Source organism: Micromonospora sp. NPDC049060 (assembly GCF_040649055.1).
Classification (GTDB): Bacteria; Actinomycetota; Actinomycetes; order Mycobacteriales; family Micromonosporaceae; genus Micromonospora; species Micromonospora reichwaldensis.
On sequence record NZ_JBEZEV010000007.1, the window covers coordinates 1 to 115343 of the forward strand.

Genomic DNA, 115343 nt, shown 5'->3' on the forward strand with positions numbered 1-115343 from the left:
CGAAGCAGCCAGCAACACCCAATGGCGCAACCTCCGCGTCCCCAACCTCACCCACGTCAACACCATCACCGCCATCAACACCAACACCAACACCATCCTCTACACCCACTGAGCCTTTCCGGGTAAGGCTCTGATTACCGGATGCGACGTCCGGGATGCCCGAGGTGTACGGGAATCGCCCATGGGTGAGCCGACGGGCGGTGGCTTCACGCGGTCCGGGGATTCGGGCGGACCGCTGACGCAGGGCGGCTACACCTGGGGCATCCTTTCGGGCACCGTGGAGGGTCAGCCGAATCGGTCCGTCTGGGTCTCCCTGACCGACGCGGTGACCCGGATGTGGATCCTCCTGGAGATGGCCCAGCCCTGATCCTGGTCAGGGGAGAGAGCGCCCGCGCCTGCTTCCGGTACGTAGCGGACGCTGACGCAATCGGTGCGAGCGCCCTCACCCCAGGGGCCGTCATGTCGGGTCGCCAGGGCGCAGAGGTGGCGCGGCTACCGTGGAGCCGTCGGCGTAGGTCAGGTGCGTCACCCGCGCCGACGGCTCCAAACGGACCTGCTCCAGCGCGACCTGGAGGCGTCCACGCCGTCGAACAGGCGGGTGCCGGCGCCGAGGAGTACGGGCGACAGCCCGATCGAGAACTCGTGGACCAAGCCGGCGTTCACGTGCACCGGGGTTAACATCGTGCCATAAGTGCATGTTTTGTGTCTTCTGCCTTCAAGGGGCGATATGCGAGCGATCGTCAAGGGGTTCGTCGCGATGATGACGACCCTGGCCGGGCTGGCCGCGTGCGGTCAGGGCGTGCCCACGGTGGTCGGTGCTTCGACCGACGGGCGGCAGGCGCAGCCATCCGCAGCGGCCTCCGGCACGTCAACCGTCCGGTCGGGGTGGACCTCCTGCGCGGTCGACGCACCGGTCGGAGAGAACGGGCGCCCGCCCAGTGCCCACACCCTGCCGCACCTGAACCCCACCTTCGCGGTCGCGTCCGCAGTCCACTGCCAGCTCGAACCGAAGCGACGCGCTGACGGCGGTGAGGACCTCGTCCTGACCGAGGGCCGCGCCATCGATGTGACAGCGCTTCTCGCCGCGCTGCACCTGCCCGACGACAGAACCAACGTCGAGGCCTGCACCCTGGAGATGCCCTGGGAACCAAACCTGCTGATGTTCGACGCGCAGGGCCGATGGATCCGGCCGCGACTGCCGATGGACACCTGCGGCAAGCCACGCCCCGAGGTGCCGGAGGCGGTGCGAGGTCTGCGGCCGACCACGGTGTCGGAGACGGTCGTACGGGAAGTCTTGTCAGCCGGGGCGGCGGCCTCCGGGTGCACCCAGACGTCGTCGAACGTGGTGGCCGCCGGGACCGGGGATCCGTCCCCCCTCCCCCGACCAGGCCGGGTATCGATCCCGTCCACCGCGCCGCTGCGGCTGTGCGTGTTCCGGGTGCCAGCGCAACAGCAGGACGCAGGGACGTTCGAGTACGGGATGCTTCTGCCCGAGCAGCGCCACGCGGCCATCCAACGCAGGTTGGGGGCGCTGCGCCCGGCCGCAAAGTGCTCGGGCGCCACGGACCGGTTCGCAGTGCTGCAGAACGCCACCAGCACGGGCGACGTGATCTACGTCGAACTCGACCACTGCCGGCGGGCACTGGTCACGCCGCTGCACGGCCCGTCGATCCTGGCCCAGGCCGACGACACGCTCATCGAACTGCTCAAGCGGTAGCCGGCGGCGCGTGGATGCCGTAGACGGCCACCGTGGGCCCGACACTCGCAGACGACTGGCAGCTCGCCCTGACGCTGGAGCATCTCGCGGCGGCGCTGGTCGACGCCGGGCGCCCCGAGGAGGCGCGCCGGTGGGGGCGTGAAGCGGTCGCGCTGCTGGCCAGGCTCCCCGACGCCCGTGCCGCGAGCCTGCGCACGCGCATCGCGCAGTCTCTCCGGACGGAGTTCCGTTGACGACGCGTGGTGTCGCATGAACGTCAACCAGCCACAGAATATTGACACTCTGAGATTTCTCGATGACCCTGTGTGTTCGAGCCGTACGGGTGATCGCCATCGGGGGTGGCCGGGTGAAGATCGACTCGCTCGTACGGTCGCTCGGGCGCGAGTCGACGCTCACGGTCCGGTCCTCGGACGACCTCGTCGCGGAGGTACGCCGGCAGGCCGAGAAGGCCGAGGACCGCGAGGCGTACCGGTATGCCAAGGCGCTGTCGCCGGTGCCGATCGGCCCGGGGGTGCGTACCAGCCCGGCGCAGGTGCTGCACGAGCTGGGCGTGGCCACGACGTTCCTGACCGCCTCACCCCTGGCGCAGGTGGCCCGGCACTGGGCGCACGTGCGCTACTGCGCGACGCTGACCGCACGCAACGGCTGCCTCGCCCTGTCCCCGCACGCGGGCAACGTGGTCTACCACCACAAGGTGGCGCAGTCCGAGCAGTTGGGCATCGGGCTGGCGCTGGTGGTCGCGAAGACGGTGCTGCGGCGGCAGCACCCGCACTGGGACTTCCACGCCGTCGACGCGGAGGTGGCGTTGAAGGCCGGCTTCCTCGACGGCGTCGGCGAGGTCGACACCGCGTCGAAGACCAAGAAGCGACCGGACTACATCCTGCTCGGGCACCACAGCTCAGGGCGGCGCAGCGGCGTGAAGATCGTGATCCTGGAGTGCAAGGGCACCCACAAGTCGCCGACCTTCGCGTACGAGCAGTTGGCGCGGGCCGCCATTCAGGTCGACGCACTGCGGGTGGCCGGGCGCCGCCAGCCGTCGCTGATGGTGGCGTCCTACCTGAGCGAGGGCCGGATCACGTCGTACGCCCTCGATCCGCCGGGTGACGGCGAGCTGTGGTCGGGTGCGGACGACGACCTGGACGAACTGCTGCGCGCGGCCCCCGACGACCAGGACTGGCGGCCCCGGCCCGCGGTTCCCGACGACGCCCCCGCCGGGGAGGTTTCCCCCGACGGCGCTCCCCCGCCGGCCGGCACGCAGCTGCCGGTCGCCGCGGAGCCACCGCCCGGAGCGCCCGACGTGTTCGACATCCCCGCCGAGCAGCGCGGCTGGTTCACCCAGATCCTGACCCGGGCGGTGGCGGCGACCACGCTGCTCTTCGCGGGCGACAACGCGACGGCCAGCGGGTATGCCACGCCCCGGCAGCGCGGGGAGCCGGCGGCACCGGCGCAGGATGCCCTGTTCGAGCCGGAGCTGCCGTGGACGTCGAGCACCGCCCAGACGCTGCCGCTGCGCGCCGGCCTGCGTGCCGAGGGCACCCGCTACCTCGCTCCGCTGCCCGGCGGCCGGACGCTGGAGGTGTTCCGGGGCGTGGAGAGCGGGCTGTACCGGCATCTCGCGGAGGGGCGGATCGGTGCGTACCTGCGGGCGGCACCGCGCGTCTTCGGCAGGTGGTCGGGGTCGCGCCGGTCGGGCGAGGTCTTCTCGCTGGGCCGGGATGGCACCGTCCTCGTCGTCCGCGCCGCCGACGACCAGCGCTGACACCTGCACCACGCTGTCCGGCATGGTCGACCGTTCGTTTCCCGGGTGCGACGAATGACCCTGTCGGAACGAGTCGGCTGGCGCCTAACATCGAGTTTCCTGCATGCCTCGGGGTGCCTGTTCGACGACGAAACGACACACGCCGACGACCACGACGTCAACGGCCGACAGGAGGGACGGCAATGGACGTTGGGCTTCGGTGGAAGCTCGCCACGCCGCTGATCGGGCTGAGCCTGCTCATGGTCGTTCCGGCGGTGTTCGGCACCGTCGCCTGGTGGTCGATGGAGGGAACCGGCTACCGGGTGCTGAGCGTCGTCATCTGCCTCGTGCTCGCCGCGCAACTGGTCCTGGCGGTCTCCATCGGCGTCCGGCCGAGCAGGGACGTGCCCTGGAGCAGGGTCGGGCTGATCATCCTCGGCATGCTGCTCGCCTGCGGACTGGCCCTGCTCCGCCGCGAAATGTGACCCACCCGGACAGCGCAAGCCTCAGCCGTACGCAGCACGAGGGCGGCGGCGTCCCGCCGGGCTGTCATGGGAGCGGGCGGAACACGCCGCTTCGTAGACCGCGTGGTAATTGAGCGGGAAGCCCGGGACTTTCGCGGGCTGGCGCACAGCCCCGGGCATTTCCCAGACCGTCAACTGCCGCGAACGGGAATTGCGCGGTGATAGCTGCTGTCGGGGGTGTCTTGTATGGTCAGACGCGTAATCGATTTGTGCGAACGGGGCGCGAGACAACCAATTTTTCCGGGCAACCGTTCCACGTTTCACCGATGGCGTCCGGATGTAACAAAACGCAACATGGAGAGGGCGGGAGCGGATGGCCGACGACATGGGATCGACAGTCCCGAGGCGGCAGCTCGGGCGGGCACTGCGCGAGCTGCGCACCGAGGCGCGTATGACGCTCGACGGCGCGGCCGAGGCGATGCACTGTAGCCGGCAGAAGATGTGGCGCATCGAGACCGGCCTCGGCCCGGTCCGCGCCCTCGACGTCAAGGCCATGTGCGAGTTGTACGGCGCGACGCCCGAGCTGACCGGCGCGCTCACCGCGCTGGCGGCCGAGACCAAGGCCAAGGGCTGGTGGCACTCGTACGGCGACGCCATACCCGACTGGTTCGAACTCTACGTCGGCCTGGAATCCGCCGCGTCCTTCATCCGTCGCTTCGACGAGGCACTGATACCCGGAATACTCCAATCGCGCGCCTACGCCTTGGCCGTCTACCAGCACCGGCACGAAGTGACTGATGAGGAGCGCGAGCGGCTGGTCGAAGTACGGCTGCAACGGCAGGCACTCCTTCACCGGAGGCTGCCTCGGGCACCCAAGCTCGAAGTGATCCTGGCCGAGGCAGCGCTGCTCCGCGCTGTCGGCGACGCAACCACCATGGTTGACCAACTCCGTCACCTGCTGGAGGTCGGAGAGCTATCCAACGTCTCGGTCCGGGTGCTACCGCTGACCGCTGGGATCCATCGAGGCGCGGAGGCGGGCACCTTCGTGATCCTCGACTTCTCACCCGGTAAGCGGACGATCCCCGAGCCATCGGTGGTCTACTGCGAGTCGTGGACCGGGGCCCTCTACCTGGATCGACCGGAGGAATATGCCGCCTACGAGCAGGTGTGGGCAAGCCTCGATGACCTGACGCTCGATGAGGCACAATCAAGTCAGCTCATCAACAAGATCATTGGGGAGGTCCACCGTGGATAATTTGACTGGCGCGCAGTGGCGCAAGAGTACCCACAGCGGCAGCAACGGCGGTGACTGCGTCGAGGTTGCCGACAACCTGCCCGGCCTCGTCGCCGTACGCGACAGCAAGGATCCAGCCGGGTCCGCCCTCACCTTCTCCCCCACCGCCTGGACCAGATTCGTCCAGTCAACCAAAGCCGCGCATTGATGACGCACCCACAGGCGAAGCCCACTCGTTCCCTCATGTCAAGGAAAGAGAGCATCCGGGCGGGCTATGACGACTGCCAGCCTTTGTCAACCGCGTCTTGGAGTCGCGCACTGAAGACGGCGTGCGCCTGCCGATATTCGTTCTCTCGATCCGCCCTGTAGAACGGCGCCGTGTAACCTTCCGGCATCGGATTCCGCACGGGATCGTCGACGTACGCCATCAACTGCCCATAGTGTTCCTTGGCCTGCCTGAAACCGAAGGCGTACGGGTCGGCTGCAACCTTTTGCCCTTCTGCATCAAACCACATCTGCTCCTCTCTTCCGGTGAGGATCGGATACCGAGAACGCAGGATCGCGATTAGCTCATCGACATCCAGCCCGAGCCACACTGACACCAGAGCGTCGATTTCCACCAGTGCCGCTCGGCGTTCGCGCTCGGATCGCAACGGAGTTACCCATTCCCATGTCGAACGTACCGAACCAAGCGCTGGCATGTTGGCCCAGTCTACCGCCCAACTCTCCCGCTCCCAGCAAGAATCGTACAACTGGCTCCACAAGGCCGCATATTCCGAGGTTAGACAGTTCAAGCGCAGGGCTCGCAACAGGAGCCCGGGTGCCAAGGGGTGGGAGACCGTTCCTGCCGGCATACTTTTGGCTTCAGTAGCGCCATGATTGGTTCGGCCAGAAATTCGTAGCATGTAGTCGAGCGGAAGTGCAGCCCAAAAACCGGCAATTAGAGCGGTTTCAGAGTTCGATCTGAGTGCCATGCTGTGCACCGCATGGACATGAGCTGGACCGGGAGGGAGAAGCGCAGCGAACAGCGATCGTTCAGAGCTCTTAGGATTAATCATCGCCCGCCAGACAAGGCGATAGAAATCGGTGCAGCTCGCCTCACCCCACCTGTCCTCAGCATCAAGAGCGGCCACGCCCGCGCCACGAACATAGTTGGTACGCGGCACGAACGCTTCCTTTATCGAAGAGACGTCTACGAAGTCCCAATCTCCTTGACTTCGACATGGGACCCTTGGCTGCTTGTTCAGTGGATTAGCTATTCCGATGTGAGGGCCTTGGATAATCACGTCGCGGTACGAGGTTGGGATGACCTGATCCCAAACGAGTATGCCCTGCTTCTTCGACTTCGCCTCGTCATGACCAAAGCTGATTCGGGGCTGAAAACTCGAAAGCCGCTGACCGTAGGAAGCTAGCGCCGCGATTGCTCGCTCCTCATCGATGGAGATGGGTTGCAACAAAGGCGTCCGGCCTACCACACCATCAGCCTCGCCTCGAAGGTTGCGCCAAATTTCCAAAGTCCGTCCATCTACGCGCACAACTCTCGCACGATGCGGCCTCCGATCCCACGATCCCTGGAATTTTTGACCAGGAGTGGAGCCGGTTCCGTCATGCACCAAAGATTCGCTCAGCGCATGTGCGGCATACAACTGACTTAGATGCAAGAAGTTGATCTCTGCTTTAGCGCCATAGATATGAACCCCGAACTCAAGGTCGCGGCTAGCATCCGCGAAGGCCCAATTTGCGCCATTAATAAATCCACCATGAATCCGCAAATGCTTGTATGCAGACGCCCGCAACAAGCCGTCCTTGGTCCCACCGAAATGGGTATCGGGATGCACTAATCCGCCGCAGCCGCTGATACCGAGCTGACTCCACACCCTACACATGAACGCTCGGTAAAGGTCAGGGCGCGTGCCAACAAGCAATGGAAACGTGGTTGCACCTCCCAAGAACTCGACCTGGGCGACATTTCCTGCCATCTCCGAAACGAAGGCTTGCTGGGTGGATGCCTTCGACAGCAAAGCAGATTTACGAGCTTGCCACACTTCAACGGAAGGCTTATCGGCAAGCCGAAACCAAGGTTCACTTTCGGCTAGAATGACGTCTTCTTTCCAATCAAGGCGCACCCATGGAGGGTTGCCGACCTGGAGGTCGAACCCACCCATGACGAACGCTTGGGCGAAAGTGAGTTCCCAGTGGAAGAAGCCCTGCTCCCCCGCAATCTGGTCAGCGGCGAGGAGCCATGGGAAGCGGTCCGAGAGCGTCCACGGTGAGTCGACGCCGATCACCCCGTCGAGCTTCTGCTCGAAGTCGCTCATCGCGTCCAGGCTCGTCAGCTCGCGGCCGTAGAACCGCGCGGCGTTCTCGTCCGCGTCGGTGCGGCCGATGAGCGCCTCGGCGAAGGTCAGCCAGTCGTCCAGGTTGGTCAGGGGCACCTGCTGGCGGAGTTGTTCCGCCACCGTCATCCGGCGTGTGCCGCCGGTCGCCTTCGTCGGGAGCTTCATCTGCTGCGCCTGCACGTTGCCGAAGATGTCCCGCGTCTCGTAGACGGGCTCCTCGTGCGCCGGCACCTCGCTGACGTGCGATACCTGGACGGGCGCGGCCGGGTACGCCGGATCCGAGCCGTCGAGCAGGCCGACCTTGTCGAGCGGCCAGAACCACAACGCGCACCACACGTCCATCAGCGTCTTGAGCCGCCAGTAGGGCGTGCCGGGCGCGGTCAGGTCATCGAGGATCTTCTCCCGGGCCACCGCGCCGGTCACCGGCGGCAGGTCCTGCGCGCCCCAGACCCTGATGTCGCGGCGGATCTCCCGCTCGGAGATGGCGAGGCGCTGCTGCACCAGCCCCCACAGGAACTCGACCCGTCGGGCGAGCGCCTGCAACCGCTTGACCTGCGAGTTCTTTCCCTTGGGCGACGGCACGCGCTTCATCGCCGTACGCCAGGATTTCAATCGCGCGGTCTCGGCCGGCGCCAGCTCGCGGGCCTCCTTCTCCCCCGCGACCGCGCCCCAGCCGTCGGCGGGGAGCAGGAAGTGGTGGATGGTGCCCTCGTCGATCGGCCCGTCCCGGAACGGCTTCTCGGCCGGGGCGGTGGTCAGCCACGACTTGTCGGCGAGCTGCTTCGGGTCGTAGGTCTTGCGCCCGCAGCCGATGAGGGAGTTGCCGCGTTGCAGGTGCAGGCCGAACCAGGGGGCCTGGAGGCCGGTGTGCATGACGTTGAGCCAGAGCGAGACCTCGGCCAGCTCGACGGCCGTGCGGTTGAGGTCGACGCCATAGCAGTTGTGCAGCGCGATGTACGCCTTCACCCGCTGGAGTTCGAGGTGGTATGCCTCCGGGTCGAGGGTTTCGTCGAGTTCGGTCTGCCGGCGGCGCAGGTATTCGGCGGCGACCTGGTTGATGGCCTCGTTGAGGAACGCGCCGGAGCCGAGCGCCGGCTCGCAGATCGTCCAGTCCAGCAGCTCACGGGCCGGTGTGGTGGTGCCGTCCTGGTCGAGGCGGTACTTCAGGGCGAGCTGGACGGTCACCTCTGTCAGCGACTGCGGGGTGTAGTAGGAGGCGCTGGTCTGCCGGTCGCGGCCGGCGAGCCGGTAGACGAACTCGCCGGGCTGGTGACAGACCCGGCTACGCACGCCCGTGTACGGGTCCTCCTTGTAGACGAAGACGTTGTCGTCGTAGTCGTCGGTCTTCGACGCGGGGATCATCCACGAGCCGTCCTTCGGGTCGCCGTTCTTGGCGACCTCGTAGAGCTGCTCGGTGGCGACGAAACCGGTGTACGACATCAGGCCCTCGTAGACCGCGCCGAGCTGGTTGATGCCGAGCTGCGCGTACGAGATGAAGCCGCCGCGGCGTCTCCTGCCGCCCTTGGTGAGCATGAGGCGGCGTAGCACCTCGTAGAGCACCTTGTTGCGCAGCCGGGTGTCGATCTTCGGGCCGTCCGGGTCGTCGGGGTCGCTGCCGGGCTCGGCGATGAGCCGGCCGATGAGCTTCGTCTTCTCCGGCAGGAACAGATCCGAGCGCATCGGCTCGAAGCGCAGGCCCTCGCCCTCGCTGGCCTGCCGCTCGACCTCCACGCCGCCGCGCGGCCGGTGACCCTCGTTGACCATGCGGAACAGCAGGTCCAGCGACTCGTAGAGGTGGGTACCGTCCTCGGCGGACGGCGGCAGGCGACGGGAGACCAGGTCGCCGACGCGGGCGAGGCTGTAGCCCTCGACGTACTGGGGGTCGTTGACCGGCAGCACGCCCAGCTCGGGGCGGGCCTCGGCATAGAGCAGGAACAGGATCCGGTAGAGGTAGCGCAGCGCCTCGCGGCCGAGTTCCTTGGCCAGCTCGTCGAGGTCCATGACGTGCTGCGGCTGGTGGCCGGCCTGGCGGATGCGGTCGAGGACCTCGTTGGCGATCAGCTCCACGCTGTCCTTCAGGCCGCCGCGGAGTTCGCTGGAGACGCCGACGGCGTGCTGGCGGGAGCCGGCGACCAGGTCGGCGAGGGGTTCCGTGCCGCCCTCGGCGGGCGGGCGCAGCGAGTCGGCGCCGAAGAGGGCGGCGACAACGTCGTACTCCCTGTCGTCGTTGCGGGCGTAGAGGGTGTCGAGGCTGACGGCCAGGTAGCGGCCCTCGCCCCAGGCGGCCCGGTCGGCGAGGGTGAGCACGCCGCCGCTGAGGATCAGCACGTAGCGGGGCTTCGGGTTGTCGGCGGCCAGCAGGTGGGAGGCGAGCTTCGCGCCGGTGGCGATGCTCTCGTTGCCGGGCAGCGCGACCGATTCGAGCAGGCGGCCGGCGCCATCCGGGTCCTGGGCGGCCTCCGTGTCGACGGCCCAGCCGCAGTCGAGGGCGACGATGCCGTGGGCGGTGCCCAACTCGGCGTGGGCGACGTGGATCTCGTGCTCGTGGCCGTTGCGCTCGACGGTGACGGCCCGCGGCTGCGGCTCGAAGCCGAGCGCCCGCAGCACGTCCTGGTGCAGCTTGCGCAGCCGCTCCGGGTCGAAGAACTCCTCGTCGGCCAGCTCGGTCTTGGCGTCGAAATAGGAACGGCGCATCCCGCGCAGGCCGGTGCGTGGCGTCTGCTGGCCGCACTTCTCCCGCTCGGCCCACTGCTTGACCAGGCCGCCCCTGAGCGTGGTGGGCAGGATCTCGGCCAGGTAGTGCGCGGAGAGGTACTCACCACGGTTCGTCAGCGACTCGAAGGTCATGCGGCACGCTCCGGGGACGGGACGAGGACGCCGAGGACGCGCAGCAGCGGCTCGCCGTCGGTTTCCAGGCGGTCGAGCAGGTCGTGCTGCTCGGAGACGGTGGTGTGCACCCGCTGGCGGCGCTTCTCGCGCTGCGGGCCGGGCAGCTCATCGAGGAGGCTGGCCTGCTGGAACGTCGCCAGTCGGTCGCGGTGGCGGCGCAGCGGCTCGGCGTTGGCGGCGTCGAACTCGGCGCGCTTGACCTTCAGGTGCTCGCGGGCGGCGGCGACAGCCTGCGGCAGCAGCCGGGTCAGCGGCCCGGTGTCGACGGTCTCCGCACGGTTGACCATGTCGGGGCCGACGTTCGCGGCGCGCAGCGCCTCGTCCATCGATCGGATGCTCGGCTGATCGGGCAGTCCGGAGACGGCCATCCACTGCACGACCGTGGGCTGGCCGAGGCGGTTGGCGTAGACACCCTGGACGAGGAATACGGGCCCGGCCACGTCGGCGGTGAGCACCGGCGCCTGCTGGCGGCCCAGCCGGATCAGCACCTTGTCGACCAGCCAGTCGACCATCGGATGCACGTCGCTGAGAAACGCGATCTCCGGCCACGTCGGCGTACGGCTCTGCCGGGCCTGGTCGAGCTTGCGCTGCGCCAGGGCCCGGTCGAAGGTGACCTTCAGCCGCAGCGCCTCGCCCTCGCGGTGGGCGCGCAGGTAGGAGCGGGGCAGGTCGGTGAGCCGGTGCACCAGATCCCCGGGGGCCAGGAACGTCAGCAGCTCCTCCTCGCGGTGCAGGTCGAGGTGGTCCTCGGGCCGGTCGTCGTAGACCTCGTGCAGGGCGGCGTCGACGAAGTCCCGGGTCGAGTCGAACAGCTTCGGCACCCGGGCGCGCGGCACCTCCGCCGCGACGGGGGCGGTGCCGACCTCGCCGAACAGGTCGGCCATCACGTCGATCTCGGCGTGCGCGGCCTCGTAGGACTCCTCGACGGTGCGGCCGGCGAGCAGGTCGCGCACCAGCCGGTCCTCCTCGGCCTTCGCGTCGAACTGGCCGGTGGCGGCCTCGACGCTGCCGAGGCTGCGGTGGGCGTTCTCCTCCCGGCCGAGCAGCTTCTCGGCGACCGTGCGGTCGTCCTTGGCGTCCTCCCGCACGGAGGTCAGCACGAGGGCGCGGAACTGCGGGCGGTGGCGCTGCCCGTAGCGGTCGATGCGGCCGTTGCGCTGCTCGATGCGGATCAGGCTCCACGGGATGTCGTAGTGGATCAGGTGGTGGCACTGCTGGTGCAGGTTGACGCCCTCCGAGGCGACGTCGCCGGTGAACAGCAGCCGCACGTCGCTGCCGGCCAGCTCGAACTCCTGGAGGATGCGCTGCTCGTCGGTGTCGGCGACGCCGCCGTGCAGCACCCGCACGGCCGCCGGCTTCAGGCCGAGCAGGCCCGGCACCACCTCGGCGAGCCACTTGATGGTGGGCACCCGCTCGGAGAAGACCACGGCGCGGGTGTCGCTGCCCCGACCGACGCCGATCTTCCTCAGCTCCGCCACCAGGTGCGTCAGCTTGCTGGAGTCGGCCTCGGTCATCGCCGAGGTCAGCTCCGCGAGCCGGTCCAGCGCCGCCCGTTCGGCGCCGGTGGCCTTCCTGCGCCGGTTGGTCACCGTCTCGTGCAGGGCGCGGTGCGACGACAGGAAAGACTTCAACAGGGTGTACGGGAAGAGCCGGTGCTGCCCCGTGATCGCCTCGTCGCTCCACTTGCCGGCCAGCCACACGTCGGTCAGCTCGTCGAAGACCTGCTCCTCGATCGGCGTCGCCGGGCAGTACGCGGCCTCGGAAGGGCCACGGTCGGCCCAACGGTCGCCCATCTGGTCGCGTACCTCCGGGCTGATCTTCGTGCGGCGCAGGTAGAGGTGGGCGATGTCGTCGGCCCGGTAGTCCTTCGGGTTGGCGATCGCGGCCGGGTCGAGCAGCGAGATCAACTGGGCGAAGGACTCCTTGTCGCCGTTGTGCGGGGTGGCGCTGGCCAGCAGCAGCGCGTCGGTCTTCGCGGCGAGGCGGCGGGCCAGTTCGTTGCGCTGGGTCCCCTTGTTGATGAGGTTGTGCGACTCGTCGATGACGACGGCGTCCCAGACGGTGGCGTCGAGGTGGTGGCCGAACTGGCCGGCGTCCTTGAGCGTGTCGACGGAGATGATGGCCCGCTTGAAGTACGTGAACGGGTTGCGCCCGGCGGGGATCTCCTGCTGGATGCGCTGGATGCCGACCGAATCGAGGCGCACCAGGGGGATCGCGAAACGGGTCCACAGCTCCCGCTGGAACTGCTCCAGCACCTGCTGCGGGGAGACCACCAGGATGCGGTCGCCCCGGCCCCGGCGGATCAGCTCGGCGAGGATCAGCCCGATCTCCAGGGTCTTGCCCAGGCCCACCACGTCGGCCAGCAGCACGCGCGGGCGCAGCCCGGACAGGGCCAGCTCCACCGGGCGCTGCTGGTAGGTCAGCGGGTCGAGCAGGAAGCGGTCGGCCAGTGCCAGACCCCGCTCGGTGCGCGGCAGCGGCGTACGCCGGAAGACGGCCTCCAGGAAGAGCCGGCTCTGCCGGAATCTCGACGACGTATCGCGGACGAGGACGGTCTCCTCCGGGCGCATCGCCTGGATGGTGTCCAGTCCGGTGAAGAAGGTCGCCTCGACGTCCTGCACGAACTCGGAGACCCCGACCGCCTTGATCATGGTGCCGTCGGCGGTGCCGGTCCTGACGCCGCGTACCAGCCACTCCTCGTCGCGGACCACGATGCGGGAGCCCGGGGCGAACGTCGCCTCCTGGGTGGGTGTCATGAGGAGCCTTCCTACAGGGTCGAGCGGCGGGCGTACTGGCGGCGCAGCTTGTCGACCAGCCAGTTCACGTCGGGGTGTGGGTTCGCTGGCCGGTCGGGGTCGACCTTCGTCGGCGTCGTCCCGGGCACCTCGGCGGTGCTCTCCTCCCCGCCATCGGGCGGGTCCTCCGGATCCTGTTCCGGATCCTGGAGATCCGGCGGGACCAGCAGCTCCGTGTTGTCGTCGTAGGTGAGGGCGCAGACCTCCCGACGCAGGTCGAGCACGCTCTTGCCGGCGCTTGCGGAGGCGACCGCCAGCAACCGCGTACGGACGGCGTCCAACCCTGGCCGGGCGGTCGGATCGTGGGCCAACATGGCGCCGATCAACGGCACCAGCTCGTTCGGCACACCGGAGAGGTCCGGCAGGTCGCCCGGCTCCGTGATGCGCAGCAGCAGGTTCCAGGAGTTCGTCGGCGGATAGAGGCCGTGCCCGGTGAGCGCGAAGACCAGCAGCGCGCCCAGGCCGTAGATGTCGACGGCGGCGGTCAGCTCCCGCTCCCCCCGGACCTGCTCCGGCGACATGTAGGCGGGCGTGCCCACCAGGGCGCCCGCCTCGGTCACGTACTTCTCGCGGTCGATCAGCACCGCCAGCCCGAAGTCGATGAGCTTCGGGCCGTCCGGGCCGAGGATGATGTTCTGTGGCTTGAGGTCCCGGTGCAGCAACCCGACCTGGTGCACCTTGGTCAGGCCGTCGGCGAGCATGGCACCGACCATCGCGGCCATCGGCAGCGCGAGCGCGCCCCTGGCGTCGACGTGCTGGCGCAGCGTGGCTCCCGGCACGTACTCGACGGCCAGCCAGGCCGGGTCACCCGTGGTGTCCGCGTCCTCCAGGCGCGCCACCCGCGACCCGAAGACCAGCTTGAGGCTCTCCACCTCGGCGGCGAAGCGCTCCCGCATCGTCGGTGTCTCGAGCAGCTCCTGCCTGATCACCTTCAGCGCGACCCGTTCGGCCGTGGGCGAGACCGCGAAGTACACGACTCCCATGCCGCCCGAGCCCAGCGGCCGGAGCACCTGGTATCCACCGACCTTGTCCAGCGCCACCAGACCCCCCACGCGATGACACCCACCCCGCACACCCCGCACCGGCCCCACGCCCGGCGGACGCATGACCGTACAACGTGGACGATTGTGGTGTCAGCAGCCGGATGGTGCTTCCCGGGCGCCGCGCCGGTCTACCGGCCGCCGCTGTCCGGGTGCAGGTTGCCCTGGGCCAGGCCATCCGCGGTGAGCCGCACCAGTTCCGCCCCCAGTTCCGCGGCCTGTCTGATTGCCGACTCGAATTGTGTGAGGCGCTGGAACGCCTCCCCGTGCACCCGTTGCTCGTCCAGCGGCAACCGGCGCACCTGCGCCCGGCGGATGTCGAAGCGCAGGGTCCCGGACAGGCTGGACGCCTGCTTCTCGTTGGCGGTGGTGCGCAGTTGCCCGGCGAGGAACCACGGGTCGAGCGCCGCCGGGTTGGGGCGCAGCAGGTAGAGGTTGCGGCCGAGCAGCGCCCCCTCGGCGGTGACCACCCGGGCGGTGAGCGTACTGGCGACCATGGGCACCACCACGTCGCCGACCGCCAGCGGGATCTCCTGGCCGAGCCGCTCGTCGACCTGGCCGGAGGCGTCGACGCCGGCCAGCACGTCGGGCACGGTCAGCACGGGTGAGCCGCTTCCCGCCGCGGGCGGCACGTCGACGTGCGGCTGGCCGGCTGCGGAGATGCGTGCCGGCCCGAACAGTTGGAGCGCGCCGCCGCGGATCAGGTCCGCGACCGAGGTGGTCGGGGGCGCGACCCCCTCGGTCGGGTGACTCATCCGGGGCATCAGCGCGGGCAGGTCGCCGAGGATCGCGGCCAGTCGCTCCCTGGTGCTTACCAATTGCTCACCGGTCTGCTCGACCCCGGCGGCAGGTTGGCGGCGCGCGGGGGTGAGGTCGACCTCCTCGTCGAGCAGTTCGATGACGGGCACGGCGCGGGCGAAGCCGGCCTGCTCGACCTCGGCGTCGGGTGCGGCGGTGAAGGCCCGCCAGGCGGCGAGGATCCGGGCGGACAGCTCGGCGACGTCGCCCTCGGCCGCGTCGACGAGCAGCGCCCGCGCCGGGGCGGGCACGTCGGGCGCGGGACGCCGCAGCACCCACAGGTGCAGCGGTACGCCGTGCGGCGCGGCCACCCCGCTGGGCAGCGCGACGACGGCACGCAGCGCGCCGCGCCGCAGCAGTTCGGCACGAATGCGCCGGCCGGCCCGGCGACCGGCTGCCGCCGGCGGCATGAGCAGTACGGCATGCCCGCCGGGGCGCAGGTGGGCCAGCGCGTGCTGCACCCAGGCCAGCTCCGGTTCGGTGCGGGGCGGGACGCCGTACTCCCAGCGCGGGTCGTAGCCGAGTTCCTCGTTGCCCCAGTTGGTGACGCCGAACGGCGGGTGGCAGACCACCGCGTCGACGGTGCGGCCCCCGAAGGCGTCGGCGCGCAACGAGTCGCCGGCCCGGACCTCCCCCGGCACGTCACGCAGGGCGAGCCAGAGCCGGGCAAGCGTGGCGAGGTCGGGGTCGAGTTCCTGCCCGTACGCCGTGGTGCAGCCGGCGCGGGCGGCGGCGCGCAGGGTGGCGCCGGAACCGACGGCGGGGTCCAGGACGGAGCCCTCGCCGACGTCGGCGAGGGCGACCATCAGGTCGGCCAGCTCGTCGGGGGTGGCGAAGAGGCGGCCCGGGCCGGGGGCGGAGAAGCGCTGCCACAACTCGTCGAAGGCCGCCTGCGGGCCGAGTTCGTCGGCGAGGGCGTCGACGTCGGGCAACAGGGCCGCCAGGTCAGTGTCGGTACTGCCGGGGATGGGGCGTTCGCCGCGGTGGCGGGCCAGCAGCAGGGCGCCGACGCTCGCGAGGGCGGATGCCGGCGTCTGCGTCGGCGCGGCCAGGTGCCGCCATAGCCGGTCGGCGCGGGACAGCTCGGGAAGCTTGCCCTGACCGCGCAACCACTGCTCGACCTGGGTGAGGTCGAACTCGGGACTGGCGGTGGTGCCGCCCACCGGGGCTGGGAAGTCGGGGTGCCGCTTGCGCCAGTTGCTGACGGCGGCGCGACCGACCCCGGCGAGCCGGGCGATCTCCGCTGCGGTGACCGTCGGTGTCTTCACGCCTGAAGTCTCGCACGTCCGTCAAGGTTCACAATGACCGTTGACACAGTTGTCAGACGATGCTTCTATTGACCCCGACACAACAACCATCGGAGGAAAACGATGCGCAAGACCACGACGCTCGCCCTCATCGCCGCCGCCTTGATCGCGCTCGGCTCCATCTCCGGCGCCAGCTCCATCTCCTCGATCTCCGCCGCCCCGAACACCGCCGTCCAGTTCTGGGTCGGCCCCGGCTGATCCATCCGCGCACCGGCACGCCGGTGACCCCGGGACCTCCGGAATCACCTTCCCCGCTCTCCCCCTGCGGGCCGGCACCTCCGCCGGCCCGCAGGGGCACGCCTGGAGACGACCATGCCCATCCCCCGCCAGCCCTCCCCCACGGCGCCGGCCCTTCCCGCCCGCCGTACCGAACCGCTGGTCGAGCTGATCTTCGAGCGGCTCGCCGCCGACGACATGCCCGATGACACCGCCGAGTTGGTGCTCGCCGCGCTGGGCGGCCAGGACGACCTGACCGCCGCGCTCGACGGCGGGACGACCAGCCTGGACCTGGCCGTCCCGACCGACGAGGCGCCGACGGGACGGATCTGGCTCTCCTCGGTCACCGTCGCCGGGTTCCGCGGCGTCGGCCCGGAACGCACCCTCCAGATCGACCCCGGGCCGGGCCTCACCCTGGTGGTCGGGCGCAACGGCTCCGGCAAGTCGAGCTTCGCCGAGGCCGTCGAGCTGGCGCTCACCGGCGACAGCGCCCGGTGGGCGGAGCGCAACAGCGTCTGGCGTACGGGCTGGCGCAACCTGCACTCCCCCGACCCGTGCTGGATCGTGGCGCAGCTGCACGTCGACGGGGAGGCGAAGCCGGTCACGGTGACCCGGTCGTGGCCGCTCGGCGCGGCGCTCGCCGACGCGGAGGTCACCGTCACCAGCGCGCAGGGGCGGCACGTGGACCTGGCGGAGCTGGGGTTGGCCCGCCCGCTGGAGCGGTACCGGCCGTTCCTCACCGCCGCCGAGCTGAGTCGGCTCACCGACGCCAGCCAGCGGGTCCTGCCGCGCGGGTGCGCGCCGGAGAGCCCGTTCCGTTTCGTCGTCACCGACGAACCGGTGCGGAGCATGGACTCAGCCATGGTGGATGGCCTCGCCCGGGTGCTCGCCGCGTTGGCCGTGCGGCGGCAGGTAGTGGTCTTCACCCACGACGTCCGCCTGCCGGAGGCGTTCCACCGGCTCGGTCGAGGCCGGGTCCGGATCGTGGAGGTGACCCGTGCGCAGCGGTCGGTGGTGACGCTGCGGCCCACCGGCAACCTGTGACGCGCTGCTGGCGGGGAACACCTCGTTGTCGACCTCGAGCGGCACTCGACGGTTCGGCCAACGACCGGCGGGACGGTCGGAGATCGATGGCACTCTTTACGCGCGTGAAATCGACTGTTACCTTTTCGTAAATCTTGCAGAAACTTGCAAGCACCCCGGTTTCGCGCCCCTTCCGGAGATGACCATGCCCGTACCGCTAGCCTCGCGTGCCCGAGCCACCCTCGCCGCCCTGCTCTGCGCCGCGCTGGCCAGCGTCGCCGCGCCCCTGGTCACCGGGCCCGCACCGGCCGTCGCCGGGATCGACTCCCGCACCCTCGGCGCCCGCTACGACAGTGCCAACTCGCGGATCACGTTCCGGGTCCACTCGTCCGCGGCCACCCGGATGACGGTCAACCTCTACGCCACGCCCACCGGCACCCAGGAGAACGCCAGCTATCTGCTCACCAGGGACGCCGCCGGCACGTTCAGCGTCACCGTCGACGTCGCCGCCCTGCGCACCGCGGGCATCACCAGCACCGTCTACTACGGCTACCGGGCCTGGGGGCCGAACTGGCCGTACCGCACCGGCTGGACGAAGGGTTCCTCGGTCGGGTTCGTCGCCGACGTGGACGCCACCGGGAACCGGTTCAACCCCAACAAGCTCCTGCTCGACCCGTACGCCCGAGAGATCAGCCACGACCCGCTGCGGCCCGGCATGACCTCCTCGACGGTGTACGCCTCCGGCCCGACGCACCGAAACGTCGACAGCGGCCCGCACGCGGCGAAGGGGGTCGTCCTGCCCACGGTCACGCCCGCCTTCGGCACCAAGCCCGGCCGGGCCCTGAAGGACGACCTCGTCTACGAGGTGCACCTGCGCGGGTTGACCCGCAACGACCCGTCGGTGCCGGCCGCCTACCGGGGCACCTACCGGGGCGCGGGGATGAAGGCCGCGTACCTGGCCTCGCTCGGGGTGACCGCGGTGGAGTTCCTGCCGTTGCAGGAGACCCAGAACGACACCAACGACGTCGATCCGACCGGCACCGCGGGCGACAACTACTGGGGCTACATGACCCTGAACTACTTCGCCCCGGACCGCCGGTACGCCTACGACCGCTCGCCGGGCGGGCCGACCCGGGAGTTCCAGCAGATGGTGAAGGCGTTCCACGACGCCGGGATCAAGGTGCTCGTCGACGTGGTCTACAACCACACCGGCGAGGGCGGCGTCTACAGCTCCGGCGGGTCGAACGTCTACGACATCGTCTCCTGGCGTGGGCTGGACAACCCCACCTACTACTCGCTCACCGCCGACCGGCAGTCCTCCTGGGACAACACCGGCGTCGGCGGCAACTACAACACCTACAATCCGGTCGCCCAGGATCTAATCGTCGACTCGCTGGCGTACTGGAAGAACACGCTCGGGGTCGACGGCTTCCGGCACGACCTCGCCTCGGTGCTCGGCAACACCTGCCAGCACGGCTGCTTCTCCTACAGCCGTACCGACCCGAATACCGCACTCAACCGGATCACCCGGGAGATGCCGCCCCGACCGGCCGGCGGAGGCACCGGCGTCGACTGGATCGCCGAGCCGTGGGCGATCGGCGACGGAACCTACCAGGTGGGTAACTTCCCGACCGGGTGGGCGGAGTGGAACGGGCAGTACCGGGACACGCTACGCCGCGACCAGAACAAGCTCGGCGTCAGCCCGGTCACCCCGGGTCAACTCGCCGACCGGTTCGCCGGCTCCTTCGACCTCTACGGCGACGACGGGCGACGGCCGTGGCACTCGGTGAACTTCATGGTCGCCCACGACGGGTTCACCCTGGCCGACCTGTACGCCTGCAACGGCAAGAACAACAACCAGGCGTGGCCGTACGGGCCGTCGGACGGCGGCAGCGACGACAACATCTCCTGGGACCACGGCGGGATCGCCGCCGATCAGCGCCGGGCCGCCCGCAACGGGCACGCGTTCCTGATGCTGTCGGCCGGCACCCCGATGATCACCGGCGGCGACGAATCCCTGCGCGGGCTGCGCTGCAACAACAACCCCTACAACCTGGACTCGTCGGCGAACTGGCTGGGCTGGAGTCCGACCACCGACCAGACCACCTTCCGCACCTTCGCCTCCCGGCTGGCCGCCTTCCGCCACGCGCACCCCGCGCTACGGCCGGCCACCTTCTACTCCGCCGCCGACACCAACGGCAACGGGCTTGCCCAGCTGGCCTGGTTCACCCCGGCCGGCACCAGCCCGGACGGCGCGTACTGGGGCAACGCCAACAACCACGCGCTGGGCTGGCGGATCGACGGCACCGAGTTCGGCGACCCGGCCCCGGCGATCTACGTCGGCTACAACGGCTGGTCCGGGGACGTGAACTTCACTCTGCCGTCCCCGGGAGCCGGAAAGAACTGGTACCGGGTCACCGACACCGCCACCTGGGCGGAGGGCGCCAACCAGGTCGCCGTACCGGGTTCGGAGACGCTGCTCGGCGGTCAGGGTACCAACTACCTGCTGCGCGGTCACAGCCTGCTGCTGCTCATCGCCCGCTGACCCAAAAGGCGGTGCGCCGCCGTCGAACTGGGTCCGACGGGCGCGCCTACGCGTCAACCCTCGAAACTCACGCCGAACGGCGTCAGGTCAGGGGGAGTGCGGCCACAGCTTGGATTTCGATGAGCAGGTGCGGGTGGGGTAGTTGGTGCACGGCGACGGTGGTGCGGGTGGGGCCGGTGGCGTCGAAGTACTCGGCCCAGACCTGGTTGTAGCCGCCGAAGTCGTTCATGTTGACGAGGTAGGTGGTGACCTGCACGAGGTCGCTCAGGTCGGCGCCGACTGTCTTCAGCAGGTCGGCGATGTTGTCGATGACGGCCCTGGTCTGCGCGCGGATGTCGAGGTTGGTGGTGCCCAGCTCGTCGACGTCGACGCCGGCGAAGGTGTTGTCGGGGCGGCGGCTGGAGGTGCCGGAGACGAACACGAAGCCACCGGCGACCTTGACGTGCGGGAACGCGCCGCGGGGCACGGCCTTGCCGGCGACGACGTGCGCCTGTGCGCTCCTGCCGTGGCCTGCGGGCGTGTCCTGGTTCGTGGTCGTGTCCTGGCTCGCGGGCGTGTCCTGGTTCGTGGTCATGCGGTGGCTCGTAGGGAGGTGGTGCCGAGGTGTTCGACGACGGCGCGGACGTGGGCGCCGGGCTTCAGGGGCACGGCGGCGGTGGCGGCGCCGGCGAGGAACACCCAGCCCTCGCGTAGGCGTACGCCGTGGCGCCCGGCCAGGCGGATGCCCTCATCCAGTGCGCGGCGGGGGTCGCCGAGGATCGCGGCGGTGGAGCCGACCTGCGCGACGCGTCCGTCGATCTCCAGCAGCACCCCCAGGTTGTCGAGGCCGTCCGGGACGGGGGACCAGGGGCCGATGGTGAAGGCGGCGGCGGAGGTGTTGTCGGCGATCACGTCCGGCAGGGAGAACGTGAAGTTCGCGTACCGCGAGTCGATGACCTCGATCGCGGGGGCGACCGCACGTACGGCGTCGGTGAAGTCCCCGACCGGCTCGCCGGGTTCGGGCAGGCGGTCGAGCAGGAACGCCACCTCCGGCTCGACGCGCGGGTGGATGAACCTGGTGGGGTCGAGGGTGCCGCCGTCGGGGATGCGCATGGTGTCGGTGAGGTGGCCCCAGATGACCTCGTCCACGCCGACCTGCGCCATCTTCGCCTTGCTGGTCAGGCCCATCTTCAACCCGACCGGCCGCTCGCCCCGGTCGAGGCGACGCTGGATCAACGCCGTCTGCACCGCGTACGCGGCATCCACGTCCAGGCCGGTCTCCGCGGCCAGTTGCGGGATGGCGGTGGCGGTGGCGGCCGCCACGCCGAGACGCTCGGCGATACCGGCGGTGTCCGGCCCGATCATGGCGTCTCCCTCGTTCGCGACTGCGCGGCTCGCCCGCCCGGCTCGATCCTCACGCTCACTGTGCCGCACCCGTCTGCGCGCGCCCGTCGGCGAGGTCCAGTGCCACGTCCACGATCATGTCTTCCTGCCCGCCGACCATGCGGCGGCGGCCCAACTCGACCAGGATCGAGCGCACGTCCACCCCGTACTTGTCCGAGGCCCGCTCCGCATGCCGCAGGAAACTCGAATACACCCCCGCATACCCCAGCGACAGGGTCTCCCGGTCGACCTGCACAGGCCGGTCCTGCAACGGCCGCACGATGTCGTCAGCGGCATCCATCAGCGCGAACACGTCACACCCGTGCTCCCAACCGTGCAACTCCGCGACGGCCACGAACACCTCCAACGGCGCGTTACCCGCCCCCGCACCCTGCCCCGCCAGCGACGCGTCCACCCGCACCGTCCGACCGTGCGCCGAACCCAGCGGCCCGTCACCGACGATCCGCCCGTGCTCCACGGCAACCACACTGTTGGCCACGCCGAGGGACAGGTTGTGGTGAGCGTGGATACCGATCTGCGTGCTCGGCTCCAACACCTGCCGATACGCATCCACCCGCTGCGCCACATCCGACATCAGCAGCCGGCCACCGGAATCCGTGACGTAGACGCAGTGCGCCCCGTACGACTCCATCAACTTCGCCTGCCCCGCCAGACCAGCAGGGTCGTTCATGTGCGACATCATCAGGAACCCGGACACGTCCATACCGTTCTCCCGCGCCCACGCAATGTGCTGCGCCGAAATGTCCGCCTCCGTGCAATGCGTCGCGATCCGCACACTCGTCACCCCGAGCGCCTTCGCCGCCTTCAAATCGGAGATCGTGCCGATCCCCGGCAGCAGCAACGTCGTCAGCTTCGCGTTCGTCATCACCTCCGCCGCCGCCGCAATCCAGTCCGCGTCACTGGCCGCACCATGGCCATAGTTGACACTCGACCCGGCGAGCCCGTCACCGTGCGCGACCTCGATCGCCGCCACCCCGGCGGCATCGAGCGCCGCCGCGATCGTGCGGACCTGCTCGACCGTGTAGCGGTGAGCCACGGCGTGCATGCCGTCGCGCAACGTCACGTCCTGGATGTACAGATCAGTCACGACAGCACCCCCGAAGCGGCCTCGGAACGCACCGCCACCAGCCGCTCCGCCGTACGCAGCGCCGCCGACGTCATGATGTCCAGATTCCCCGCGTACGCCGGCAGATAATGCCCCGCGCCGGAGACCTCCAAAAACACCGACACCTGCAACCCGCGCAGACGCCGACCCAACGACGGCACATACGCATCCACCCGATCGAACTGCACATCCTGCTTCAGGCGGTACCCCGGCACGTACTCCTGCACCGCCGCCACCATCTCCGCCACCGACCCAGCGATCGCCGCCCGATCGGCGTCGGCGTCCTCACACAAGCAGTACACCGTGTCACGCATCAACAACGGCGGATCCGCCGGATTCAACACGATGATCGCCTTACCACGATCAGCGCCACCGACCACCTCGATCGCCCGCGCCGTCGTCTCCGTGAACTCGTCGATGTTCGCCCGCGTCCCCGGCCCCGCCGACCTCGACGCGATCGACGCCACGATCTCCCCGTACACCACCGGCGTCACCCGACCGACGGCCGCGACGATCGGCACCGTCGCCTGCCCACCACACGTCACCATGTTCACGTTGCGCTCACCCAGGTGCTCGTCCAGATTCACCGGCGGCACCACATACGGACCCACCGCCGCCGGCGTCAGATCCACCACGAGGCGACCGTGCGCCGCCAACACCGCATCGTTGTAACGGTGCGCACCCGCCGACGTCGCATCGAACACCAACTCCACATCCGCGAACTCCGGCATCCCGACGAGGCCGTCGACACCCCCAGCGGTCGTCGCCACACCCAACCTGCGCGCCCGCGCCAGACCATCGGAATCGGGGTCGATGCCCACCATCGCCACCATCCGCAGCGACTCGGAGAGGCGCAGCACCTTGATCATCAAATCGGTGCCGATGTTGCCCGACCCGATCACCGCCACACCAGTAGTCACGACGCCTCCTTGGAGAAACACGTGCGGACAGAGCCCAGGCCGGAGATCCGCGCCTCGTACGCCGCACCCGCCGTCACCGGCACCATCGGACCGAGCGCCCCGGACAGCACCACGTCACCCGCACGCAGCGGATCACCGGAACGTGCGAGGGTCTGCGCCAACCACTGCACCGCATGCAACGGATTACCCAGGCACGCCGCCCCCGCCCCCACCGACACCGGCTCACCGGCCTGCTCCAGGACCATGCCGCACAGCCGCAGATCCACATCAGCCAGCCGGCGCGGCGTGGTACCGAGCACGAACAGGCCACTGGAGGCGTTGTCCGCCACCGTGTCCACGATCGAGATGTCCCACTCCGCCACCCGCGAATCCACGATCTCGATCGCCGGCAACACGTGATCCACCGCCCGGATCACGTCCGCGCTCGTGATCCGCTCGTCCGGCAGATCCGCACCCAGCACGAACGCGACTTCCGCCTCCACCCGGGGCTGCAGCAGCCGGCCCAACGGCACCTCTGCCCCGTCGGGCACCGCCATGTCATCGAGCAGCACCCCAAAATCCGGCTGGAAGACACCGAAGCTCTCCTGCACCGCCCGCGACGTCAACCCGACCTTCGCGCCCACCCGCCGACGGCCGCGCTGCAACCACTGCCGGACCTGAAGCTGCTGCACCAGGTACGCCGTGTCAACGTCGCCCTCCGGCAGCAACCGCCCCCGCAGCGGCGCACACGGCTTACCGTCGTCCCGCGCGCCAACCAGGTCCCGGGCCGCCGCCTCGTAATCAACGCTCATGTCAGCTCCCCACCCCACTCCGAGCCGCTACCGACAGCCGCGGGTCGACCGGAAACCGGGACGGACACCCCGCGACACTGATACCGGCGTCCAACCCCGTACCGGCCCGATGCGCCCGACCCACGATGTGCTCGCCACGTCCACTAGACCCGCGACGCCGATGCGAACGCCGCCGCTCATGTCAGGTCCACGCAGACGTTGGTCAACTCGGAATAGAAATCCAAGGAGTGCACGCCACCCTCACGCCCGATCCCCGACGCCTTCACCCCACCGAACGGCGTCCGCAGATCCCGCAGGAACCACGTGTTCACCCACACAATGCCCGCGTCGAGCCGGGCGCCGGCCCGGTGCGCCCGACCCACATCCCGCGTCCACACCGCCGCCGCCAGCCCATACTCCGTGCCGTTCGCCAACGCGAACGCCTCATCCTCATCATCGAACGGCGCCACATGCACCACCGGCCCAAAAATCTCCTCACGATTGGTCCGCGCATCCGCACCCAACCCCGTCAACACCGTCGGCTGCACATACGCACCACCATCACGCGCATCACCAAAGGTCGGCACCCCACCCCCGGTCAGCACCTGCGCACCCTCACCACAAGCCAGGTCGTAATAGCCCAACACCTTCTCCCGATGCTGACGCGAGATCAACGGCATGTTCACCGTCGCCTCGTCGGCAGGCCACCCGAACGACAGCCCGGCAGCCCGCTGCGCCAACCGGGCCGTGAACTCCTCGAACACCGGCCGCTGCACATAGACCCGCTCCGTGCACAGACACACCTGACCGCCATTGGTGAAACTCGACCGCACCGAACCCGCCACCGCCGCATCCAGATCCGCATCCGCGAACACCAACCCGGCGTTCTTACCACCCAACTCGAACGACACCGCCTTCACGCCATCGGCAGCCGCCCGCATGATCGCCCCGCCGGTCGACGACTCACCCGTGAACGTGATCGCATCCACCCCAGGATGCCGGGTCAAAAACTCCCCCGCCGAATCCGGACCGAACCCGTGCACCAGATTGAACACACCCTCCGGCACCCCCGCGGCGGCCATCACCTCCGCCAACAACGTCGCCGACGCAGGCGTCTCCTCACTCGGCTTCACGATCACGGCATTACCGCACGCCAACGCCGGAGCGACCTTCCACGTCAGCAGCAACAGCGGCAGGTTCCACGGCACGATCACCGCCACCACACCCACCGGCTTCCGCACCGCATAGTTGAGCGCCCGCCCACCGGTCGGGGTGACCGTCGTGAACGACTCCGTCGGCGCCGTCGCCACGATCTCCGCAAACGCACGGAAATTCGCCGCACCACGCGGAATGTCCAGAGTGCGCGCCTGCGAAATCGACTTACCCGTATCCGCCACCTCAGCGGTCACCAGATCATCGAAACGACGCTCCAACCCGACGGCGACCCGACGCAACACCTCCGCGCGCTCCCGCTCCCCCATCCGACCCCACGGCCCCCGCAACGCCCCCCGCGCCGCCGCGACCGCATCGTCCACACACGCCCGATCCGCCTCCACCACCTCGAACACCGGCTCACCCGTCACCGGACTGCGCTTCGTGAACCGCCGCCCACCCTCGACGAACTCACCGCCCACGAAATTGCGCAGCATCGGCGGGTCGGCGCCCGGGTGGCCGTCGCGCAGACTCACCGGCCAGGATGACTCGGCCATCGTCAGGTGTCCCTTCCGGTTCAGGTGCTGGGTTCGGTCCGTTCGCTGCCGGGGTCGGCGACGAGCGCGACCACGGCGGCGTCCACGGTGGGTTGGCCGGTCACGGCCGCCGCGGCCTCGTCGGTGACGACCAGGACGGTGGTGCCGACGCCGACGTTCAGGGGGTCGACGGCGACGAGGTCGGGCCCGTCGCCGCGCGGGCGGACCAGGACGAGCCGCCTGCCCTGCAACGCCGGCAGGATGCGGTCGGCCCACACCTTGCCGACGACGTCACCGAGCACCATCGGTTTCTCCCCGCAGGCCGGCGATGACCTCGCGGATGCGGGCCGGTTCGGGCGCGTCCAGCAGGGCCGCCGTGGTCGGGTGGGGCTTCGGGTAGACCTGGGAGCTGCGCAGCTCGCCGTGGGCGCGGATGGCGGCCTCCCCGGCGGAGACTGCCTGGCGTACGGCGGCGAGGGTGCCCCGGACGGCGACCGCGAGGTAGCCGCTGGTGACCCGTTCCACGGCCACGCACCGGACGTCGGCGGTCTTGATCATGGCTTCGATGCCCGCTGAGAGGGCCACCAGGCCGCGTGTCTCGACGATTCCGATCGCGATGTCGGAGGACATGGCTGATTCTCCTTACCCGGTTGTCAGTTGCCGACGAGGTCAGGCTCGGCGGCCAACGCGCTCACCGCGTCGCAGGGGCTGGCGAAGACGATCGAGCGCACCGAGCGGCTGCGCACCCGGGCGGTCTCCTCGCCGATGTCCACCGCCTCCTCGACGGTGGCGAGATCGCCGCGCACGGCGACCGCGACGATGCCGCCGCCGAGGCGTACGACCTTCGTCACCTCGACCTCGGTGGCCTTCACCATCGCGTCGACGGCGTCGAAGATGGGGGTGTAACCCTCGGCTTCGACGAAGCCCACGGCCACGTTTCGCATGTCTGCTCCTTGCTCTGGTTGCGGGTCGGCTTCGGTCAGGGACGCTCGGGCAGGTTCCAGGACAGGACGGCGGCGCCGGTGCCCCAGATCGGGCCGTACGAGTGCAGTTGTGCCGGGCCGCTGGCGGCGCCGGTCCCGGCGGCGAACGCGAGGGCCCGGAACTGGCTGTCCGCCTGGGCCTGCCGGGCGTAGTCCTCGCGGATCGCGAGCGCCTCGTCGACCTTGCCGGCGGTGAGCAGGTCGAGTACGCGGGTGTTCCACTGGTCGTGGGCGGGTGTGCCGATGTGGTCCTGGCCGGGTTCGATCCACTGCTGGATCAGTCCGGAGGACAGTCCGCTCACCACCACGACGGCGGCGCGTACCCCGGCGTCGCGGGCGGCGGCGGCCCCGGCCCGGCCGACGTCGGCGAGGGTGTCGGCGTCGGCGTACAGGTTGCAGGAGACCTGCGCCCAGCGCAGCTTGCGCTCCGGGTCGAGCAGCGCGGAGGTGACGATGGTCCCGGCGTCGATCGGGAAGCCCTCGTAGCGGGTGCGGCGCGCCTGCTTGCCGTCGGCCTGCACCCGGTCGGCCCACCGCTCGCTGAACTCCACGTCGAAGCGCAGGTCGTAGCGGAGCAGGCCGTAGTCGTAGGCGTACCAGTTCTCGTCGACGTGTTCGCCGCGCGGGTTGGGGTCGCACTGGAACTGGTGGCCGAGGACGGTGAACCACTGGGTGGACAGCAGCAGGACGACGTCGGGCTCCAGCCGGCGCAGGCGCTCGCCCACGTCGCGGGCGGCCGAGGCCAGCGCCGCCCAGCTCGGTGCGGGTTCCTTCGCGAGCAGGTGGGGCATGCCGGGCAGGAGTGCGCCGGCGACGATTCCGGTCCGGTCAGCCATGGGGGCTCCCCTCGGGCAGCCACTCGACGACGGCGTTTCCGGTGCCGATGATCGTGCCGTAGCCGAGCACGTCACCGGCGACCTTGGGCCAGCCCATCGCGGCGAGCAGCCAGGTGAGGCTGCCGGCCTTCGTCTCCGACGCGGTCGCCTCGATGTGTTCGGTGATGAGTTCCCGCAGCGGGGCGGTCGGTCCCCGGCGGATCGCTTCGAGCAGCTTCATGTCCCACCGGTACTGGTGGTTGTTGTACGGGTGTTCGCGTTCCATGTCCTCCGGAAGTGCCGGCTCCTCGTGCCAGTGCAGGTGCGACAGGGAGTTGGAGGCGAGCAGCACGGCGCGGCGGCCGGTGGCCTCGACGGCGCGGCGGGTGGCCTCGCCGAGCACCTCCATCTCCTCCAGCGCCGCGTCGGAGTAGAAGTACGGGTTGTTGTTGGCCGACAGGGAGACCACGGGGATGTCCCAGGCGGGGTTGGCCAGGTGCAGGGCGCCGATGGTGGCGTAGTCGACGCGTACGCGGGGGTCGCGCATCGCGCGGGTGACCAGGCCGAGGCCGCTGGCTTCCTCGACGATGGCCTCGCCCAGTTCGACGTCGGTGCGGAAGTCGTACCGGTAGCGGAAGAGGTGCGGGAAGATCGGCTCGACGGAGATGCCGCGCGGGTTGGGCGCGCAGTTGACGTGGTGGCCGACCATCGTGATCCAGTGCGGGGCGTGCACGATCAGCACGTCGGGCCGGTGCACCTCCTGGATGCGCTTGCGCAGCCGCTCGTAGGCCCAGCGCAGCGTCTCCCAGCCGCCGGTGGAGCGGGGCTCGTTCTGCGGCGGGTTCTCCGCGTAGATCAGGTGGGGCGGATGTGGGCTGAGGCAGCCGGCGACGATGCCGGCGCGGGCCGGGGCGGCCTGCGGGGCCGGGGCGTTGCCGGCGCCGCCGCCGGTGCGGGGCCTGGTGGTCGCCACCGGCACCCGGAAGACCCTGCTCATGACCGCCCCTCCCCGGTGAGGACGCGCACGTACGCGCGGTGCTCGGCGGTGCCGCCGAGGATCTGCATCCCGTCGTCGTCGAGGGCTATCTCGTCGGCGGCGAGCGCGGCGTCGTGGCGCAGCCAGGCCCGCAGTGGTGCCGGGTGCACGCCGTGCAGTTCGACGAGGCTCTCCTCGGCCAGGCCGCTGCCGGGCGCGACGTAGGCCAGCCGGCGCTGGCCGCGCCGGCCGGTGTAGGCGGGCCGGTCGGTGGTGGTGAGGCGCAGCCAGCTCCGCTCGTCACGCAGCCGCTGCCGCAGGTCGGCGGTGGCGGCACGGTCGGCCTCGCCGTCGCCGTCGAGGACCACGCCGTAGCGCTGGCGGGCCTCCTCGCCGGTCAGGTAGTCCTGCCGGACGTCCTCGGCGACGGCGTCGGGCGCGCGGTCCAGCGGGTCGCCCCAGCCGCCGCCGCCGGCGGACTCCATGACCAGCACGTCCCCGGCCCGCATGGGGAAGCCGGCGATCTTGCCGGGGGTGTCGAAGTCGACCCGTCGGCCGTCGGCGCGGCGCAGGTGGGTGACCGTCGGGGCGCCCGGGCCGCCGTGGCGCAGCCCGTACGGGGGGACGGTGGTGCGGTCGGTCTGCACCGAGTACGCCCCGCCGCTGGCCAGCAGCCGGGTCTCCCGCCGGCTGCCCAGGCCGCCCCGGTGCGTACCGTCTCCGCAGGAGCCGGCGCGCAGCTCGCAGGCCTCGACGAGGATCGGGATCTCGGTCTCCAGCCGCTCGACGGACTGGATGGTGGAGATGTCGCCGAGGTCGACCGGGTTCATCGCGCTGGGGCCGTCGGATTCGAGGAATCCGCCGTTGCCGCCGGCCGGGTAGTCGTAGTAGAGGTAGGGCTGGCCGGTGTGCTCGTCCACGCCGCCGATGAGGTTCTGGAAGGTGGTGCCGAACTGGTCGGCGGCGATGAGGTCGGGTGCCACCTGGCTCAACGCGGCCATCACGGCGGAGATGACCCGCTTGCGAACCTCGCTGTGGGCGTTGGCCGGGGCGGGGTAGCTGACGTGGACCACCGTGCCGGGCTCGGTGCGCACCCGCAGGGGCCGGAACGCGCCGTGGTTGACCAGCCCGCCGGGGTCGAGGGCGGACTTGACGGCGATGAACACCCCGGCCACGGTCATCGCCCGCGACGAGTTGACCACGGCGGCGACCTGGGTGGAGGAGCCCCGGAAGTCGGCTTCGATCTCGTCGCCGTCGACGGTCAGCCGGCAGCGCACGATCGCGGCGTCGTAGTCGCCGTCGGTGTAGAGGTCGAGGTAGTCCTCGTAGCGGTAGGTGCCGTCGGGCAGCGACCGGATCATGTCGCGCAGCCGCTGCTCGGTGCGGTCCATGTTGGCCACGACGCAGTCGAGGATCAGCCCGGTGCCCCAGCGGTCGACGAGTTCCTTCAGCCGTCGCTGCGCGGTGTGGCAGGCGGCGATGCTGGATTCGAGGTCGCCGCGGCGTTCCTCGGCCATCCGGACGTTGGCGAAGAGGATGTCGAAGGCGGCCCGGTTGGGACGACCCTCCTCGATCAGCTTGATCGGCGGGATCCGCAGCCCCTCCTGGAGGATCTCGGTGGCCTGGCCGGACACGCTGCCGGGGGTCATGCCGCCGATGTCGGCCCAGTGCATCCGGACGCAGGGGAAGAGGAACAGCTGCCCGTCGACGAAGACCGGGCTGATCAGGGTGACGTCGTTGAGGTGGCTGCCGCCCCGGTACGGGTCGTTGACGATGTAGAGGTCTCCGGGGCGCATCTCGGTGGCGAAGTCGGCGAAGATCTCGGCCACGGAGGCGGGCATGGCGATGACGTGTCCCGGCATGTCCCGGCCCTGGGCGACCATCTGCCCGGAGGGGTCGAAGAGTGCGCAGGAGAAGTCCTGGGCGTCGGCGATCACCGGCGAGTGCGCGGTACGGAAGATCGTCTGTCGCATCTCGCGGACGATCGAGATGAGACTCTCGGTGACGACTTCCAGGTCGATCGGATTCACAGTCATGCGGATGCCTCACTGATTTCCGGTGTCGGTCCGTATCTGCCGCCGGAGTGGACCTGGACTGGTCAGGGCGAGTGGACCACCGTGGGTTGAACCACCGTAGGGTGGACCATCATGTGGTCCTAGAGTTATATTATGAAACGTAGCAGCCGGAAAGGCAGGGAAGCAAGATGTCGTACGCCACTGACCCGACGCCCGACGAGGGCGCCGCCCCACGCGAGTCGGGCACCCAGGCGCTGGACCGGGCCCTGGGCGTCCTGCTGGCCTTCCGGGGTGACGCCGTCGAGCGCAAGGTCAGCGACGTCAGCCGCGAGCTGGGCCTGCACAAGTCCACGGCCAGCCGGCTGTTCCGCGCGCTGGCCGACGCCGGCTTCCTGCAACGCAACGAGGAGAACGGCACCTACCGCCTCGGCGTCGCCGTCTTCGAGCTGGGCGCCCGCTTCCTCGCCGGCATCGACCTGCACGCGCTGGCCCGTCCGCTGCTGCACCAGCTCGCCGAGCACGAGGGCGAGAGCGTCAACCTCGCCGTCCCGGAGGGCGCCGACGCCCTCTCGCTCTACGTCGTGCAGGGCACCCGCAACGTGCAGCTCGTCTCCCGCCTCGGCCGGCGCATCCCGCTGTGGTGCAGCGCGGCCGGCAAGGCGCTGCTCGTCGACCACGACGACGACGCCCTGCGCGCCCTGCTCACCACCGTGCCGCTCAGGGCGCTGACCAGCAACACCATCACCGACCTGGACACCTTCGTGGCGCACATGGCCACCGTGCGGCAGCAGGGCTGGGCCCTGAACGACCAGGAGAGCGAGCACGGGCTGCGGGTGGTGGCCGCCCCCGTACGCGACCGGCACGACCGGGTCACCGCCGCGATCAGCATCTCCGGGCCGATCTTCCGCCTGGACGACACCCGCACCCGCGAGCTGGCCGACGCCGCCTGCCGTACCGCCGCCGAGCTGTCCCGGCAGCTCGGCCACGGCTTCGGCGACCGGTGGGGCGACTGACCGCACCGTCAGAACCGCTCCTGGGTGACCTCGGGCAGCACCCGCACGTGCAGCACCCCCGGCCCGGTCACCGGCAGCACCGCGTCGAACGCCGCCTCCGCGCCGGCCTGGTCGGTGACCGTCCAGGCCGGTACGCCCAGGGACCGCGCCACGGCGGCCAGGTCCCGGGCCGGGAACCGGGCCAGCGCCGGGTCGACCCCGCGCGGGGCGAACTTGCGCACCTCCGCGCCGTAGCCGCCGTCGTCGAGGACCACCAGCAGCACGGGCGCGCCGACCCGGGCCAGGGTGTCCAGCTCCCCGAGGCCGGTGAGCAGGCTGCCGTCGCCCTCGAAGGCGACCACCGGCCGGTCCGGGCGGCCCACCCCGGCCCCGACGGCGTACGGCAGGCCGACGCCGATGCTGCCGAACTCCCAGGGTGCGATGAACGCGCGGTCCACGGCGGGCGAGTCGAGCAGCAGGTTGGGCCAGCCGCCGAACTGCCCCACCCCGACCACCGTGGTGCGCCGGGCCGGGAGCCGGCGGGCGCAGATCCGGATGAACGCCCGAGGGTCGATGCCCTCCGCCCCCTCGACGAACTCGATGCCGTCGAACGGGTCGGCCGCGGCGATCTGCGCGGCCAGGGCGGGGCTGCGCCAGTCCGGGCGCTCGCGCGGGTCGAGCCGGGCCGTCACGGCCCGCGCGGTGACCGCCGCGTCCCCGACGATCCCCAGGTCGACGGGCCAGCGTGCCCCCAGCGCCCGCGCGTCGGCGTCGACGGCGACCACCCGCGCCGCGGGGAAGAGCGCGCCGTGGTCGGCCGTCCACCGGTTGAGTCCGGCGCCGAAGGTGACCACCAGGTCCGCGTCGGCCAGCACCCGCCGGGTCAGCGGGCGGGCCAGTCCCCCGGCCACCCCCAGGTGGTACGGGTGACCGGCGAAGAGCCCGGCGGCCAGCACGGTGGTGGCGAGCACCGCGCCGCACCGGTCGGCGAGGCGGCGTACGTCGTCGGCCGCCGCCTCGGCGCCCCGCCCGGCCAGCAGCACCGGGCGGTGGGCGGCGGCCAGCAGGCCGGCGAGGTCGGCGACTGCCGAGTCGGTGGGCGCCGTCGGCGCGGGCCGGTGCGTCACCGCGCGGGCCGGCGCGGGCGCGGCACCGGCCGGAACCGGCTCGTCCTGCAGGTCGATGGGAACGTCGAGGACGACGGGGCCGGGGCCTTCGGCGGCGGCCCGGAACGCCAGGCCGACGTCGCGGGCGGCGGTGGCCGGCGCCGTCACGGGCACGAACGCCCCGGCGGTGGCCAGCGCGAAGGGCTGTTGCGGGAAGCTCTGCACGTGCAGCGGGTCGCCGGGCGGGGTGTCGCCGGCGATCAGGACCAGCGGCGTGCCGGCCTGCCGGGCGATGGTCAACGCGGCTCCGGCGACCGCCAGGCCGGGGCCCTGGGTCACGGTGACGACCCCGCACCGGCCGGTGGCGCGGGCCCAGCCGTCGGCCATCATCACCGCGGCGTTCTCGTTGCGGGCGGCCACGAACCGGACGCCGTGGCGCTGCAACAGGTCCGCGACCAGGAACATGTTGGCGTCGCCGAGCAGCCCGAAGATCGTGTCGACGCCGTGCGCCACGATGGCGTCGGCGATCGCCTCGCCGGCCCTCACCGGGGGTCCCGGGCGAGGTAGTCGCCGGCGGGGCGCAGCGCCACGCTCAGCGCGCCGAGGTAGGAGTCGTTGGCGGCGGCCTCGAAGCGGGGCCCGGCCAGGCGGGCGGCCCGCTTGGTCATCGACCGGCCGACCGCGGAGGTGGCGAGCAGCCGCTCGGCGATCGCGGTCGCGGCGTCGGCGAGCCGTTCCGGCTGCACCACCTCGGTCACCAGGCGCAGGTCGCGCAGCTCGTCGGCGGGGATCCGGTCGCCGAGCAGCAGCCAGCGCTTGGCCAGGTCGGCGCCGACGAGGTCGGCGAGGATCGCCATGCCGCTCCAGGTCAGCGGGATGCCGAAGCCCACCTCCGGGAAGGTCGCGAAGCAGGTGTCGGCGGCCACCCGCAGGTCGCTGGCCAGGCCGAGCACCGCGCCGGAGCCGATGGCCGGGCCGTTGAACGCCGCGACGGTGGTCTGTTCCAGCCGGTACCAGCGTTCGACCAGCTCGGCGGTGCGGCGCTGCACCGACATCGTGGCCCGGGCGTCGAGGGTGGCCAGCTCGTGCAGGTCGGTGCCGGCGCAGAACGCGGTGCCGGCGCCGGTGAGCACGACGACCTCGGTCCCCTCGTCGCGGGACAGCTCGTGCAGCACGTCCTCGAAGCGGGCGAGCATCGCCAGGTCGAAGCTGTTGCGCCGGGCGGGCCGGTTCAGCGTCACCCGGGCCAGCCGGCCGTCGCGGTGCAGCAGCACGGACTCGTCGGCATGGTGTGCGGCGGTCATGGCGACTCCGTATTCAGTAGGGCGCGGTCGACCAGCGCGGCGGCGTGGCCGACGTACGACAGCGGGTCCAGCAGGCCGGCGAGTTCCGCCGCGGGCAGGGCGGCGGTCACCTGCGGGTCGGCGCGCAACGTCTCCGCGAACGGGCGCCCCGCATCGAGGCTGTCGCGGACGATCCGCATGACCAGGTGGTGGGCCTGCTCCCGGCCGAGCGGACCGGCCAGGCGCAGCATCACCGCCTCGGAGAGCACGAGCCCGCCGGTGAGGTCGAGGTTGGCGCGCATCCGGTCGGGATTGACGCCGAGGTCACCGAAGACGTCGACCAGTCGCTGCATCGCGCCGCCCAGCAGGATGAAGCACTCCGGCAGCAGCTTCCACAGCGTCATCCCGACGCCCATGTCCCGGTCGTCCTGGGCGACCATGGTCTGCAACGCCAGGGGCACCTGGGCCCGCAGGGTGCCGGCGGCGGCGATCACCGCCTCGCAGCGGATCGGGTTGCGCTTGTGGGGCATCGTGCTGCTGCCTACCTGGGTGGAGCGCTGCGACTCGTACGCCTCGCCGACCTCGGTGCGGCCGAGGAAGTAGACCTCCCGGGCCAGCTTCTCGGCGCTGGCCGCGACGAGGCCGAAGACCATCAGGCACTCGGCGAAGCGGTCCTGGGTGGCGTGCCAGGGGGTGTCGGCGACGCCGAGCCCCAGGTCGGCGGCGACCGCCTGCTCCAGCGCGAACGCCTGCGCGCCGTAGCCGGCCATCGTGCCGGCCGCGCCGCCCATGCTGGTCACCAGCAGCCGCTGGCGCAGTTGCCGCAGCCGGACGCGGTGGCGTTGCAGCTCGTCCTGCCACACCGCGCAGCGCAGGCCGAACGTCGTCGGCAGCGCCTGCTGCCCGTGGGTGCGGGCGGCCATCGGGGTGGCGCGGTGGCGCAGCGCGAGCCGCCGCAGCGCGTGGACCAGCTCGTCGACCTGCCGTTGCACGATGTCCAGGCCGTCGCGGGCCCGCAGGACGAAGCCGGTGTCCATCACGTCCTGGGTGGTGGCGCCGAGGTGGACGTAGCGACCGGCGTCGCCGGGGCAGGCGGCGGTGAGCGCCCGCACCAGCGGCACCAGCGGGTGCACGGTGTCGGCGGCGTCGGCGGCGAGCACCGCAGTGTCGAGCCGCTCGACGCGGGCCGCCTCGGTGATCGCCTGCGCGGCGGCGGACGGGATGATGCCCAGCTTCGCCTGGCCCCGGGCGAGGGCGGCCTCCACGTCGAGCCAGGACTGCATGAGCTGCCGGTCGTTGAAGACCCCGCGCATCTCGGCGTTGCCGAAGAAGCTGGTGACGGTCAGCGAGTCCAGGAAGCACGATCCGAGCTGCATCAGCGTTCCCCCTCCGCGACGAGCAGTTCCCGGGCGGCCCGCCGGTCGACCTTCCCGGACGGCAGCAACGGCAGGTCGGCGACGGTACGGATCAGGGTCGGCACCTTGTGCCGGGCCAGCCGTTCGGTGGCGGTGCGGGTGAGCCGGTCGACGTCGCAGTGCCCACCGGGAACGGTCACGACCAGGGCCGCGATCTCCTCCCCCCAGCGGGCCGACGGCACGCCGAGGACACACACCCGGGCCACGGCCGGGTCGTCGGCGAGCACCGCCTCGACCTCGGCGGGGTGGACGTTCTCGCCGCCGCGGATGATCAGTTCCTTGATCCGTCCGGCCAGGGTGAGGACCCGTTCGTCGGTCAGCGCGCCCAGGTCGCCGGTGCGCAGCCAGCCGTCGCTGGTGATCGTGGCAGCGGTGGTGAACGGGTCGTCGGCGTAGCCGCGGGTGACCGAGCTGCCGCGTACCAGCAGCTCCCCGACCTGCCCGGCGGGCAGCGGGGCGCGGGTGGCGGGGTCGACCACGGTGGCCTGAAGGGCCGGCAGGACGTGGCCGACGGTGGCACCGGGCGCGCCGCAGGTCCCGTCGCCGGGGTCCAGGCTGATCGTCGGGCCGGCCTCGGTCTGGCCGTAGACGACCGCCACCCGGTCCAGGCCGAGCACCCGCCGGGTGCGGGTGAGCAGCGCCGGGGTGCACGTGGCGCCGCCGAGGAAGCCGACCCGCAACGACGACAGGTCCCAGCGTCCGGGGTCCCGCTCGACGCGGTCGGTGAGCATCGACGCCATGGTGGGCACGGCCTGCACCACCGTGCACGCGTGCCGCTGGATCTGGTCGAGGACCGGTTCGGTGCGGAACCGGCGGGTGGAGACCCACAGCGCGCCGGTCACGAGCGCCAGCATCGCCCCGCTGCCGAGCCCCGCCGCGTGGGCCAGAGGCAGCGGCGAGGCGATCCGGTCGTCGGCGCGCAGCCCCGCCGCCTCGGCCGTCCAGGCCGCGTTGGCCAGCAGGTTGCCGGCGCTCAGCGACACCATCTTGGCCGGGCCGGTGGAGCCCGAGGTGAACTGGATGTTGCAGGGGGCGTCGGGATCACCCACGGGTGCGGGAACCCGGCCGTCCCAGCCGGGCAGCCCCGTCAGAGCCCCGGATCCCAGGTCCGCGTCGAGGACGTGCCAGCCGTCCGGGCGCTCGCCGGGCGGCAGCGCCGCCAGGACCCGCGTGACGGTGGACGGGCCGTGCCGGTCGCGGACCCGCTCGGCGGCGTAGAGGCGCCGGGGGCGGCTGCGGGCCAGCGCCGAGGTCAGCTCGGGCCCGGTGAGGCCGGGGTGCAGGGTGGTCAGGGCGGCGCCCCGCCAGGCCGCGGCGGCCAGCAGCACCAGCCAGGCCAGCCCGTTCTCGGCCCAGACCGCGATCCGGTCGCCGCGGCCGACGCCCTGGGCCGCCAGGACGGCGGCGGCCCGGCCGGCGAGGTCGGCGAACTCCCCCGTGGTCACCGGCCGGGCCGGATCGTCGAAGACGTACAGGGAGCGGTCCGGCTGCCGCGCGGCGCGCTCCAGCACGGTGAGGTCGAGGGCTGGCGGGATCACGGATCACTCCTTGGTCAGCAGCAGGTTTCCGTGGTCGTCGACCGTGGCGGCCCATCCGCCGCCGACGACGGTGGTGCTGCCGTTCTCGCGTACGACGGCGGGTCCGACGACGGCACAGCCCGGCCCCAGGTCGGCGCGCCGCCACACGGTGGCCTCGACCCAGCCGCCCGGGCGGTAGAGACGGGTCCTGCCGGGCTGCGCCGGGCCGCCGGTCGGGGCGGCGAAGCGGACGGCCGGGCGGGGCCCGAACGCGGTGAGCCGACAGTTGACGATCTCGGCGGGGTGGTCGGAGCGGGTGTAGGCGTACCGCTCGGCGTAGGCGGCGTGGAAGGCCGCCACCAGCTCGTCGGCGGTGGCCGGCAGCTCGGGCAGGGCGACGGCGAGGTCGAAGCTCTGGCCCCGGAACCGCATGCCGACCGACAGGCCGAAGCTGACCTGGTCGGGCTCCACGTCGTCCTCGGCCTTGAGCTGGGCCAGGGCGGCGTCGCGCAGGTCGGCCTGGGCCGCCCGGACGGCCGCCAGGCCGTCGTCGTCGGCCGGCACCAGCACGGTACGGACGTAGTCGTGGCGGGCCTGGGCGGTGACGAAGCCGAGCGCGGAGAAGTTGCCCGGCACCGGCGGAACCAGGACCCGACGGATGCCGAGCTCGTCGGCGAGGTCGGTGGCGTGCATCGGGCCGGCGCCGCCGAAGGGCATCAGCACGAAGTCGCGCGGGTCGTGGCCGCAGGCGACGGAGATCTCCTTGATCGCGCTGGTCATCTTGACCGTGGCGAGGGTGAGGATGCCGTGCGCCAGGTCCAGCTCGTCGAGACCGAACGGGCCGGCCAGCCCGGCCAGGGCGGTGCGGGCCGCGTCGGGGTCGAGCGGCACCTCCCCGCCCAGGCTCTCCTGCGGGTCGAGGTGGCCGACGAGCAGGTGTGCGTCGGTGGTGGTCGGCTCGGTGCCGCCCCGGCCGTACGCGGCCGGGCCGGGGGTCGATCCGGCGCTGCGCGGGCCGACGCGCAGTTCCCCGCCCCGGTCGCGCCAGGCGATCGAGCCGCCGCCGGCGCCGATCGTGTTGATCTCGACCTGGAAGGTGCGGTTCGGGTAGCCGGCGATCTTCCCGTCGTTGGTCATCAACGGGGCGCCGTTCTTGATCAGGCAGACGTCCGTGCTGGTGCCGCCGATGTCGCAGGTGATGACGTTCGGGTAGCCGGCGAGCGAGGCGAGGTGCACGGTGGCGGCGACCCCGCCGGCGGGCCCCGAGAGGGCGAGGTTGATCGGCAGCCGCCCGGCCTCCTCGGTGGAGACGACACCGCCGCTGCTCGTCATGATCGACAGCGGGTGGGCGTAGCCGCCGTCGGCGAGGGCGCCGCCGAGCCCGCGCAGGTAGTCGGCGACGGTCGCCCGCACGCTGGCGTTGAGCACGGTGGTGGCGAACCGCTCGTACTCGCCCTGCTCCGGCACCACGTCGGAGGAGACGGTGCAGACCAGGTGGGGGTACCGCTCCGCCAGCCGCCGCGCCGCGGCCCGCTCGTGGGCGGGATTGCGGTACGAGTGCAGCAGGCAGATTGCCACCGCGCGGGGACCGGCGGCGGCCACCCGGTCGAGGGCCTCGTCCAGCTCGTCGGTGTCCAACGGCCGGACGACGCTGCCGTCGGCGCCGATGCGTTCGCGCAGCACGTGCCGGTGCCGGCGCGCGACGAGCGGCGGCCGGCCGCTCTCCTTGACGCTGTAGAGGCGCGGCCGGTGCCCGAGGCCCATCTCCAGCACGTCCCGGAAGCCCTCGGTGGCCAGGACCGACACGGGCTCGCCGGAGCCTTCGAGCAGCGCGTTGGTCACCCGGGTGGTGCCGTGCACGAAGCGGTCGACCGTGTCCAGGCTGACACCGAGCTTGGCGAGGCCCTCGAAGATCGCCGCCGCCGGATCGTGCGGGGTGGAGAGGGTCTTGGCCTCGGCGAGCCGGGCGGTGGCCGGCTCGTAGACGATGACGTCGGTGAAGGTGCCACCGATGTCGACGCCGATGCAGAGCATGGCGAGCCTTTCGGGTAGGGGGTGGATGGCGTCGGCGACGGGTCGGTCGCTAGAACGTGACGCCGTAGCGGCGCAGGGTCCGTCCCGTGACCAGACGCAGGATCCAGTCGAAGAGGTAGCCGAGCACGCCCAGGGCGATGATGCCCACGAAGACCCACTCCGTCTTGGCGTAGTTCCGTGCCGTCCAGATCAGCGATCCCAGGCCGCTCTGGGCGGCGACGATCTCGGCGGAGACGATCGTCAGGAACGAGTTGCCCATCGCCAGCCGGGCTCCGGTGACCACGTGCGGCACCGTCGACGGCAGTACGACCGAGACGAGGCTGCGTACGGGGCCGGCGCCGAGCGCCCGGGCCGCCCGCATCCGGATCTCGTTGACCGACAGCACCCCGGCCAGGGTGTTGAGGGCGACGATGAAGACGGTGGTGTAGAAGATCAGCGCCACCTTCGACGCCTCCCCCGGCCCGAGCCAGATGATGGCCAGGGTGACGAAGGCGATCGGCGGCACGAAGCGGAAGAACTGGATGTACGGGTCGAGCATCAGCCGCAGCCAGGGGATGCAGCCCATCAGCAGACCCATCGGCACGCCGACGAGCACGCCGAGCAGCCAGCCGGTGAGGATGCGGGTCGAGGACGCGCTGACCGAGTCCCACAGGGTCCCGTCGCGGACGAGTTCGACCGCGCCGTCGAGGGTGAGCCGCGGCGAGGGCAGGAAGAAGGCCGTGTAGTTGCGGCTTACCAGGTCCCAGATCAGCACGCCGAGCAGCACCGACAGGACCGACAGCCCGATGCGGGTCAGCCGGGGCCAGCGGTTGCGGCGGGGACCGGTCGTCGCCGCCGCCCTGGTGCGGTCGGGGACGGTGGGTGCCTCGACGGTCATCGCCCCTCCGTCCGGTCGTCGCCCGCGCCGGGCCGCCCGTCGTGGCCGTCGTCGAGTCCCTGGGCGCGCAGCGTCCGGGCCACCTCGGCGCCGATGTCCTCACGCAGCTCCCGGAAGAGCGCCGCGCAGGCCGGGTCGGTCAGGTCGCGGGGGCGGGGCAGGTCGCAGCGGTAGTCCTTCTTGATGGCCGCCGACGGTCCCGCGGTCATCGTGACGATCCGGTCGCCGAGCAGGATCGCCTCGCCGATGTCGTGGGTGACGAAGATGATCGTGGCGCCGGTCTCGCGCCAGATCCGGTCGAGTTCGACCTGCATCACCAGCCGGGTCTGGGCGTCCAGCGCCCCGAACGGCTCGTCCATGAGCACGACCGAGGGGTCGTTGGCCAGGACCCGGGCCAGCTGGGCCCGCTGGCGCATGCCGCCGGAGAGCTGCTCGGGGAACCGCTCGGCGCTGTGCGCGAGGCCGACCATCGCCAGGTACCGCTCGACGACCGCGTCGCGCTGGGCCTTCGGCACGCCGCGCATCTGCGGCCCGAAGGCGACGTTCTGGCGTACGGTCAGCCAGGGGAACAGCGCCTCGGCGCTCTGGAAGACCACGCCCCGCGACACGTCGGGCCCGGTCACCGGCTCGCCGCCGCAGGTCACCTCGCCGGCAGCCGGCCGGACGAAGCCGGCGACCGCGTTGAGCAGCGTGGACTTGCCGCAGCCACTCGGACCGAGCAGGCAGACGAGCTCACCGGCGGCGATGTCGAGGCTCGCGCCGCTGACGGCGACGAACTCGCCGAAGCGGATGTCGACGTCGCTGATGCGGATCGGGGAGCCGGCGCGGCTGGCGGGTCGGCCGGCGAAGGTCGTGGCGGGTGCGGTGCCGTCGACTGTCACGCCACCCCCTTGACCATGACGGTCGCCGGGTCCGCCTTCTGCTTGACGATCTTGCTGTCCTGCTGGAACTGGGCGATCTCGCCGTAGCGCTTGAGGTCGTCGTCGGTGAAGTCGCGGACCTGGCACTGGACGCCCTCCAGCAGCGTCTGGGCCTCCTTCGCCGGCACCTTGATGGCCTTCTCGGTGACCGTGCCCGCCTTGGCGGGGTCCTTCGTGAGCTGCTCGCACGCCTGGCCGATGGTCTGGACGACCTTCTTGGCGGTCTCCTTGTTGGCCTCGTACCAGGCACCGTCGACGCCGATCACCAGGTTGTAGACGTAGCCGATGTCGCCGCTGGTCAGCAGGACCTTGCCGCCGTTGGCGACGCCGCGCGACGGCCACGGCTCCCACATGATGTAGCCGTCCACGTCGCCGCGCTGCAGCAGGGCCGGCATCTCGGCGGGCGAGGCGTTGACGAACTCGACGGACTCCCGGCTGATGCCGCGCGCCGCGAGGACCTTGTTGGTGGCGTACTCGTTGACGGTGCCGGGGACGACGCCGTACTTCTTGATCCCGGACACGTCGCTGATGCCGGAGCGCGCCACGAGCTTGATGAAGCTGGGCGACTGGGAGAAGACGGCCAGGCCCTTGATGTCACCCCGGGTAGCCCGGTTCAGCAGGCTCGACTCGGTGCTGGCCGTGACCTGGCCCTGCTTGGCCAGGATCGCGTCGAGGCCACCGGTGCCCTCCTGGAACTGGGTGACGGTGACGTTCAGGCCGTTGGCCCCGAACAGCTTCTCCTGGTCGGCGAGGTAGATCGGGGAGTACGCCGGGTCGACGCCGACGCCGAAGTTGACCGCCGCCGACGGGGCCGCCTCACCGCCACCGGACTCGGTCGGGGTCTGGTTCTCCGCGCATGCCGCAACGGCGGCGGTCACCAGCAGGGCTGCTACCGCAGCGCGCAATGCTCGCATTCTCATGGCTACCCCAGATACCTAGCGGCTCATATTATGGTTACCGTTGCTTAATATGGGACGCTACTGCCGGACGGTGGGCACAGTCAAGAGATTCGACCTCACCTTCCTGCAACAGACAGTAGCCGTCGATCATCGCCAGCCGACGGGTCGAATCCGCGACCACAAACCGGGAGCCCGATGAACACGCAGGACAAACGGGCCCATGCCGCCTGGACGCAGCCGCCACCCACCGCCGAAGCGACCGGGTCGACCACTCTGAGTAGTCAAGGATCCGCCGGGGTCGGTCGGCACCCGCTGCCGGCGCTCGTCGGACTGCGCACCTCGCGGGAGCGGGCGTGGACCCCGACCGAGACGATCCTCTACGCCCTCGGGGTCGGCGCGGGACAACGCGACCCGGCGGCGGAACTCCGCTTCACCACCGAGAACTCCACCGGACACCCGCAGCGGGTGCTGCCGACCTTCGCCAGCGTGCTCGCCGCCGACCCTGGGCGAGGTCACCGCGATCCGGCCGTCGCCGGCCGTGCCGGGCTGCCCCGCCCGATCCTGCACGGCCTGTGCACCTTCGGCTTCGCCGGGCGGCTCCTGCTGCCCCTCGTCGGCGACGACCCGACCCGCGTCCGGCACGTCCGCGTCCGCTTCGCCGCCCCGCTGCACCCGGGCGACACCCTGACGGTGCACGCCTGGCGGCGCCCGTACGGCGTGGTCTTCCGCGCCACCGACGGGACCGGACGGGTCGTCCTGGACCGGGGCGTGCTGGCGGTCTCCGCCCGGTGACCGCCCGCCTGCCCGTCCTGCGGTAGCGCGGCGGGTCCTACGGGACCGCCCGGCCGCGGTCGACGGTCACGCCGTCACGTGCCCGGCGCGCGGAGCCGCTCGATCGCATCCAGCCTGCGGCGCAGCAGGGCCCGTTCGGGTTCGGTGCCGGCCAGGCCGAACGCCTCCCGGTACGCCTCGGCGGCGTCGGCGTGCCGGCCGAGGCGGTGCAGCAGGTCGGCCCGGGCCGCCGGGTAGGGGTGGTGACCCCGCAGCAGTGGCTCGTCGGCCAGCTCGTCCAGCAGCGCCAGACCCGCCTCCGGGCCGTCGCGCATCGCCACCGCCGCCGCCCGGTTCAGCGCGACGACCGGGGACGGCGCGAGGGCGAGCAGCACGTCGTAGAGCGCGACGATCTGCGGCCAGTCGGTGGTGGCGAGGTCCGCCGCCTCGACGTGCAGGGCGGCGATCGCGGCCTGCACGCCGTACGGGCCGGGCGGGCCGCCGGCCAGCGCGACGGGCACCAGGTCGAGGCCCTCGGCGATCATGCGGCGGTCCCAGCGCCCACGGTCCTGCTCGTCGAGCAGCACCAGTTCGTCGTCCGGGCCCGTGCGGGCGTCGCGGCGGGCGTGGATCAGCAGCATGAGCGCGAGCAGCCCGGCGACCTCCCGGCCGGCGGGCAGCAGCCGGTGCAGGATCCGGGCCAGCCGGATGGCCTCCTCGGCGAGGTCGAGCCGCTGCAGGCGCGGACCCTCACTGGCCGCGTACCCCTCCGTGAAGATCGAATACACCGCCTGGAGCACGCCCGGCAGCCGCTGCGGCAACTCCTGCGCGCCGGGCACGCGGAACGGGATCCGGGCCTCGTGGATCTTCTTCTTCGCCCGGGTGATCCGCTTGGCCATCGTCGCCGTCGGCACCAGGAAGGCGCGGGCCACCTCGGGCGTGGTCAGGCCCGCCAGGTAGCGCAGGGTCAGCGCCCCGTGGTCCTCGGCCGCGAGCGCCGGGTGCGCGCAGGTGAAGAAGAGCTGCAGCCGCTCGTCCGGCAGCTCACCACCCGGCATCGGGTCGGGGGCGGGCTCCGCCCGGTCCGCCTCCGCCTGGAGGATGGCCAGCCGCGCGGCGAGGGCCTGGTCCCGGCGCAGCCGGTCGACCGCCCGGCGGCGCGCGGTGGTCATCAGCCAGGCGCCGGGCCTGGGCGGAACGCCGTCGACCGGCCACCGGGTCAGCGCCGCCTCGACGGCCTCGGAGGTGACCTCCTCGGCCAGGTCCAGGTCGCCGAAGCGGCGGACGAGGGCCGCCAGCAGCCGACCGCGTTCCTCACGGAACACGGCCTCCACGACCGCCGCCGGCGCCTCGTCCGTCCCCCCGGTGTCGGCGGGCGCTCCGCCCACCGCGGTCAGCCCCCGAACTCGGCGACCGGCCGGACCACGACGGCGCCGTTCCCGCGCGCGCCGGGGCAGCGCGCCGCCCAGTCGAGCGCGACGTCGAGGTCCGGCACGTCGATCACGTAGAAGCCGCCGAGGATCTCGCGGGTCTCGGCGAACGGCCCGTCCGTGACGGTCCGCCTGCCGTCCTCGCCGACCCGCACGGTGGTGGCGGTGACCAGGTCCGCCAGCGACTCGCCGGAGACCAGGATCCCCGCCTCGCGCACCTGCTTGTCGTACGCCATCCAGTCGCTGACGTCGCAGCCGGCGGCTCCGCCGTCCTCGCCGACCGCACTCGCGTTGATGAGCAACATGTACTTCATGATCCGACTCCCCTCAGTGTCGCGTCGCCGCTGCCGTCCCGGACGACGCCGTACGACATCACTACGGACGGGGGGCGGCCGATTGGACAGCCCGCCCGAGATTTATCGTGACGTCGCATCATGCTGCCCGGCGGAGAGGCGGGCGGCGACGCCCCACCTGATCCGATCTCCGTCGTCCCACCAGCGAGACGTCGGACGGATCCCTACGACGCCTGAGGGGTCCTGTGGTCGGCGGTGTCCCCACGTGCGGCATCGCCGCGGGTCTGGCTCGGACCAACCGGGCCGCCGACACTGGCCCGCGCCCGCATCGCACCGAGCATTTCGACCGCCGACGACGGGAGACGCGCCGTCGAGCGGAGCAGCAACCGATGCCGGTCACCGACGCCGTCCTCCGCCACGATCTCGATGTCCAGATGGTCGATGGCGGCCAGCGCACGACAGGAGAACTCCCCGATCCTGAGGCCGTCAAACGGCTGCGGCTGGGGAGGCAGCGGAGCCCGGCCTATCCACTCCAGCTCGAGATCTGGCTGTCCGACACCGTGACTCTGCAGCAGGTTCTCGAGGGCAGGAAACCCCACCCAGTCCGACTGCCCCGGGTGCGCCTCGCCGTGGAACGCCACCCGGTAGCGAACAAGCGAGATCTTCGCGTGTCCCGGCCCTGCGTTGTAAAAATGGAGAGCCCAACGGCTCCCGTCAGCGCCAGCCCGGACCCAGGCATATCCGAAGGAAGGTCGGACGGTCCTGGCGAACTGCGCGCGGGCGAGCATCAACCCACCGAACACGGCGAGCAGGTTGGCAGTGGTGGGAAGGTCTGCCACGGATATCCGCCAGGGAAGTTCCTCCACCGGAACCCGCACGTTCGCCCGTACGGCTTCCCAGACGAAGTTGGCCGCCAGAATCGCAATGAGCACGGCCGGGAATGTCATGAACAGCTTCGACCGCTCGACCCGGTGCCAATGCTCATCGTTTTCGGTCACGTCCAGACGCCACCGTCGCACCCGCCTCGAATCAGCCGACTTGACCAATGCAACTCCGATCCGCCCGGACAACGAGCGTATCGACGCGGCGCAACCGTGCGTGTGCGCGACGCCACTGGCAGGGACATTCTTGACCACGCCGGCCGGTTGGCCGTAGGTTCCAGCCCTACATCGACATTGCTAGCTGGATGTGGCGGGGTGCGGCCCTTCGTGTCGGGCCTCGCGGGATCCTTCGCGACAGGGACGGTCATGAAGATCACCAGACGCTCGCTGTTCGGCAGCCTCGCCGCGGCCGGCGTGGCCACGGCCGTCGGGCCGGTTCTCGCCCCCGGCGCCGCCCAGGCCGCCTCCTGGAAGAAGCGCCTCACCGGCGCCGACCTCGACACCAACCACCGGTGGCGGGTCGCGGGCACGGACCTCGGTATCCCGTACGTGCTGGAGAACGGCTCGATCGGCTATCTGTTCGGCGACACCTTCAACACCCCGTGGCCGGAGGGCCCGCCGGTGCCCAACGACTGGCGCTCGCCGGTCATGCTGCGCTCCGCCGTGCACCCCGGCGCCGCCGGCGGGATCGTCTTCGACAGCGCCGCCCGCGTCGCGGGCAACGGCCGCGCCCCGGAGCTGATGCACAACGGCCACCACGGGGTCGGCATCGACGGGCTCTGGGAGGTGACCGTCATCCCCAACGACGGCATCGCCTTCCCGGAGACCGGCCGCCAGCTCATCTCCTACATGAGCATCGAGAACTGGAACTCCGCCGGCCCGGCCGGCCCGGACTGGAAGTCTCGCTACGCCGGGCTGGCCTACAGCGACAACGGCAACGACTTCGTCCGTACGCCGCTGAAGTGGTGGAACAACGGCACCAACACCGACCCGTTCCAGATGTGGACGATGCAGCGCGACGGGGACTGGGTGTACGTCTTCTCGGTGCGCGCCGGCCGCCAGCACGGGCCGATGATGCTGCGCCGGGTCCGCTGGGACCGGCTGTTCTTCCCCGAGTCGTACGAGGGCTGGGGTTGGAACGGCAGCAACTGGGGCTGGGGCCGCCCGTGCACGCCCATCCTCACCGGCCGCTTCGGTGAGCCCTCGGTGCGGCGGCTGGCCGACGGCACCTGGGTGATGTCGTACCTGAACTGCGCCACCGGGTGCATCGTCACACGCACGGCGGACGGGCCGGACCGGGTCTGGACGGCCGAGCGGATCCAGGTCACCTCCTGGCAGGAACCGGGCCTCTACGGCGGCTTCATCCACCCGTGGTCCAGCCGGCGGGCCAACGACCTGCACCTCATGGTCTCGAAGTGGACCAGGACGCCCGACAACCGCAGCACCGCCTACCACGTCAGCCAGTTCGTCGGCTCGGCGTAGCCAGGCGCCGCCCCGGCCGACCGACGGCGCGAGGAAGATACCGACTGCATGTTGGCACGATGCCGACATGCAGTCGGTAACTTGCGCCCCCGGTGGTGGGCATGTTCCTAGCGGTACGCGAACTGCGGTTTACCAAGGCCCGGTTCGGCCTGATGGGGGCGGTCGTCGCGCTCATCGCGGTGCTGGTGGTGCTGCTGTCCGGGCTCTCCACGGGCCTGGTGAACGACGGCGTGTCGGGGCTCCAGCGCATTCCGGCGACCTCCTTCGCCTTCGCCGACGGGGTGCAGCGTGGTGAGCCACGACAGCAGCGCTGAGCATCGCCGCGCCGGGCAGGGTCACCGGTGTCCGGCGGCGGCCTGGCGGACCAGCCGGCGTGCCTCGTCGCGGGGGACACCCGTGGCGCGCAGCAGGTCGTTGGCGATGGTCCGCAGTTGGGACACGACGATGGTGCCGGAGAACCCGATGTCCTGGCGGCACGCCTCGCCGGCTGCCCGCACCGCCGCCAGCACCCGTTCCCGTGCGCCCACCGGCTCCTCGACGGCCAGGTATTCGCGGTGCAGCATCCGGACCGCCTCGCCGTACAGCTCGATGGCGGCGGGCAGGTCCGGCGGCACCGGTTCGTCGTCGCGCAGGATGGTTTCGATCCGACGCACCAGGGCGCGGCTGTTACGGAACGCCCGTTCCATGTGCTCGGTGCCGTGACTGTAGGCCTCCAGCACCCGGCGTCGGTGCCTGCGCAGCGGTGAGTGGCGGGCCACCTCCTCGGCGGCGACGATGACCTCGTCGAGCCGGTCGAGTTCCGGCTCCGCGGCGCGCATCTCGTCGAGCAGTACTTCGGCGGCGCGGGCCTCGCCGTCGGCCAGCGCCCGCGCCGACGCGGTCATGTGTTTGGCGAAGGTGTCGAGCGCGGGGTCGGCGACGCGCCGCAGCGTACGCAACGGGTTGAGGGGCACGATGATGAGCACGACCAGCAGCCCGATCGCTCCCCCGATCAGCGCGTTGAGTGTCCGGGGCAGTTCCAGGTCGGGGTTGGTCGGGGTGACGGTGGCGACCAGCACGCCCGTACCGCCGGCCTGGGCCATCAGGGCGCCGGTGCCGCGCACCGCTGCCGCCACGGCGACCGCCACGAAGACGATGGTGCCGGTCTGCCATGCTCCGGTCCCCAGCAAACCGATCAGCAGGTCACCCACGAGGATCCCAAGCCCCACCCCGGCGACGAGTTCGACGGCGCGCCGCGCGTGGTTGCCGATGGCGGCGGCGATCACACCGACCGCGGCGGCGGGGGCGAAGGTCGGGTCTTCGCCGCCCAGCAGCGTCCTGGCCGCCAGCCACGCCAGCGCGGCGGCCAGACCGGCCTGCACCGCAAGGATGAAGTACGTCTGCAGCCGCCGGTAGATATTTTGGCATTGCTGGCGCAGCCGTGAATCCGCCCTGGTTGCCTGCGGCTTGCATTGTGAGAGCGCCATGATCGCGGGTACCCGGTATGCCGAGGCCCGAACGTCAGGCAGGATGCGCCATGACGCCGGTCAGCGCGACGACGCCGGGCAGGCGGTTGTCCTGGCGCAGGAACTGCACCACCACCGGCACCGGCGAGCGCAGCAGGCAGCCGTAGGGACGGTCGAGGCGGACGGCCTCCGGGTCGATCAGGTCGTTGACCCGCACGTGCCGGATCCGTCGCGCGCCGACCAGGATCCGGTACGGCCCGACGGGCTCGGCGTCCTCGTAGTAGACGTCCAGGCTGACCTTGGTGTCCTGGTCGGTGGCGTTGAGCACGCACAGCTGGTCGAAGCTGGTGAACTCCGGTTCGGGACCGTGGCCGGTGAACGGCACGTGCCCGCCCGGGACGACCCACGTACGGGCACCGATCTGTGCCATCACGCCTCCTCGAGCAGCCGGGCCAGGTCGGGGGTGAGGAACACCCCGTCGGGGTCCAGTCGGCGACGCACCGCCTGGAAGTCGTCCCAGCGGGGATAGAGCGGACGCAGCTCGCGGGCGGTCAGCCAGTGCTTCTTGCCCCAGTGCGGCCGGCCGCCGTACTGCCGGAAGACCGCCTCCATGTCCCGGAAGTACTCCTCGTACGGCAGCGTGGTGTTCTGCAGGCAGGCGATGGTCGCCGTCGGCCGGCCGTAGGCGTTGCTGAGCCAGATGTCGTCGGCGGCGATGCTGCGCACCAGCACCCGCCAGCCGGCGACCCGGCGGTGCCGTTGCCTGATGCGCCGCCGCACCTCCGCGAAGCAGGCCGGCAACGCCTCCACCGGCAGCATGTACTCGATCTCCTCGAACCGCAGTTCCCGGTGGCGGGGGATGGCCCGGTGGGTGGGGGCCACGTGGACCTCGTGGGGCTCGGCCACGGCCGCCGAGCCCGGTACCCGCGGCGCGTGCCACACCCGCTCGTCCAGCGTCTGGTCGACGCGGTTCATGACCCGGACCTGGGTCAGGTCGTTGCGGGGATACCAGTAGAAGTCCATGTTGCGGTTGGTGTGCTGCAACTCGGCCAGGTGGTCCAGGGTCCAGGCGACGGGCGCGCACCAGGACCGGCGGTGCAGCTGGTAGCGGGGTTGCACGGCCAGCGTGACCCGGGTGAGCACGCCGAGGGCGCCCAGGGAGAGCCGGGCCGCCGGCAGGAGCTCCGGGTTGTGCTCCGCGCCGACCTCCACGGTTTCGCCGGTTCCGGTGACCAGCCGGACGCCGGCGACCTGGGTGGAGAGGTTGCCGAAGCCGAGGCCGGTGCCGTGGGTGCCGGTGGCTGTCGCGCCGGCGATCGACTGGTAGTCCACGTCCCCGAGATTGTCCATCGCCAGCCCCGCGTCGTACAGGCTCTCGCCGAGGGCCTTGAGCTTGGTGCCGGCGCGGACCGTGGCGAGCCCGTCGTCGTCGGCGATCACGCCGGCGAGCCGGTCGAGGCTGGCGAGGATCCCGTCGGTGCGCACCAGCGGGCTGGACGAGTGCCCGGAGCCCACCGGCCGCAGCGTCGTGCCGGTCTCGCGGGCCCGCCGCACCAGCGCCCGCACCTCGTCCTCGTCGGCGGGCTCGGCGTACTCGGCCGGGGTGAACGACAGGCTGCCGGACCAGTTCACGAACTCTCGTCCCACGTCCCCTCCCCCCGCCGGAGGACGCCGGTTACCCGCGGACGGGTGGGGTAGTCGTGAGGACGGCAGGGCCGGTGACGGTGACGTCGAGAGCGTCGAGCAGGCCCAGCAGCCCGGCGAGGACGACGGCCTCGTCGCGTTGCAGGGTGATGCCGCGGGTGGCGTCGGGGTCGTCGCCGTCCTGGTAGACCAGCTCACGCCGGCCCCCGCCGTGGTGGGTCACCACGCCGATGCGCAGTCCCGCCTCGGTGGTGAACATGTGGCGGTACCCGATACCGGGCAGAGGGGTCAGTTCGACGTCCATCGGAACTCCTTTGCTGCGGAAGGGTCGGGGGTTCTGTCCCGGCCGGACAGGTGACCGGCGGGCGGTGCCGCACGGGTCGGCGGGCGGACGCCCGGTCAGCCGGTGAGCAGCAGGCGCAGGCCGGCGAGCGTGGCGAGATGCGGTTCGGCGGGCATCGTGACGACCCGACCGGTCAGCGCGGCCAGTCGGGGCCCGAGTTCCGGGTGGGTCGCCCCGCCGCCGGTGATCAGCAGCCGACGTCGCCCCGGCCACACCGGCCGGGCGCCCAGGCGTCGTACCGCCGCGGCGATCAGCGGCACCTGGTCGAGGGGGTCGGGCACCTCGACGCGCTCGACCGCCTCGACCGCGCGATCGGCGATGTGCGCGATCTCGGTCCGGCCGTGTCCGATGTCGACGGCGACCACGTCGTCGCGGTCGAGATCGGTCCGGCAGGCCAGGGCGGCGGCCAGGGGCTCCTCCACCGTGGCGACCCGCCCGCCGAACGCGTGGCGGACCGCCGCGACCAGGAGGTCCTTCTGTCGCAGGGTGGCGGTGGCCGGCACGCCGACCACGACCGGGGAGACGTCGTCACCCGGCCGCCCGCTCGCCGCGGCCAGCACCCGCAACAGGTGTACGCAGCCGAAGAAGTCGGCCACCACGCCGTGGCGTACCGGCCACAGCAGCTTCGCGTCACCGGTGTCCCGCAGGGCGATGGCGGCACGTCCGACGGCCTGGGCGCCGGACGACGTGCACGCGACGACGGCGGGCTCGGTGACCACCGTGCCGGAGACCGGGGTCCACAGTCGCACCGTGGAAGTGCCCAGGTCCAGGGCGACGGGATGCCGCAGACCGAGGCGGGCGTACGCGCCGGGGGCCAGCATGTTCACCGCCCCCGTCGTGGGGCGGGCGTGACCCGGGGTCCGTCGCCGACGGACCGGGGCAGGCGGGATCGATCGTGATGCGGGGTCGACATGGTGCTCCAAGCCACGGGCCCGCGTCGCGGGACGCGGGAGGCGGACGGGCTTCAGACGGCGAACGTCAGCCCGGGCGGAGCGCGGTCGGCCGACCATGCGGGCACGCAGCCGGGAATGGCCCGGCGCGTGCTCCGGAAGACGATGCACAACCCGACGCAACGGGCAGCGGAGAGCACCATGAGCAGCACGGTCAGCATCAGCAGCGCCGGCAGCGAGACCCGCTTGCCGGCGCGGCGGAGGCCGTGCCGATCCTGCATGCCCCCACCATAGCCCGGCGGTGTGCCTACCGACCACGCCGTCGCTCGGGCGACGGACCGATCGGCCCTGCCGGCCGGGCCGACGCCGCGCCGAGCACGAGGACATCCACTGTGTGCTCGGCGCCGTCGACCACACCGCGCCCGACTGGCCGGCGGTGCTGGCCGCGTTGGACCGGCTCCACCGGCACATCGACAACGAGGAGCACGGCCTCTTCCCGGCTGCGGTGATCGCGCTGCCCATCCCGGCCTGGGACCGGATCACCCCGGGACCGGTCGCCGCCGGATGACCCGATGATCTCGGGACCTTCGGCCCGGTTGCCCGGAACGGCCGATCGCGACGATGGCTCTGGGCCCCCGCCCCCGGTTGCGCTTCGGCGTTCCCACCGCAAATGTGGGGCTCACGGTGGTCTACCGGAGGGATGAGCCTTATGTCACGAGCTACCGAGGGAGCCGGGCGGGCGCTGCTGGCCGTGGGCGGTCTGGTGCGCCGGGCGGAGGTGTCCGCAGACGGCCGGACGCTGCACCAGATCGGCGGGCGGGAGGCGGACGCCTTCTACCGGGACCGCTCGTCCTACGACAAGGTGGTGCGCTCCACGCACGGGGTCAACTGCACCGGCTCGTGCTCGTGGAAGGTGTACGTCAAGGACGGCATCATCACCTGGGAGCAGCAGCAGACCGACTACCCGAGCGTCGGTCCCGACCGGCCGGAGTACGAGCCGCGCGGCTGCCCCCGGGGGGCGGCCTTCTCCTGGTACACCTACTCCCCCACCCGGGTGCGCTACCCGTACGCCCGGGGTGTGCTGGTCGAGATGTACCGGGAGGCGAAGAGCCGCCTCGGTGACCCGGTGGCCGCCTGGGCGGACATCCAGGCCGACCCGGAGCGCCGCCGCCGCTACCAGAAGGCGCGCGGCAAGGGCGGCCTGGTGCGGATCAGCTGGGACGAGGCGCAGGAGATGATCGCCGCCGCCCACGTGCACACGATCGCCGAGTACGGCCCGGACCGGGTCGCCGGCTTCTCCCCGATCCCGGCGATGTCGATGGTGTCGCACGCCGTCGGCGCCCGCTTCGTGTCGCTGCTCGGCGGGTCGATGCTCTCCTTCTACGACTGGTACGCGGACCTGCCGGTGGCCTCCCCGCAGGTGTTCGGCGACCAGACCGACGTGCCCGAGTCCGGCGACTGGTGGGACGCCTCCTACTTCGTCATGTGGGGCTCCAACGTCCCGGTGACCCGCACGCCCGACGCGCACTGGATGGCCGAGGCGCGTTACCGGGGCCAGAAGGTCGTCGTGGTCAGCCCCGACTTCGCCGACAACGTCAAGTTCGCCGACGAGTGGATGCCCGCCCAGCCGGGCACCGACGGCGCCCTGGCGATGGCGATGGGGCACGTGATCCTCAAGGAGTTCTTCGTCGACCGGCGCACCCCGCGCTTCGTCGACTACGTGCGCCGCTTCACCGACCTGCCGTACCTGGTGACGCTGGAGCCGGGGACCGACGGCGCGTACCGGCCGGGCAGGTTCCTCACGGCCGAGGACCTGGGTGAGGCCGGGAAGGAGGCGGCCTTCAGGACGGTGCTGTGGGACTCGGCGACCGACGCGCCCGCCGTGCCGCGCGGCAGCCTCGGGCACCGCTGGGGCGAGCAGGACGGCCAGTGGAACCTCGACCTGGGCGACCTCGAACCGGCCCTGACCTGCATCGGCGCCGGCGACGCGGTCGAGGTGGAACTGCCCCGCTTCGACACCGACACCCCGCAGGTGCTGCGCCGCGGCGTGCCGACCCGGACCGTGCACGGTCATCTCGTGACCAGCGTGTTCGACCTGCTGCTGGCCCAGTACGGGGTGGCCCGCGACGGGCTGCCGGGGCAGTGGCCGGCGGGCTACGACGACGCCGCCTCGCCGTACACGCCGTCGTGGCAGGAGCCGATCACCGGGGTGCCGGCGGCACAGGTGGCCCGGGTCGCGCGGGAGTTCGCCGACAACGCGGAGCGCTCCGGCGGCCGGTCGATGATCCTTCTTGGCGCCGGGACCAACCACTGGTTCCACTCCGACGCGACCTACCGGGCGATCCTGGCGCTGGTGACCCTCACCGGCTGCCAGGGCGTCAACGGCGGCGGCTGGGCGCACTACGTCGGGCAGGAGAAGTGCCGCCCGGCGACCGGCTGGGCGCAGTTGGCGTTCGGCCTGGACTGGGTCCGCCCGCCACGGCAGATGATCGGCACCGCCTTCTGGTACGTGCACACCGACCAGTGGCGCTACGACACCTACTCGGCCGACGTGGTCTCCTCCCCCACCGGCACGGGCGCCTTCGCCGGCAAGCACACCATGGACCTGCTGGCCCAGTCGGCGCGCCTGGGCTGGATGCCGTCGATGCCGACGTTCGACCGCAGCCCGCTCGACCTGGCCGACGAGGCGCTGGCCGCCCGCCGCGACGACCCGGCCGGCTGGGTCGCCGAGCAACTCGGCGCGGGACGGGTGCGCTTCGCCTGCACCGACCCGGACGCGCCGGAGAACTGGCCGCGGGTGCTGACCGTGTGGCGGGCCAACCTGCTCGGCTCGTCGGCGAAGGGCAACGAGTACTTCCTGCGGCACCTGCTCGGCACCGACGCCAACCTGCGCGCCGACGAGGCGCCACCGGAGCTACGACCGGCGGACGTGACCTGGCGCAGGGACGCGCCGGAGGGCAAGCTCGACCTGCTGTTGTCGCTGGACTTCCGGATGACCTCCACGACGCTCTTCTCCGACATCGTGCTGCCGGCCGCCACCTGGTATGAGAAGCACGACCTGAGCAGCACCGACATGCACCCCTTCGTGCACGCGTTCACCCCGGCGATCAACCCGCCGTGGCAGACCCGCACCGACTTCGACGCCTTCCACGGCATCGCCCGGGCGTTCTCGACGCTGGCGGCGGAGCACCTCGGCGTACGCAGGGATCTCGTCGCGGCGCCGCTGCTGCACGACACCCCGGACGCGATGGCGACCCCGCACGGCCGGGTGCGTGACTGGGCGGCCGAGGGCGAGACGCCGGTGCCCGGCCGCACGATGCCGAAGCTGCTGGTGGTCGAGCGCGACTACGGCGCGGTCGCCGACAAGCTGGCCGCGCTCGGCCCGCTGATGGACACCCTCGGCACGTCCGGCAAGGGCGTCTCCGTCGACGTGCGGCCCGAGGTGGCGTACCTGCGCCGCAAGAACGGCGAGGTGCGCGGCGGCGCGGCCGACGGGCGGCCGTCGCTGGCGACGGACGTGCACGCCTGCGAGGCGATCCTCGCCCTCTCCGGCACCACCAACGGCCGCGTCGCCACCGCCGGCTTCCGCGACGTGGAGAAGCGCACCGGCGTACGCCTGGCGGACCTGGCCGCCGAGCACGAGGGCAAGCAGATCACCTTCGCCGACACCCAGTCGCGCCCGGTGCCGGTGATCACGAGCCCGGAGTGGTCGGGCAGCGAGCACGGCGGCCGGCGCTACTCGCCGTTCACCATCAACACCGAGCGGCTCAAGCCGTGGCACACGCTCACCGGGCGGCAGCACTTCTTCCTCGACCACGACTGGATGCACGAGGCGGGCGAGGCGCTGCCGATCTTCCGCCCGCCGCTGGACATGCACCGCCTCTTCGGCGAGCCCAGGCTGGGCGACGGCTCCGGGGCGCTGCGCGGCGGCAGACGCGCCGCGCCGGAGTTGTCGAGCAACGGCGAGCTGGAGATCACCGTCCGGTACCTCACGCCGCACTCGAAGTGGTCGATCCACTCCGAGTACCAGGACAACCTGCTGATGCTGACGCTGTCGCGGGGTGGGCCGACGATGTGGATGAGCGAGGCCGACGCCGCGAAGATCGGCGTACGGGACAACGAGTGGATCGAGGCGGTGAACCGCAACGGCGTGGTGGTCTGCCGGGCGGTGGTCAGCCACAAGATGCCCGAGGGGACGGTCTACATGTACCACGCCCAGGAGCGGGTGATCGACGTGCCGAAGGCCGAGGTCAACGGCCGGCGCGGCGGCATCCACAACTCGCTGACCCGGCTGCTGGTCAAGCCCACCCATCTCATCGGCGGGTACGCCCAGCTGTCGTTCGCGTTCAACTATCTCGGGCCGACCGGCAACCAGCGCGACGAGGTCACCGTGATCCGCCGCCGTTCGCAGGAGGTGCAGTACTGATGCGCGTGATGGCCCAGATGGCGATGGTGATGAACCTCGACAAGTGCATCGGCTGCCACACCTGCTCGGTGACGTGCAAGCAGGCGTGGACCAACCGGTCCGGGGTCGAGTACGTCTGGTTCAACAACGTGGAGACCCGGCCCGGCCAGGGCTACCCGCGCACGTACGAGGACCAGCAGCGGTGGCAGGGCGGCTGGGTGCGGACCCGCTCGGGGAAGCTGAAGCCGCGCTCCGGCGGGCGGGTGAAGAAGATGTTCGGCATCTTCGCCAACCCGAAGCTGCCGTCGATGCAGGACTACTACGAGCCATGGACGTACGACTACGAGCACCTGCTGACCGCGCCGGCGGGTGACGACACGCCCGTGGCCCGGCCGAAGTCCCTGCTCACCGGCCAGGACACGAAGATCACCTGGAGCGCCAACTGGGACGACTCGCTCGCCGGCGGCAACGAGATCGCCGCCGGCGACCCGGTGCTGGCGAAGGTCTCCGGCCAGGTGAAGCAGGAGTTCGAGAAGACGTTCATGTTCTTCCTGCCGCGCATCTGCGAGCACTGCCTCAACCCGTCCTGCGCGGCGTCCTGCCCGTCGGGGGCGATCTACAAGCGGGCCGAGGACGGCATCGTGCTGGTCGACCAGGACCGGTGCCGTGGCTGGCGGATGTGCGTGACCGGCTGCCCGTACAAGAAGGTCTACTTCAACCACCGCACCGGCAAGGCCGAGAAGTGCACGTTCTGCTTCCCGCGCATCGAGATCGGCCAGCCGACCATCTGCTCGGAGACGTGCGTGGGCCGGCTGCGCTACCTGGGGCTGATGCTCTACGACGTCGACCGGGTCGCCGAGGCCGCGGCCGTCAAGGACGAGGAGGACCTGTACGCCGCCCAGCGCTCGGTGTTCCTCGACCCGCACGACCCGGCCGTGGTCGAGGCCGCGCGGGCCGCCGGCATCCCCGACGACTGGATCGACGCCGCCCGGCGCTCCCCGATCTGGGACCTGATCATGAAGTACGAGGTGGCGCTGCCGCTGCACCCGGAGTACCGGACCATGCCGATGGTCTGGTACATCCCGCCGCTGTCGCCGGTGGCCGACGTGCTGCGCGACACCGGCCACGACGCGGAGGACGCGGGCAACCTCTTCGGCGCGATCGACGCGCTGCGCATCCCGGTGGAATACCTTGCCGAACTCTTCAGCGCCGGCGACCCCGCCCCGGTGCGCAAGGTGCTCAACCGGCTGGCGGCCATGCGGTCGTACCAGCGCCGGATCAACCTCGGCGAGGAGCCCGACGAGTCGATCGCCGCCGCCGTGGGCATGACCGGCGAGCAGGTCGACGAGATGTACCGGCTGCTGGCCATCGCCAAGTACGAGCAGCGCTACGTCATCCCGGCGGCGCACGCCGAGGACGCGCACCGGCTGGAGAAGATCGCCACCGAGTGCAGCCTCGACTACGAGGGCGGTCCGGGCATGGGCGGCGGCGGCCCGTACGGGCAGGGGCCGTTCGGGGAGGCGTCCGGCACGCCCGTGCCGGTGCAGGTGGAGACCTTCCACATGCTGCGCGACCGGCAGACCGCCGACGGGTTCACCGATCCCGGCGACGAGCCGCGCCGGGTGAACCTGCTCAACTGGGACGGCAAGGGCACCCCCAGAGGGCTCTTCCCGCCCCGCCGTGACGACGCCGGGCAGAACGGGGAGGAACGATGAGCGCACCCACCTGGCGGGCGGTCGCGGCGCGGGCCGCCTCGCTGCTGCTGCGCTACCCCGACGGCGAGGTCATGGCGGCGCTGCCCGTGCTGCGCGCCGCCCTCGACGAACTGCCGGCGCCGGTCGCCGACCCGCTGCGCGAGGTGGTCGCGTACCGCGAGGGCACCGATCCAGGCCAGCTCCGCTCGGCGTACGTGGAGCTGTTCGACTTCCGCCGCCGCTGCTGCCTGCACCTGACCTACTACACCTGCGGGGACACCCGTAAGCGCGGCGAGGCCCTCGTCGGCTTCACCGCCGCGTACAAGAGCGCCGGCCTGGAGGTGGTCGACGGCGAGCTGCCCGACTTCCTGCCCGCGGTGCTCGACCTGTCCGCTGCCGACGACGGCGGGTGGCGGCTGCTGCGCGACAACCGGGTCGGCCTCGACCTGCTGGTGGCGGCGCTGGGCCGGGAGACGTCCGTGTACCGGCAGGCCGTCGCGGCCGTACGGGAGATGCTGCCGCCCGCCGGCCCCGCGGACCTCGCCGCCGCCGCCCGGCTGGCCCGCACCGGCCCGCCGGTGGAGCAGGTCGGCCTGGAGCCGTTCGGGCTCGTCGACACCACGACCAGCCTGGGCGGCCGCCGGTGAGCGCCCGGAGCACCGCCACCTCGAACGGAGGGCGAGACCGATGAACACGCTGCTGTGGGTCGTGTACCCGTACCTGTCCCTGGTGGTCCTGGTCGGTGGGCTGATCTGGCGCCACCGGTACGACAAGTTCGGCTGGACCACGCGCTCCTCGCAGCTCTACGAGAGCACGATCCTGCGGTGGGGCAGCCCGCTGTTCCACTTCGGGGTGCTCATGGTCCTGATCGGACACGTGGGCGGCCTGCTGATCCCCGAGTCGTGGACCGAGGCGGTCGGGATCACCGAGCACGGCTACCACCTGATGGCCGTGTTCATCGGCACGGTGGCCGGCTTCTGCACCCTGATCGGCCTGGGCATCCTCATCGCCCGTCGGCGGCTCACCGGGCCGGTCTTCGCCGCCACCACCCGCAACGACAAGGCGATGTACGTGGTGCTCGCCGGCGTGATCGTGCTCGGCCTGTGGGCCACCGTGCGGGCGAACGTGTCGGGGCCCGGCTACAACTACCGCGAGACGATCTCCCCATGGTTCCGGTCGCTGTTCTACCTCAGCCCGGACCCGGAGATCATGGCCGGCGTGCCGGTGGCCTTCCAGATCCACATCCTGGCGGCGTTCGCCCTCTTCGCGTTCTGGCCGTTCACCCGGCTCGTGCACGCGTTCAGCGCGCCGGTCGGCTACGCCACCCGCCCGTACGTCGTGTACCGCAGTCGGGACGACCGGCCCGGGTTGCGGCCGGTCCGCCCCGGCTGGGAGGGCCCGCCCAAGCTGCCCACCCCGGGCGGGCGCCGCGACCGCTCGGGCCGATGAACGCGCCGACAGCAGGACGATTCGAGGAGGGCAGCGATGAGCACCGCCCGTGACGGACAGCCGACCGGCACCGCCCCGACCCCGGGCACGGCCGCGCCGGGGGCGTCGACGCCGGGCAGGTCCGGCGCCACGACCCAGCTCGTCCTGGCCACCCTCGGCTTCCTGGTGAACTTCTGGGGCTGGGCGCTGCTGGGACCGCTGGGACCGGGCATCAAGGAGCGCCTCGACCTCAGCTTCGCCGCGCAGTCGCTGCTGGTGGCCGTACCGGTGGTGGTCGGGTCGTTGGGCCGCATCCCGGTCGGCGCCCTCACCGACCGCTACGGCGCCCGGGTGGTCTTCCCGCTGGTCACGCTCGCCACGATCGTGCCGGTGCTGACCCTGAGCGTGGTCTCCTCCTACCCGGCGCTGATCGTGACGGGCTTCTTCCTCGGCATCGGCGGCACCGCCTTCGCCGTCGGCGTGCCGCTGGTCTCCGGCTGGTACCCGCCCGCGCGGCGCGGCTTCGCGATCGGCGTGTTCGGCATCGGCATGGGCGGTACGGCGATCGCCAACTTCACCACCGTCCGGCTCGCCGACGCCTACGGCGAACGGGCGCCCTTCCTGCTGGTGGCCACGATCCTCGCCGGCTACGCGGTGCTGGCGTTCCTGCTGCTGCGCGACGCACCGGAGCGCGTCCGCCCGACCGGGTCGGCGTGGGCGCGTCTGGCCACGGTGGGCCGGCTGACCGTGACGTGGCAGTTGTGTTTCCTGTACGCGGTCGGCTTCGGCGGGTTCGTGGCCTTCAGCGTGTACCTGCCCGCGTACCTGGGCACCGCCTACGGCCTGGACGCCGCCGACGGCGCGTTGCGTACCGCCGGGTTCGTGGTCCTCGCCGTCCTGGCCCGCCCGCTGGGCGGCTGGCTCTCCGACCGGCTGCACCCGGTGCCGGTGCTGGTGTGGTGCTTCGCCGGGGTGGCCGCCTTCGCGGTGGTGCAGGCGTTCGAGCCCGCCCTGCTGCCCGTGGCGACCGTCGCGCTGCTCGGGATGGCGGTGCTGCTCGGCGCGTCCAGCGGGGCCGTGTTCGCCCTCGTCGGCAGGGTCGCACCCGCCGACCAGGTGGGCGCGGTCACCGGGCTGGTCGGCGCCGCCGGCGGGCTCGGCGGCTTCGTCCCGCCGCTGGTGATGGGCTGGGTGTACGGCGTGCAGGGGTCGTACGCGATCGGTCTGATGCTGCTCTCCGACGTCGCGCTGGCCGCGGCGGTGTTCACGGCGGTGAAGATGGGCGGCCTGGCCAGGCGCGACCCCTGACGCGTTACGGAAGCATCCCGGAAAATCCGACCGGCGGGCACTCCACCTGATCGCACGAAGATCAGCACTGGTGCCCGCCGTTCTTTGTGGCTGCACGCTGACCTGCGGACACTGCGAACCCGCCGATGCGGCAGGCCCGACGACTACCGAAACTTTTCCGGAAATTCTTGCTCGGCCGCGCGCAGCGCTGCCATACTCCACATCCATCGGGGTCGATGACGGCGGGTCCGCGGCCCGTGCGCCGCAGCCCGCCGGGGCGGCCCTGATCCGGCACACCCCCACCACTCCGGTCCGCCCCCGACGGTGCGGACCGGCCCCGGAAGGAGCAGGAATGACCGAGAGGCACCCCCGGGACACCCGGTCGAGATCGCGTTCGCGGGCGCGCGCGGCCATCGTCGTCGCCGCCGTGGGACTGCTCGCGGCGACCGGCGCCACGGTCCTGCCCGGCGCGGCGAGCGCCGGGACCACGCTGGGCGCGTCGGCGGCGGAGCGCGGTCGCTACTTCGGCGCCGCCGTCGCCGCCAACAAGCTCAGCGACAACACCTACGTCACGATCCTGAACCGCGAGTTCAACTCGGTGACGCCCGAGAACGAGATGAAGATCGACGCCACCGAGCCGCAGCAGGGGCAGTTCACCTTCGGCAACGCCGACCGGATCGTCAGCCACGCCCGCAGCCGGGGCATGAGCGTGCGGGGCCACACCCTGGCCTGGCACTCGCAGCAGCCCGGCTGGATGCAGAACATGAGCGGCAGCGCGCTGCGCCAGGCGATGCTCAACCATGTCACCCAGGTGGCCACCCACTTCCGGGGTCAGGTCGTGGCGTGGGACGTGGTCAACGAGGCGTTCGCCGACGGCGGCAGCGGGGCCCGGCGCGACTCGAACCTCCAGCGCACCGGCAACGACTGGATCGAGGCGGCGTTCCGGGCCGCCCGGGCCGCCGACCCCGGCGCCAAGCTCTGCTACAACGACTACAACACCGACGACTGGACACACGCGAAGACCCAGGCCGTCTACAACATGGTCCGCGACTTCAAGGCCCGAGGCGTACCGATCGACTGCGTCGGCCTGCAGTCGCACTTCAACAGCGGCTCGCCCTACCCGGGCAACTACCGCACCACCCTGTCCAGCTTCGCCGCCCTCGGCGTCGACGTCCAGATCACCGAGCTGGACATCGCCGGGGCCTCGCCCACCACGTACCGCAACGTTGTCAACGACTGCCTCGCGGTCGCGCGGTGCACCGGCATCACCGTGTGGGGCATCCGGGACACCGACTCCTGGCGGGCCTCCGACACCCCGCTGCTGTTCGACGGCAGCGGCAACAAGAAGCCGGCGTACGACGCGGTCCTCGCCGCCCTCAACAACGGCACGCCCCCGCCGACCTCGCCGCCGCCGACGACCGGCCCGACCACCCCGCCGCCGGGCGGCAGCTGCACCGCCACCCTGCGCGACGGCACCCGGTGGGGCGACCGGTTCAACAGCGACGTCACGGTCAGCGGCGCCACCAACTGGACCGTCGTCGTCGAGGTGACGCCCCCGCAGAAGGTCTCCGCCACCTGGAACGGCACCCCGAGCTGGGACGGCAGCGGAAACGTCATGACGATGCGCTCCAACGGCAGCGGCAACGTCTTCGGGTTCACCACGATGGCCAACGGCACCTGGACGCGCCCGCTGGTGCGCTCCTGCACCGCCTCCTGACCGTCGGGTGACCGGACGGCCCCGGGGACGGCGCCCACCGCGCCGCCCCGGGGCCGCCGGGTGACGGCCCGGGCCGGGTCGCCGGCGGTACGCGGGACGCGACCGCATCCGCCGCCGGGGCGGCGCTGGCGCGGACCGGGTATAGCTGACTAAGGTCAGGTTTCATGGAGACGGAGCTCATCGCCGCCGTGCGGCGGTTCAACCGGACGGTGACCCAACGGGTGGGGGCGCTCGACGACGAGTACATGGCGCGCGCCCGCCCCCTCGCCCAGGCCCGCCTGCTGTGGGAGATCGGTCCCGCCGGCGCCGAGGTCGCGGCGCTGCGGTCCCGGCTCGGGCTGGACTCGGGGCACCTCAGCCGCCTCCTGCGCGCCCTGGAGGGCGACGGGCTCGTCACCGTCGGGCCGTCCGACCAGGTGGGCGGGGACGGGCGGGTCCGGGTCGCCACGCTCACCGCCGCCGGCCGCGCCGAGTGGAGCGAGCTCGACGAGCGCTCCGACGACTTCGCCCGGTCGATCCTCGCCCCGCTGACCGGGCGACGCCGCGAGCGGCTCGTCGCGGCGATGGCCGAGGTGGAACGGCTGCTCGTCGCGTCGATGGTGCTGATCGAGCCCTGCCCGCCCGGCGACCCGAGGGCCCGCGCCTGCGTACGGGCCTACGCCCGGGAGGTCGCCCGGCGCTTCGACGGCGGATTCGACCCGGCCCGGAGCAAGCCGGTCCACGACGAGGAACTCGTCCCCCCGGCCGGCGTGTTCCTGCTCGCCACCCTCAACACCGAGCCGGTCGGCTGCGGCGCGGTGAAGCTCCACAGGGGCGCGCCCGCCGAGATCAAGCGGGTCTGGGTGGCGGACTCCGTACGCGGGCTCGGGCTCGGGCGGCGCATGCTGAGCGGGCTGGAACGCCACGCCGCCGAGCGGGGCTGGAGCGCCGTCCGGCTGGACACGAACCGCAACCTCACCGAGGCGATCGCGATGTACCGGGCGGCCGGCTACCGCGAGATCGAGGCGTACAACGACGAGCCGTACGCCCACCACTGGTTCGAGAAGCGCCTGACCAGGTGACGGCGCGAGGGGCGGGGCGGCCGGCACTTGCGGGACCCTTCTTATTAATAGATACTCGTCGATGTTCCTGAGCCGGACGTGATCGGGCAGCCGGGCAGCCCTCGATCGGAACCCCGCCCTGTCCACCGTCTGTGGAAGAGGAACCATCCATGAGGACCAGACTCCGAGTGCTCGGCGCCGCCCTGGCCGCCGCCACGCTGACCGCCCTGGCGGCGGTGGCGGTCGCCCCGCCGGCGTCCGCCGCGACCCTGACCGAGGTGACGAGCTTCGGCCCCAACCCGAGCAACCTGCGCATGTACCTGTACGTGCCGGACTCCGTCGCGCCCCGGCCGGGGCTGCTGGTCGCGGTGCACTACTGCACCGGCACCGGCCCCGCCATGTATTCCAACACCCAGTACGCGGCGCTCGCCGACCGGTACGGCTACATCGTCGTCTACCCGTCGGTGACCCGCAGCAGCCAGTGCTTCGACGTCTCCTCCCCGCAGGCGCTGCGCCGCGACGGCGGCAGCGACCCGGTGGGCATCAAGTCGATGGTCGACCACGTCCGGCAGCGCTACGCCGTCGACCCCGACCGGATCTTCGCCACCGGTATCTCGTCCGGCGCGATGATGACAAACGTCCTGCTCGGGCTCTACCCGGACGTGTTCAGCGCCGGGGCGGCGTTCTCCGGGGTCCCCTTCGGCTGCTTCGCCACGACCAACGGCTCCGAGTGGAACAGCGAGTGCGCCAACGGCCAGGTCGTCCGTACCCCACAGCAGTGGGGAGACCTGGTCCGTAACGCCTACCCGGGATACACCGGGCGCCGGCCCCGGATGCAGACGTGGCACGGGACGAACGACGAGGTGCTGCGCTACCCGAACTTCGGCGAGCAGATCAAGCAGTGGACCGACGTGCACGGGCTGAGCCAGACGCCGACGTACACCGACAGCCCGCAGGCCGGCTACACCCGCACCCGCTACGGCGGCAGCGGCGACCGGGCGCCGGTCGAGGCGATCAGCATGCAGGGGGTGTCGCACAACCTGCCGGTCGACGCCGCGCAGGCGATCCGCTTCTTCGGCCTCGACACCGCCGCGCCGCCCACCACGCCGCCGCCGACCACGCCGCCGCCGACGAGCCCGCCGCCCAGCACTCCCCCGCCCAGCACTCCGCCGCCCTCGCCGGGCGCCTGCCGGGTGGGCTACACCGTCAACGCCTGGAACGCCGGCCTGACCGCCTCGGTCACCGTCACCAACACCGGCACCACGACGGTGAACGGCTGGTCGCTGGCCTTCACGCTGCCCGCCGGCCAGAGCATCACCAACGGCTGGAACGCGACGTACGCCCCGACCAGCGGCGCGGTCACCGCCCGCAACGTCTCCTACAACGCCACCATCGCGCCCGGCACGTCGGTCAGCGTCGGCTTCCAGGCCACCCACACCGGCGACACGGGACGGCCCGCCTCGTTCACCCTCAACGGCGCCACCTGCGCGATCGCCTGAACCGGCAGGGGCGGCGCCGTCCCCCGGCGCCGCTCCGGCCGGTTCAGGCGCCGCCCCGGCGGCAGGCCCGGACCAGTGCCCGGTCAGTCGTTGCTGGACGCTTGCGGAGCCTGGCCCCGCCCGGCGTCCCTGACGAACAGGATCCCGTCGGTGTCGGCCACGTGGGCCGGGTCGAGCGGGGCGTAGCCGAACCAGGGCGACACCCGGGCGGCGGGCGTCATGCCGGCGAGGGCGCTGGCCAGTCGGCGGGCGTCGACGAGGTGACGCTCCGCCGGCATCGCGTACAGCAGCCCTTCCACGGTGTCCGGCGGCGGGGCGTCGACTCCCTGGTGGCGGATCGTGCCGACGGCCGTGGCGAGGAAGGCGTACTCCTCGCCCAGGTGGGCGCCGACGATCGCGCCGGCGCTCCACCACTGCACTGGCAGTCCGCCCATCCGCATGCTGCTCTTGTTGCGCTGGAGGTGGCCGTTGTGGGCGTTCACCAGTGCCGGCCCGCGTCCGGCGATGGCGAGCAGGTTGGCGGCCATCATCGAATCCCGCACGCCGAGCAACCGCGCCATGCGGCTCGGCGACGGGTCGGCCATCGCGTGGTGGTAACGCAGCAGGCCGACGGCGGTACGCCCGTACAGGCGAGCCCGGTGCCACTCCTCCGTTGTGGACGCCTCGATCAGCTGTGGCGTCTGCGTGTCGAGCAGGGCCACCAGGTCGTCGGCGAGCAGCCGCAGCCGGCCGGCGTCGGGCGTGCGCCCCACGGACCGGGAGGGGTCCATCATCGCGGCGGGACTGGTCCACCGGTCGTCGGCGCCGAGCAGTCGGTCGAGCGTCTCCGCCGCGCAGGGAAGCAGGTCGGCGTCGACCCGGGCGGTGAGGTAGGCGTGGAGTGCGGTGAGGGCCTGCCGGGGGCTCGCGGCGCCGGTGATCTCCAGCGGGCCGTCGAACCCGGCGAACCGCACCTGCTCCGCCGGGGGCCGCCCGTCGTTGTACGCGCGCATCCAGCGCACCAGCTCACGGTTGGCGGCGAAGGCGCCCCACCCGTGGCTGAACCCGCGCTCCATGACGTCGTCGAGGAGGCCGGTGCCCGAGGTGACGTGGTCGTCCACGACCAGCCCCATCACGCAGTCGCTCTCGATCGCGATCGTCCGGTAGTGCTCCCGCTCGACGAGTTGCCGGAAGAGCTCGTTCCGCAGGTCGAGCAGGGCGTCCTCGCCGTGGGTGGGCTCGCCCAGTGCGAGCAGCCGCGGCCTGCCCGGGAGCAACCCCAGGACGGCAGCGGGGTCGACGGCACGGGCGGCGTCTGCGATACCAGCGGTCATACCCTCAACGGTATCGTTGAACCGACGGTGCAAACTTCTCCCCGATGTCAGCAGAGTGATGACGCCAAACCCTCAAAGCAGTGGCAGGCTCAGGCCGGTCGACCTGGCGCGCGCGCACGGCCTGTCGACGCAGGCGGTCAGGAACTACGAGGCGGCCGGCATCCTCCCGGCCGCGCACCGCACCCCGCACGGCTACCGCACCTACACCGCGCTGCACGCGCAGGCACTGCGCGCGTTCCTCGCCCTCGTGCCCGGACACGGGCATGCGACGGCCACGTCGATCATGCAGGCGGTCAACCGGGGCGCGACCGAGGACGCCCTCCGGCTCGTCGACGAGAGTCACGCGCAGCTCCTCGACGACCGCCGCACCCTCCAGGCCGCCGAAGCCGCTGTCGGCGACCTCGATCCGGTGCCGCAGGGACGGAGCAACACGTTCGTCGGTCCCCTGTCGAGAAGGCTCGGCATCCGCCCGGCCACCCTCCGGAAGTGGGAACGCGCGGGCGTGCTCCAGCCGTGCCGCGACCCGCAGACGGGCTACCGGGTCTACAGTGCCGCCGACGTGCGCGACGCCCGGCTGGCCCACCAGCTCAGGCGGGGTGGCTACCTGCTGGCGCAGATCGCTCCGCTGATCGCCCAGGTCCGCTCCGCCGGGGGCGTCGCGCCGCTCGGGTCGATGCTGCGCGACTGGCGCGCCCGCCTCGCTGCCCGCAGTCGCGCCATGCTGACCGGCGCCGCCGCCCTGGACGCCTACCTCACCTGCCGACCGGTCCCGCCCGGCGACGGGCCGGGCGTCCCCGGCACCGCCGTACCGGCCACGGATCCGGTCCGGCCGCCGGGTGGCTCCCGTTGATCGTCGCCGGCCTCACCGCCACTCAGGCAGACTCACCCGCTGCCCGCTCACCTGGCCGTACGAGCAGTTGCCAGTAGTCGCCCGCTGGGTCCTGAGTCGTCAGCCATCGCTGGAGCGCTTCGAGCGACGCCCGGTGGGACGCCGAACTGACCTCGTACCACCTGTGCAGCAGCAGCTCGTGGATCCGGACAGCCTGTGCGGCGTGCTCGAGCACCAGGCCGTCCACGGCGCGGACGACGGCCACCTCCTCGGCCCGTCCCCGCAGCAACGCGGTGCAGTCGATGTCCGTGGCGACCTCGATCCCGTCGCCGGCGGCGAGGACGGAGAACTCGACGGTCCGGTCCCGCCCGCCCACCTCGACCGTCTGGGCGAAGACGAGGACGTCGTCGCCCGGGGGCGCGAGCATGCCCCCGGCGGCCACCCCGGGTGAGTCCCGTCCGAGGACCCGACCGTCGGTGACGTCGTTCAGACGCGCGGGATGACGACCTTGGCGACCTGCTCGGCGTCGGCCAGGTTCTGCGCGTCGGAGCCGCCGCGGGAGTAGACGTCGATCTGCAGGGCGCCGTGCAGGACGTAGAGGTGCCCGGAGTGCCAGTACGCCTTCTCGCCGACCCCGTCCACCGGCCTGGCAGCGGCGACGGTGACGTCGAAGTCCGCGGCGGTGGTGCGGCTCAGGAAGATCGTGAGCTGGCCGTGGTCCTGCTGCCATTGGCAGAAGCGGGTGACGTCGCCGGCATCGCCGCCGTCCTCGTCGTTCCGGGTGACCTCGCGGCCGGTCAGGTCGACGACCTCGGACTCGGTGAGCAGGGTGCAGGGGTCGGGGAGGCCGCCAGCTCCCCGCATCGCACCCGGGTCGCCGTCCGCGGTCCCGGCCGGCGTCGGGGAGGCGGCCTCGGCGGGCGGCGCGAGCGTGGCGTCCGCGGTCGGTGAGTCGCCGGCGGTGGCGGATCCGGTGAGGTCGCAGCCCGCGGTGAGGCAGACGGCGACGAGGGCGGCCAGGGTGACGGAGCGGTGCTTCACGAGGTCTCCTCGCAGAGGTACGGGATGCGGGTCAGTTGGTGCCGAGGCCCTTGTCGAGCACCTTGGCCGAGGCGGTGACGGTCGCGGACCGCACGGGCCCGCCACCGACCGTGTAAAGCGCGTAGGTGTGCGTTTCGGTGCTGCCGACGTCACCGGTGCAGGAGAAGAGGAACTCCTGCGAGCCTTCGAGATCCACCGGGCCGTACGTGCCTGGCGTGTTCGTCGGATCGTCCACGGACAGGGCCCCGCCGGTGGCGCCGGTGATCTTCCACTCGATGACCAGGGGCACGGGATCGGCGCGGAATACGGCGGTGCCCTCGGCGCACTTCGGCTGCCGGGCGACGCGCAGGTGGACGATTCGCGGGCCGGCGACCACCGTGGTGGCCGGGTGCGACGGCTTCCCCGTGGCCGGCTTCCCGTCGGCGGGCTTCGTGGTGGCCGGCCGCGTCGGCGCCGGTTCCGTCCCGGCTGGCGACGTCGGCCGCGCCGAATGCGCCGTAGCGGTCGCGGCGGATGGGCCAACGGATGCCACCGCGTCGGCGTCGCTGTCCCGAGTGGTCGGCCCGGTCGCCGCGCACCCCGACATCGTCGCGGCGATGAGCAGGGAGATGGCCGCTGGCCTGGTAGATCGGATCACGTCGCAAGGATGGACGGCGGTGCCAAAGGAAACCCAAAGGCCGTGCCGGTTCAGCCGGCGAGCAGCGCCGCCACCGTCTCCGCCAGCGTCGTCGCGCCCGCCTCCCGGGGGGCGCGCGCCACCTCCGCCGGCCCGAGCCGGGCCCGGGCCTCGGCCTCCGCCCGGTCGCGGTCGGCGATCTCGTCCGGGGTGAAGCTCGGGGCGCCAGCGCGGAGCGTTCCCGCTCGGCGAGCGCGAGCAGCCGCAACCCGTTCGCCGCGTCACCGTCGAGGACGTCGAGCTGCGCCAGCCCCTCGACCGCGTCCAGCTGCCCCTCGGCGATGCCCAGCTCGGTGTAGATCGCCAGGGCCTCCCGCATCGCCGATCGCGCGGGGGTGGGCCGGCCGCGGCGCCGGTCGATGGTGGACAGGTTCGTCAGCGCGGCCGCCTCCCCGCGCCGGTCGTGGAGGGCGCGGAACCCCGCCAGCGCGCGGTGGAACAGCTCCTCCGCCTCGCCGAGGCGGCCGATGCAGCGCAGCGTGCCCGCGGTGTTGTTGGACGCCGCCGCGACCATCCGGGCGTCGGACTGGTCCTCGGCGATCCGCAGCGCCTCGTAGCCGAACGCGAGCGATGCCGGGTAGTCCTCCTGCGCCTGAGCGGTGATCAGCAGGTTGTTCAGCGCCGCGACCATGCCGGTCCGGTCGCCGAGCTCGCGGAACGTGGCCAGGCCCTGCTCGCCCAGCCGGCGGGCCGCCGGCAGGTCGCCGGAGTTGCGGGCCAGCGCCGCGGCGGCCCGCAACGCCCGGGCGCGCAGGGCGGACGGTGCCGGCGGGGCGGCGGCCAGCGCGCGGTCGAGCCAGGCCCGGCCCTCGGCCATCCGTCCGGCGACCCACCAGTACCACCACATCGCCGCGGCGATGCCCAGTCCCTTCGTGGGGTCGCCGTCGCGCAGCGTCCAGTCGAGCGCGGCCACGATCGTGTCGTGGTCGGCGCCGATGCCGGCCAGCCACTCGGTGTGCGCCGGGCCGTCCAGCGGCGGCGGCGACGCGAGCCGGCGCTCCCAGACAGCGACCAGCCTGCCGTACGCCTCGGCGCGCTCGGCCGGGTCGAGTCGTTCGCGGGCGTACTCGCGGATGGTCTCGATCAGGCGGTAGCGGCCCTGCCCGAACTCCACCATGGACCGGTCGACCAGCTGGGTCAGCGGGTCGAGCGGGTCCGCGCCGGCCACCTCGGCCGCGCCCGCCAGGTCGAAGCCGCCGGCGAACACGCCGAGCTGCCGCAGCAGTTTCTGCTGCGGCTCGTCCAGCAGGTCGTAGCCCCAGTCGATGGCCGCTCGCATGGTCCGGTGCCGGGGCACCGGCGACGTGCCGGTCAGCAGGTCGAGGCGCCGGTCGAGGCGCGACATGATCTCGGAGAGCGGCACCGCGCGCAGCCGGGCGGCGGCCAGCTCGATGGCGAGCGGCAGTCCGTCGAGCCGGCGGCACAGCTCGGCGGCCACGGGCTGCTCGGCCGGGGCCAGTCCGGCGCCACCGCGCGCCGCGGCCACCCGGTCGGCGAGCAGCCGCATCGCGTCCGTGCGTGGATCGGTCGCGCCGGGGGCCGGCGTGGCGAGCCCGCCCAGCGTGAGGATCACCTCCCCACCGAGGCCGAGCTGCTCCCGGCTGGTCGCCACGAGTCGCAGGCCGGGGCAGGCGGCGAGCAGCGCGTGGGCGAGTGCCGCCACGTCCGCCCGGACGTGCTCGCAGTTGTCCAGCACCACCAGGACCCGGCCGGTCAGCTGCCGGACGACCGTGTCGCGCACCGCCACGCCGGGCTCCTCGCGGATGCCGGTCGCCGCGGCGAGCCGGGCGTCGAGCGGGCCGTCGCGGTGCTCGGCCAGCTCGACGACGTGCACCGCGTCGTGGTCCTCGGCCACCTCGCGAGCCAGCTCCAGGCTGAGCCGGGTCTTGCCGGCGCCGCCCGGTCCGACGATGGTCAGCAGCCGGGCGGCGCCGAGCAGGTCGATCGCCCTGTCCAACTCGAAGCGGCGGCCGACGAACCGGTTGCGCCGCGCCGGCACCCCGGGCGCCGGCCGGTCGAGGGTGGGGTCCCGCCGGCGTACGGCGGCGGCCAGCGCGCCGAGTTCCGGGCCGGGGTGGGCGCCCAGCTCGCCGAGGGCGGCGGTGACATCGTCGTACGCGGTCAGCGCGTCGCCGGCCCGGCCGGACCGGTACAGCGCGAGCATCAACTGCCGGACGAGCCCCTCGGCGGTGGGCTGTTCGGCGACCCAACCGGCCAGCTCGGTGGCCGCCGCGACGTGCCGGCCTTCCGCCAGTGCCCGCCGCGCCCAGTCGAGCCGGGCCGAGAGCCGCAGCTCGGCGAGCCGGGCGGCCGCCGCTGCCACGGAGTGTCCGGCCCGCACCCCGTCGTACGCGTCGCCACGCCACAGCCCGAGCGCCCCCGTCTGCTCGAACTCGGCGGCGTCGAGGGTGGCGTCGGTCAGGTCGAGCCGATAGCCGCCGGAGGTGGTGCGCAACCGGTCGCCCACCACCTTGCGAAGCGCCGAGGCGTGCATCTGCAACGTCGCCATGGCCGTCGACGGGACACCCGCCGGCCACAGCTCGGCCAGCAGTCGTTCGTTCGTGACCGACCGGCCACCCGCGGCGAGCAGCACGGCGAGCAGTGCCCGTGGTTTCGGCGCCAGGGCCGCTTCGCCGTCCGGCGTGCACACCCGCACCGGGCCCAGTACCTCGAACCGCACGCGCACCTCCGCCTCGTGTCTGGCGCAATCCTGGCGCGCCGGTCAAGCTTCCCGCAGGATCGGTCAGTAGTGAAGGCCGGCGCTGCGCCCGCAGGCTGATGCGACCGAGCGCCACCGCGCCTCCCCCGTCGCGGGCGGGGTGCGGTGACGTCACCACGACGCCTTGCGCACCCCGGGCAGCTCACCACGCAGGGCCAGCTCGCGGAACCGCACCCGGGACAGTCCGAACCGGGACAGCACACCGCGCGGGCGGCCGTCGATCTGGTCGCGGGAGCGCAGTCGTACGGGGCTGGAGTCCCGGGGTAGGCGGTTGAGTCGACGTGCCGCGTCGGCTCGTACGTCCGGGTCGGTGTCCGGGTGGCTGACCGCCCGCTTCAGCTCGTCCCGCGCCTCGGCGTGCCGGGCGACGAGGGTCTCGCGGCGCGCCTGCCGACGGCCGAGGCTCTTGCGGGCCATCAGCGCGCCTCGCGGAACTCGACGTGCCGGCGTACGACCGGGTCGTACTTGCGCAGCACCAGCCGGTCCGGGTCGTTGCGGCGGTTCTTGCGGGTCACGTACGTGTAGCCGGTGCCGGCGGTGCTGCGCAGCCGGACGATCGGGCGTACGTCGGTCTGCCGGGCCATCAGAGCCGCACTCCCCGGCCGCGCAGTTCGGCGACCACGCGCTCGATGCCCTTGCGGTCGACGGTCTTCAGTGCCTTGGCCGTCAGGGTCAGGCCGACCCACCGTCGCTCCGACGGCAGCCAGTAGCGGTGGTTCTGCAGGTTCGGGTTCCAGCGGCGGCGGGTGCGTCGGTGGGAGTGGGACACGGCGTTGCCGAAACTCGGCCGCGCGCCGGTGACGTCACAACGTCTGGACACAGTGATCGCTCCTTGCTCAGGTGATGCATCGCAATGACAACGGTTTTCATTTCTACATCATCCGTCCGGGCGGATCCACGCCGGGTCGCGACTCGCGCCAGCAGTCGCCGTCTGCTTAGAATGACAATCGTTTTCATTAAGCCGAGAGGAACCTGATGACGTCGTCCCCGCAGGCCCCGATCCGCGTCGAGACAGCCGACGCCGGTAGCCGCCCGTCGTTGACCGTGCTGTCCGGGTTCTGGCCGGCGGCGACCTTCGCCGTCGCCCGTACGCTGCTCGCCGCCGACCCGTCGCTGCTGCTGGTGCGACACGACCTAGCCGGCATCCGCGACGGCGTCGTCCGCCGGGTGGTCCGCACCGGCACCGGCATCGTCGAGGACGAGCGGATCGCCCTGGCGCACGGCTGCGCCTCCTGCACGCTGCGGGAGGACGTGCTGCCCACCCTCGTCCGGCTCACCCGGGACAACCCCGGCCAGGACCTGGTGCTGTTGCTGCCCGAGGTGGTGGAACCCGAGGCGGTCGCCGCCGCCTGCGCCCACCACCTCGTCGACGGCACACCGGTCACCGACCTCATCCAGGTCGACTCCTACGTCACCGTCCTCGACGCCGAGCACCTGCTCGACGGCCTGGCCAGCACCGACGACCTCGCCACGCTCGGCATCCAGGCCGCCGAGGACGACCACCGCGGTCTCGCCGACGTCGTGGTCCGGCAGATCGAGTACGCCGACACCCTGGTGCTCTGGGGGCGGTCCCGGGAGGGGGAGTTCGACACCGGCAGGATCGCGGTCCTGCTCCAGCGGATGGCGCCGTGGGCGGCACACTTCCGGGTCGACGGCGATCTCGTCGACGCCGACGCGCTCACCCGCCAACTGCGCCACACCCACCGGCACCGGCCGGAGACCCCCGGCGTCCTCGCCCGGGGCCTGCAGGGCTTCGCGCTGGGCACGCACGAGCCGGAGGCCGACTGCGGGGTCGTCTCCGCCGTCTTCCGCGCCCGCCGCCCGTTCCACCCGCGGCGGCTGCACGACGTCCTGGAGGACGTCAACGCCGACGTGATCCGCTCCCGGGGCCACCTCTGGCTGGCCAGCCAACCCGACACCGTCGTGGCCTGGGAGTTCGCCGGCGGCGGCCTGGCGATGGGATCCCTCGGGCACTGGCTGGTGAGCCTGCCCGAACCCGGCTGGGAGCACGTCTGCGATCAGCGCCGGCTCGCCGCCGCCCTGGAGTGGGACCCCTACTACGGCGACCGGCACCAGCACCTGGTCTTCATCGGCCTCGACGTCGATCCCGTCGAACTGCACCGCACCCTCGCCGACTGCCTGCTGACCGACGCCGAACTCGCCGACGGCGAGGAGTTCTGGCGGACCTACCACGACCCGTTCGCCGGCTGCTTCCCCCTCGGCGTGGCGGAGCCGACCGACACCGGAGGAGCACGACCCGCATGAAGCCCGGAATCCACCCCCGGTACCGACCCGTCGAGGCACGACCCGGCGGTACGGCTTCATCGCCCAGGTCACGTGCCACGATACGCATTTGACAATGGATTTCGTTACCAGGAGAGTGATTCGACGTGACGCCCTCCACGGCCGTCGACCTCGTGGTCGACCCGGACGCCCCTGCCGCGAGCACCCCTCGTCCGTCACTGCGAACGGGTGGCACCGTGGCCACCCTGCTGGTCCTGCTGGCCGTCTCGCTCGTGGTGGTGATCGGCCTCGGACCGGTCGCCATCCCGCCCGGCGAGACGGCCCGGTACCTCTGGGCCGCGCTCACCGGCGGCCGCATCCATGCCGACGAGGTGACCACGTACCAGATCATCTGGCAGATCCGCACGCCACGGGTGTTGCTCGCGGCGATCGTCGGGGCGGGCCTGTCCGCGGTCGGTGTGGCGATCCAGTCCCTGGTGCGCAACGCCCTGGCCGATCCGTATGTGCTCGGGGTCTCCTCCGGCGCCTCGGTCGGCGCCGTCTCGGTCACGGTCGCCGGCGGACTCGGCGCGCTCGGCATCTACGCGGTCTCCGCCGGCGCCTTCCTCGGCGCGATGGCCGCCGCGGCGCTGGTCTACCTGGCCGCGTACAGCCGCACCGGCATCACGCCTCTGCGCCTCGTGCTGACCGGTGTGGTCATGTCGTTCGGCTTCCAGGCACTGATGGCGGTGATCATCTATTTCACACCGGACAGCGAGGCGACCGCCACCATGCTGTTCTGGTCCATGGGCAGCTTCGGCGCAGCTACCTGGGGCGGCCTGCCGGTCGCCGCGGCCACCGTCCTCGTCGGAGGGGTCGTCCTGCACCGGCACAGCCGCACCCTCGACGTGCTGACCTTCGGCGACGAGGCGTCCCTCAGCCTGGGCGTCGACACGACCCGGGCACGTCGGCGACTGTTCGTCATCACCTCACTGGTCACCGGTGCGATGGTGGCGGTCAGCGGAGCGGTCGCGTTCGTCGGCCTGGTGTTGCCGCACCTGGTCCGGATCGTGGTCGGCGCCTCGCACCACCGGGTGCTGGTCGTCGCGCCGCTGGCCGGTGCCGTGTTCATGGTCTGGGTCGACCTGGTCTCCCGCACCCTGGTGGCTCCCCGGGAGCTGCCACTGGGCGTGATCACCGCTCTGATCGGCGTACCGGTGTTCCTCGCGCTGATGCGCCGCCGTGGCTACCTGTTCGGCGGCCGGTGATGGATCTTCGACTCGACGGCGTCAGGGTGGAGATCGACGGGAACGTCATCGTCCAGGACCTGTCGCTCGACGTGCCGGACGGGCGGATCGTCGGACTGATCGGACCGAACGGATCCGGCAAGTCGACCGCGTTGCGCTGCGTCTACCGGGCGCTGCGGCCGAGCCGCGGCGTGGTGTGGCTCGGCTCCGACGACCTGTCCACCCTGAAGCTGCGCCGCAGCGCGCGGTCGGTCGCCGCGCTCACCCAGGACGGCGGCACGGACCTCGACTTCACCGTCGCCGAGACGGTGGCTGGTTTCGAAGCGCACGCAGGTGGTGCGGTCGTCCAGGCGGATCAGGGCCGGCCTGCTGAGTGTCTCGCTGATGTGCTCGTCCACGTCTTCCCCTCAGAATGGTCAGGACTGGGCGTGGTACCGGTACAGCACGGTCCGATCGGCGCTGAACTGTGAGAACGGGAACGGCTCCGCCGACAGGGCGGTGACGCCTGCGCCGAGGAAGTGTCGGGCCACCGCGCTGGCGGTCTGGGCGTAGACGATCAGCGGGACGTCCCGGTCCTGACAGGTGCGCAGGATCTCGTCGAAGGTGCCGTTGCCGATGGTCATACCGGTGGCGACGACGGCGTCGGCGACGTGGAGGACGTCGCGCATGTCGGGGGTGACGGGGTCACCCCACTGGGTGGTCCGCAGGGTGAGGTCGCATGGCAGGCAACGTGCCGGCCGCCGACGTGGAGTGCGCCGCCAAGCTGCTCGGCACCTCGCGGCGGCTGCTGTCGACGGTGTTGCAGGGCTTCTACCAGTCCAACCAGGCCACCGCCGCCGCCTGCGGCGTCAACAACCTGCACCTGATCCGGGGCATGATCGGCCGGCCCGGCGCCGGGATCTACCAGATGAACGGCCAGCCCACCGCGCAGAACACCCGGGAGACCGGCGCCGACGGGGACCTGCCGGGCCTGCGCAACTGGGAGAACACCGCGCACATCGAGGAGCTGGCCCGGCTCTGGAACGTCGACGTCGACGTCATCCCGCACTGGGCGCCCCCGACGCACGCCATGCAGATCTTCCGGTACGCCGAGCAGGGCTCGATCAAGCTGCTGTGGATCAGCGCCACCAACCTGGCGGTGTCCCTGCCCGACCTGTCGCGCGTCCGGCGCGTCCTGGCGAAGCCGGAACTGTTCGTGGTGGTGCAGGACCTGTTCCTGACCGAGACCGCCGAACTGGCCGACGTGGTGCTGCCCGGTGCCACCTGGGGCGAGAAGACCGGCACGTTCACCAGCGTCGACCGCACCGTGCACATCTCCGACAAGGCCGTCGACCCACCGGGCGAGGCCCGCCCCGACCTGGACATCTTCCTCGACTACGCCCGGCGGATGGACTTCCGGGACCGCGACGGGCAACCGCTGATCCGGTGGACCGGGCCGGAGGAGGTGTTCGAGGCGTGGAAGGAGTGCTCGCGGGGGCGGCCCTGCGACTACACCGGCATCACCTACGCCAAGCTGCGCGGCGGCTCCGGCGTCCAGTGGCCCTGCACCGACGAGCAGCCCGACGGCACCGAACGCCTCTACACCGACGGGCGCTTCCACACCGACCCCGACCACTGCGAGACGTACGGCCACGACCTCGCCACCGGCGCCGAGTTCACCGAGCCGGAGTACCGCGCCAAGGAGCCGGGCGGGCGGGCGTTCCTGCACACCGTCGACTACCAGCCCTCCCCCGACGTGCCCGACGACGAACACCCCATGCTGTTGACCACCGGCCGCACCGTCTACCAGTTCCACACCCGCACCAAGACCGGCCGGGCCCCACAACTCGACCAGGCCGCGCCGGACGTGTGGGTGGAGCTCAACCCGGCCGACGCGGCCCGGCTCGGCATCGCCGAGGGCGACCTGGTCGGGGTCGCCTCGGCGCGCGGCGGCATCCAGGCCCGCGCCCGCCTCTGCGGCATCCGCCCCGGCGTGGTGTTCCTGCCGTTCCACTACGGCTACTTCGACCAGGACCCGCACGAGCGCACACCCCGCGCCGCCAACGAGCTGACCGTCACCGCCTGGGATCCGGTCTCCAAGCAGCCCCTCTTCAAGGTGGCCGCCGTCGCGGTCGAGAAGCTCGCCGACGGCGGCGGCGTACCCGCACCGGCGCCGACGGTCGGCGGCAGCGCGCCACCCCCGGACGCCGGCATCCCTCCGACCGCGGGTGGACCGGCGGCGCAGGCCACCAGCGGGAAGGAGTGAACCGTGCACCTCGCCCACTACCTCGGCCTGCTGCACCGCGCCCAGGTCAACCTCGCCGACGCGTTCCGGCAGGTCGCCGACGCGCACGCCGAGGAACCCGACATCCGCCACCTGTGTGAGCGACAGGCGAAGCGCTGCGACGCGCACGCCGAAGGCCTGCGCCCGTTCGCCGCCCGCTACGCCGAGGACGCCCCGACCGAACCCGACCGGCTGCACTCGCAGCTGTTCACCGGCACCCGCACCGGCGGCATCGGCCTGCTGCGTGACCTCCAGGACCTCTACCTGATGGCCGCCGAGTGCGACATCGCCTGGACCGTCGTCGGCCAGGCCGCCTACGGCGCGCGCGACGAGGACCTGCTCGCGCTCGTACGACGCTGCGAGGGTGAAACGGCCATCCAGCTCAAGTGGCTACGCACCCGGATGAAGGCCGCCGCGCCCCAGGCGCTCGTCGTCGCCGACTGACCGCCGCCGACCGCCTCCAGATCGCGGCCCCGCGCCCGATCGGCGGGGCCGTCGCGGGGCAGTAGGTGGCGATGGACGAACAGGTGACGGTGTTCGCCCGGCACCGGCCACCCGTGACGCCGCCGGATGGGCGGCGGGTCGGGTGGCCGGTGCTCGTCAGGTCAGGTCGGAAATCGTCGGTCAGCTGTTCAACCTGGCCAGCAGCGCGTTGGCCATGCCCTGCTCGCCCCTGGCGTTGGGGTGGAAGGGGGCGGCGGCGTTCTGCGGGACCAGCCCTTCGACCCAGCGGGTGCCGCTGCTCTTGCACGTGTCGCGGCCGACCGACGGGGCGTAGACGTCGGCGTAGGTGGCGTTGTTCGCGGCGGCGGTGCTGGCGAGCATCCCGTTCAGGGACTTGTGGACGCTACGCAGGTACGGCACGTCCTGGTAGGCGATCGGGACCACCGGCCAGCAGCCGTAGCCGCTGTCCGGCACGATCGCCGGGTAGCCGAGCACCACGACCCGGGCGCCCGGGGCGGCACGGTGGACGGCCTGCAGCACGGCGGTCACCTTCGGCGCCGTGGCGGCGATCCTGGCCTGCAACTGGTCGACGCCACCGGCGGTGTACCGGTTCTTGCACGGAGACCCGAGAGGGCTGCTCAGGCTCGCCTCGGCGCATTCGGTGATGATGCCGGAGAAGCCGATGTCGTTGCCGCCGATCTGCACGGTGACCAGCGTCGTGTCCGGGGTGATCGCGCTGAGCTGCGGGGGCAACGAGATGCCCAGTGCGCCGCTGCCGCCGACGAGGATGTCCTCCGTGGTGGCGCCGGAGCAGCTCACGTCGGCGAGCGCCGACGAGCCGACGGAGGCGGCGACCAGCGACGGGTAGTTGCGGCTGGAACGCAGGCAGTTCAGGTCGATCTGGGTGGGGATCAGCGGGCCGGAGGTGTACGAGTCACCCAGCGCGACGTAGCGCCCGGTGGGCGCGGCGGCGTTGGCCGGTGCGGCGAGGGTGAGCAGCACACCGGCGGTGGCCGCGGCGAACGCGGCCAGCCGGCTGGCGGCCCGGAGGAACGGCAGGCGGGGACGGGTCATGGCATCTCCCAGCGGGGATCATGGTGGGTGCCGTGATTCTGTCCGCGCCGTCGTCGCACGTCAATATCGACGGCCATTGGGCCGTCGGGCGGAACGCGACGGCGGCTCGGCGACCCCCTTCCGCGCGCGGGAAGGTCCGACGCACTAGCATTGCCGCAGTCCGGGACGGCTCTGCTGAAACGAGGCGAAATGCGTTGGCTCCAGCGACTGCTGGGCGGCGGGCGGGTCCAGCTCGATCCGGAACGGCAGCAGGCTCTGCTCCGCGACGTCCAGCACCGGTACGGCGCCCACGCGCAGCTCCGGTTCCCCGAGCAGGTCCAGGCCGTCGCCGGGATGCTGAACGACGACGACGGCGTGGTGGTGGCGGCCCGGATCGTGAGCCAGGTCGCCGACGAGGCCTACGTGGACCTGCAGGCCCAGGCCCAGGACGTCCACCGACGAACGGGCCGCCGGCTCCTGGTGCACCGCCGCAACTACCGGCCGTTGTGGATGGAGGCCGGCCGAGCCCTGCGCTGGCCGCTGTTCGCGTTACCGAGCGGCTTCCACCCGTACGCGCAGGTGGCCGCCGCCGTCGCGGTGCTCGGCGGCCAGGCTGCCCGGCTCGACCAGGTGACCGACCCGAATCCTCTCGTGACCCGCGTGTTCGAGGTGCTCGACCTCACCACCGCCGGCTGGGAGTACGGCCGGGTGCGGGTGGACACCGACGCCGCCGCCCTCGCCGACAGGCTGATCACGAGCGCCGGACAGATCCTCGCGGCCATGGACGACCCGCCCCGGCTGCCACCTCCGGTGCGTGAGCTCATGCGCCGCAACAACACCCTCGACGTGCACGATCCGGCCAGCCCTCGGGTGGTGGGCGGGTTCAATCCCGGCGCGAGGATGCGCGAGCAACTGCTGGCCTGAGGACATCGCGGCGGCGATCGCGGAGATCACCTGTTGGTGATCGCGCCGCTTCGCGCCTGTCGGTGATGGCGTCACCTCGTCGCAGCGGACAACCACGAGGAGAACTGTCCCGCTTCAACGTATATCGGGCTGGAGGGCTTGCCGCAAGACCCGGGTCCTGCCGCAGAATCGTCCGCCGAACCGGAAACCGGCGAAGAAGCGGCGCACGACGTGCGAGTGTCGTTGTCGCGACGGATGCCGACTGCCTCGGAGGTGTCGCGATGATCGAGCAGTACGTGTGCGACCTCCACGAGGTCGGCGACGCGCAGGTCGCGACCGTCGGCGGCAAGGGCGCGCACCTGGGGGCTTCGTCGCGGATCGACGGCATCCGCGTACCGGCTGGCTTCTGCGTGACGACGGACGCCTTCCGGCGGATCATGGTCGAAGCGCCGTCGATCGACGATCGGCTCGACCGGCTGTCGCGCCTGGACCCGGACGACCGGGAGGCGAGCCGCGCCCTCAGTGCGGAGATCCGCCGCGCCATCGAAGCGGTCGTCCTCCCCGACGACGTGGCAGCGGCGATCATCCGGGCCCTCGCCCGGCTCGGTGCGGGGGTTGCCTGTGCCGTCCGGTCCAGCGCGACGGCGGAGGACCTGCCGACGGCCTCCTTCGCGGGCCAGCAGGACACGTACCTGAACGTGGTGGGGCAGGAGGCGATTCTCCAGCACGTCAGCCGGTGCTGGGCCTCGCTCTTCACCGAGCGGGCCGTGGCCTACCGGCGACGCAACGGCATCGACCACCGCACGGTCCAGATGGCCGTGGTCGTGCAGAAGATGGTCTTCCCGCAGGCGGCCGGCGTCCTGTTCACGGCCGACCCCGTCACGCACAACCGGAAGGTCGCTGTCGTGGAGGCGAGCTTCGGCCTCGGCGAGGCCCTCGTCTCGGGGTTGGTGAACGCCGACGCCTACCGGGTGCGGGACGGTGAGATCATCGCCAGGGCGATCGCCGCCAAGCGACTGACCATCCACGCCCTGCCGGCCGGCGGGACGAGGGAACAGGCGATCGACACGGAGCGGCAGGAGCAGCCGGCCCTGACGGATGCGCAGGTCGTGCGGCTGGTGCGGCTCGGCCGGCGGATCGAAGCCCACTTCGGCCACCCCCAGGACATCGAATGGTGCCTGGTCGACGACGACTTCCAGATCGTCCAGAGCCGTCCGATCACCACGCTGTTCCCCATCCCCGAGGCCGGCGACGGCGCGAACCACGTCTACGTCTCCGTCGGTCACCAGCAGATGATGACGGACCCCATGAAGCCCCTGGGGATCTCCATGTGGCAGCTGACGGCCATGGCGCCGATGCACGAGGCCGGCGGGAGGCTGTTCGTCGACGTCACCGGGCGCCTGGCCGCGCCCGCGGGCCGCGCCGGCCTCCTGGAGATGGTGGGGCGGTCCGATCCGTTGATCAGGGACGCGCTGGAGACCGTCCTCGGCCGCGGCGACTTCGTCCCGTCGCTTCCCGACCAGGGTCCGGCAGGGCCGCCCGCCGGCGGCGCGCCCGCCCCGATCGAGAACGATCCGGCCATCGTCACCGAGCTGGTCGAACGCAGCCAGGCGGCCCTCGCCACCCTGCGGCGCGACATCCGGACGAAGTCCGGGCCGGCGCTGTTCGACTTCCTGCTGGAGGCCTTCGAGGAGCACAAGCGGGGCCTTGCCGATCCGCTGAGCATGCAGGCGATCATGGCGGGGATGGAAGCCACGTGGTGGCTCAACGACAGGCTGTACGAGTGGCTGGGCGAGAAGAACGTCGCCGACACGCTCACGCTGTCCGCGCCCGACAACGTCACGTCGGAGATGGGACTGGCGCTGCTGGACGTCGCCGACGTCATCCGCCCGCACCCGGAGGTGGTGGCCTTCCTGCGGGAGGTCGAGGACGAGGGCTTCGTGGACGAGCTGCCCCGGATCCCGGGCGGCCGGGAAGCGCGAGACGCCATCCGGGCCTACCTCGACAGGTACGGCATGCGCTGCGCGGGCGAGATCGACATCACGAGGCCACGCTGGAGCGAACGCCCCACCACGCTCGTGCCCCTCATCCTCGACAACGTCAGAAACCTCGAGCCGGGCGCCCGCACGCGGCGCTTCGCGCAGCGGCGCCAGCGGGCGGCGCGGAAGGAACAGGAGGTCCTGGAGCGCCTGCGGGCCCTGCCGGACGGGCAGCGCAAGGCGGCGGAGACGAAGCGGATGATCGACCGGGTCCGGACCTTCATCGGGTACCGGGAGTATCCGAAGTACGTCATCGTCAGCCGCTACCTCAGCTACAAGCAGGCCCTGCTGAGAGAGGCCGAGCGCCTCGTGCGGGCCCACGTGCTCCCGGAGCAGGAGGACATCTTCTACCTGACGTTCCAGGAGCTCCACGACGTCGTGCGTACGCACGAGGTGGACGACCAGCTCATCCAGCGGCGCAAGGACGCGTTCAGGTCGTACCGGACGCTCACCCCGCCCCGGGTGCTCACGTCGGAGGGCGAGGGCATCGCCGGCGCGTACCGGCGCGAGGACGTGCCGGCCGGCGCGCTGGCCGGCCTCCCGGTCTCCGGCGGGACCGTCGAGGGACGGGCCCGCGTCGTCCTGGACCTGGCCGAGGCCGACCTCGAACCGGGCGACATCCTGGTCACCGCCTACACCGACCCGAGCTGGTCACCCCTGTTCGTCGCGATCGCGGGACTGGTGACGGAGGTGGGCGGCCTCATGACCCACGGGGCGGTGGTCGCCCGCGAGTACGGCCTGCCCGCCCTCGTCGGGGTGGAGCGGGCGACCCGGCTGATCCGAAACGGACAGCGGGTTCGCCTGCACGCGACCGACGGGTACGTCGAGCTCCTGCCCTGACCGACCACCGGACCATGACCCGACGCGCGCGGCCGATCACGCATTGACATCCGGCGTCCCTCCACTCCAGACTGGCGCCACAACTCAACCAACGCGCGTGCGTGCGGGGGAAGTCCGGTCGAATTCCGGCGCTGGCCCGCAACGGTAGGCCGTCGAGATGCACCTCCGACGGCGAGCCCGAATACCCGACGTACGCGCAGAATCCGCTCCCCACCCGTCGTGGCCCACGGGTCGGAGTCCCGGTCGACCCCCGCGCTGCGACGGTCGTCCGGGCTTCTGACGACCGCCGGGCCGGAAAGGCGCTTCCGATGGTCGTCCGCCTGAGCCGGCACCGCCTGCTCACCCTGTTCCGCGGCGTGCTCGCCGCCCTCACCCTCGCCACCCTCACCCTCGCCGCACCGGCATCCGCCCACGCCTCCCCCACCTCGCCTTCCGGGGTCGGCCGGTCGGAGGCCGCGGCCGGCTGGCTGGCCCGGCAACTCGTCGCCGGCGAACGCCTCGAGGTCGTCTTCGACGGCGTCACCTACCCCGACCAGGGCCTCACCCTCGACGCGGTGTTCGCCTTCGCCGCCGCCGGCGTCGCCGACGACTCGGGGGCCCGGGCGCTGGCCTGGGTCACCCGGCCGGACATCCGCGACGCCTACCTCGGCGACGGCGCGACCGAGGCGTACGCGGGCGCGACCGCCAAGCTCGCCCTCGCCGTCCAGGTACGCGGCGGCGACCCCACCGACGTCGGCGGCATGGACCTGGTCGCCCGGCTGCGCTCGCTGCAGGCCCCCACCGGCCGGTTCACCGACCGGTCGGCGTACGGGGACTACAGCAACACGTTCAGCCAGTCCTTCGCCCTGCTCGCCCTGGGCCGCACCTCGCAGGGCACGCCCCCGGCGGCCGCCGCCTGGCTGGCCGCCACCCGCTGCCCGGACGGCGGCTACCCGCTGCTGCCCGCACAGCCGGTCTGCACCTCCGACGTGGACGCCACCGCGCTCGCGGTGCAGGCGCTGCGGGTCACCGGCCGCCCGACCGACGCCGCCGCCGGGCTGCGCTGGCTGCTGTCCGTGCAGCGCGCCGACGGCGGTTTCGCCAACGCCGCCGGCATCCCCAACGCCAACAGCACCGGCCTCGCCGCGCAGGCGCTGCGCGACGGCAGCCGGCCGCTGGCCTGGGCCCGCGCGCGGGTGTTCCTCGCCGGACTTCAGGTCGGCTGCGCCGGGGTGCCGGCCGACCGGGGCGCGGTCGACTTCGACGGCGGCGCCTTCGACCCCGGCACCGCCGCCCGGGCCACCGGCCAGGCCGTCCTCGGCCTGACCGGCACCGGGTACGCCCGGCTGTCCGCGGCCGGCGCCACCCCGGGCGCACCGGTCCCCGCCTGCCCGTGACCCGTCCCGTCGCTCCACCGATTCCAGGAGGAACCGTGTTCCGTCACCGATCCACCGTCCGCACCCGGCTCGCCGGCCTGTTGGCAGCCGCCGTCGCCGCCGTCGCCCTCACCGCCGTCGAACCCGCCCCCCGGGCCGGGTACGCCGCGGCCTGCACCGGCACCTCCGGCGTCACCGTCGTGGTCGACTTCGCCGCGCTCGGCGGTGGCGTCCAGGTCGGCTGTGCTCCGGGCGACCCGGCCACCGGGCTGGCCGCCCTCCAGGGCGCCGGCTTCACGGTGACCGGCACCCAGCGCTGGGGGCTGGCGTTCGTCTGCCGGATCAACGGCAAGCCGACCGCCACGGCCGATCCGTGCGTCAACACCCCGCCCGCGACGGCGTACTGGTCGTACTGGCATGCCCCCAGCGGCGGCGCCTGGTCCTACAGCACGTCCGGCGCGAGCAGCTACAACCCGGCCCCGGGCACCGTCGAGGGCTGGTCCTTCGGCGCGGGCGCCCCGCCGAGCATCGCCGCGCCCTGACCGTGGCCGCACACCGGGTGTGACCGCAGCGGTGCACCGGGTGCCGGCCACCTCCCTGGCGTCGCGCGACGTGCGGGCGGTACGGTGTCGGCACCCGGTGCACGCCGGTCCACAACTGCATACGTCCCGAGTGGGGGGAAGCCGGTTCGAAGCCGGCGCTGACCCGCAACCGTGAGCGAGGCCCCGGCCTCGCGAGCCGGAATGCCTCGCCCGGGACGAGCGGCTTCCACTGTCGAGGTTTACAGGGTGAAGTCCGGGCCACCGAGGTCCGTTCCACCCCGCTCATCGCATCACGCGAGCGGGGTGTCGCTGTCCCCGGGTGCTTTCCGGAGCTTCCACCGACCGCTCCGCGAAAGGCACCCCTCATGTCCCGGTCCCGTTCCCGGCGTCTCGGCGCCGGCGTCGTCGCCGCCACAGCGGCGACGATCGCCGCGCTCACCGCCGTACCCCTGACCGTCGTGGCCGCGCCCGCCCCGACCCACGCCGCCGCCGCGCGCGACGCCGCCTCCTGGCTGGCCGGCGAGTTCGCCGACGGGGTGCTGCCCGGCCCGTTCGGCGGTCCGGACTGGGGTCTGACCATCGACGGGCTCCTCGCCCTCTCCGCCACCGGGGTGGACGCGCCGGTCCGTCAGGCCGCGACGGCGCAGGTCGCGGCGCACGTGCGGTCGTACAACAGCCTCGACGACTGGGGCATCCCCGGCTTCATCGACGGCGGGTCGACCGCGAAGCTGCTGTACGCCGCCTCCGCCGCCGGCGCCGATCCCACCGACTTCGGCGGCTTCGACCTGCGGACGGAGACCCTGTCGCTGCTCGCCGGGGCGGACGCGGGACACCAGCGGGGGCGGATCACCAGCCGCACCACCGCCGACACCGGTCCGGACGCCAGCAACGCCTTCGACCAGGCCTTCGCCGTGCTGGGCCTGGCTCGCAGCGGCGACGTACCGCAGGACACCGTCGACTTCCTCATCCGCCAGCAGTGCGCGGCCGGTGGGTTCCGGCTCTACCCCGACACCGCCGACGGCCCGTCCCCGTCCTGCGACGAGCAGGCCGACGCCACCCTCGACGTCGACTCGACCGCGATGGCCGTGCAGGCGCTGCTCGCCGCCGCTGCCGACGGCGCCGCCGGCGCCGCCGCGGCGGCAGCCAAGGGCGCGGCCTGGCTGGTGGATCAGCAGCGCGCCGACGGCTCGTTCGGCGGCTCCGGCCCGACCACCGGCGCGAACTCCAACAGCACCGGCCTGGCCGGGCAGGCCCTCGCCGCCGCCGGCCGCGACGCCGAGGCCGCGCGGGCCGCCGGCGCGTTGACCGCACTACAGCTCACCGCGGCAAACGGCGGCGCGGCCGCCGCCGACGCGGGCGCCGTCGCCTACAACACCGACAGCCTGACGACGGCCGTCGCGTCCGGGATCACCGACACCGACCGGGACCAGTGGCGTCGAGGCAGCGCACAGGCCGTCCTCGGCCTCGTCCAGGTGCCGCTGGGACGCATCGGCCTCGACCCGCCGCCGTCGTCGCCCGCACCGACCCCGACCGGCACGGCCCCACCCACCGCCACCGCCTCCCCCACCGCCACCACCTCGCCGGCGCCCACCGGGTCACCGACGCCCACCGGGACGGCCGTCCCGACACCCAGCCCGTCCGCGACGACCGTGCCGTCGACCCCGTCCGCCACGGCGTCGACGACCGCCGCCCCGGGCCCGACCCCGACCACCCCGGGCCTCGGCGGGCTGCCGACGACCGGCGCGGCGATCACCAGCTACGTGCTGATCGCGTTCCTGCTGGTCGGCGGCGGGGTGCTGCTCGTCGTACTCGGCCGTCGGCGGGCGGCGTGACCGTCCGGGCCGCCCGCGCCGGTCTGGTCGTCGCCCTCACCGCCGCCGGCACGATGGTCGGACCGGGCACCCCCGCGAGGGCCGCCGGATCGGCCGGCTACTGCCCGGACGCCTCCGGTGTGACAGTGGTGGTCGACTTCAACGAGCTCGGCGGCGGGACCGTGGTGCGGTGCGCCCGGGGCGAGCAGTCCACCGGGCTGGCGGCCCTCAAGAACGCCGGGTTCCAGATCACCGGCACGCTGCGCTGGGGCGAGGGGTTCGTCTGCCGGATCGAGGGCAAGCCGTCGACGGCGTCCGAGAAGTGCGTCGACACGCCTCCCGCCAGCGCCTACTGGTCGTACTGGCACGCGACCAGCGGCGGCAGCTGGACGTACAGCGACAAGGGTGTGCTCAACCGCAAGCCGCCGGCCGGCAGCTTCGAGGGCTGGTCGTTCTCGCTCAACCGCAACGCCAACGACGCGCCCCGGCCGGGCGCCGCGCCGAGGCGTCCCGCGCCACCGCCACCACCACCGAGCCCTCCGCCCCCGGCACCGCCCACCCGGGGCGGCCCGGTCGCGCCACCGCCGGCAGGAGACGGTCGACCGGTCCCGCCACCACCCGCCACCGCGGGCCGGCCCGGCGCGGCAGGACCGGCGCCGGGCTCCGCCGGGCCCGCGCCGCTCCCCACCGGTACGCCGACGGCCGGCGGCCCGGTCCCGACACCGGGCGCGGGCGTCGCGGCGCCACCCGCGAGCGCTGCCGTCAGCCCACCGGCGGGCGGTTCCGTCGACCAGCCGGTGGTGACCGAGGTCGCCGCCCCCCGTGACGCTCGCGGCATCCCGCTGGGGACGGCGGCCGGCGTGCTGCTGCTGGTCGCGCTCGGCGCGGGCGGCCTGCTGGCCGCACGGCGGCGGCGGACCGTCGAGCCGGATGACTGACCGGAGCACCCGCCGGGTGGAGAGGCCCGCCGGAGCGGACCGGGCACGGCCGGTGGGCCGGGCGACGCGCCTGCCCCGGGCGCTGCACCCCGGCGCGTGGTGGCTGTGGGCGCTCGGCCTGGCCACCGCGGCCAGCCACACCACCAACCCGTTGCCGCTGGGCCTGCTCGTCGCCGTCGCCGCGCTGGTGGTCGTCCGGCGGCGGGGAGACGCGCCGTGGGCGCTGGCGTTCCGGATGTACCTGGTGCTCGGCGCGGTGATCGTGACGATGCGGGTGCTCTTCCGGATCGTGTTCGGCGGCGGGCAGGGCGACCACGTGCTCGTCCGGCTCCCCGAAATCCCCCTGCCCGCGTGGGCGGCGGGAATCCGCCTGTTCGGGCCGGTCGCCGCCGAGCAACTCCTCGGCGGGTTCCACGACGGGCTACGGCTGGCCACGATGCTGGTCTGCCTGGGCGCGGCGAACGCCCTGGCCAACCCGAAGCGGCTGCTCAAAGCAGTGCCCGGGGCCCTGTACGCGGTGGGCACGGCCGTGGTGGTGGCCCTGTCGGTCGCCCCGCAACTGGTCGAGAGCGTGCTGCGGGTCCGCCGGGCGCGGCGGCTGCGGGGCGCCTCCGGCCGGGGAGTACGGGCGTTGCGGGGCATCGCGCTGCCGGTGCTGGCCGACGCGCTGGACCGGTCGCTGGCACTGGCCGCGGCGATGGACTCCCGGGGCTACGGCCGCACCCCGGCGGTGCCGGCCGGGCAGCGCGCCGTCACCGGTGCGCTGGTGCTCGGCGGGCTGGTCGGCGTCTGCGCCGGCACGTACGGGCTGCTCGACGCCACCGGCCCCGCTTACCTGGGTCTGCCGATGCTCCTCGTCGGCCTGTCGACCGCCGTGGCCGGCATGCTGCTGGCCGGCCGTCGGGTGCGGCGCAGCCGCTACCGGCCGGACCGCTGGCGGGGCGCGGAACTGCTCGTGGCCGGCTGCGGGGTGGGCGCCGCCGCGCTGACGGTGCTGGCCGGTTCGGTCGATCCGGAGCTTCTCTACCCGCCGGTGAGCCCCCTCACCTGGCCCGAGCTGACCCCGCTGACGCTGCTCGCCGTCGCGGTCGCGGCGGCACCGGCCTGGTTGGCGCCGCCTCCCGCGCTCGCAAGGACGTCCACCGCGCGCACCGCCAGCCCGCCGACCGCACCCCGCGGTCCGGTCGACGCCGCGCCGGCCGACGGAGCGGGTCGGCTGGCGTCGTCGTCCCCCACACCGGGAGGCCCTTCGTGATCGACTTCGACCGGGTGACCGTCCGCTACGCCGAGAGCGACCGCCCGACCCTGCGGGACGTGACGCTGCGCATCGACGAGGGCGAGCTCTGCCTGGTCGTCGGTCGCACCGGCACGGGCAAGTCCACGCTGCTGCGGGCGATCAACGGGCTGGTGCCGCACTTCACCGGAGGCACCCTGCACGGCAGCGTGACGGTTGACGGCCGGGACACCCGCCGTCATCCGCCGCGCGACCTCGCCGACGTCGTCGGCGTGGTCGGGCAGGATCCGCTGTCCGGGTTCGTCACCGACACCGTCGAGGAGGAGCTCGCCTACGGGATGGAGCAGCTCGCCCTGCCGGCGACGGTGATGCGCAAACGGGTCGAGGAGACCCTCGACCTGCTGGGCATCGCCGAGCTGCGCGACCGGCCGCTGCGGACGCTGTCCGGCGGGCAGCAGCAGCGCGTCGCCATCGGGTCGGTCCTCACCGCCCACCCGCGGGTGCTGGTGCTCGACGAGCCCACCTCCGCGCTGGACCCCACCGCGGCGGAGGACGTGCTCGCCGTGGTGACCCGGCTGGTGCACGACCTCGGCGTGACGGTGGTGCTGGCCGAGCACCGGCTGGAACGGGTCGTGCAGTACGCCGACCGGCTGCTCTACCTGCCCGGCGACGGTCGGGTGGTGGACGGGGAACCGGCCGCCGTGCTCGCCGACGTCGACATCGCACCACCGCTGGTCGAGCTGGGCCGTCTCGCCGGCTGGACGCCGCTGCCGCTGTCCGTACGCGATGCCCGCCGGCGGGCGGCCGCCCTGCGCCACCGGCTCGTCGACGCCGCCGTGCCGGCCGCGGCGACGGTCCCGGCCGGGCCCCCCGTCCTGACTGCCCGCGCCGTCGTCGTGCGTTACCCGGGGACGGTCGCCGTGGCCGGCGTCGACATGGAGCTGTCTCCCGGGCGGATCGTGGCGTTGATGGGGCGCAACGGCTCCGGCAAGTCGAGCCTGCTCTGGGCGGTGCAGGGCAGCGGCCCCCGCCAGGGCGGCACTGTCGCCGTCGTCGGCGCGCAGGGCACCGTCGACCCGAAGGCCCTGCCGCCGGGCCGGGCCCGCCGGCATGTCGGTCTGGTTCCGCAGACCCCCGGTGACCTGCTGTACCTGGAGACGGTGGAGGGCGAGTGCGACCAGGCCGACCGGGAGACCGGGGCACCGGCCGGCACCTGTCGGGCGATGCTCGACCAGCTCACCCCGGGGCTGCCCGCCGACCGGCACCCCCGTGACCTCTCCGAGGGGCAGCGGCTCGCGCTCGCGCTCGCCGTCCAGCTCACCGCCGCCCCGCCGGTGGTCCTGCTCGACGAGCCGACCCGCGGCCTGGACTACCGCGCCAAGCGGCAGTTCACCGCCGTCGTCCGACGGCTGGCCGCCGACGGCCGGGCGGTGCTCATCGCGACGCACGACGTCGAGCTCGTCGCGGCCCTCGCCGACCAGGTCGTGGTGATGGCCGAGGGGGAGATCGTCGCCGCCGGCACCACCGCGGAGGTCATGCTCGCCTCGCCGGCGTTCGCCCCGCAGGTGGCCAAGGTCCTCGCCCCCGCGCCGTGGCTGACCGTGGAGCAGGTCACGGCCGCACTGGCCACGACCGGGGCGCCGGGGTGAGCGTGCTGCGGGTCGCCCCGCGTACCGCTGTCGTGCTGGTCCTGGCCTCGGCCGCCGCACTGGCGACCTTCACCTGGCCGTTCTTCGTCCCCGCCCACCCCGAGAGCACCGCCCGCACGGGCGAGGCGCCGCTGGTGTTCCTCGTGGTGCTGCCGGTGCTCGTGGCGCTGGTGCTGGCCGAACTCAGCTCCGGCGGCATCGACAGCAAGGCGTTGGCGATGCTCGGGGTGCTCGCGGCCGTCAACGCCGCGCTGCGCCCGCTCGGCGCCGGCACCGCAGGCATCGAGACGGTGTTCTTCCTGCTCGTACTCGCCGGCCGGGTGTTCGGGCCCGGATTCGGCTTCCTGCTCGGCTCGACGTCGCTGTTCGCCTCCGCGCTGCTCACCGCGGGGGTCGGGCCGTGGCTGCCGTTCCAGATGCTGGCCGCGTCCTGGATCGGTCTCGGCGCCGGCCTGCTACCGGCGAGGCTGCGGGGCCGGGCCGAGATCGCTGCCCTGGCCGGCTACGGCGTCCTCGCGGCCTACGGCTACGGACTGCTGATGAACCTGTGGTTCTGGCCGTTCAGCATCGGCGCGGACACCCAGCTCTCCTACGTCGCCGGAGCGCCACTGCTGGAGAACCTGCACCGCTTCGCCGTGTTCACGGCGGTCACCTCCACCTTCGGCTGGGACACCGGACGCGCGATCACCACCGCCGTGGCGATCGTCCTCGCCGGCCCCGCCGTGCTCGCCGCGCTGCGCCGCGCCGCACGGCGGGCCGCGTTCGACGCACCGGTCACCTTCGCCGCGCCCGAACCGCAGCCGGATCCACCCCGCACGGGTGGGGACGACCGGGCCGGTCCGTCCCGGCCGGTGGCCGGAGCCACGACCACCGACCCACCGGGCGACGTCGCCTGATCTGGCCCTAGACCGCGCGGGCCACGCAGATCCTGGCGTCGAGGCGGGGCCCCGCCTCGTAGAGCATGTACTCCACGCCGCCGTCGGTGCCGAACGTCGGCGACGCCACCCGGCCGTTGTCCGACGCGATCGGCCGGTGGAACACGCCGAGGTGGACCTCCCGGTCGAAGTTGTTGCCGACCTCGGTCAGGTACATGTTGCCGCTGCTGCCGTGGTACGCGATGTAAGCGGTGCCGTTGCGCTTCAACAGGTGCGGCGCGGAGATGTCGGTGAGCCCGTCGCCCGACGGCGACACCAGCGGGTTCGGCGAGAACTGCCAGCCGCTCCACCCGTTCGGCGACCAGCCCCAGAAGATCTTCCGGGTGCCCGGCCGGATCGTGTGGGCGCCCATGAACACCATCACGTAGCGGTTTCCCTTGCCGGCCACCGAGTGCTCGAAGACCCGCGCGTACGAGGTCTCGGTCGTGTTGGGCACCAGGTTCGTCGACAGGATCGGCGTCTCGTCGGTGAAGCGGACGCCGTCGCTCGAGCGGGCGACGCGCGTCGTGTAGTTCTCGCCGTGGAAGTACAGGTAGAACTGCCGGGTCGGCGCGTCCCACACCACGTGCGGCGACGACACGTGGCTCACCGTCGTGGACGGCAGCACCCGGTCGACGACGGGATTGTTGGCGTACTCGGTGTAGGGGCCCTCGAGCCGGTTGGCGTAGGCGAGGCAGATCCCGCCGGGCGCGTCGTGCGGCGCGTAGTAGAGGTAGTAGCGGCCGAGCGCGCCGCTGATCTTGTCGTAGACCCCGCGCACGCACGGGAAGATGAACTCGCCGGTCGGGTTGTAACGCAACGGCCTGTCGAACGCGTCGCGCACGTACCGGTAGTTGGGGAAGCCGGCCGGTGCGGCGAGCGCCGGTGCGGAGGTCGCGGCAAGGCCGGCGCCGGTGGTCGCGGTCGCGACACCGGCGGCCGCCGCGCCACGCAGCAGCGTGCGTCGGGAGAAGGAGCCTTCCGGGGTACGCGTCATCGCGTTCCCTCCGTTCGTGGGGCGCGCCGACGGGGGCAGGGGGGGTGCGGGCAGGCGTCACTCGACCCCGCGCTGAGCGACCGGACGGTGTGGACGCTCAGCGCGGAACGGGTTCGTTGATCGATGAGTCTGCGCGCGCCGTCTCGGCGGCGTCAAGGTGATAATACGAATTAGCACGCGCTTCGGCGGGCCTCGGCCTGGCCGGGCCGGCCGGCTCGGTCACCTGACGGGAGACCCGCCGTCGACCGGGATGGTGTGGCCGTGGATGAAGGAGGCGTCGTCGCTCGCGAGGAAACAGACCGCCCGGGCCACCTCGTGGGGTTCGCCGTACCGGCCCGCGGGGGCCTGCATGGTCAGGTCGTAGAACGGGAAGTCGCTGGTGATCTCCACGCCCTCGAACGCTGCCGTCTTGATGACGCCGGGCCCGATGCCCACGGCGCGGATGCCCCGGTGGCCGTAGTCGTAGGCGATCTGCTTGGTCAGCCCGATGACGCCATGCTTGGCCGTGGTGTATTCGGCCCCGACCTCGCTGGCGACCAGACCGGAGGCGGAGGAAACGTTGATCACGACGCCGCTGCCGCGCTCCAGCATGTGGGGAAGCACGGCCTTCGTCGCGAGGAAGACGCCCTTCAGGTCGACGGCCATGACGCGCTCCCACTGGCTGGTCTCGATCTCGAGCAGCGGGAGGTAGGCGCCGAACACGCCGGCGTTGTTCACCAGCACGTCGACGTGGCCGTACGCGTCGAGAGCGCCCCTCACCATGGCGTCGGCCGAAGCCTCGTCGGTGACGTCCGCCGCCACCCCCGTCGCGTCTCCCCCGGCGTCGCGAATCCGCTCGACCGTCGCGTTGGCGCGTTCCAGGGAGAGGTCGGACACGACGATCTTCGCCCCTTCCTGGGCGAGCTCCACGCACATGGATTGGCCGAGACCGGAACCGACCTGCTCGGGGCTGTATCCGCCCCCCGTCACGAGCACGACCTTGTCCGTGAGTCCACGCACGACCCGTCCCCCGTCCGTTTTCGACCATGCGGAATCAATCTAGTCCCGCGTCACGGACGTCCACCGGGTTTCCCCCGATGTGCCCGAGGACCGCCCGGCGGGCGGGTCGTGACGCGCACGGCCCCCACGCGTGCGTTCCCCTCGCCCGAGGGCCCGGCACCCGCCCGGGTTCGGACGGGTGCCGGGGCCTCGGCGGTGGGGCGTCGGTGGCGACCGGACCACCACCGCCACCGGCCCGGGTTCCCGCAGGTCAGCCGAGCGGCGGGGCGGTCCAGGAGGACCGGATCAGCTCCCGCTCGGCGGCGGCGAGGTGAGCGGTCGCGGCGAGCCAGGCCCACGCGTACCGGTCCGGGTCGGGATCGGTACGCCGGCCGAACGCGTCCCGGCCGCGCCGGTCGGACTCGTCGGCCAGGGCGGTGGTGAGCGCGGCGGCGGTGGTGAAGCCGGCGCGGCGCAGCGGGCCGGCCAGGCCGGCGCCGTCGCCGCGGGCCGCCTCGGCGACGGCGCGACGACCGCCCGAGACGGCCAACTCCACCAGCCGGCGGACCCGCCACAGCGGGGACTCCGCCACCGCGTCGGCGCCGACGGCCAGGACGGGGCCGGTCGTCTCCGCCGGGTCGCGCGGCGGCAGGTGGCCGCCCTGGAGCTCGTCGTAGCCGAGGTCCGCCCGGCCGTGCCAGTCCGCCGGCAGCCGCAACGTGGCGGCGGCACCGGGCACCGGGCCGACCGCGAGCGGTCGCAGTGTGCTGGCCCGGTCCGGGTCCAGCCGGCCGACCACCCGGACCCGCAGGCCGGGCCGGGAGGCGAGCCGCCGCAGGTTGCCCACGTGGGCCAGCATCGGGTGGGAGTCGACCGGCACCAGCCGGATCAGCGGCCCGTCCGGCACCGGCGCCCGCTCGCCTCCTTCGTCGGTGGCGGGGGCCAGCTCGCGGGCCAGCACCTGGTCACCGGCGGCGCCCACCACCATCAGGTCACCGCCGAACAGCGCGGTCCCCGCCCGGGCCGGGTCCTCCGGGTCGTCGGTGGCGAGTTGCGCGGTCACCACCTCGGCGAGCGGGCGGGCGAACAGTCGCGCCAGCGGCCCGGTGGACCAGTCGGCCCCGGTGAGCGGGGTGGCCCGGACCCCCTTACCGGCGCCGAGCCGGCCGTCCGGGGAGACGGTGGTGCCGGTGATCCGCAGGCCGCCACGGGCCAGTACCGCGTGGTTGACCGCGACCGCGCCCATCTCGGTGACCGCCCGGGCGCAGTCCCGTGCCCTGTCCGGACCGCCCGGTTTCACGTCGCCGAAGGAGAGCTGGCGCCCGTCGGCGGCCACCAGGTGGGTGACCACCCCGGCGTACCCGGTCGCGCTGATCACCGGTTCCCGGCAGACGCCGTACACCTCGAGGGTGCCGTCCGGCTGGTAGGCCCGCCGCAGGACGCCGACCAGCGCCGGGTCGGCGTCGCCGGCGGCCAGCCGGCCGGTGACGTACAGCAGGTCGTGCAGCACCTCGACCAGCTCGGCCAACCGGTGGCCGTTCTGCCGGCCCCGGTGCGCGCGCAGCCCACGTACCGTGCGCAGCGCGGCGCTCTCGGCCCGCGGCAGGCCGGCCAGGCGGGCGCCGTGGGCGGCCCGCAGCAGTTCGGCCTGGGGCACCGCCCCGGCCGCCGGCACGCCGGCCGCGAGCACCGCGGCGGCCGCCCGCCACAGCGCGCCGGCCGCGGCCCGCTGCGCCTTCGTCGGCGCCGCGCCGGCCGACTTCCTGGTACGCGCGGTCCGGCCGGTCTTGCCGGACGCCGTGCCGGCGCTGTCCGACGTCGGGGACGCCGCGGCGGTGGACGCCGGATCGGGGTGGGCGGCCGGGTCGGCGACGGGGCAGGCGAGCAGGACGGCGGTGCGGTGCAGGCAGCGGGGCGCCAGCAGGCAGCTGCACCGCGCCTGGTCCGGGTCGGTGACCGCGCCCGTCGCTCCGGGCGTCAGGATGACCAGCGACTCCGGGCCGCAGTCGACCGAGACGCCCCCGTCGACCGGGCCGACCGGTACGCCGGCCAGCCGTTCGACGGCGGCGTCCAGCCGCCTGTGCAGCCGGGGTGGCAGGGCCGCCACCGCCGCGGCGGCGACCGCCGGCAGCACCGGCGGCAACCGGTCGGTGTCCACGGCGGTGGCTGTGCGGTCCGTCAACGTGATCCTCCGCGGATGCGGTCGCCCACCCAGCGGGCGAGTTCGAGCGGGCTGAGAGCGGCGACCGGCATCCCGGCCGCGACGAGCTGCTCGGCGACCGGCACCGAGTAGCAGGGCACTCCCCTGTCGTTCAGCGCGGCGCAGCCGAGCAGGTGCACGCCGGAACCGACAAGCGTGCGGACCTCGCCGAGCAGCCCGGCCAGCGGGTAACCCTCCTCGAAGTCGCTGACCACCGCGACGATGGTGCGGCTCGGCACGGTCACCAGCGAGCGGGCGGCGGCCAGCCCGGCGGCGATGTGCGTACCGCCGCCGACGCGCACCTCCAGCAGCAGCGACAGCGGGTCGTCGACCCGGTCGGTCAGGTCGACCACCTCGGTGGAGAAGGCGAGGAAGTGGGTGGACAGGGTGGGCACCCCGGCCAGTACGGCGGCGGTCAACGCCGACCACACCACCGACGCCTCCATCGAGCCGGACACGTCGACCACCAGCACCAGCCGCCAGTCGGCCTCCTTGCGGGTGCGGGTGTTGAAGACCGGGCGTTGCGGCACCACCACCGTCCGGCCGTCGCCGAGCCGCTGGGTGTGCGCCAGGTTCGCCCGCAGCGTACGGGCCAGGTTGATCCGGCCCCCTGGACGGCTGGTCGGACGCGGGTTGGTCAGCCCGGTCAGCGCCGGACGCACCTGGGTGGCCAGTTGCCTGGTCAGCTCCTCGACCAGTCGCCGCACCAGTGGCCGCAGCTTGGCCAACTGCCCCTCGGGCAGGCCACCGGCCAGCGACAGCACCGAGGTCAGCAGCTCCATCGAGGGGCGTACGGCGGCCGGGTCGAGCTCGGTGAGCACGTCGGTACGGCCGCTCTCGGCCGCCCGGGCGATGACCTCCTCGCGTACGGCGGTGCCGAACAGCGCCTCGAGTTCGTCGGCCCACTCGCGGGCGGTCGGGAAGGAGGCCTCCTGGCCGCCGCCGGCCGCCTGGCCGAGGTCGGTGGCGCCCTCGCCCTGGCCCGCCCCGTACAGCTCGTCCAGGGCGCGGGCGTAGCGGCGGGCGTCGGCCGGCAACCGGTCGGGCTGGCGGCCGAGCAGCAGCCGCCACCGGTCGCTGGCGGTGAGCCGGGCGTCCGGGGTGACCGGCCCAGGCGTGACGCCGGCATCGGCGTCGACCTCGGTGGGGCCGGTCGGCGTGCCCGGGACGGGGAGGTGGCGGGCGAGCAGGGCGGCCCGCCCGGCCGCGTCGGCGGCGGCCCAGCGGGCCAGCAGCTCCGGCGGGGCGGACAGGCTCAGGTCGAGCCGGTCACCCAGCCGTTCGGTGACGGTGTGCAGCAGCCGGTCCCGGGCCGCCGGGGTGAGCACGTCGAACCCGCCGCGCAGCGCGGGCAGCCGGTCCAGGAAGTCGGCGTCGGGAAGCCGCTCGATCCGTTCCAGCAGCGGGTCCAGCGCGGCCGGGGCGGACTGCAACAGCGGGTGCGCCCCGGTGAGCAGGCCGCCGAGCAGCCGGTGCAGGTGCCGGCGGGTGTCCGGTCCGGTCGCCGCGTCGATCCAGCCGGCCACCCGGGTGCCCAGGGTCTCCAGGTCGGTCAGGTCGAGCAGCACCCGCGCGGCCAGGGCAGCCCCCTGGATCAGCGGCGAACCGGCGCGGGCCAGGTGGTCGAGGGCCTCGTCCAGACGCAGCCCGATGCGGTCCTCGCCGGCCCGGACCGCGAGATCGACAAGCGCGGCGGCGTCGGCCGGGGTGTCGCTGCCGGCCAGGCCGGGCAGCCCGCGCACCGCCGCGTCCAGCAGCACGACGGCCAGCTCGGCCGCCCGGGCCCGGCCGTCGGCGGTGGTGCCGGGCAGGTGCTCGCGGCGTAGCGCCTCCAACAGGTCCAGTGCGGCCAGCAGCTCGGGCAGCGTGCCGGTGCCCGGCAGCACCGTGGCGGCCAGGTCGAGCCGGTCGGTGACCAGCTCCGGCAGGTCGCACCGGGCGGCGTCGCGCAGCCCGGTGAGCAGCTGCGCGGCGGTGGGGCCACCGTCGGCGGCCTCCCGGCGGAACCGCTCCCGCAGGGTGCCGGCGGCGGCCAGCGCGGCAGTCACCCCGCGTACGCCGACCAGGTCCAGCCGGGCCGCCACGGACGGCGTCCAGGCCAGCTGCCAGCGGGTGGTCAGGGCGGCGCCGTCGCCGGTGCCGGAGACCGCGACGGGCTCGCCGTAGCCGACGCCGCAGACCTGGAGGCGTTGCAGCAGGATCTCCCGCCGCCCGTCCAGTTCGGTGCGCAGCGGGTCCAGCCGCACCTCGCGGGCCTTGGGGCTGCCCGGGTCGGGCAGCCGCAGCGTGGCGAGTTCCGCCTCGACCGCCGGGCCGAGCCCGGAGCGCGGCGTGCCGGGGGCGATGCGGCCCCGTTCGGCGCCGACCAGCACGTTCTCCAGGGCCCTGGCCAGCGCCCGGCCGCGGCCGAGCAGTTCGCCCTGGCCGAGCACGGTGGTCACCGCCTCCAGCACCTCGCCCCGGCCGGGGGCGGGCAGGTTCCGCAGCCGGGCCAGGTCGTCGGCGAGCCGTACCGTCTCGGTGGCCTCGCCGGTGCCGGCGGTGTGACCGGCCGCGCGGAGGTCCCGGCACACGTCGGTGACCGCCCGGGCGGCGGCGGCCCGGATCCGTTCCGGGTCACCGCCGGCAGTGAGGACGGACTGCTGCCAGCGCGGGTCGCGGATCCCGGCCGGGTAGCCGGACCGGGAGTCGAGCAGGTCGAACGCGTACGGCACCAGCGAGGTGACCGCCGTGCGGTCGCCGTCGGTGGCGGCCGGTCCGGGCGGGGTCGTCACGGACCGGACCGGATCGGCCGGGGCGGTGCCGGACCTGGTGGACGCGACGTCGACGGCGGCGGTCGACGGGGTGGCGACCAGAGCCGGGGCGTGGAAAGCGCCGACGACGGCGGCGACCCGCCGGCCGTCGACGCCGGCCTCGGCCAGCACCCGGCGCATGTGCCGCTCACGGGCCAGGTCCCGGGCCGGTACGCCGTCGCGGTCGGCGCTGTCGGTCCGCATCGCCCAGCCGACGCCGAGCGCGGCCCGGCGGACCGCCTCGGGCGGGCAGCCCGGGGCCCGCACCTCGACCACCCGGTCCCACAGGTCGTCGCCGTCGCGGCCGGTGCCGCTGGCGCTGAGCGCGGCGGCGTAGGACCGGCGCAGGCCGGGCACCGGCTCCCCCGCGTCCGGTGCGGGCTCGGCACCGGCAGTCGGGTCGGAGTCGGTGGCGCCGGCGCTCCAGCCGGGGTCGGCCAGCGGCAGGTCGCAGCAGACCACCTCCACGCCGTGCCGCCGGGCCCAGCGGATCGCGGCCAGTTCCGGCGAGAAGTCGGCGAACGGGTAGAAGCCCATCGGCCCGTCCGCGCCGTGGCTGCCGACCAGGGCCAGCGGGGCCCGGGCGGCCGGATCGGACAGATACGGCAGCCAGCGCTGGAAGTCGGCCGGCAGCTCGACGCAGACCACCTCGGCCCCGGCGGCGTCCAGCAGCGCCGGCACCACCGCCGCCAGCGCCGGGCTGTGGTGCCGCACCCCGATCAGGTAGGGCCGCACCGAACCGGCGAGCGCGTCGACCACGGCGCGCGGATCGGCCGACGTCGGGTCGACCGTCGCGGGGTCGGCTGCTGTCGCATCGGCCCTCGCCGGGTCGGCGGCCGGCGGGGCCGCACCGGGCGTCGTGCTGGAGAGGGTCGTCACCGCAGGCTCTCCCGCAGGTCCCAGAGCCGGCGCCACATCGCCGAGCCGTCCTCGGCGCGGCGACGGACCGGGCCGTCCCAGTAGCCGAGCAGCCGGGCGTGGTCGTTCTGGTCGTCCTTGCGGACCACGCCGAGCAGGTGCCCGGGCACCAGGTCGAGCGCGTCCCCGCCGGGCAGGTACGCGGCGGCCAGGCCGAGCGACACCGCCACCTGCACCGCCTCGGCGGTGGACATCACCGTGCCGGGCCGTTCCACGTCCCAGCCCTCGCCCGACCGGCCGGTACGCAGGTCGCGGAACACGGTGACCAGGGCGTCCAGCACCGCGTCGTCCACCGTGTACGCCGCGCCGGCGCGCTGCACGGCGGCGGTGGCCTGCTGGCGGACCAGGTCGGTCTCGACGTCCGCGTCCGAGATCGGGTGGATGGTCTCGAAGTTGAACCGGCGCTTGAGGGCCGAGGACATCTCCGACACGCCCCGGTCCCGGAGGTTGGCGGTGGCGATCACGGTGAACCCGGGCACGGCGCGGATCAGCCCGTCCTCGGTGCCGGAGAGCTCCGGCACGTTCATCCGCCGGTCGGACAGGATGGACACCAGCGCGTCCTGCACCTCGGGCAGGCAGCGGGTGACCTCCTCGATCCGGACCACCCGGCCGGTGCGCATCGCGGTCAGCACCGGCGAGTCGACAAGCGCCTGCGGGGTCGGGCCCTGGGCGAGCAGCAGGGCGTAGTTCCAGCCGTACCGGAAGGCGTCCTCGGTGGTGCCGGCGGTGCCCTGCACGGTCAGCGCGCTGGTGCCGCAGACGGCGGCGGCCAGCAGCTCGGAGAGCATGGACTTGGCGGTGCCGGGCTCGCCGACCAGCAGCAGGCCCCGCTCGCCGGCCAGGGTGACCACGCACCGCTCGACCAGGCTCCGCTCGCCGACGAACTTCGCCGGGATGGTCATGCTGGCCGGCAGCTCGGTGCCGGCCGGGCCGGTGCGCCGCTCGGCGGGCAGCTTCAACGCCTCGCCGTCGCTGCCCTGGATGAAGGTGACCACGGCGCGCGGGGTCAGCGCCCAGCCCGGCGGTCGGGCCCCGTCGTCGTACGCGGCCAGGAAGTCCAGCTCGTCGGCGTACCGTTGCTCGGCCGAGAGGACCTGGGCGGCGTTCTCCGGCGCCTCGGAGGGGCGGACGTCTTCCGTCACGGTCACGGGTGTTCCTCGATCTCTCTCTTGAGGTGTTTCGGGACAGGGGTGGGCGGGGCGACGGCGCCGTGACGGCCGGGGAGGGTCGTCGCGGGCGCCACCACCCGCCGGACAGGAGTCAGCGGCCGGGCAGGTCGGCGAGGCGGGGCAGGTCACCGTCGCGGAGGCGTCGCCAGGACCGCCGGTAGAGTTCCGCGGCCGGTTCGAACGGCACGGTCACCCCGAGCGCGGCCGTGCCGTCGGGGGCGAGGTCGAACAGGGCCAACTTCCAGCCTTCGATCGGCACCTGCCCGGCGCCGCGCTCCAGCCACGGGCCGGGCAGGAACAGCGACCGGCCGGCCCGGGACCGGCTGGCCTCGACGACCAGGTCGGTGCCGGCCAACTCGGCGCGCGCCGCCTTCAGCCGCGCCGGCTTCCAGCCCGTCCACCTCGCCGTGTTGCGGTCCGTCGGGTCGGGCATGGCCAGCAGCATCAGGTACGCCGCCGCCGCGTCGGTGCCCAGGCCGTACGCCTCGGCGACCTCGGCGACCACATCGGACGCCGACCGGGTGGGATCCTGCGGCCACCAGGTCCCGTCCGCCGCCCGCGCGCCGTCGGCGGGCTCCCCCGGGTCGGCGAGCAGCGCCGCGAAGCGCGGGTCGCGCACCAGCCGCAGCGCCACCTCCACCGGGTACGGCTTGGCCACGTCCCTGCGCAGCGCCGGCAGGTACGGGTCCGTGCCGTCGGCGTCGAGCAGCTCCGGCCGCAGCGCGGGCAACGGTCGGCTGTCGTGGGTGGACAGTACGATGGCGCCGTAGCGTTCCCAGCCCGGGCCCGTCTCCGACGGGGTGCCCGCCACCTGCCGGAACTCGGGCAGGTAGACGTACTGCTCCAGGTCGAGCATGAGGTCGGGGTTGGCCAGCCGGTCCCGGATCGTGGCCAACGCGGCTGGCAGCGCCGCCCGGCACGGGTCGCCGACCGGCGTGTGGTGCGCGACCCAGGCCGCCAGGGCGATGGTGGAGTGCAGCACGTGCCCGGTGAAGCCCGCCGGGCGCTTGGCGACGGGCCGGGCCCGGTTGCCCCGGACCTCGAAGGCCAAATCGGTGCTCAGCTCGGCCGAGCGGGCCGGGTCGAGCAGCGCCGGCAACGCCTTCGCGGGCGCCCAGCCGGTGCGGATCGCACGGGTCGCCTCGGCGAGCAGCTGTTCGGGCACGACCGCCCGGCGCCCCAGAGCGGCGTTCCATACCGCCGCCGCGGCGGCCACGTCCGGTCCGTCGGTCCACAGCCGGGCCGGGTCGGCCGGCAGCAGCGCCGAGACCACAGCCAGCCGCAGTGCCGGCCTCGCCTCCCGCAGGACCCCGAAGGCCAGCTTGACCTCGCCGACCTGCCTGATCCCGAGCGCCTTGCGCAGCTCGGTCGGCACGGTGCCGGCCGAGTCGGCGTACGGCAGGCCGGCCAGCACCAGCTTCGCGGCGGTGGGGGTGATGCCGGTCAGCTCAGCGAACCGTTCAGCCGCCTCCGGCCGCCAGGGCAGCGGGCCACGCGCGGCCCACTCGGTGCGGAAGGCGGCCAGCCAGCCGGCCGGCCGTTCGTCACCGACGGGCTCCAAGGAGTGCAACGTGTACGGCTCGGGCAAGGCGAAGACGCCGGCCGGGTCGTGGTGCAGCGCCTCGAAGAAGTAGCCGGTGGTCGTGCCGCTGGAGTTGAGCACCGCGAGGAACGCCCCGTCGGGCAGCGGCAGGATGCCCGGCCGCGGATAGCGGCGCGAGCCGTCGGGGTTTCTCATTTCGCCGTCCAGCACGTGCAGTACGCACCGGCGCCACCGCCCCGGCTCGGCCGCCGCGCCCAGGTCGAGCCCGTCCAGCTCGGTGAGCAGGGCCCGCAGCGTCTCCCGGTGCTCGTCGGGGGTGACCGCCGCGACGGCCCGGTAGGCGACGGCGGCGACGCCGCCGAGCAGCGCCCACCAGTTCAGGGTGGACGGCAGCGCCGGCCCGTCCAGGTGCAGCCGTACGGCGGGATCGCCCCCGCCGGTGACGGAGCGCTGAATGGCCAACGCCCGGAACTGGGTGAAGGCGTGCGCCACGGTGCCCGCTCCGTAGATCGAGCCGCGCAGGCCGTCCAGCGCCGCGCTGAGCTGCCGGTCGGTGGGTCCGGTCACGGTGGCTGTCGGCGCCACCGCGACCGGGGCCGACAGCGACCTGGTGAGCCGCTCGGTCACCGCCTCCAGGTCGGTGCGTACCCGGGCGGCCAGCCGCAGCGCCCCGACCACCCCGGCCAGCAGGGCGTCGTGGCTGAGCGCCGGCACCGTCGAGCGGACCAGCTCGACCAGCGCGTCCGTGTCGTCCTCGACGGCGGTCGCGCCGGTGGTGGCGGGGGCGTGGCCGGCGCCGACCGTGGACGCGGGAACGGCGATGGGAAGGCCGGTGACGGCCTGGGTGGCCACGGTCAGCCCGGACCGCGCCGCCGCGCGGGCCGCGGCCCGTGCCGCCTCTTCGGCCAGGATGGCGCGGCGCTCGTCGAGGGCGACCTTCAGCAGTGCGGCGGCGGTCTCCCGGTCCATCCGGCGCAGGGCGGTGGAGCCGGCCGGGTCGCGGGGCAGCAGGTTGCCGAGGAACTGCCGGGCCGGCAGCGGGACCGGGCCGGGGCTGTAGTCCCGGCTGGACGGCGGTCCGGCGGCGGCCGACACCATCCCGTCCGGGTCGACCAGGACGGGACCCTTGAGCACGGCCCGGGGCCGGTCGTCGCCGGGCAGCACCAGCGCCGCGATCGGCTCCTGGCCCGCGGCGACGGTGACGGTACGACCGGCCAGGTCCGTACCGCGTACCGAGCCGTCCGGCAGCGTGACCACCCGCCAGCCGAGCAGCCCGTCCACGGGGACGGCGGCCGGGGTGGCCCGGTCGGACAGGGCCGGCCGCAGCCAGCTGGCCGTTTCCTGGAGGCGGCTCCCGTCGACCGGGAGGTCGGCCAGGAACCCGGGCAGGCCGCGCCGGCCGTGGGTGTTGGCGACGGGGTCGTACTCGCGCCAGCCGTGGGTGTCGTCGTCCTCGCCGTGCCGGTACACCCAGTGCGAGGTGCCGTCGGTGATGACCGGCAGCTCCGACGGGACAGCGGTGTCACCGGCGTGCAGCACGCCGTCGCCGGTGGTCCGGCCGCCGCCGGTCAGCGGCAGGGTGATCTGCTTCCCGCGCGGCTGGCTGCCGTGGTGGCGGCCCTGGATGAGCTGCGGTTCGCCGGGCGACGAGTGCCAGTAGCCGCGCAGGTCGTAGTCGAGCGCCTTGGAACGCCAGTAGACCAGCAGGTGGCCGTCGACGAAGTGGTAGCCGGGCTGACCCCACATGTCGCCGGCCGGGATGCGCAGGTCGTGGCGGAGCACGATGCCCTCGGCGCCGATCACCCGCACCGTGGTCGGCCCGCCCAGGATCGCGTACGGCCAGGCCTCCTGCCGGATCACCTCGACCTGCCGGTCGCCGCCGGTCACCTCCTGCCAGGCCAGCTCCCAGTCCGGCCAGCCCAGCTCGGCGAGGAGCCCGCCGCGCAGGCTGCGGGCGACGCGCTCGGCGAGGTCGACGCCGAGGGCCTGCCCGAGGTCGCCGCCCCGGCTGGGCTCGCCCGCTCCGTCGAGCTCGTCGGAGACCAGGCGCAGCGCCTCGACCGGGAGCCGGCCCAGCCAGTCCACCGACGCCGGCAGGTACGGCAGCCCGGCGGCGAACCGGTCGCGGATCCGGGCCCGCAGCCAGTCGACAAGCATCGGCCGGACGCCCGGCGTCTCGACCATCCGGCGCAGGGCGGCCTGCTGGTCGTCGAGCTGGTCGAGGCCCCGGCGCAGGGCACCGGTGAACCGGGCGTCGCCCGCCACGGCGAGCAGGTCGCGTTCTCCCCCGCGCGTGACCCAGTTCGCCAGGTCCAGAGCCTCGTGCTCCTTCGGCGCGGCCACCGGCAGCTCGAGGGCGAGCAGCAGGTCGAGCAGTTCCAGGTCCCCGTCCGCGCCGAGGGTCTCGCCGCTGTCGGCCAGTTCGACGCGCAGCCGGTCGGCCATCCGCTCGACGAGCGTGTACAGCTGCGGCAGCCGACGGCGGTGGCCGGAGTTGGCACGGGCCAGGAAGCGGCGCAGCCAGCCGACGGAGCCGTCCTGCGGGCGGGCCGGCTCCGGCACGTCCGGGTCGGACAGCCCGGCGAGCGCACCGGTGTCGGTCAGCAGGGCCAGCCACGTGACCAGGTCGTCCCGGTCGGCGGGCATCAGGTCGAGCAGGCTGCCACGGATCGCCGGGTCGCGCCCGGCCAGCGCCGTCACCGCCGGCAGGTGCGCCTTCCACCAACCGGCCGGTGCCTCGGCGGCCACCGGCAACCGGAGCAGCTCGGTCAGGTAGGCGGACTCGCGCTCGGCGACGGCGGCCGCGCCGGCCTTACCGGCGGCCTTGGTGGCGGCCCGGACCAGCCGGTTCACCACCCCTGCCGACTGGGTGGACGGAACGACGCCGGCGGTCGCGGCCCGCAGCGCCAGCCGGCAGAACCGCTCCAGCGCCTCGCCTGCCGGCAACTGGGCGGACAGCTCCTTGGCGTAGCCCGCCAACGCGGTCGCGGACACGACCTTGGCCGAGGCGAACTCCACGTAGACCTCGTCCAGCCGGTTCAGGTCGACCGGCAGGCCGTGCTGCGCCTCCGCCTTGCGCGCCTTGTTGAACAGCTGCGTCGCGTACGCGTCCTGCCCGGCGCCCAGGAACACCCGCGCCGCCTGCTCGAAGAACGTCGGCAGGAAGTGCGACAGCGTACGGGCGAGCCGGTCGGCGATGCTCTGGTGCCCGTCCAGGGCGGCCTTGGGCCGCGAGCGCACCTGCTTGGCCAGCTTCTGCAACTCCGGCACCACCGCCAACGCGTGCCGGCCGTCCGCCGGGTGGTGCACCAGCACCCACTCCGGGAACGCCAGCGGCCGGCGGGGGCCCAGCCCGACGACGACCGGCTCGGCGCCCGGCGTCAGGCCGAGGAACTCGACGGCGATGTCCTCGCCCTCGCCGAGGGCGGCGTCGACCAGGCGGACCACCGGTCGGTCGCCGAGGGCCGGGTGCCGGTAGGTGCGGGCGGTGAGGGGCACCGCCCGGTCGCCGGCCCCGACGGTGTCGGCCGGCAGCACCGCGCCGGCGGTCAGCAGGCTCTCGACCGAGTCGTCGCCAGCGGTCGTCGTCATCCCGGTCACGCCTTCTTCCCCGTTCCGGTCACGGCACCGGACAGCGCCGTCGCCATCCGCATTCCTTCCGACCAGGCCACCGGCCCGACCTCGGTCAACCGCAACGTCGGGCCGTCCACCGCCGACCAGGAGAGGTTGCCCAGGGTCGCCTCGGAGTCCCAGTAGTCCTCGTCGAACCGCATGGCGGCCTCGACCGCGCGGCCGGCCTCCCAGACCCGGCACCTGATCTGCGAGCCGGAGACCCGGAAGCCGAGCGTGGCGGCCCGGGCGGCGAGCCGGTTGGGGACCGTGGTGCCGCGGAAGTCGGTGACGGCCGTGTCGCGCTGCTTCACCTCGTCGGGCTTGCCCCAGGTGCCCCGGTGCAGTTGCTCGATCCGCTGGGTGACGTCCAGTTCGTCGGCGAACTCGCGCAGGTCGGGCAGGTCGGGCAGGCGCACCGGGTGCGGCAGTGTGGCGGTCGCCGGCGAGAGCCGGACGGTGTCCCCGTCGAGGTTGACCACGCGGAGGTCGCCGGTGTCGGTGACGTCGCGCAGGAAGCCCGGCTCGGCCGGGTCGTCCCCGAGGACCACGAGGTCGCGCAGCGCGTCCTGCCAGGCCGGGTCCGGCCAGACCCGGGCCAGCAGCCCCGTCGGCACCGGCAGCGAGGACACCACCCAGGCGTCGACCCGGGCCAGGCATTCGGCGGCGTGCCGGTCCAGCCACTGGGCGAGCTGGCGCAGCCGGTCCACCTCGGGGTCGTCGCGCAGCGCCTTCGGCAGCGTCTTCAGGGGACGACCACCGGCACGCGGGCCGGTGGACCGGGCCGCCACCTTTCCGTCCACGAGGGAGATCTCGTACGAGTCTCCCACCGGTAGCCAGGCCATCAGGAATACCCTCCGCAGTGGCAGAACAGCCAGATTTCGTGAGGAATCGGCCGTGATCGACAACGAGGGCACGCTAACAGTAGTGACCGACACGACAGCGACCCATCGGCCGAGCAGCCGAGGCGGAGTCAGCGGGACGAGCGGACGCGATCCGCGGAAGCCGCAGGTCCGGGCGGTCCGAGCGCACCGCGACCGGTCAGTCGTGGCCCCGACGGTAGACAAGGTGATGATCTAGGTCACACCAACCGACCCGCGGTTGGCGCCTGCGTCGACACGTCGGGGCAGACGCTGGCCGCCCATCGGCGGCGTGGGCGCGTGGTCGTGCCTGATCAGGAGCGCGACCGGTGGCCGCCGGCGGGTGCGGGCTGGTGGCGCTCAGGCCGGATCACGATGTCGGCGCGCCGCCGTGGTGGTCGAGCACCTTGCCGAGCAACGCGACCAGGGCCTGCCGTTCGGTGGCCGACAGCGGGGCGAGCAGCTCGTCCTGCACGTCGTCGAGCGCGCGGTCCAGCCGCCGCAGTCGCCGCGCGCCCGCCTCGGTGCTGGTGACGATGTTGCGTCGGCGGTCCGCCGGGTCGGCGCTGCGCTCGACGAAGCCCTCCCCCTCCAGCTCGGTCACGGCCGCCACGACGTCGCTGCGGTCCATGCGGCAGCGCCGCCCCAGCTCCGCCTGGCTCGCGGGACCGAACTCCCGCAACGCCGCGAGCACCCGGTAGTGGTAGCCCCGCGCGCCCGCGGTGGCGAACCCCTGGGCGACGAGCCGCCGCGCGTGCACCGCGGTCTGCGTGATCAGCCAGCTCGCCTTCGTGGCGAGACGATCCGGTGTCGGTTCCACGGGTGACCACGCTAACAGACCGTTGGCGGCACCAACGATCCTCCATATCGTTGGCGACACCAACGACATGGAGGATGAGATGTCACCCGTGACCGACCGCGCCGAGATCGCCGAACTCGTCGCCCGGCTCGCCCAGGCACTGGACGAGCGGCGCTTCGAGGACCTGCGGGGCGTCTACGCCCCGGACGCCGAGACCAGCAGCCCGCGCGGGGCCCTGCACGGCATCGACGACATCGTCGACGTCCTACGGCGGACCAGCCCCGAGGAGGAGTCGACCCAGCACCTCAACACCGACGTGGTGGTGGATCTCGACGGCGACCACGCCGACGTCGGCACCCATCAGCTCGTGTACTTCTTCCGCCGGGGCGAGGCGCCGCACCGGGTCGCCGGTGTCCAGGCCCGCTACACCGCCACGCGTACGCCGGCCGGCTGGCGCTTCGCGCGGGCCCGGATCTCCCCGCTCTGGCAGCACGTCTCGTAGCCGCCGGGAACGGAGCCACCTCGCCGCCGGCGGCGAGGTGACCGGAGGGCCGGCGGCCGTCGAATACTCGGCTGCGCACGACGCGGCTCACCCCTAGGCTCCCGAGCTACGCGCCGCCGAGGCGTGCTGTCGACAGCGGTCACACCGCCGATCGGAGATGCGCAGGAGATGACGAGTCATTTGTTCGCGCTCAGCTTCGACGCGAACCAACCTCTGCGGCTCGCCCGGTTCTGGTCCGGGGTCCTGGGCTGGGACCTGGCCGACGACCCACACGACGGCGTCACGCTGCTGCCCAGTGACGACACCGGGTTCCGAATCCGATTCCTTCCGACCGGGAGGCCGAAGGCCGGCCCGAACCCGATGCACTTCGACCTGACGAGCACGTCCCTCGAAGACCAGCGGCAGACGGTGGCCCGGGCGCTGGAACTCGGCGCGGAGCACATCGACGTCGGCCAACGACCCGAAGAGGGTCACGTCGTGCTCGCCGATCCCGACGGCAACGAGTTCTGCGTCATCGAGCCGGACAACGACTTCCTCGCCGACTGCGGATTCGTCGGGGCGCTGGCCTGCGACGGCTCGCAGGAGGTCGGCTACTTCTGGAGCGAGGCGCTGGGGTGGCCGCTGGTCTGGGACCAGGACCAGGAGACCGCCATCCGTTCACCGCACGGCGGCCCGAAGATCACCTGGGGTGGTCCACCGCTGAACCCGAAGACAGGCAAGCAACGACTGCACTTCGACCTCGCTCCGCCTGCGGACGGCGACCAGCAGACGGAGGTCGACCGGCTGCTGGCCCTCGGGGCCGCCCGGATCGACATCGGCCAGGGCGAGGTCAGCTGGGTGGTCATGGCCGACCCCGACGGCAACGAGTTCTGCGTGCTGACACCCCGGTAGCCACCACGAGAGGGCGAGCGGGAACAACGGCGGCGCCGGTCGCCGGGTCGGCTGCACGGACGACCGGGGTCGGCATGGTCAGCGGCTTCCGGGTGTCACGGTGCGCCGGGACGGCAGCGGTCGGCGGCCGTCCCGGCGGAACTGCCGGGTCAGCAGGTGGTGTTGCGGGCCGGAACCCAGCCGTCCACGGACGGGTACTCAGCGCCGTGGCCGTAGATCCAGGTGTCGTCGTCGACCGCCGAGACCTGACCGTGCCAGCGGAACCCGCGGCCGGCAGTCAGGGTGAGCAGCACGTGGCCGTGCGGCTCGGTGCGCAGCCAGGTGTTCTCCCGGAGGTTGCAGACGATGCCCCACGCGTCGCTCGCCGAGGCCGGCGCGGCCACCACAGCCGTACCGGAGAAGACGACGGTCGCGACCGTCAGGACGTGCAGAAGGCGGCGTTTCACTCGTGTCCCTTCGACTGTGGATGTTGACGGCCTCCGATTGTGGTCGATGGGTACGCCCCCCCACGCCACGGGGGGCGGCGTCGGCGTACCGCTCGGCAGCCGCCGCTCAGTGGAAGGAGTCGTAGAAGTCGTTCAGCACGTCGTGCACGTTGTCCCGGTCGAACTTCTCGATGCCCAGGATCAGGGCCAGCAGTTGCGCCCCGTCCTTGGGGATCTGGCACTTCGCCTCGGCGACGAGTTCGTCCAGCATCCAGTGCAGGAGCTGGGCCACGGGCGTCCGGGCGGCGAGGTCGGAGTTGATGGTGAACCGGATGGTGCCGTCCGCGTTGACGACCGTCGAGTGGTTGAGCATCTTCGGCTCGGCCCGCACCACCAGCCGCCCCTCCGCCCGCATCAGCGCCAGCATCGCCGCGTGCAGCGCCTCCATGTACGCCCCGATCAACGGCGCGTACGCCCGGTCCTGCGGCAGGTCGGTGAGCACGAGGGCGACCGGCTTGGGCAGGTCGGCCCTGGTGAAGTCGAGGCGGGTGAAGTCGTAGGTGCGCACCCAGGCGCGGGTGATGCGGGAGGCGAGCACGGTGTGCACCGAGTCCATCCGGGGCGCGGTGCGTCCCCGCATGGCGGCCACCTGCTCGTCGGTGGGGAACGGGCCACCCTGGCCCAACGCCTCGCAGACGGTCTGCTCGAAGTTGGCGGCGTTCTGCAGGGCGATCTGGCCCTGCAGGTAGTAGGCGGCGTTGCGGTGGCGGTAGACGATGTCGACCGTCGGATTGTCCGCCAGGATGTGCGTGCCCTCGTGAGCGAGCGTGGCGGCGAGCTCCCACAGGTGCATCGTCCCGTCGAGCGCGGAACGACCCACGTTGATGATGGCAGTGTCACCCTGACCGCTGGCCAGTGCGCCCATCCCGTCGGGCAACGACAGGTTGCACACGAATCCCGACCGTCGGCCGTCGGTGCGCTTGAGCACTGCCTGCAGGGCCGTGACCGTCTGCGCGAAACGCGCCTTCGCCACCGACGAGGTGGACCCGAACAGGCGCGCGAACGCGGTGTTGACGGCGACGTGCGTGGGACTCTTGTCGTCGTTCATGACGTCGACGATCCTGGTCTTCAGTTCGTCCACAGCGGCGACGAGATACGGGTTGCCGACGGCGGAGGGCACGACCCCGTCGAGCGAGTCCTGCACCTCCTTGAACAGCGTGGCCGCCTGGTGCATCGTCGCGCCGCGTTCCGAGATCTGTTGCAGCCAGGTCCCGACGGCCAGGGCGGCGGCCTTGTCGAGCCGGGCGGTCAACTGGTCGCGGCGCAGCCCTGCCGGCAGCGCCCCGACGATGGGCCGCAGCCGCTGGAGTTCGCAGGCCATCAGCACCCGGTAGGTCTGGAACACCTCGCGCCGGCCGAGATCGAGTGCCTTCCTGGTCGCTTCGTCGGGAAACGGGAACATGTGGAGGGCTCCTTCGCTCTGCCGGCCCGGCCCGGTCGGCCGAACGCCCGCAGAGAGGTAGCACCCGGAAGGCAGTGGCAGTCAGTAGCGCGTCGGTCATCGGACAGTGAGTGCGCCCTCGCCCGCGCACCGCATCCGAGCGCTCTGCGGCTTTCGCCGGCTTGACGGCAACTCACGCCATCTGACATCACCCGTCGGCGTCAGATGTATCTACTTGCGTCGATCGGACTCCGTAAGGATGTCCACCCGCCCACGCCACCACCCCGGGGCGAACGGCGATCCCCCATCATCGGGAGGAAATGTGTCTACCAGACTCGCGGGAAGAGCGCGCCGTTCGACGCTCGCCCTGCTCACCGGCGCGGCACTGGCGACGCTGTTGTCCGTCACCGCGGCCGGTGCCGCGCCACTGGCCGGCCCGGCGGACGGCCCCGCCACCGCCGCGGCGGTCGACGTGTACATGAAGGACACCGCCGCCGACGTGGGGCTCGAACCGCACGCGCTGAACCCGCTCTGGCAGAGCCCGGACATCAAGGTCTGCCACACCGCCATCGAGTGCGCGACCAGCCAGAACCCGATCGTCGGCCAGCGGAACTACATCTTCATCAAGCTGCGCAACCCCGGCCCGTACGGCGACAGCGTCATGGAGGAGGGCACGATCTGGGTCTACCGGACCACGCCCGGCGGCGGGGCGGGCTGGCCGGGCGCGTGGACGCAGATCGGGGCGATGGCGGTGCCGGTCTACCCGGGCGTCACCTCGGTCACCATCCCGTGGGACAACGTGCCCGGCCCGGGTCACTTCTGCCTGCTGGCCCGCTGGGTCTCCGCCAACGACCCGATGACATTCGAGGGACCGGACATCGGTGTCAACACCCGTCACAACAACAACATCGCCTGGCGCAACGTGGACTCGGTGGCGGTGACCGCCGGCGGTCTGGCGCAGATCCGGCCGTTCGCCATCGGCAACACGCTGACCCGGCCGGCCCGCAGCAGCGTGGTCTTCAGCCAGACCGGGGCACCGTTCCAGGCCGCCGGTGGCCGGCTCGTCGCCGACCTCGGACCGACCCTGTTCGAGCGCTGGGCCAAGGGCGGCAAGGCCGGCAAGGGTGTCCGCGAGGTGGGCCGCAACCAGGTCGAGATCGTCGACATCGGCCAGGCCAGCCTGGACAACCTGGAGCTCAACCCCGGTGAGCGGCTCGCCTTCTCGCTCAGCTTCACGGCGACCGTGCCGACCCGGGAGCAGATGGCCGTCAACGTGACCCAGATCGGCCCGGACACCACCGGCGCCGCACGGGCCGACCTCGGCGGCGTGCGGTACGACATCACGGTGGCCCAGCGGGCCGGATAACGCCCTCGAGGGGCAGGGACGGAGGTCGCGGACGGGGCCCGCGACCTCCGTTCCACCCCGTCCGGCCGGTGTCCCGGGCGGTCCCGCCTCGCCCGGGCCCGCCCGGTGTCCGCTCAGCGCAGCGTGACCCAGGCGGTCGCCACCGCGTACCCGGCGGTGCGGGCGCAGAACTGGACCGGACCGGCGGGCGGCACCCCCATCGAGAAGTAGCCGACCGCGTCCACCGGCACCTCCTCGTACGGGCCGACGGCGGTCCGGGCGGCGACCCGCCCGCCCCGGGCCGGTGAGAGCTGCCCGACGATGCCGGTCGGGGTCAGTTCGATCTCGACCACCACCGCACCGGTGCGGAACGTCAGCGTGCGGGCCGAGCCGGCGGAGCGGGTGGGACCGGCCGGTTCCGGATCGCAGACCGAGTCGAAGGTCAGCTCGGCGAGGGCCAGCTCGGCGTCGACGGTCCGCCAGCTGAACGCGGCGAGGGCTGCGGCCAGGAACTCCTCCGGCACCGGGCCGGAGTCCCGCAGGGCGGCCCTCAACTCGGCCAGCAGGGCGTCGTCAGCGGCTGGTGGCCACGGCTCCATCCCGGTCACCTCCGCTCCCCTCGTCACCCGGGCGCGCCCTGAGGAAAGGGGCGAGTGCCGGACAGTTCCGCAGCTTGTGCAGGCACCGGGCCTGGCTCGGACCGACGCTACCCACCGGCATGCCCAACCGCGCGCCGATCTCGCGGTAGCTGACCGGCGGATCGGCCAGCAGCAGGGCCAGCAGGTCCCGGCAGCGCGGCGGCAACTGCGCGAACGCCTCCCGCAGCGCCTGCTGCCGCTCGGCGCGCAACAGGTCCTCGTCCGGGGTGACCGGGTCCACCAGCAGATGGGCGCCGACGTGCCGGTCGACCGAGTCGTCGTACGGGTCGAACGGCTGGGTCCGCCGGCCGAGGCGAAGCAGCCGGTAACACTCGCGTCGGGTGGTGGTGACCAGCCAGGCGGGCAGGGCGTTGGACTCCCGCAGCCGTCCCAGGTGCTCCACGGCGCGGAGCCAGACGGTCTGGTTCACGTCCGCCGCGTCGACCTGGTCGAGTCCGTGCGACCGGATCACCGAGAGCACCAGCGGGGTGTAGCGGCGCACCAGCTCGCCCCACGCCCGCTCGTCACCGCAGGAGGCGGCGGCGACCAGCCCGACGGTGCTGCGCTCACTCACCGGTACGACGCCCCGCGCGCCGGTGCCGACGAGCTCACGCGACGAGTACGCCGTAGTCGGGATGCCAGCGGGGGCCGGCGACCAGCGCGGCTCGGGCCGCCTCCGCGCCGAGCCCGGCGCTGGTCATCAGCGCGGCCAGCCGGCCGGCGACGTGGCCGGTGGCGAACGAGGTGCCGGTCCAGGCCGCGAAGCCGTCGAAGTACCGGATCGGCTGGCCCGGCAATTGGAGCCGGCCCCTGACGTAGGTGCTGGTTCGGTCCCCCAGGGCACAGGCGTCCACCCACGACCCGTAGCTGCTGTACGACGCCGGCACCGGGCCGGTGGCGCCGGCACTCACCGCGCCCACCGCCAGGACCCGGTCCAGGGCGGCCGGCCAGGCCCGCCGGCTGGTGCCGGCATTGCCCGCCGACGCCACCACCGCCCGGCCGGGCAGCCCGGCCAGGGCGTTGACCAGCGGCAGCGGAGGCTGATCGTCCTGGGTGAAGTAGCCCAACGAGAGGTTGACGACCGACACCTGCGGGCCGAGCCGACCGAGGGCGGCGACGAGCATCTCCTCGTCGCCGACGCCGGTGGCGTTCAGCGCGGCCTCGGGATCGAGACGTACGCCCGGCGCGGCCTGCCGGACCACTCCGGCGACGAACGTGCCGTGGCCGCCCTGGAGTGCGAGCACGTCAGCGCCGACGTAGAGGGCGTCCTCGTCGTCGACCTCGGGAAGATAGCTGCCGGCCAACCACTGCGGATGGCGGGAACCGGCCAGCCGCCAGATGCCGGTGTCGCAGATCCCCACCGTCACCCCCGCCCCCTCACCCGCGCGCGCCGGATCCGGTGTAGGCAGGGCAGCGGCCACCCGGGGCGGACCGCCCGGGTTGCCCATGATGTTGCCGAAGCCGAGCAGGGCGTGGTGCGGCTGGACCAGGGGCACCGGCTGCCCGGGCCACTGCTGCGGGTCGCGGAGCCTGGTCACGACCGACGGGATGTCGGTCTCGGTGGCGAAGAGGAGTCGGGCGACCCCGCCGAAGCCGACGCCCTCGGTGACCGGGTGGCCGTAGCTGCGCAGCCGACCCACGACCCGCTGCACGTCCGGGTGGGCCACCAGCAACTGCCGGGGCCGGTAGAGGAACTCCCGGCCCGCGACGGCGTGGCGGCGCAGGTCGGGGTCGGCGGCCAGGGCCTCCAGGAAGACCCGCTGGTAGGTCTCGTCGGGCGACTCGCCGGCGGCGGCCGGGGCGCCGCGCCCGACGAGACCGAGCGGCGCCGCTGCGGCGACCAGGGTGGACCAGGCCATGACCTGCCGGCGGGACAGCCCGGCGGGCGGGCGCGACGCGAAGGAGTCGTCAGACGGCACCGGTCCTCCAGGCGGTCGAAGATGCGTGGTCGGCGGCGGGCCGGGCAGCTACGGAAGCGCTCTCCGAGGCACCGGACGATTATTTCAAAGGATAGTCGAGTGTCAATTGATCGTCGGCCAGGCGACTGATGTCCGATCCGCCTCGAGGCGATTGACCGGGGAGCGCGACTGCGGGATTCTTCTTGGCATGGCCGACAGCACCGTTCCCGGTGCCGTCCAGGCCCAGGCCGCGCTCGACGCCGTCCAGCGCTACCCCCGCGAGGCCATCGCGATCGCCCGCCAGGTCCTCGCCGCCGGTCACCCCGACGCCGACGAGCGGTCCACCGCCGAACGCGCCATCGGGCTGGCCCTGCGGGAACTCAACGACCTGCCGGGCGCCCTGCGGCACCTGCGCCGGGCGGTGCGGGTCACCGACTCGCCCCGGGCACGGGCACTGGCCCGGATGAGCCTCGGGTACGTCCTGGCCAACGCCGGGCGCACCGGCGCGGCGCTTCGCGCGGTGACCCTGGCACTGCCCCGGCTGACCGGTGCCGACGCCGGCCGGGCCCGGATGCAGCGGGGCGTCGTGCTGCACTACCGGGGACGGTTCGACGAGGCGGTCCGGGACTACGGCATCGCGGTGGAGATCGCCCAGCGCGAGGGCGACCTGCTGCTGGAGGCGCGGGCGCGCAACAACCGTGGGCTGCTCAACGCCCACCGGGGCACCAGCCGGGACGCCGACGACGACCTGTTCCGCTCCGCCGCCATCTTCAGCCGGCTCGGGCTCGACCTGGCCGCCGCCGACGCCCGCTGGAACATCGGCATCGCCGCCGGCCAGCGCGGCGACGTCGCGGGCGCGCTGCGCAGCTTCGCCACCGTCGGCGACGAGTACCGCCGGTTGTCGGTGCCCCGGCCGGCGCTGCTGTTGGACCGCTTCGAACTGCTGCTCTCCGTACCCCTTGTCGACGAGGCGGTCGAGGTCGCCACGTCCGCCGTGACGGAGTTGCGGCGGCGTGGCATGGCCTCGGATCTCGCCGAGGCGCTGCTGGCGCGGGCCCGGGCGGCGCTGCTCGCGGGTGACCTGGACACCGCCGCGGCCGCCGCCGCCTCGTCCCGGGCCCGGTTCCGCCGCCAGGGGCGCCGCATCTGGGCCGCCTTCGCCCGGCACGTCGAACTGCGCGCCGAGTTCGCCCGGGGCACCCGGTCGACGGCCCTGCTCAAAGCCATGGTGCGCACCGCCGGGCAGCTCGACGCCACCGGCTGGCCCTCGCCGGCACTGACCACCCGGATCGAGGCCGCCCGGCTGGCCGAGGCCATGGGCCGGCCCGCCCTGGCGGCCGAGCTGCTGGCGGTGGCGGCCCGCGCGCACCGCCGGGGCACCGCGCCCCACCGGGCCCAGGGCTGGTACGCGCTCGCGCTGCGGCGCCGGCTCGACGGGGACCTGCGCGGGGCGGCCCGGGCCCTGCGCCGGGGGCTGGGGGTGCTCGACGGCCACCGGGCCTCCCTGGGCGCCACCGAGCTACGCGCACACAGCGGGGCGTACGGGCACGAACTCGCCGCCGAGGGACTGGACATCGCCGTCCGCACCGGCACGCCCGCCCAGGTGCTGGCCTGGGCGGAACGCTGGCGGGCCAACGCCCTGCGGATGCGCGCGGTGCAGCCGCCGCAGGACCCCGAGCTGGCCGCCGCCCTGGCCGAGCTGCGGATGGTCAGTACCGCCCTGGAGGACGCGCTGCTCGCCGGGCACCCCGGGTACGCGCTGCGGCGCAGCCAGGGCCGACTCGAGCAGCGCATCCGCGAACTGGCCCGGGGCGCGCACGGCGGGGCCCGGGGCGCGGACGGCGGCGACCTGGTGGCACCGCCGACGGTTGCCGCCCTCGCCGCCGCGCTCGGTGACGCCGTGCTGCTGGAGCTGGTGGCGCACGGGCCACGGCTGCGCGCGGTGCTGGTCCGCGACGGCCGGACCAGCCTGCACGACCTCGGCCCGCTCGACGAGGCGCTGGGCCGGGCCCGCCTGCACCGGTTCGGCCTGCGCCGGCTGGTCACCACCGGCGACTCGGCCAGCGCCCGGGCCGGGGTCGAGTTCGCCACCACCGCGCTGGACCAACAGCTCTTCGACCCGGTACGCCGGCTGCTGCGCGACCGGCCACTGGTGATCGTCCCGATCGCCGCGCTGCACGCCGTGCCCTGGTCGGGCCTGCCGACCTGCGCCGGCCGGCCGGTGACGGTGGCCCCCTCGGCGACGGTCTGGTT

Annotated in this window: 97 protein-coding genes, 2 pseudogenes and 2 riboswitches (1 of these 101 running past the window's edge); of the genes and pseudogenes, 42 read left to right on the top strand and 57 right to left on the bottom strand. The window is 72.8% G+C overall.

Annotation, left to right across the window (positions count from 1 at the left end):
- Nucleotides 1-181 precede the first annotated feature (181 nt).
- Entirely contained in the window at nt 182-367 is a 186-nt protein-coding gene (locus tag AB0B83_RS05240; RefSeq protein ID WP_357577075.1) for a hypothetical protein, read from the top strand.
- A 90-nt stretch (nt 368-457) separates the two neighbouring features.
- On the opposite strand, the pseudogene AB0B83_RS05245 reads toward AB0B83_RS05240, so the two are convergent.
- A pseudogene (locus AB0B83_RS05245) lies at nt 458-666 on the bottom strand (hypothetical protein); the annotation flags it as partial.
- A 61-nt stretch (nt 667-727) separates the two neighbouring features.
- Here AB0B83_RS05245 and AB0B83_RS05250 point away from each other — a divergent pair.
- From AB0B83_RS05250 to AB0B83_RS05275, 6 genes are all read left to right on the top strand, one after another.
- The gene (locus AB0B83_RS05250; RefSeq protein ID WP_357577076.1) at nt 728-1717 is read left to right on the top strand and encodes a hypothetical protein; all 990 of its coding nucleotides are present in this window, start codon (nt 728-730) and stop codon (nt 1715-1717) included.
- Nucleotides 1718-1749: 32 nt separating this feature from the next.
- Complete coding sequence (locus AB0B83_RS05255) at nt 1750-1950, top strand: hypothetical protein (protein ID WP_357577077.1); 201 nt, start codon at nt 1750-1752, stop codon at nt 1948-1950.
- Between the two features lie 62 nt (nt 1951-2012).
- Nucleotides 2013-3476, top strand: a complete 1464-nt coding sequence (locus AB0B83_RS05260) for a hypothetical protein (protein ID WP_357577078.1) — start codon at nt 2013-2015, stop codon at nt 3474-3476.
- Nucleotides 3477-3658: 182 nt separating this feature from the next.
- Complete coding sequence (locus AB0B83_RS05265; protein WP_357577079.1) at nt 3659-3940, top strand: hypothetical protein; 282 nt, start codon at nt 3659-3661, stop codon at nt 3938-3940.
- A 352-nt stretch (nt 3941-4292) separates the two neighbouring features.
- Nucleotides 4293-5174 (top strand): helix-turn-helix transcriptional regulator, encoded by an 882-nt coding sequence (locus AB0B83_RS05270; protein ID WP_357577080.1) that lies wholly within the window; start codon nt 4293-4295, stop codon nt 5172-5174.
- A complete protein-coding gene (locus AB0B83_RS05275; RefSeq protein ID WP_357577081.1) occupies nt 5167-5361 on the top strand; it encodes a DUF397 domain-containing protein in 195 nt (64 codons plus the stop codon). Before AB0B83_RS05270 ends, AB0B83_RS05275 begins: the two co-directional genes overlap by 8 nt.
- A 64-nt stretch (nt 5362-5425) precedes the next feature.
- Here AB0B83_RS05275 and AB0B83_RS05280 read toward each other — a convergent pair whose 3' ends face one another.
- The 4 genes from AB0B83_RS05280 to AB0B83_RS05295 all read right to left on the bottom strand — a co-directional run bounded on the left by AB0B83_RS05280 (nt 5426) and on the right by AB0B83_RS05295 (nt 16282).
- The gene (locus tag AB0B83_RS05280; protein ID WP_357577082.1) at nt 5426-10339 is read right to left on the bottom strand and encodes a class I SAM-dependent DNA methyltransferase; all 4914 of its coding nucleotides are present in this window, start codon (nt 10337-10339) and stop codon (nt 5426-5428) included.
- The gene (locus AB0B83_RS05285; RefSeq protein ID WP_357577083.1) at nt 10336-13137 is read right to left on the bottom strand and encodes a helicase-related protein; all 2802 of its coding nucleotides are present in this window, start codon (nt 13135-13137) and stop codon (nt 10336-10338) included. Before AB0B83_RS05285 ends, AB0B83_RS05280 begins: the two co-directional genes overlap by 4 nt.
- Nucleotides 13138-13148: 11 nt before the next feature.
- Complete coding sequence (locus tag AB0B83_RS05290; RefSeq protein WP_357577084.1) at nt 13149-14228, bottom strand: serine/threonine-protein kinase; 1080 nt, start codon at nt 14226-14228, stop codon at nt 13149-13151.
- Nucleotides 14229-14347: 119 nt separating this feature from the next.
- Nucleotides 14348-16282 carry an N-6 DNA methylase gene (locus AB0B83_RS05295; protein ID WP_357577085.1) on the bottom strand — a complete coding sequence of 645 codons (1935 nt, stop codon included), beginning with the start codon at nt 16280-16282 and terminating at the stop codon, nt 14348-14350.
- A 102-nt stretch (nt 16283-16384) separates the two neighbouring features.
- On the opposite strand from AB0B83_RS05295, the gene AB0B83_RS05300 reads away from it, so the two are divergent.
- The 3 genes from AB0B83_RS05300 (at nt 16385) to AB0B83_RS05310 (ending at nt 20105) form a co-directional block, all read left to right on the top strand.
- The gene (locus AB0B83_RS05300; protein WP_357577086.1) at nt 16385-16519 is read left to right on the top strand and encodes a hypothetical protein; all 135 of its coding nucleotides are present in this window, start codon (nt 16385-16387) and stop codon (nt 16517-16519) included.
- A gap of 114 nt (nt 16520-16633) precedes the next feature.
- A complete protein-coding gene (locus AB0B83_RS05305; RefSeq protein ID WP_357577087.1) occupies nt 16634-17581 on the top strand; it encodes an AAA family ATPase in 948 nt (315 codons plus the stop codon).
- A gap of 184 nt (nt 17582-17765) precedes the next feature.
- Nucleotides 17766-20105 (top strand): isoamylase, encoded by a 2340-nt coding sequence (locus tag AB0B83_RS05310; RefSeq protein WP_357577088.1) that lies wholly within the window; start codon nt 17766-17768, stop codon nt 20103-20105.
- Nucleotides 20106-20187: 82 nt separating this feature from the next.
- Here the strand turns inward: AB0B83_RS05310 and AB0B83_RS05315 are convergent, their stop codons facing one another.
- The 12 genes from AB0B83_RS05315 to AB0B83_RS05370 form a co-directional block, all read right to left on the bottom strand.
- A complete protein-coding gene (locus tag AB0B83_RS05315) occupies nt 20188-20679 on the bottom strand; it encodes a RidA family protein (RefSeq protein ID WP_357577089.1) in 492 nt (163 codons plus the stop codon).
- Entirely contained in the window at nt 20676-21449 is a 774-nt protein-coding gene (locus AB0B83_RS05320; RefSeq protein WP_357577090.1) for a fumarylacetoacetate hydrolase family protein, read from the bottom strand. Before AB0B83_RS05320 ends, AB0B83_RS05315 begins: the two co-directional genes overlap by 4 nt.
- 55 nt (nt 21450-21504) lie before the next feature.
- Nucleotides 21505-22575, bottom strand: a complete 1071-nt coding sequence (dmpG, locus tag AB0B83_RS05325; protein WP_357577091.1) for a 4-hydroxy-2-oxovalerate aldolase — start codon at nt 22573-22575, stop codon at nt 21505-21507.
- Complete coding sequence (locus tag AB0B83_RS05330) at nt 22572-23513, bottom strand: acetaldehyde dehydrogenase (acetylating) (protein ID WP_357577092.1); 942 nt, start codon at nt 23511-23513, stop codon at nt 22572-22574. The genes dmpG and AB0B83_RS05330 overlap by 4 nt, the downstream gene beginning before the upstream one ends.
- Nucleotides 23510-24304 carry a fumarylacetoacetate hydrolase family protein gene (locus AB0B83_RS05335; RefSeq protein WP_357577093.1) on the bottom strand — a complete coding sequence of 265 codons (795 nt, stop codon included), beginning with the start codon at nt 24302-24304 and terminating at the stop codon, nt 23510-23512. Before AB0B83_RS05335 ends, AB0B83_RS05330 begins: the two co-directional genes overlap by 4 nt.
- A 176-nt stretch (nt 24305-24480) precedes the next feature.
- A complete protein-coding gene (locus AB0B83_RS05340) occupies nt 24481-25992 on the bottom strand; it encodes a 2-hydroxymuconic semialdehyde dehydrogenase (RefSeq protein WP_357577094.1) in 1512 nt (503 codons plus the stop codon).
- 20 nt (nt 25993-26012) lie between these two features.
- Nucleotides 26013-26276 (bottom strand): EutN/CcmL family microcompartment protein, encoded by a 264-nt coding sequence (locus tag AB0B83_RS05345; RefSeq protein WP_357577095.1) that lies wholly within the window; start codon nt 26274-26276, stop codon nt 26013-26015.
- Nucleotides 26263-26601, bottom strand: a complete 339-nt coding sequence (locus AB0B83_RS05350) for a BMC domain-containing protein (protein WP_089000517.1) — start codon at nt 26599-26601, stop codon at nt 26263-26265. Before AB0B83_RS05350 ends, AB0B83_RS05345 begins: the two co-directional genes overlap by 14 nt.
- A gap of 23 nt (nt 26602-26624) precedes the next feature.
- Nucleotides 26625-26915, bottom strand: a complete 291-nt coding sequence (locus tag AB0B83_RS05355) for a BMC domain-containing protein (protein ID WP_101409717.1) — start codon at nt 26913-26915, stop codon at nt 26625-26627.
- A gap of 35 nt (nt 26916-26950) precedes the next feature.
- Nucleotides 26951-27790 (bottom strand): 2-amino-5-chlorophenol 1,6-dioxygenase subunit alpha, encoded by an 840-nt coding sequence (locus AB0B83_RS05360; RefSeq protein WP_357577096.1) that lies wholly within the window; start codon nt 27788-27790, stop codon nt 26951-26953.
- Nucleotides 27783-28766 carry a tRNA U-34 5-methylaminomethyl-2-thiouridine biosynthesis protein gene (locus tag AB0B83_RS05365; protein ID WP_132239083.1) on the bottom strand — a complete coding sequence of 328 codons (984 nt, stop codon included), beginning with the start codon at nt 28764-28766 and terminating at the stop codon, nt 27783-27785. The genes AB0B83_RS05360 and AB0B83_RS05365 overlap by 8 nt, the downstream gene beginning before the upstream one ends.
- Nucleotides 28763-30781, bottom strand: a complete 2019-nt coding sequence (locus AB0B83_RS05370; protein WP_357577097.1) for a hydantoinase B/oxoprolinase family protein — start codon at nt 30779-30781, stop codon at nt 28763-28765. The genes AB0B83_RS05365 and AB0B83_RS05370 overlap by 4 nt, the downstream gene beginning before the upstream one ends.
- A 167-nt stretch (nt 30782-30948) precedes the next feature.
- On the opposite strand from AB0B83_RS05370, the gene AB0B83_RS05375 reads away from it, so the two are divergent.
- Nucleotides 30949-31773 (top strand): IclR family transcriptional regulator, encoded by an 825-nt coding sequence (locus AB0B83_RS05375; RefSeq protein ID WP_357577098.1) that lies wholly within the window; start codon nt 30949-30951, stop codon nt 31771-31773.
- An 8-nt stretch (nt 31774-31781) separates the two neighbouring features.
- Here the strand turns inward: AB0B83_RS05375 and AB0B83_RS05380 are convergent, their stop codons facing one another.
- Genes AB0B83_RS05380 through AB0B83_RS05415 form a run of 8 tightly spaced genes read right to left on the bottom strand, consistent with a single transcriptional unit; the run spans nt 31782 to nt 41818 of the window.
- Nucleotides 31782-33404, bottom strand: a complete 1623-nt coding sequence (locus tag AB0B83_RS05380) for a thiamine pyrophosphate-binding protein (RefSeq protein WP_357577099.1) — start codon at nt 33402-33404, stop codon at nt 31782-31784.
- The gene (locus AB0B83_RS05385) at nt 33401-34162 is read right to left on the bottom strand and encodes an enoyl-CoA hydratase/isomerase family protein (protein WP_357577100.1); all 762 of its coding nucleotides are present in this window, start codon (nt 34160-34162) and stop codon (nt 33401-33403) included. Before AB0B83_RS05385 ends, AB0B83_RS05380 begins: the two co-directional genes overlap by 4 nt.
- Nucleotides 34159-35517: an adenylosuccinate lyase gene (gene purB, locus AB0B83_RS05390; protein ID WP_357577101.1), complete on the bottom strand. Its 1359-nt coding sequence runs from the start codon at nt 35515-35517 to the stop codon at nt 34159-34161. The genes AB0B83_RS05385 and purB overlap by 4 nt, the downstream gene beginning before the upstream one ends.
- Nucleotides 35517-37094: a class I adenylate-forming enzyme family protein gene (locus AB0B83_RS05395; RefSeq protein WP_357577102.1), complete on the bottom strand. Its 1578-nt coding sequence runs from the start codon at nt 37092-37094 to the stop codon at nt 35517-35519. Before AB0B83_RS05395 ends, purB begins: the two co-directional genes overlap by 1 nt.
- 3 nt (nt 37095-37097) lie before the next feature.
- On the bottom strand, nt 37098-39107 hold the full coding sequence (locus tag AB0B83_RS05400; RefSeq protein ID WP_357577103.1) for a hydantoinase/oxoprolinase family protein: 2010 nt from the start codon (nt 39105-39107) through the stop codon (nt 37098-37100).
- 49 nt (nt 39108-39156) lie between these two features.
- Nucleotides 39157-39984: an ABC transporter permease gene (locus tag AB0B83_RS05405; protein ID WP_357577104.1), complete on the bottom strand. Its 828-nt coding sequence runs from the start codon at nt 39982-39984 to the stop codon at nt 39157-39159.
- Entirely contained in the window at nt 39981-40865 is an 885-nt protein-coding gene (locus AB0B83_RS05410) for an ABC transporter ATP-binding protein (RefSeq protein WP_357577105.1), read from the bottom strand. Before AB0B83_RS05410 ends, AB0B83_RS05405 begins: the two co-directional genes overlap by 4 nt.
- Nucleotides 40862-41818, bottom strand: a complete 957-nt coding sequence (locus tag AB0B83_RS05415) for an ABC transporter substrate-binding protein (protein WP_357577175.1) — start codon at nt 41816-41818, stop codon at nt 40862-40864. Before AB0B83_RS05415 ends, AB0B83_RS05410 begins: the two co-directional genes overlap by 4 nt.
- Before the next feature lie 180 nt (nt 41819-41998).
- Between AB0B83_RS05415 and AB0B83_RS05420 the strand changes: the two genes are divergently transcribed.
- Nucleotides 41999-42595: a MaoC/PaaZ C-terminal domain-containing protein gene (locus tag AB0B83_RS05420; RefSeq protein ID WP_357577106.1), complete on the top strand. Its 597-nt coding sequence runs from the start codon at nt 41999-42001 to the stop codon at nt 42593-42595.
- A 74-nt stretch (nt 42596-42669) separates the two neighbouring features.
- Here the strand turns inward: AB0B83_RS05420 and AB0B83_RS05425 are convergent, their stop codons facing one another.
- The 3 genes from AB0B83_RS05425 to AB0B83_RS05435 form a co-directional block, all read right to left on the bottom strand.
- Nucleotides 42670-43962 (bottom strand): DUF6596 domain-containing protein, encoded by a 1293-nt coding sequence (locus tag AB0B83_RS05425; protein WP_357577107.1) that lies wholly within the window; start codon nt 43960-43962, stop codon nt 42670-42672.
- 5 nt (nt 43963-43967) lie between these two features.
- Complete coding sequence (locus tag AB0B83_RS05430; RefSeq protein ID WP_357577108.1) at nt 43968-44318, bottom strand: YciI family protein; 351 nt, start codon at nt 44316-44318, stop codon at nt 43968-43970.
- Between the two features lie 203 nt (nt 44319-44521).
- Nucleotides 44522-45295 carry a hypothetical protein gene (locus AB0B83_RS05435; RefSeq protein ID WP_357577109.1) on the bottom strand — a complete coding sequence of 258 codons (774 nt, stop codon included), beginning with the start codon at nt 45293-45295 and terminating at the stop codon, nt 44522-44524.
- Between the two features lie 249 nt (nt 45296-45544).
- On the opposite strand from AB0B83_RS05435, the gene AB0B83_RS05440 reads away from it, so the two are divergent.
- Nucleotides 45545-46660, top strand: coding sequence for a DUF4185 domain-containing protein (locus AB0B83_RS05440; protein ID WP_357577110.1), 1116 nt, complete (start codon nt 45545-45547; stop codon nt 46658-46660).
- A gap of 101 nt (nt 46661-46761) precedes the next feature.
- Nucleotides 46762-46974, top strand: coding sequence for a hypothetical protein (locus tag AB0B83_RS05445; RefSeq protein ID WP_357577111.1), 213 nt, complete (start codon nt 46762-46764; stop codon nt 46972-46974).
- A gap of 21 nt (nt 46975-46995) precedes the next feature.
- Here AB0B83_RS05445 and AB0B83_RS05450 read toward each other — a convergent pair whose 3' ends face one another.
- From AB0B83_RS05450 to AB0B83_RS05475, 6 genes are all read right to left on the bottom strand, one after another.
- Nucleotides 46996-48021: an FUSC family protein gene (locus tag AB0B83_RS05450; protein WP_357577112.1), complete on the bottom strand. Its 1026-nt coding sequence runs from the start codon at nt 48019-48021 to the stop codon at nt 46996-46998.
- A 139-nt stretch (nt 48022-48160) separates the two neighbouring features.
- Nucleotides 48161-48535, bottom strand: a complete 375-nt coding sequence (locus AB0B83_RS05455) for a sensory rhodopsin transducer (RefSeq protein WP_357577113.1) — start codon at nt 48533-48535, stop codon at nt 48161-48163.
- Entirely contained in the window at nt 48535-49752 is a 1218-nt protein-coding gene (locus AB0B83_RS05460) for a D-arabinono-1,4-lactone oxidase (RefSeq protein ID WP_357577114.1), read from the bottom strand. Before AB0B83_RS05460 ends, AB0B83_RS05455 begins: the two co-directional genes overlap by 1 nt.
- A 28-nt stretch (nt 49753-49780) precedes the next feature.
- On the bottom strand, nt 49781-50053 hold the full coding sequence (locus tag AB0B83_RS05465) for a potassium transporter TrkA (RefSeq protein ID WP_357577115.1): 273 nt from the start codon (nt 50051-50053) through the stop codon (nt 49781-49783).
- 95 nt (nt 50054-50148) lie between these two features.
- Nucleotides 50149-50913, bottom strand: coding sequence for a rod shape-determining protein (locus AB0B83_RS05470; protein WP_357577176.1), 765 nt, complete (start codon nt 50911-50913; stop codon nt 50149-50151).
- A gap of 143 nt (nt 50914-51056) precedes the next feature.
- On the bottom strand, nt 51057-51263 hold the full coding sequence (locus AB0B83_RS05475) for a hypothetical protein (protein ID WP_357577116.1): 207 nt from the start codon (nt 51261-51263) through the stop codon (nt 51057-51059).
- Nucleotides 51264-51355: 92 nt separating this feature from the next.
- Here AB0B83_RS05475 and AB0B83_RS05480 point away from each other — a divergent pair.
- The 9 genes and pseudogenes from AB0B83_RS05480 to AB0B83_RS05520 form a co-directional block, all read left to right on the top strand.
- Nucleotides 51356-51550, top strand: a pseudogene (locus tag AB0B83_RS05480) (hemerythrin domain-containing protein); the annotation flags it as partial.
- A 141-nt stretch (nt 51551-51691) separates the two neighbouring features.
- Nucleotides 51692-55408: a nitrate reductase subunit alpha gene (locus AB0B83_RS05485; protein WP_357577117.1), complete on the top strand. Its 3717-nt coding sequence runs from the start codon at nt 51692-51694 to the stop codon at nt 55406-55408.
- A complete protein-coding gene (gene narH / locus AB0B83_RS05490; RefSeq protein WP_357577118.1) occupies nt 55408-57102 on the top strand; it encodes a nitrate reductase subunit beta in 1695 nt (564 codons plus the stop codon). Before AB0B83_RS05485 ends, narH begins: the two co-directional genes overlap by 1 nt.
- Nucleotides 57099-57728, top strand: coding sequence for a nitrate reductase molybdenum cofactor assembly chaperone (narJ, locus tag AB0B83_RS05495; RefSeq protein WP_357577119.1), 630 nt, complete (start codon nt 57099-57101; stop codon nt 57726-57728). The genes narH and narJ overlap by 4 nt, the downstream gene beginning before the upstream one ends.
- A gap of 40 nt (nt 57729-57768) precedes the next feature.
- A complete protein-coding gene (gene narI, locus AB0B83_RS05500) occupies nt 57769-58530 on the top strand; it encodes a respiratory nitrate reductase subunit gamma (protein ID WP_357577120.1) in 762 nt (253 codons plus the stop codon).
- A gap of 36 nt (nt 58531-58566) precedes the next feature.
- On the top strand, nt 58567-59817 hold the full coding sequence (locus AB0B83_RS05505) for an MFS transporter (RefSeq protein WP_357577121.1): 1251 nt from the start codon (nt 58567-58569) through the stop codon (nt 59815-59817).
- A gap of 331 nt (nt 59818-60148) precedes the next feature.
- On the top strand, nt 60149-61513 hold the full coding sequence (locus tag AB0B83_RS05510) for an endo-1,4-beta-xylanase (RefSeq protein WP_357577122.1): 1365 nt from the start codon (nt 60149-60151) through the stop codon (nt 61511-61513).
- A 164-nt stretch (nt 61514-61677) separates the two neighbouring features.
- Nucleotides 61678-62574, top strand: a complete 897-nt coding sequence (locus AB0B83_RS05515; protein WP_357577123.1) for a bifunctional helix-turn-helix transcriptional regulator/GNAT family N-acetyltransferase — start codon at nt 61678-61680, stop codon at nt 62572-62574.
- 149 nt (nt 62575-62723) lie between these two features.
- Nucleotides 62724-64052, top strand: coding sequence for a PHB depolymerase family esterase (locus AB0B83_RS05520; protein ID WP_357577124.1), 1329 nt, complete (start codon nt 62724-62726; stop codon nt 64050-64052).
- A gap of 83 nt (nt 64053-64135) precedes the next feature.
- Here AB0B83_RS05520 and AB0B83_RS05525 read toward each other — a convergent pair whose 3' ends face one another.
- The gene (locus AB0B83_RS05525; RefSeq protein WP_357577125.1) at nt 64136-65365 is read right to left on the bottom strand and encodes an erythromycin esterase family protein; all 1230 of its coding nucleotides are present in this window, start codon (nt 65363-65365) and stop codon (nt 64136-64138) included.
- 58 nt (nt 65366-65423) lie between these two features.
- Between AB0B83_RS05525 and AB0B83_RS05530 the strand changes: the two genes are divergently transcribed.
- Complete coding sequence (locus tag AB0B83_RS05530) at nt 65424-66215, top strand: TioE family transcriptional regulator (protein WP_357577126.1); 792 nt, start codon at nt 65424-65426, stop codon at nt 66213-66215.
- A 22-nt stretch (nt 66216-66237) separates the two neighbouring features.
- Here AB0B83_RS05530 and AB0B83_RS05535 read toward each other — a convergent pair whose 3' ends face one another.
- From AB0B83_RS05535 to rpmB, 7 genes are all read right to left on the bottom strand, one after another.
- A complete protein-coding gene (locus AB0B83_RS05535) occupies nt 66238-66621 on the bottom strand; it encodes a hypothetical protein (protein ID WP_357577127.1) in 384 nt (127 codons plus the stop codon).
- Between the two features lie 59 nt (nt 66622-66680).
- Nucleotides 66681-67235: a DUF3558 family protein gene (locus AB0B83_RS05540; RefSeq protein WP_357577128.1), complete on the bottom strand. Its 555-nt coding sequence runs from the start codon at nt 67233-67235 to the stop codon at nt 66681-66683.
- 31 nt (nt 67236-67266) lie between these two features.
- On the bottom strand, nt 67267-67431 hold the full coding sequence (locus AB0B83_RS05545) for a hypothetical protein (RefSeq protein ID WP_357577129.1): 165 nt from the start codon (nt 67429-67431) through the stop codon (nt 67267-67269).
- Nucleotides 67385-70591 carry a BTAD domain-containing putative transcriptional regulator gene (locus AB0B83_RS05550; RefSeq protein WP_357577130.1) on the bottom strand — a complete coding sequence of 1069 codons (3207 nt, stop codon included), beginning with the start codon at nt 70589-70591 and terminating at the stop codon, nt 67385-67387. The genes AB0B83_RS05545 and AB0B83_RS05550 overlap by 47 nt, the downstream gene beginning before the upstream one ends.
- A 150-nt stretch (nt 70592-70741) precedes the next feature.
- On the bottom strand, nt 70742-71047 hold the full coding sequence (gene rpsN / locus AB0B83_RS05555) for a 30S ribosomal protein S14 (protein ID WP_357577131.1): 306 nt from the start codon (nt 71045-71047) through the stop codon (nt 70742-70744).
- Entirely contained in the window at nt 71047-71214 is a 168-nt protein-coding gene (gene rpmG, locus AB0B83_RS05560) for a 50S ribosomal protein L33 (RefSeq protein ID WP_013287204.1), read from the bottom strand. Before rpmG ends, rpsN begins: the two co-directional genes overlap by 1 nt.
- The gene (gene rpmB, locus AB0B83_RS05565) at nt 71214-71450 is read right to left on the bottom strand and encodes a 50S ribosomal protein L28 (RefSeq protein WP_311412304.1); all 237 of its coding nucleotides are present in this window, start codon (nt 71448-71450) and stop codon (nt 71214-71216) included. The genes rpmG and rpmB overlap by 1 nt, the downstream gene beginning before the upstream one ends.
- A gap of 155 nt (nt 71451-71605) precedes the next feature.
- On the opposite strand from rpmB, the gene AB0B83_RS05570 reads away from it, so the two are divergent.
- The 3 genes from AB0B83_RS05570 to AB0B83_RS05580 all read left to right on the top strand — a co-directional run bounded on the left by AB0B83_RS05570 (nt 71606) and on the right by AB0B83_RS05580 (nt 74570).
- Nucleotides 71606-72895 (top strand): GTP-binding protein, encoded by a 1290-nt coding sequence (locus AB0B83_RS05570; RefSeq protein ID WP_357577132.1) that lies wholly within the window; start codon nt 71606-71608, stop codon nt 72893-72895.
- A gap of 125 nt (nt 72896-73020) precedes the next feature.
- Nucleotides 73021-74121: an iron ABC transporter permease gene (locus tag AB0B83_RS05575; RefSeq protein WP_357577133.1), complete on the top strand. Its 1101-nt coding sequence runs from the start codon at nt 73021-73023 to the stop codon at nt 74119-74121.
- 26 nt (nt 74122-74147) lie between these two features.
- The gene (locus AB0B83_RS05580; protein WP_357577134.1) at nt 74148-74570 is read left to right on the top strand and encodes an ABC transporter ATP-binding protein; all 423 of its coding nucleotides are present in this window, start codon (nt 74148-74150) and stop codon (nt 74568-74570) included.
- On the opposite strand, the gene AB0B83_RS05585 is transcribed toward AB0B83_RS05580, so the two are convergent.
- Complete coding sequence (locus AB0B83_RS05585; RefSeq protein ID WP_357577135.1) at nt 74517-74768, bottom strand: DUF364 domain-containing protein; 252 nt, start codon at nt 74766-74768, stop codon at nt 74517-74519. The two genes, AB0B83_RS05580 and AB0B83_RS05585, sit on opposite strands and share 54 nt — an antisense overlap.
- Nucleotides 74769-74818: 50 nt before the next feature.
- Here AB0B83_RS05585 and AB0B83_RS05590 point away from each other — a divergent pair, with 50 nt between their 5' ends.
- Complete coding sequence (locus AB0B83_RS05590; RefSeq protein ID WP_357577136.1) at nt 74819-76345, top strand: molybdopterin oxidoreductase family protein; 1527 nt, start codon at nt 74819-74821, stop codon at nt 76343-76345.
- A gap of 3 nt (nt 76346-76348) precedes the next feature.
- Nucleotides 76349-76807: a hypothetical protein gene (locus AB0B83_RS05595; RefSeq protein ID WP_357577137.1), complete on the top strand. Its 459-nt coding sequence runs from the start codon at nt 76349-76351 to the stop codon at nt 76805-76807.
- Between the two features lie 180 nt (nt 76808-76987).
- Here the strand turns inward: AB0B83_RS05595 and AB0B83_RS05600 are convergent, their stop codons facing one another.
- Entirely contained in the window at nt 76988-77881 is an 894-nt protein-coding gene (locus tag AB0B83_RS05600; protein WP_357577138.1) for an SGNH/GDSL hydrolase family protein, read from the bottom strand.
- Nucleotides 77882-78070: 189 nt separating this feature from the next.
- On the opposite strand from AB0B83_RS05600, the gene AB0B83_RS05605 reads away from it, so the two are divergent.
- From AB0B83_RS05605 to AB0B83_RS05645, 9 genes are all read left to right on the top strand, one after another.
- Nucleotides 78071-78784 (top strand): hypothetical protein, encoded by a 714-nt coding sequence (locus AB0B83_RS05605; RefSeq protein ID WP_357577139.1) that lies wholly within the window; start codon nt 78071-78073, stop codon nt 78782-78784.
- 260 nt (nt 78785-79044) lie between these two features.
- Entirely contained in the window at nt 79045-81642 is a 2598-nt protein-coding gene (gene rph, locus AB0B83_RS05610; RefSeq protein ID WP_357577140.1) for a rifamycin-inactivating phosphotransferase, read from the top strand.
- Between the two features lie 75 nt (nt 81643-81717).
- A riboswitch (cobalamin riboswitch) is annotated at nt 81718-81850 on the top strand.
- A 100-nt stretch (nt 81851-81950) separates the two neighbouring features.
- Nucleotides 81951-83018, top strand: coding sequence for a prenyltransferase/squalene oxidase repeat-containing protein (locus AB0B83_RS05615; protein ID WP_357577141.1), 1068 nt, complete (start codon nt 81951-81953; stop codon nt 83016-83018).
- A gap of 35 nt (nt 83019-83053) precedes the next feature.
- Nucleotides 83054-83539 carry a hypothetical protein gene (locus AB0B83_RS05620; RefSeq protein ID WP_132237793.1) on the top strand — a complete coding sequence of 162 codons (486 nt, stop codon included), beginning with the start codon at nt 83054-83056 and terminating at the stop codon, nt 83537-83539.
- Nucleotides 83540-83674: 135 nt separating this feature from the next.
- Nucleotides 83675-83745, top strand: a riboswitch (cobalamin riboswitch).
- 159 nt (nt 83746-83904) lie between these two features.
- Nucleotides 83905-85371: a cell wall anchor protein gene (locus AB0B83_RS05625; RefSeq protein ID WP_357577142.1), complete on the top strand. Its 1467-nt coding sequence runs from the start codon at nt 83905-83907 to the stop codon at nt 85369-85371.
- Nucleotides 85368-86288, top strand: a complete 921-nt coding sequence (locus AB0B83_RS05630; RefSeq protein WP_357577143.1) for a hypothetical protein — start codon at nt 85368-85370, stop codon at nt 86286-86288. The genes AB0B83_RS05625 and AB0B83_RS05630 overlap by 4 nt, the downstream gene beginning before the upstream one ends.
- Complete coding sequence (locus tag AB0B83_RS05635) at nt 86281-87543, top strand: CbiQ family ECF transporter T component (RefSeq protein ID WP_357577144.1); 1263 nt, start codon at nt 86281-86283, stop codon at nt 87541-87543. The genes AB0B83_RS05630 and AB0B83_RS05635 overlap by 8 nt, the downstream gene beginning before the upstream one ends.
- Entirely contained in the window at nt 87540-89171 is a 1632-nt protein-coding gene (locus tag AB0B83_RS05640) for an ATP-binding cassette domain-containing protein (RefSeq protein ID WP_357577145.1), read from the top strand. Before AB0B83_RS05635 ends, AB0B83_RS05640 begins: the two co-directional genes overlap by 4 nt.
- Nucleotides 89168-90067 (top strand): ECF transporter S component, encoded by a 900-nt coding sequence (locus tag AB0B83_RS05645; RefSeq protein ID WP_357577146.1) that lies wholly within the window; start codon nt 89168-89170, stop codon nt 90065-90067. Before AB0B83_RS05640 ends, AB0B83_RS05645 begins: the two co-directional genes overlap by 4 nt.
- A gap of 7 nt (nt 90068-90074) precedes the next feature.
- On the opposite strand, the gene AB0B83_RS05650 is transcribed toward AB0B83_RS05645, so the two are convergent.
- The 8 genes from AB0B83_RS05650 to AB0B83_RS05685 form a co-directional block, all read right to left on the bottom strand.
- The gene (locus AB0B83_RS05650; protein WP_357577147.1) at nt 90075-91082 is read right to left on the bottom strand and encodes a hypothetical protein; all 1008 of its coding nucleotides are present in this window, start codon (nt 91080-91082) and stop codon (nt 90075-90077) included.
- Between the two features lie 219 nt (nt 91083-91301).
- Complete coding sequence (locus AB0B83_RS05655; RefSeq protein WP_357577148.1) at nt 91302-92081, bottom strand: glucose 1-dehydrogenase; 780 nt, start codon at nt 92079-92081, stop codon at nt 91302-91304.
- Between the two features lie 250 nt (nt 92082-92331).
- On the bottom strand, nt 92332-94242 hold the full coding sequence (locus AB0B83_RS05660) for a hypothetical protein (RefSeq protein ID WP_357577149.1): 1911 nt from the start codon (nt 94240-94242) through the stop codon (nt 92332-92334).
- A complete protein-coding gene (locus AB0B83_RS05665) occupies nt 94239-97931 on the bottom strand; it encodes a DUF5682 family protein (protein WP_357577150.1) in 3693 nt (1230 codons plus the stop codon). The genes AB0B83_RS05660 and AB0B83_RS05665 overlap by 4 nt, the downstream gene beginning before the upstream one ends.
- Nucleotides 97928-99118: an AAA family ATPase gene (locus tag AB0B83_RS05670; protein ID WP_357577151.1), complete on the bottom strand. Its 1191-nt coding sequence runs from the start codon at nt 99116-99118 to the stop codon at nt 97928-97930. Before AB0B83_RS05670 ends, AB0B83_RS05665 begins: the two co-directional genes overlap by 4 nt.
- A 112-nt stretch (nt 99119-99230) precedes the next feature.
- A complete protein-coding gene (locus AB0B83_RS05675; RefSeq protein ID WP_357577152.1) occupies nt 99231-104273 on the bottom strand; it encodes a hypothetical protein in 5043 nt (1680 codons plus the stop codon).
- A 5-nt stretch (nt 104274-104278) separates the two neighbouring features.
- A complete protein-coding gene (locus tag AB0B83_RS05680; protein ID WP_357577153.1) occupies nt 104279-105136 on the bottom strand; it encodes a DUF4132 domain-containing protein in 858 nt (285 codons plus the stop codon).
- Between the two features lie 385 nt (nt 105137-105521).
- Entirely contained in the window at nt 105522-105971 is a 450-nt protein-coding gene (locus tag AB0B83_RS05685) for a MarR family winged helix-turn-helix transcriptional regulator (protein WP_357577154.1), read from the bottom strand.
- A 79-nt stretch (nt 105972-106050) separates the two neighbouring features.
- On the opposite strand from AB0B83_RS05685, the gene AB0B83_RS05690 reads away from it, so the two are divergent.
- Entirely contained in the window at nt 106051-106452 is a 402-nt protein-coding gene (locus tag AB0B83_RS05690; protein WP_357577155.1) for a nuclear transport factor 2 family protein, read from the top strand.
- Nucleotides 106453-106620: 168 nt separating this feature from the next.
- On the top strand, nt 106621-107343 hold the full coding sequence (locus tag AB0B83_RS05695) for a VOC family protein (RefSeq protein WP_357577156.1): 723 nt from the start codon (nt 106621-106623) through the stop codon (nt 107341-107343).
- Nucleotides 107344-107492: 149 nt separating this feature from the next.
- Here the strand turns inward: AB0B83_RS05695 and AB0B83_RS05700 are convergent, their stop codons facing one another.
- Together AB0B83_RS05700 and AB0B83_RS05705 are read right to left on the bottom strand one after the other, a co-directional pair.
- Nucleotides 107493-107789, bottom strand: a complete 297-nt coding sequence (locus tag AB0B83_RS05700) for a hypothetical protein (protein ID WP_357577157.1) — start codon at nt 107787-107789, stop codon at nt 107493-107495.
- Nucleotides 107790-107895: 106 nt separating this feature from the next.
- Nucleotides 107896-109230 carry a hypothetical protein gene (locus tag AB0B83_RS05705; RefSeq protein ID WP_357577158.1) on the bottom strand — a complete coding sequence of 445 codons (1335 nt, stop codon included), beginning with the start codon at nt 109228-109230 and terminating at the stop codon, nt 107896-107898.
- Nucleotides 109231-109531: 301 nt separating this feature from the next.
- Between AB0B83_RS05705 and AB0B83_RS05710 the strand changes: the two genes are divergently transcribed.
- Nucleotides 109532-110575 carry a hypothetical protein gene (locus tag AB0B83_RS05710; protein WP_357577159.1) on the top strand — a complete coding sequence of 348 codons (1044 nt, stop codon included), beginning with the start codon at nt 109532-109534 and terminating at the stop codon, nt 110573-110575.
- Nucleotides 110576-110688: 113 nt separating this feature from the next.
- Here AB0B83_RS05710 and AB0B83_RS05715 read toward each other — a convergent pair whose 3' ends face one another.
- Genes AB0B83_RS05715 through AB0B83_RS05725 form a run of 3 tightly spaced genes read right to left on the bottom strand, consistent with a single transcriptional unit; the run spans nt 110689 to nt 113111 of the window.
- Nucleotides 110689-111153 carry a hypothetical protein gene (locus AB0B83_RS05715; RefSeq protein WP_357577177.1) on the bottom strand — a complete coding sequence of 155 codons (465 nt, stop codon included), beginning with the start codon at nt 111151-111153 and terminating at the stop codon, nt 110689-110691.
- Nucleotides 111128-111766 (bottom strand): sigma-70 family RNA polymerase sigma factor, encoded by a 639-nt coding sequence (locus AB0B83_RS05720; RefSeq protein ID WP_357577160.1) that lies wholly within the window; start codon nt 111764-111766, stop codon nt 111128-111130. Before AB0B83_RS05720 ends, AB0B83_RS05715 begins: the two co-directional genes overlap by 26 nt.
- A 34-nt stretch (nt 111767-111800) precedes the next feature.
- Nucleotides 111801-113111 (bottom strand): S8/S53 family peptidase, encoded by a 1311-nt coding sequence (locus AB0B83_RS05725; RefSeq protein ID WP_357577161.1) that lies wholly within the window; start codon nt 113109-113111, stop codon nt 111801-111803.
- 187 nt (nt 113112-113298) lie between these two features.
- Here AB0B83_RS05725 and AB0B83_RS05730 point away from each other — a divergent pair, with 187 nt between their 5' ends.
- Nucleotides 113299-115343, top strand: the 5' portion of a protein-coding gene (locus AB0B83_RS05730; protein ID WP_357577162.1) for a CHAT domain-containing tetratricopeptide repeat protein. 586 nt of this gene lie beyond the right edge of the window; only the first 2045 of its 2631 coding nucleotides appear in the window; it begins with the start codon at nt 113299-113301; the stop codon falls past the right edge of the window.

Coding starts and splice junctions, on each gene's coding strand:
- AB0B83_RS05270 (WP_357577080.1), top strand. CDS start 4,293: ATGGCCGACGACATGGGATCGACAGTCCCGAGGCGGCAGCTCGGGCGG.
- AB0B83_RS05455 (WP_357577113.1), bottom strand. CDS start 48,535: ATGGCACAGATCGGTGCCCGTACGTGGGTCGTCCCGGGCGGGCACGTG.
- AB0B83_RS05355 (WP_101409717.1), bottom strand. CDS start 26,915: ATGCGAAACGTGGCCGTGGGCTTCGTCGAAGCCGAGGGTTACACCCCC.
- AB0B83_RS05510 (WP_357577122.1), top strand. CDS start 60,149: ATGACCGAGAGGCACCCCCGGGACACCCGGTCGAGATCGCGTTCGCGG.
- AB0B83_RS05715 (WP_357577177.1), bottom strand. CDS start 111,153: ATGGAGCCGTGGCCACCAGCCGCTGACGACGCCCTGCTGGCCGAGTTG.
- AB0B83_RS05315 (WP_357577089.1), bottom strand. CDS start 20,679: ATGACCACGAACCAGGACACGCCCGCGAGCCAGGACACGACCACGAAC.
- AB0B83_RS05240 (WP_357577075.1), top strand. CDS start 182: ATGGGTGAGCCGACGGGCGGTGGCTTCACGCGGTCCGGGGATTCGGGC.
- AB0B83_RS05400 (WP_357577103.1), bottom strand. CDS start 39,107: ATGCTCTGCATCGGCGTCGACATCGGTGGCACCTTCACCGACGTCATC.
- rpmG (WP_013287204.1), bottom strand. CDS start 71,214: ATGGCCCGGCAGACCGACGTACGCCCGATCGTCCGGCTGCGCAGCACC.
- AB0B83_RS05285 (WP_357577083.1), bottom strand. CDS start 13,137: ATGACACCCACCCAGGAGGCGACGTTCGCCCCGGGCTCCCGCATCGTG.
- AB0B83_RS05615 (WP_357577141.1), top strand. CDS start 81,951: ATGGTCGTCCGCCTGAGCCGGCACCGCCTGCTCACCCTGTTCCGCGGC.
- purB (WP_357577101.1), bottom strand. CDS start 35,517: ATGCAGCTCGGATCGTGCTTCCTGGACTCGCTGACCGTCACCAGCTTC.
- rph (WP_357577140.1), top strand. CDS start 79,045: ATGATCGAGCAGTACGTGTGCGACCTCCACGAGGTCGGCGACGCGCAG.
- AB0B83_RS05520 (WP_357577124.1), top strand. CDS start 62,724: ATGAGGACCAGACTCCGAGTGCTCGGCGCCGCCCTGGCCGCCGCCACG.
- AB0B83_RS05385 (WP_357577100.1), bottom strand. CDS start 34,162: ATGACCGCCGCACACCATGCCGACGAGTCCGTGCTGCTGCACCGCGAC.
- narI (WP_357577120.1), top strand. CDS start 57,769: ATGAACACGCTGCTGTGGGTCGTGTACCCGTACCTGTCCCTGGTGGTC.
- AB0B83_RS05570 (WP_357577132.1), top strand. CDS start 71,606: ATGACGTCGTCCCCGCAGGCCCCGATCCGCGTCGAGACAGCCGACGCC.
- AB0B83_RS05360 (WP_357577096.1), bottom strand. CDS start 27,790: ATGGCTGACCGGACCGGAATCGTCGCCGGCGCACTCCTGCCCGGCATG.
- AB0B83_RS05440 (WP_357577110.1), top strand. CDS start 45,545: ATGAAGATCACCAGACGCTCGCTGTTCGGCAGCCTCGCCGCGGCCGGC.
- AB0B83_RS05600 (WP_357577138.1), bottom strand. CDS start 77,881: ATGACCCGTCCCCGCCTGCCGTTCCTCCGGGCCGCCAGCCGGCTGGCC.
- AB0B83_RS05365 (WP_132239083.1), bottom strand. CDS start 28,766: ATGAGCAGGGTCTTCCGGGTGCCGGTGGCGACCACCAGGCCCCGCACC.
- AB0B83_RS05605 (WP_357577139.1), top strand. CDS start 78,071: ATGCGTTGGCTCCAGCGACTGCTGGGCGGCGGGCGGGTCCAGCTCGAT.
- AB0B83_RS05375 (WP_357577098.1), top strand. CDS start 30,949: ATGTCGTACGCCACTGACCCGACGCCCGACGAGGGCGCCGCCCCACGC.
- AB0B83_RS05405 (WP_357577104.1), bottom strand. CDS start 39,984: ATGACCGTCGAGGCACCCACCGTCCCCGACCGCACCAGGGCGGCGGCG.
- AB0B83_RS05310 (WP_357577088.1), top strand. CDS start 17,766: ATGCCCGTACCGCTAGCCTCGCGTGCCCGAGCCACCCTCGCCGCCCTG.
- narJ (WP_357577119.1), top strand. CDS start 57,099: ATGAGCGCACCCACCTGGCGGGCGGTCGCGGCGCGGGCCGCCTCGCTG.
- AB0B83_RS05415 (WP_357577175.1), bottom strand. CDS start 41,818: ATGCGAGCATTGCGCGCTGCGGTAGCAGCCCTGCTGGTGACCGCCGCC.
- AB0B83_RS05250 (WP_357577076.1), top strand. CDS start 728: ATGCGAGCGATCGTCAAGGGGTTCGTCGCGATGATGACGACCCTGGCC.
- AB0B83_RS05635 (WP_357577144.1), top strand. CDS start 86,281: ATGACTGACCGGAGCACCCGCCGGGTGGAGAGGCCCGCCGGAGCGGAC.
- AB0B83_RS05300 (WP_357577086.1), top strand. CDS start 16,385: ATGCGCAAGACCACGACGCTCGCCCTCATCGCCGCCGCCTTGATCGCG.
- AB0B83_RS05675 (WP_357577152.1), bottom strand. CDS start 104,273: ATGACGACGACCGCTGGCGACGACTCGGTCGAGAGCCTGCTGACCGCC.
- AB0B83_RS05470 (WP_357577176.1), bottom strand. CDS start 50,913: ATGCTGGCCCCCGGCGCGTACGCCCGCCTCGGTCTGCGGCATCCCGTC.
- AB0B83_RS05515 (WP_357577123.1), top strand. CDS start 61,678: ATGGAGACGGAGCTCATCGCCGCCGTGCGGCGGTTCAACCGGACGGTG.
- AB0B83_RS05535 (WP_357577127.1), bottom strand. CDS start 66,621: ATGCTCGCGCCCCCGGGCGACGACGTCCTCGTCTTCGCCCAGACGGTC.
- AB0B83_RS05485 (WP_357577117.1), top strand. CDS start 51,692: ATGTCACGAGCTACCGAGGGAGCCGGGCGGGCGCTGCTGGCCGTGGGC.
- AB0B83_RS05525 (WP_357577125.1), bottom strand. CDS start 65,365: ATGACCGCTGGTATCGCAGACGCCGCCCGTGCCGTCGACCCCGCTGCC.
- AB0B83_RS05430 (WP_357577108.1), bottom strand. CDS start 44,318: ATGAAGTACATGTTGCTCATCAACGCGAGTGCGGTCGGCGAGGACGGC.
- AB0B83_RS05690 (WP_357577155.1), top strand. CDS start 106,051: ATGTCACCCGTGACCGACCGCGCCGAGATCGCCGAACTCGTCGCCCGG.
- AB0B83_RS05420 (WP_357577106.1), top strand. CDS start 41,999: ATGAACACGCAGGACAAACGGGCCCATGCCGCCTGGACGCAGCCGCCA.
- AB0B83_RS05340 (WP_357577094.1), bottom strand. CDS start 25,992: ATGGCCGAGTCATCCTGGCCGGTGAGTCTGCGCGACGGCCACCCGGGC.
- AB0B83_RS05280 (WP_357577082.1), bottom strand. CDS start 10,339: ATGACCTTCGAGTCGCTGACGAACCGTGGTGAGTACCTCTCCGCGCAC.
- AB0B83_RS05465 (WP_357577115.1), bottom strand. CDS start 50,053: ATGGACGTCGAACTGACCCCTCTGCCCGGTATCGGGTACCGCCACATG.
- AB0B83_RS05370 (WP_357577097.1), bottom strand. CDS start 30,781: ATGACTGTGAATCCGATCGACCTGGAAGTCGTCACCGAGAGTCTCATC.
- rpsN (WP_357577131.1), bottom strand. CDS start 71,047: ATGGCCCGCAAGAGCCTCGGCCGTCGGCAGGCGCGCCGCGAGACCCTC.
- AB0B83_RS05625 (WP_357577142.1), top strand. CDS start 83,905: ATGTCCCGGTCCCGTTCCCGGCGTCTCGGCGCCGGCGTCGTCGCCGCC.
- AB0B83_RS05695 (WP_357577156.1), top strand. CDS start 106,621: ATGACGAGTCATTTGTTCGCGCTCAGCTTCGACGCGAACCAACCTCTG.
- AB0B83_RS05320 (WP_357577090.1), bottom strand. CDS start 21,449: ATGATCGGGCCGGACACCGCCGGTATCGCCGAGCGTCTCGGCGTGGCG.
- narH (WP_357577118.1), top strand. CDS start 55,408: ATGCGCGTGATGGCCCAGATGGCGATGGTGATGAACCTCGACAAGTGC.
- AB0B83_RS05475 (WP_357577116.1), bottom strand. CDS start 51,263: ATGCAGGATCGGCACGGCCTCCGCCGCGCCGGCAAGCGGGTCTCGCTG.
- AB0B83_RS05260 (WP_357577078.1), top strand. CDS start 2,013: ATGACCCTGTGTGTTCGAGCCGTACGGGTGATCGCCATCGGGGGTGGC.
- AB0B83_RS05705 (WP_357577158.1), bottom strand. CDS start 109,230: ATGTTCCCGTTTCCCGACGAAGCGACCAGGAAGGCACTCGATCTCGGC.
- AB0B83_RS05590 (WP_357577136.1), top strand. CDS start 74,819: ATGGCAGGCAACGTGCCGGCCGCCGACGTGGAGTGCGCCGCCAAGCTG.
- AB0B83_RS05335 (WP_357577093.1), bottom strand. CDS start 24,304: ATGAGCGTTGATTACGAGGCGGCGGCCCGGGACCTGGTTGGCGCGCGG.
- AB0B83_RS05680 (WP_357577153.1), bottom strand. CDS start 105,136: ATGGCCTGGCTACCGGTGGGAGACTCGTACGAGATCTCCCTCGTGGAC.
- AB0B83_RS05305 (WP_357577087.1), top strand. CDS start 16,634: ATGCCCATCCCCCGCCAGCCCTCCCCCACGGCGCCGGCCCTTCCCGCC.
- AB0B83_RS05345 (WP_357577095.1), bottom strand. CDS start 26,276: ATGGTGCTCGGTGACGTCGTCGGCAAGGTGTGGGCCGACCGCATCCTG.
- AB0B83_RS05445 (WP_357577111.1), top strand. CDS start 46,762: ATGTTCCTAGCGGTACGCGAACTGCGGTTTACCAAGGCCCGGTTCGGC.
- AB0B83_RS05265 (WP_357577079.1), top strand. CDS start 3,659: ATGGACGTTGGGCTTCGGTGGAAGCTCGCCACGCCGCTGATCGGGCTG.
- AB0B83_RS05350 (WP_089000517.1), bottom strand. CDS start 26,601: ATGTCCTCCGACATCGCGATCGGAATCGTCGAGACACGCGGCCTGGTG.
- AB0B83_RS05505 (WP_357577121.1), top strand. CDS start 58,567: ATGAGCACCGCCCGTGACGGACAGCCGACCGGCACCGCCCCGACCCCG.
- AB0B83_RS05585 (WP_357577135.1), bottom strand. CDS start 74,768: ATGCGCGACGTCCTCCACGTCGCCGACGCCGTCGTCGCCACCGGTATG.
- AB0B83_RS05530 (WP_357577126.1), top strand. CDS start 65,424: ATGACGCCAAACCCTCAAAGCAGTGGCAGGCTCAGGCCGGTCGACCTG.
- AB0B83_RS05650 (WP_357577147.1), bottom strand. CDS start 91,082: ATGACGCGTACCCCGGAAGGCTCCTTCTCCCGACGCACGCTGCTGCGT.